Annotated in this window: 104 protein-coding genes and 5 pseudogenes (1 of these 109 running past the window's edge); 63 read left to right on the top strand and 46 right to left on the bottom strand. The window is 60.8% G+C overall.

Annotated elements, in window-relative coordinates; genetic code table 11:
* Positions 1-1,153, top strand: partial view of a serine hydrolase domain-containing protein gene (locus tag EX00_RS24930; RefSeq protein WP_047464088.1) — the 3' portion only. Its footprint begins 35 nt before the window's first position; the window shows 1,153 of its 1,188 coding nt (coding positions 36-1,188); the start codon falls outside the window, past its left edge; its stop codon occupies positions 1,151-1,153.
* A 154-nt stretch (positions 1,154-1,307) separates the two neighbouring features.
* On the opposite strand, the gene EX00_RS24925 is transcribed toward EX00_RS24930, so the two are convergent.
* Positions 1,308-2,381: an alkene reductase gene (locus EX00_RS24925; protein WP_047464086.1), complete on the bottom strand. Its 1,074-nt coding sequence runs from the start codon at positions 2,379-2,381 to the stop codon at positions 1,308-1,310.
* 133 nt (positions 2,382-2,514) lie between these two features.
* Positions 2,515-3,303 (bottom strand): SDR family NAD(P)-dependent oxidoreductase, encoded by a 789-nt coding sequence (locus EX00_RS24920; protein WP_047464084.1) that lies wholly within the window; start codon positions 3,301-3,303, stop codon positions 2,515-2,517.
* 114 nt (positions 3,304-3,417) lie between these two features.
* On the opposite strand from EX00_RS24920, the gene EX00_RS24915 reads away from it, so the two are divergent.
* The 8 genes from EX00_RS24915 to EX00_RS24880 all read left to right on the top strand — a co-directional run bounded on the left by EX00_RS24915 (position 3,418) and on the right by EX00_RS24880 (position 9,252).
* Entirely contained in the window at positions 3,418-3,996 is a 579-nt protein-coding gene (locus tag EX00_RS24915; RefSeq protein ID WP_047464082.1) for a TetR/AcrR family transcriptional regulator, read from the top strand.
* Positions 3,997-4,173: 177 nt separating this feature from the next.
* Entirely contained in the window at positions 4,174-4,554 is a 381-nt protein-coding gene (locus tag EX00_RS24910) for a DUF2255 family protein (protein ID WP_047464496.1), read from the top strand.
* A 79-nt stretch (positions 4,555-4,633) separates the two neighbouring features.
* The gene (locus EX00_RS24905; RefSeq protein WP_047464080.1) at positions 4,634-5,617 is read left to right on the top strand and encodes an aldo/keto reductase; all 984 of its coding nucleotides are present in this window, start codon (positions 4,634-4,636) and stop codon (positions 5,615-5,617) included.
* A gap of 101 nt (positions 5,618-5,718) precedes the next feature.
* Positions 5,719-6,189 (top strand): (R)-mandelonitrile lyase, encoded by a 471-nt coding sequence (locus EX00_RS24900; protein ID WP_047464078.1) that lies wholly within the window; start codon positions 5,719-5,721, stop codon positions 6,187-6,189.
* A 59-nt stretch (positions 6,190-6,248) separates the two neighbouring features.
* Positions 6,249-7,043 carry a carboxymuconolactone decarboxylase family protein gene (locus tag EX00_RS24895; RefSeq protein WP_047464076.1) on the top strand — a complete coding sequence of 265 codons (795 nt, stop codon included), beginning with the start codon at positions 6,249-6,251 and terminating at the stop codon, positions 7,041-7,043.
* Positions 7,044-7,177: 134 nt separating this feature from the next.
* On the top strand, positions 7,178-8,071 hold the full coding sequence (locus tag EX00_RS24890; RefSeq protein ID WP_047464075.1) for a LysR family transcriptional regulator: 894 nt from the start codon (positions 7,178-7,180) through the stop codon (positions 8,069-8,071).
* 379 nt (positions 8,072-8,450) lie between these two features.
* Positions 8,451-8,789, top strand: coding sequence for a putative quinol monooxygenase (locus EX00_RS24885; RefSeq protein ID WP_155294133.1), 339 nt, complete (start codon positions 8,451-8,453; stop codon positions 8,787-8,789).
* A 67-nt stretch (positions 8,790-8,856) separates the two neighbouring features.
* On the top strand, positions 8,857-9,252 hold the full coding sequence (locus EX00_RS24880; protein ID WP_047464072.1) for a DUF1330 domain-containing protein: 396 nt from the start codon (positions 8,857-8,859) through the stop codon (positions 9,250-9,252).
* Here EX00_RS24880 and EX00_RS24875 read toward each other — a convergent pair.
* A complete protein-coding gene (locus EX00_RS24875; RefSeq protein ID WP_047464070.1) occupies positions 9,249-10,163 on the bottom strand; it encodes a LysR family transcriptional regulator in 915 nt (304 codons plus the stop codon). The genes EX00_RS24880 and EX00_RS24875 overlap by 4 nt on opposite strands.
* Positions 10,164-10,382: 219 nt before the next feature.
* Here EX00_RS24875 and EX00_RS24870 point away from each other — a divergent pair, with 219 nt between their 5' ends.
* From EX00_RS24870 to EX00_RS24855, 4 genes are all read left to right on the top strand, one after another.
* A complete protein-coding gene (locus EX00_RS24870; RefSeq protein WP_047464068.1) occupies positions 10,383-10,952 on the top strand; it encodes a flavodoxin family protein in 570 nt (189 codons plus the stop codon).
* A 28-nt stretch (positions 10,953-10,980) separates the two neighbouring features.
* The gene (locus EX00_RS24865) at positions 10,981-11,277 is read left to right on the top strand and encodes a YciI family protein (protein ID WP_047464066.1); all 297 of its coding nucleotides are present in this window, start codon (positions 10,981-10,983) and stop codon (positions 11,275-11,277) included.
* Between the two features lie 146 nt (positions 11,278-11,423).
* Complete coding sequence (locus EX00_RS24860; protein WP_047464065.1) at positions 11,424-12,113, top strand: type 1 glutamine amidotransferase domain-containing protein; 690 nt, start codon at positions 11,424-11,426, stop codon at positions 12,111-12,113.
* A gap of 144 nt (positions 12,114-12,257) precedes the next feature.
* A complete protein-coding gene (locus EX00_RS24855) occupies positions 12,258-13,265 on the top strand; it encodes an amidohydrolase family protein (protein WP_047464063.1) in 1,008 nt (335 codons plus the stop codon).
* A gap of 195 nt (positions 13,266-13,460) precedes the next feature.
* On the opposite strand, the gene EX00_RS24850 is transcribed toward EX00_RS24855, so the two are convergent.
* Both EX00_RS24850 and EX00_RS24845 read right to left on the bottom strand, forming a co-directional pair.
* Positions 13,461-14,429, bottom strand: coding sequence for an SDR family oxidoreductase (locus EX00_RS24850; protein WP_047464061.1), 969 nt, complete (start codon positions 14,427-14,429; stop codon positions 13,461-13,463).
* A 12-nt stretch (positions 14,430-14,441) separates the two neighbouring features.
* Positions 14,442-14,684, bottom strand: a pseudogene (locus EX00_RS24845) (alkene reductase); the annotation flags it as partial.
* Positions 14,685-14,813: 129 nt separating this feature from the next.
* Between EX00_RS24845 and EX00_RS24840 the strand changes: the two are divergent.
* Positions 14,814-15,689, top strand: coding sequence for a LysR family transcriptional regulator (locus EX00_RS24840; RefSeq protein ID WP_047464058.1), 876 nt, complete (start codon positions 14,814-14,816; stop codon positions 15,687-15,689).
* A 402-nt stretch (positions 15,690-16,091) separates the two neighbouring features.
* Here EX00_RS24840 and EX00_RS24835 read toward each other — a convergent pair whose 3' ends face one another.
* The gene (locus EX00_RS24835) at positions 16,092-16,493 is read right to left on the bottom strand and encodes a VOC family protein (protein ID WP_047464056.1); all 402 of its coding nucleotides are present in this window, start codon (positions 16,491-16,493) and stop codon (positions 16,092-16,094) included.
* A gap of 104 nt (positions 16,494-16,597) precedes the next feature.
* Between EX00_RS24835 and EX00_RS24830 the strand changes: the two genes are divergently transcribed.
* Positions 16,598-17,230: a TetR/AcrR family transcriptional regulator gene (locus EX00_RS24830; RefSeq protein WP_047464054.1), complete on the top strand. Its 633-nt coding sequence runs from the start codon at positions 16,598-16,600 to the stop codon at positions 17,228-17,230.
* Between the two features lie 155 nt (positions 17,231-17,385).
* Here EX00_RS24830 and EX00_RS24825 read toward each other — a convergent pair.
* From EX00_RS24825 to EX00_RS24810, 5 genes and pseudogenes are all read right to left on the bottom strand, one after another.
* Positions 17,386-17,535: pseudogene (locus EX00_RS24825) on the bottom strand (transposase); the annotation flags it as partial.
* A gap of 123 nt (positions 17,536-17,658) precedes the next feature.
* Positions 17,659-17,889: pseudogene (locus EX00_RS32080) on the bottom strand (hypothetical protein); the annotation flags it as partial.
* Between the two features lie 122 nt (positions 17,890-18,011).
* Complete coding sequence (locus EX00_RS24820) at positions 18,012-19,787, bottom strand: thiamine pyrophosphate-dependent enzyme (RefSeq protein WP_047464052.1); 1,776 nt, start codon at positions 19,785-19,787, stop codon at positions 18,012-18,014.
* A 136-nt stretch (positions 19,788-19,923) separates the two neighbouring features.
* Positions 19,924-21,108, bottom strand: coding sequence for a 2-isopropylmalate synthase (locus EX00_RS24815; RefSeq protein ID WP_052210942.1), 1,185 nt, complete (start codon positions 21,106-21,108; stop codon positions 19,924-19,926).
* Positions 21,109-21,158: 50 nt separating this feature from the next.
* Positions 21,159-21,401 carry a hypothetical protein gene (locus EX00_RS24810; RefSeq protein ID WP_047464050.1) on the bottom strand — a complete coding sequence of 81 codons (243 nt, stop codon included), beginning with the start codon at positions 21,399-21,401 and terminating at the stop codon, positions 21,159-21,161.
* Between the two features lie 498 nt (positions 21,402-21,899).
* On the opposite strand from EX00_RS24810, the pseudogene EX00_RS32075 reads away from it, so the two are divergent.
* Positions 21,900-22,016: pseudogene (locus EX00_RS32075) on the top strand (GNAT family N-acetyltransferase); the annotation flags it as partial.
* 379 nt (positions 22,017-22,395) lie between these two features.
* Here EX00_RS32075 and uxuA read toward each other — a convergent pair.
* Positions 22,396-23,598, bottom strand: a complete 1,203-nt coding sequence (gene uxuA / locus EX00_RS24805) for a mannonate dehydratase (RefSeq protein ID WP_047464048.1) — start codon at positions 23,596-23,598, stop codon at positions 22,396-22,398.
* A 123-nt stretch (positions 23,599-23,721) separates the two neighbouring features.
* Here uxuA and EX00_RS24800 point away from each other — a divergent pair, with 123 nt between their 5' ends.
* The 3 genes from EX00_RS24800 to EX00_RS24790 all read left to right on the top strand — a co-directional run bounded on the left by EX00_RS24800 (position 23,722) and on the right by EX00_RS24790 (position 30,313).
* Positions 23,722-24,450, top strand: a complete 729-nt coding sequence (locus EX00_RS24800; protein ID WP_047464046.1) for a FadR/GntR family transcriptional regulator — start codon at positions 23,722-23,724, stop codon at positions 24,448-24,450.
* Positions 24,451-24,463: 13 nt separating this feature from the next.
* Positions 24,464-26,935, top strand: coding sequence for a glycoside hydrolase family 2 protein (locus EX00_RS24795; protein ID WP_047464044.1), 2,472 nt, complete (start codon positions 24,464-24,466; stop codon positions 26,933-26,935).
* A 117-nt stretch (positions 26,936-27,052) separates the two neighbouring features.
* Positions 27,053-30,313: a GH36-type glycosyl hydrolase domain-containing protein gene (locus EX00_RS24790; RefSeq protein ID WP_047464042.1), complete on the top strand. Its 3,261-nt coding sequence runs from the start codon at positions 27,053-27,055 to the stop codon at positions 30,311-30,313.
* 45 nt (positions 30,314-30,358) lie between these two features.
* Here EX00_RS24790 and EX00_RS24785 read toward each other — a convergent pair whose 3' ends face one another.
* On the bottom strand, positions 30,359-31,189 hold the full coding sequence (locus EX00_RS24785) for an aldo/keto reductase (RefSeq protein WP_047464040.1): 831 nt from the start codon (positions 31,187-31,189) through the stop codon (positions 30,359-30,361).
* A 26-nt stretch (positions 31,190-31,215) separates the two neighbouring features.
* Positions 31,216-32,409 carry an MFS transporter gene (locus tag EX00_RS24780; protein WP_047464485.1) on the bottom strand — a complete coding sequence of 398 codons (1,194 nt, stop codon included), beginning with the start codon at positions 32,407-32,409 and terminating at the stop codon, positions 31,216-31,218.
* A 146-nt stretch (positions 32,410-32,555) separates the two neighbouring features.
* On the opposite strand from EX00_RS24780, the gene EX00_RS24775 reads away from it, so the two are divergent.
* The 7 genes from EX00_RS24775 to EX00_RS24745 all read left to right on the top strand — a co-directional run bounded on the left by EX00_RS24775 (position 32,556) and on the right by EX00_RS24745 (position 40,223).
* Positions 32,556-33,452: a LysR family transcriptional regulator gene (locus EX00_RS24775; RefSeq protein ID WP_080761325.1), complete on the top strand. Its 897-nt coding sequence runs from the start codon at positions 32,556-32,558 to the stop codon at positions 33,450-33,452.
* 34 nt (positions 33,453-33,486) lie between these two features.
* On the top strand, positions 33,487-34,146 hold the full coding sequence (locus tag EX00_RS24770) for a DUF2161 domain-containing phosphodiesterase (protein ID WP_047464036.1): 660 nt from the start codon (positions 33,487-33,489) through the stop codon (positions 34,144-34,146).
* A gap of 274 nt (positions 34,147-34,420) precedes the next feature.
* Entirely contained in the window at positions 34,421-35,920 is a 1,500-nt protein-coding gene (locus EX00_RS24765; RefSeq protein WP_047464035.1) for a DegQ family serine endoprotease, read from the top strand.
* Positions 35,921-36,196: 276 nt separating this feature from the next.
* Positions 36,197-36,832 carry a J domain-containing protein gene (locus EX00_RS24760; RefSeq protein ID WP_047464033.1) on the top strand — a complete coding sequence of 212 codons (636 nt, stop codon included), beginning with the start codon at positions 36,197-36,199 and terminating at the stop codon, positions 36,830-36,832.
* Between the two features lie 134 nt (positions 36,833-36,966).
* Complete coding sequence (locus tag EX00_RS24755) at positions 36,967-37,680, top strand: DUF899 family protein (RefSeq protein ID WP_047464031.1); 714 nt, start codon at positions 36,967-36,969, stop codon at positions 37,678-37,680.
* A 237-nt stretch (positions 37,681-37,917) separates the two neighbouring features.
* The gene (locus EX00_RS24750; RefSeq protein WP_047464030.1) at positions 37,918-39,639 is read left to right on the top strand and encodes an ABC transporter ATP-binding protein; all 1,722 of its coding nucleotides are present in this window, start codon (positions 37,918-37,920) and stop codon (positions 39,637-39,639) included.
* Positions 39,640-39,842: 203 nt separating this feature from the next.
* Positions 39,843-40,223 carry a hypothetical protein gene (locus EX00_RS24745; protein ID WP_047464028.1) on the top strand — a complete coding sequence of 127 codons (381 nt, stop codon included), beginning with the start codon at positions 39,843-39,845 and terminating at the stop codon, positions 40,221-40,223.
* A gap of 78 nt (positions 40,224-40,301) precedes the next feature.
* Here the strand turns inward: EX00_RS24745 and EX00_RS24740 are convergent, their stop codons facing one another.
* The gene (locus tag EX00_RS24740; RefSeq protein ID WP_047464026.1) at positions 40,302-43,331 is read right to left on the bottom strand and encodes an alpha-mannosidase; all 3,030 of its coding nucleotides are present in this window, start codon (positions 43,329-43,331) and stop codon (positions 40,302-40,304) included.
* A 352-nt stretch (positions 43,332-43,683) separates the two neighbouring features.
* A complete protein-coding gene (locus EX00_RS24730) occupies positions 43,684-44,880 on the bottom strand; it encodes an MFS transporter (protein WP_047464022.1) in 1,197 nt (398 codons plus the stop codon).
* A gap of 120 nt (positions 44,881-45,000) precedes the next feature.
* Here EX00_RS24730 and EX00_RS24725 point away from each other — a divergent pair, with 120 nt between their 5' ends.
* From EX00_RS24725 to EX00_RS24710, 4 genes are all read left to right on the top strand, one after another.
* Positions 45,001-45,831, top strand: a complete 831-nt coding sequence (locus EX00_RS24725) for an AraC family transcriptional regulator (protein ID WP_047464481.1) — start codon at positions 45,001-45,003, stop codon at positions 45,829-45,831.
* Between the two features lie 457 nt (positions 45,832-46,288).
* Complete coding sequence (gene ahpC / locus EX00_RS24720; RefSeq protein ID WP_047464019.1) at positions 46,289-46,852, top strand: alkyl hydroperoxide reductase subunit C; 564 nt, start codon at positions 46,289-46,291, stop codon at positions 46,850-46,852.
* Positions 46,853-46,976: 124 nt separating this feature from the next.
* Positions 46,977-48,557, top strand: a complete 1,581-nt coding sequence (gene ahpF, locus EX00_RS24715; protein ID WP_047464017.1) for an alkyl hydroperoxide reductase subunit F — start codon at positions 46,977-46,979, stop codon at positions 48,555-48,557.
* Positions 48,558-48,572: 15 nt separating this feature from the next.
* Positions 48,573-49,505 (top strand): LysR substrate-binding domain-containing protein, encoded by a 933-nt coding sequence (locus EX00_RS24710; RefSeq protein WP_047464015.1) that lies wholly within the window; start codon positions 48,573-48,575, stop codon positions 49,503-49,505.
* 12 nt (positions 49,506-49,517) lie between these two features.
* Here EX00_RS24710 and EX00_RS24705 read toward each other — a convergent pair whose 3' ends face one another.
* The 3 genes from EX00_RS24705 to EX00_RS24695 form a co-directional block, all read right to left on the bottom strand.
* The gene (locus EX00_RS24705) at positions 49,518-50,459 is read right to left on the bottom strand and encodes an ornithine cyclodeaminase family protein (protein ID WP_047464013.1); all 942 of its coding nucleotides are present in this window, start codon (positions 50,457-50,459) and stop codon (positions 49,518-49,520) included.
* Positions 50,460-50,679: 220 nt separating this feature from the next.
* Entirely contained in the window at positions 50,680-51,594 is a 915-nt protein-coding gene (locus EX00_RS24700; protein ID WP_047464011.1) for a proline iminopeptidase-family hydrolase, read from the bottom strand.
* 53 nt (positions 51,595-51,647) lie between these two features.
* Positions 51,648-52,430, bottom strand: a complete 783-nt coding sequence (locus tag EX00_RS24695; protein WP_047464009.1) for a helix-turn-helix transcriptional regulator — start codon at positions 52,428-52,430, stop codon at positions 51,648-51,650.
* A gap of 128 nt (positions 52,431-52,558) precedes the next feature.
* On the opposite strand from EX00_RS24695, the gene EX00_RS24690 reads away from it, so the two are divergent.
* The 5 genes from EX00_RS24690 to EX00_RS24670 are packed head-to-tail and all read left to right on the top strand — an operon-like array spanning position 52,559 to position 58,527.
* Complete coding sequence (locus EX00_RS24690) at positions 52,559-53,449, top strand: proline iminopeptidase-family hydrolase (RefSeq protein ID WP_047464007.1); 891 nt, start codon at positions 52,559-52,561, stop codon at positions 53,447-53,449.
* A gap of 51 nt (positions 53,450-53,500) precedes the next feature.
* Positions 53,501-54,439, top strand: coding sequence for an ABC transporter permease (locus EX00_RS24685; protein ID WP_047464005.1), 939 nt, complete (start codon positions 53,501-53,503; stop codon positions 54,437-54,439).
* Positions 54,436-55,287, top strand: a complete 852-nt coding sequence (locus EX00_RS24680; RefSeq protein ID WP_047464003.1) for an ABC transporter permease — start codon at positions 54,436-54,438, stop codon at positions 55,285-55,287. The genes EX00_RS24685 and EX00_RS24680 overlap by 4 nt, the downstream gene beginning before the upstream one ends.
* Positions 55,284-56,993 (top strand): dipeptide ABC transporter ATP-binding protein, encoded by a 1,710-nt coding sequence (locus EX00_RS24675; RefSeq protein WP_047464001.1) that lies wholly within the window; start codon positions 55,284-55,286, stop codon positions 56,991-56,993. The genes EX00_RS24680 and EX00_RS24675 overlap by 4 nt, the downstream gene beginning before the upstream one ends.
* A 19-nt stretch (positions 56,994-57,012) precedes the next feature.
* Entirely contained in the window at positions 57,013-58,527 is a 1,515-nt protein-coding gene (locus EX00_RS24670; RefSeq protein ID WP_047463999.1) for an ABC transporter substrate-binding protein, read from the top strand.
* A gap of 124 nt (positions 58,528-58,651) precedes the next feature.
* On the opposite strand, the gene EX00_RS24665 is transcribed toward EX00_RS24670, so the two are convergent.
* The 5 genes from EX00_RS24665 to EX00_RS24645 all read right to left on the bottom strand — a co-directional run bounded on the left by EX00_RS24665 (position 58,652) and on the right by EX00_RS24645 (position 64,411).
* Positions 58,652-59,818, bottom strand: coding sequence for an NADH-ubiquinone oxidoreductase subunit E (locus EX00_RS24665; RefSeq protein ID WP_047463997.1), 1,167 nt, complete (start codon positions 59,816-59,818; stop codon positions 58,652-58,654).
* Between the two features lie 10 nt (positions 59,819-59,828).
* Positions 59,829-61,286 carry an OmpA family protein gene (locus EX00_RS24660; RefSeq protein WP_047463995.1) on the bottom strand — a complete coding sequence of 486 codons (1,458 nt, stop codon included), beginning with the start codon at positions 61,284-61,286 and terminating at the stop codon, positions 59,829-59,831.
* Positions 61,287-61,622: 336 nt separating this feature from the next.
* Positions 61,623-62,291: a methyltransferase family protein gene (locus EX00_RS24655; RefSeq protein ID WP_052210941.1), complete on the bottom strand. Its 669-nt coding sequence runs from the start codon at positions 62,289-62,291 to the stop codon at positions 61,623-61,625.
* A gap of 102 nt (positions 62,292-62,393) precedes the next feature.
* Positions 62,394-62,879 carry a DUF4142 domain-containing protein gene (locus EX00_RS24650; RefSeq protein WP_047463991.1) on the bottom strand — a complete coding sequence of 162 codons (486 nt, stop codon included), beginning with the start codon at positions 62,877-62,879 and terminating at the stop codon, positions 62,394-62,396.
* 116 nt (positions 62,880-62,995) lie between these two features.
* Positions 62,996-64,411 carry a helix-turn-helix domain-containing protein gene (locus EX00_RS24645; protein ID WP_047463989.1) on the bottom strand — a complete coding sequence of 472 codons (1,416 nt, stop codon included), beginning with the start codon at positions 64,409-64,411 and terminating at the stop codon, positions 62,996-62,998.
* Between the two features lie 171 nt (positions 64,412-64,582).
* Between EX00_RS24645 and aceA the strand changes: the two genes are divergently transcribed.
* Both aceA and EX00_RS24635 read left to right on the top strand, forming a co-directional pair.
* On the top strand, positions 64,583-65,884 hold the full coding sequence (gene aceA / locus EX00_RS24640; protein WP_162184556.1) for an isocitrate lyase: 1,302 nt from the start codon (positions 64,583-64,585) through the stop codon (positions 65,882-65,884).
* Positions 65,885-65,907: 23 nt separating this feature from the next.
* Positions 65,908-66,156 carry an SMc00767 family acetate metabolism repressor gene (locus EX00_RS24635; RefSeq protein WP_007697455.1) on the top strand — a complete coding sequence of 83 codons (249 nt, stop codon included), beginning with the start codon at positions 65,908-65,910 and terminating at the stop codon, positions 66,154-66,156.
* Between the two features lie 72 nt (positions 66,157-66,228).
* Here the strand turns inward: EX00_RS24635 and EX00_RS24630 are convergent, their stop codons facing one another.
* Both EX00_RS24630 and EX00_RS24625 read right to left on the bottom strand, forming a co-directional pair.
* On the bottom strand, positions 66,229-66,996 hold the full coding sequence (locus EX00_RS24630; RefSeq protein WP_047463987.1) for a response regulator transcription factor: 768 nt from the start codon (positions 66,994-66,996) through the stop codon (positions 66,229-66,231).
* Positions 66,993-68,228, bottom strand: a complete 1,236-nt coding sequence (locus EX00_RS24625) for a GAF domain-containing sensor histidine kinase (protein WP_047464476.1) — start codon at positions 68,226-68,228, stop codon at positions 66,993-66,995. Before EX00_RS24625 ends, EX00_RS24630 begins: the two co-directional genes overlap by 4 nt.
* Before the next feature lie 294 nt (positions 68,229-68,522).
* On the opposite strand from EX00_RS24625, the gene EX00_RS24620 reads away from it, so the two are divergent.
* From EX00_RS24620 to EX00_RS24600, 5 genes are all read left to right on the top strand, one after another.
* Entirely contained in the window at positions 68,523-69,539 is a 1,017-nt protein-coding gene (locus EX00_RS24620; RefSeq protein WP_047463985.1) for an ABC transporter substrate-binding protein, read from the top strand.
* Between the two features lie 79 nt (positions 69,540-69,618).
* A complete protein-coding gene (locus EX00_RS24615) occupies positions 69,619-71,109 on the top strand; it encodes an ATP-binding cassette domain-containing protein (protein WP_155294130.1) in 1,491 nt (496 codons plus the stop codon).
* On the top strand, positions 71,106-72,050 hold the full coding sequence (locus EX00_RS24610; protein ID WP_047463984.1) for an ABC transporter permease: 945 nt from the start codon (positions 71,106-71,108) through the stop codon (positions 72,048-72,050). Before EX00_RS24615 ends, EX00_RS24610 begins: the two co-directional genes overlap by 4 nt.
* Complete coding sequence (locus tag EX00_RS24605) at positions 72,047-72,997, top strand: ABC transporter permease (RefSeq protein ID WP_047463982.1); 951 nt, start codon at positions 72,047-72,049, stop codon at positions 72,995-72,997. Before EX00_RS24610 ends, EX00_RS24605 begins: the two co-directional genes overlap by 4 nt.
* A gap of 43 nt (positions 72,998-73,040) precedes the next feature.
* Entirely contained in the window at positions 73,041-73,961 is a 921-nt protein-coding gene (locus EX00_RS24600) for an SMP-30/gluconolactonase/LRE family protein (RefSeq protein ID WP_047463979.1), read from the top strand.
* 97 nt (positions 73,962-74,058) lie between these two features.
* Here EX00_RS24600 and EX00_RS24595 read toward each other — a convergent pair whose 3' ends face one another.
* Positions 74,059-74,967: a GntR family transcriptional regulator gene (locus EX00_RS24595; protein ID WP_047463978.1), complete on the bottom strand. Its 909-nt coding sequence runs from the start codon at positions 74,965-74,967 to the stop codon at positions 74,059-74,061.
* Between the two features lie 189 nt (positions 74,968-75,156).
* Between EX00_RS24595 and EX00_RS24590 the strand changes: the two genes are divergently transcribed.
* From EX00_RS24590 to EX00_RS24560, 7 genes are all read left to right on the top strand, one after another.
* Positions 75,157-76,293, top strand: coding sequence for a mannitol dehydrogenase family protein (locus EX00_RS24590; protein WP_047463975.1), 1,137 nt, complete (start codon positions 75,157-75,159; stop codon positions 76,291-76,293).
* Positions 76,290-76,973 (top strand): amino acid ABC transporter permease, encoded by a 684-nt coding sequence (locus tag EX00_RS24585; RefSeq protein ID WP_047463973.1) that lies wholly within the window; start codon positions 76,290-76,292, stop codon positions 76,971-76,973. The genes EX00_RS24590 and EX00_RS24585 overlap by 4 nt, the downstream gene beginning before the upstream one ends.
* An 11-nt stretch (positions 76,974-76,984) precedes the next feature.
* Positions 76,985-77,638 (top strand): amino acid ABC transporter permease, encoded by a 654-nt coding sequence (locus EX00_RS24580; RefSeq protein WP_047463971.1) that lies wholly within the window; start codon positions 76,985-76,987, stop codon positions 77,636-77,638.
* Positions 77,622-78,350 carry an amino acid ABC transporter ATP-binding protein gene (locus tag EX00_RS24575; protein WP_047463969.1) on the top strand — a complete coding sequence of 243 codons (729 nt, stop codon included), beginning with the start codon at positions 77,622-77,624 and terminating at the stop codon, positions 78,348-78,350. Before EX00_RS24580 ends, EX00_RS24575 begins: the two co-directional genes overlap by 17 nt.
* 48 nt (positions 78,351-78,398) lie before the next feature.
* Positions 78,399-79,202, top strand: coding sequence for a transporter substrate-binding domain-containing protein (locus tag EX00_RS24570; protein WP_234709105.1), 804 nt, complete (start codon positions 78,399-78,401; stop codon positions 79,200-79,202).
* A 90-nt stretch (positions 79,203-79,292) separates the two neighbouring features.
* Positions 79,293-80,303, top strand: a complete 1,011-nt coding sequence (locus tag EX00_RS24565) for a zinc-binding alcohol dehydrogenase family protein (RefSeq protein WP_047463965.1) — start codon at positions 79,293-79,295, stop codon at positions 80,301-80,303.
* Positions 80,304-80,307: 4 nt separating this feature from the next.
* Positions 80,308-81,831, top strand: a complete 1,524-nt coding sequence (locus EX00_RS24560; protein ID WP_047463963.1) for a UxaA family hydrolase — start codon at positions 80,308-80,310, stop codon at positions 81,829-81,831.
* An 84-nt stretch (positions 81,832-81,915) separates the two neighbouring features.
* On the opposite strand, the gene EX00_RS24555 is transcribed toward EX00_RS24560, so the two are convergent.
* A complete protein-coding gene (locus EX00_RS24555) occupies positions 81,916-82,800 on the bottom strand; it encodes a LysR family transcriptional regulator (RefSeq protein ID WP_047463961.1) in 885 nt (294 codons plus the stop codon).
* Positions 82,801-82,899: 99 nt separating this feature from the next.
* On the opposite strand from EX00_RS24555, the gene tmpA reads away from it, so the two are divergent.
* Positions 82,900-84,051 (top strand): 2-trimethylaminoethylphosphonate dioxygenase, encoded by a 1,152-nt coding sequence (tmpA, locus tag EX00_RS24550; protein ID WP_047463958.1) that lies wholly within the window; start codon positions 82,900-82,902, stop codon positions 84,049-84,051.
* Positions 84,051-84,650 (top strand): (R)-1-hydroxy-2-trimethylaminoethylphosphonate oxygenase, encoded by a 600-nt coding sequence (gene tmpB, locus EX00_RS24545; RefSeq protein WP_047463956.1) that lies wholly within the window; start codon positions 84,051-84,053, stop codon positions 84,648-84,650. Before tmpA ends, tmpB begins: the two co-directional genes overlap by 1 nt.
* A 135-nt stretch (positions 84,651-84,785) precedes the next feature.
* Here tmpB and EX00_RS24540 read toward each other — a convergent pair whose 3' ends face one another.
* The 8 genes from EX00_RS24540 to EX00_RS24505 form a co-directional block, all read right to left on the bottom strand.
* Entirely contained in the window at positions 84,786-85,562 is a 777-nt protein-coding gene (locus tag EX00_RS24540; protein WP_047463954.1) for an enoyl-CoA hydratase-related protein, read from the bottom strand.
* Positions 85,559-86,473, bottom strand: coding sequence for a 3-hydroxyacyl-CoA dehydrogenase family protein (locus tag EX00_RS24535; protein WP_047463952.1), 915 nt, complete (start codon positions 86,471-86,473; stop codon positions 85,559-85,561). The genes EX00_RS24540 and EX00_RS24535 overlap by 4 nt, the downstream gene beginning before the upstream one ends.
* Before the next feature lie 2 nt (positions 86,474-86,475).
* Positions 86,476-87,681, bottom strand: a complete 1,206-nt coding sequence (locus EX00_RS24530) for a CaiB/BaiF CoA transferase family protein (protein WP_047463950.1) — start codon at positions 87,679-87,681, stop codon at positions 86,476-86,478.
* Between the two features lie 16 nt (positions 87,682-87,697).
* Positions 87,698-89,248, bottom strand: coding sequence for an HAL/PAL/TAL family ammonia-lyase (locus EX00_RS24525; protein WP_047463949.1), 1,551 nt, complete (start codon positions 89,246-89,248; stop codon positions 87,698-87,700).
* A gap of 114 nt (positions 89,249-89,362) precedes the next feature.
* The gene (locus EX00_RS24520) at positions 89,363-90,277 is read right to left on the bottom strand and encodes an ABC transporter substrate-binding protein (protein WP_047463947.1); all 915 of its coding nucleotides are present in this window, start codon (positions 90,275-90,277) and stop codon (positions 89,363-89,365) included.
* An 11-nt stretch (positions 90,278-90,288) separates the two neighbouring features.
* A complete protein-coding gene (locus tag EX00_RS24515; protein ID WP_047463945.1) occupies positions 90,289-91,014 on the bottom strand; it encodes an ABC transporter permease in 726 nt (241 codons plus the stop codon).
* 4 nt (positions 91,015-91,018) lie between these two features.
* On the bottom strand, positions 91,019-91,663 hold the full coding sequence (locus EX00_RS24510; RefSeq protein WP_047463944.1) for an ABC transporter permease: 645 nt from the start codon (positions 91,661-91,663) through the stop codon (positions 91,019-91,021).
* Positions 91,653-92,780: an ABC transporter ATP-binding protein gene (locus tag EX00_RS24505; RefSeq protein WP_047463942.1), complete on the bottom strand. Its 1,128-nt coding sequence runs from the start codon at positions 92,778-92,780 to the stop codon at positions 91,653-91,655. Before EX00_RS24505 ends, EX00_RS24510 begins: the two co-directional genes overlap by 11 nt.
* Before the next feature lie 395 nt (positions 92,781-93,175).
* Here EX00_RS24505 and EX00_RS24500 point away from each other — a divergent pair, with 395 nt between their 5' ends.
* The 11 genes from EX00_RS24500 to EX00_RS24450 all read left to right on the top strand — a co-directional run bounded on the left by EX00_RS24500 (position 93,176) and on the right by EX00_RS24450 (position 103,816).
* Entirely contained in the window at positions 93,176-94,732 is a 1,557-nt protein-coding gene (locus EX00_RS24500; protein ID WP_047463940.1) for an acyl CoA:acetate/3-ketoacid CoA transferase, read from the top strand.
* Positions 94,722-95,522 carry an SDR family NAD(P)-dependent oxidoreductase gene (locus EX00_RS24495; protein ID WP_047463938.1) on the top strand — a complete coding sequence of 267 codons (801 nt, stop codon included), beginning with the start codon at positions 94,722-94,724 and terminating at the stop codon, positions 95,520-95,522. The genes EX00_RS24500 and EX00_RS24495 overlap by 11 nt, the downstream gene beginning before the upstream one ends.
* Before the next feature lie 2 nt (positions 95,523-95,524).
* Positions 95,525-96,376 carry a MaoC family dehydratase gene (locus EX00_RS24490; RefSeq protein WP_047463936.1) on the top strand — a complete coding sequence of 284 codons (852 nt, stop codon included), beginning with the start codon at positions 95,525-95,527 and terminating at the stop codon, positions 96,374-96,376.
* The gene (gene hutC, locus EX00_RS24485; RefSeq protein WP_047463934.1) at positions 96,373-97,143 is read left to right on the top strand and encodes a histidine utilization repressor; all 771 of its coding nucleotides are present in this window, start codon (positions 96,373-96,375) and stop codon (positions 97,141-97,143) included. The genes EX00_RS24490 and hutC overlap by 4 nt, the downstream gene beginning before the upstream one ends.
* The gene (locus EX00_RS24480; RefSeq protein WP_047463932.1) at positions 97,140-98,639 is read left to right on the top strand and encodes an HAL/PAL/TAL family ammonia-lyase; all 1,500 of its coding nucleotides are present in this window, start codon (positions 97,140-97,142) and stop codon (positions 98,637-98,639) included. Before hutC ends, EX00_RS24480 begins: the two co-directional genes overlap by 4 nt.
* 83 nt (positions 98,640-98,722) lie before the next feature.
* The gene (locus EX00_RS24475; RefSeq protein WP_047463930.1) at positions 98,723-99,610 is read left to right on the top strand and encodes a glycine betaine ABC transporter substrate-binding protein; all 888 of its coding nucleotides are present in this window, start codon (positions 98,723-98,725) and stop codon (positions 99,608-99,610) included.
* A gap of 111 nt (positions 99,611-99,721) precedes the next feature.
* On the top strand, positions 99,722-100,726 hold the full coding sequence (locus EX00_RS24470; RefSeq protein WP_047463928.1) for an ornithine cyclodeaminase family protein: 1,005 nt from the start codon (positions 99,722-99,724) through the stop codon (positions 100,724-100,726).
* 45 nt (positions 100,727-100,771) lie between these two features.
* Positions 100,772-101,551, top strand: coding sequence for a phosphate/phosphite/phosphonate ABC transporter substrate-binding protein (locus EX00_RS24465; RefSeq protein ID WP_047463926.1), 780 nt, complete (start codon positions 100,772-100,774; stop codon positions 101,549-101,551).
* A gap of 43 nt (positions 101,552-101,594) precedes the next feature.
* A complete protein-coding gene (locus tag EX00_RS24460) occupies positions 101,595-102,218 on the top strand; it encodes an ABC transporter permease (protein ID WP_047463924.1) in 624 nt (207 codons plus the stop codon).
* Positions 102,219-102,223: 5 nt separating this feature from the next.
* Complete coding sequence (locus EX00_RS24455) at positions 102,224-102,859, top strand: ABC transporter permease (RefSeq protein ID WP_047463922.1); 636 nt, start codon at positions 102,224-102,226, stop codon at positions 102,857-102,859.
* 18 nt (positions 102,860-102,877) lie between these two features.
* Positions 102,878-103,816, top strand: a complete 939-nt coding sequence (locus EX00_RS24450; RefSeq protein ID WP_047463920.1) for an ABC transporter ATP-binding protein — start codon at positions 102,878-102,880, stop codon at positions 103,814-103,816.
* 62 nt (positions 103,817-103,878) lie between these two features.
* Here the strand turns inward: EX00_RS24450 and EX00_RS24445 are convergent, their stop codons facing one another.
* From EX00_RS24445 to EX00_RS24435, 3 genes are all read right to left on the bottom strand, one after another.
* The gene (locus EX00_RS24445) at positions 103,879-104,169 is read right to left on the bottom strand and encodes a type II toxin-antitoxin system RelE/ParE family toxin (RefSeq protein ID WP_047463918.1); all 291 of its coding nucleotides are present in this window, start codon (positions 104,167-104,169) and stop codon (positions 103,879-103,881) included.
* Positions 104,162-104,422, bottom strand: coding sequence for a type II toxin-antitoxin system ParD family antitoxin (locus EX00_RS24440; protein ID WP_202903763.1), 261 nt, complete (start codon positions 104,420-104,422; stop codon positions 104,162-104,164). Before EX00_RS24440 ends, EX00_RS24445 begins: the two co-directional genes overlap by 8 nt.
* A gap of 144 nt (positions 104,423-104,566) precedes the next feature.
* Entirely contained in the window at positions 104,567-106,351 is a 1,785-nt protein-coding gene (locus EX00_RS24435; RefSeq protein WP_047463915.1) for a trimethylamine N-oxide permease, read from the bottom strand.
* Between the two features lie 245 nt (positions 106,352-106,596).
* Here EX00_RS24435 and EX00_RS24430 point away from each other — a divergent pair, with 245 nt between their 5' ends.
* Complete coding sequence (locus EX00_RS24430; RefSeq protein WP_047463913.1) at positions 106,597-108,966, top strand: trimethylamine N-oxide demethylase; 2,370 nt, start codon at positions 106,597-106,599, stop codon at positions 108,964-108,966.
* Between the two features lie 8 nt (positions 108,967-108,974).
* Here EX00_RS24430 and EX00_RS32235 read toward each other — a convergent pair whose 3' ends face one another.
* From EX00_RS32235 to EX00_RS24395, 7 genes and pseudogenes are all read right to left on the bottom strand, one after another.
* Positions 108,975-109,574 carry a methyl-accepting chemotaxis protein gene (locus EX00_RS32235; protein ID WP_047464471.1) on the bottom strand — a complete coding sequence of 200 codons (600 nt, stop codon included), beginning with the start codon at positions 109,572-109,574 and terminating at the stop codon, positions 108,975-108,977.
* Between the two features lie 117 nt (positions 109,575-109,691).
* Positions 109,692-111,029, bottom strand: coding sequence for an NAD(P)-binding domain-containing protein (locus EX00_RS24420; protein ID WP_047463912.1), 1,338 nt, complete (start codon positions 111,027-111,029; stop codon positions 109,692-109,694).
* 65 nt (positions 111,030-111,094) lie between these two features.
* Entirely contained in the window at positions 111,095-112,135 is a 1,041-nt protein-coding gene (locus EX00_RS24415) for a heme-dependent oxidative N-demethylase family protein (protein WP_047463910.1), read from the bottom strand.
* A gap of 28 nt (positions 112,136-112,163) precedes the next feature.
* Positions 112,164-113,129 carry a PDR/VanB family oxidoreductase gene (locus EX00_RS24410; protein WP_047463908.1) on the bottom strand — a complete coding sequence of 322 codons (966 nt, stop codon included), beginning with the start codon at positions 113,127-113,129 and terminating at the stop codon, positions 112,164-112,166.
* Positions 113,126-113,731 (bottom strand): dimethylamine monooxygenase subunit DmmA family protein, encoded by a 606-nt coding sequence (locus tag EX00_RS24405; RefSeq protein WP_047463906.1) that lies wholly within the window; start codon positions 113,729-113,731, stop codon positions 113,126-113,128. Before EX00_RS24405 ends, EX00_RS24410 begins: the two co-directional genes overlap by 4 nt.
* A gap of 12 nt (positions 113,732-113,743) precedes the next feature.
* Positions 113,744-114,877, bottom strand: a complete 1,134-nt coding sequence (locus EX00_RS24400; protein WP_047463904.1) for an aminomethyl transferase family protein — start codon at positions 114,875-114,877, stop codon at positions 113,744-113,746.
* Between the two features lie 114 nt (positions 114,878-114,991).
* A pseudogene (locus tag EX00_RS24395) lies at positions 114,992-115,343 on the bottom strand (bifunctional methylenetetrahydrofolate dehydrogenase/methenyltetrahydrofolate cyclohydrolase); the annotation flags it as partial.

The following is a 115,343-nucleotide window of genomic DNA, read 5'->3' as shown; positions in this document are numbered from 1 at the left end:
GCCAAATAACCTGGCGAGCGCGATTGATGTTGCGATCGAAGCCGCACTTGCCGAGGGCCGCATCGCTGGTTGCGTTGTGCTGGTCGCCGAAGATGGCAAGCTTGTTTACGAGCGGGCAGCGGGCCACGCCGACCGCGAGACGGGCAGGCAGATGCAGATCGAAACGCCCTTCCGTTTCGCCTCTGTGACGAAGGCCCTCACAACCATGGCCATGTTGAAGTTGATAGAAGCCGGACGTTTGTCACCCGAAGACAGAGTAACGAAGTATCTTCCGGGGTTTGCGCCTCGTCTCGCCGATAGCTCGATCGCCGACATCAGGATCAGTCACCTGATGTCGCATACGGCCGGCTTGGACTACCGCTCCCAGCAACCTACGGATGGACCTTATGCCCGCGCGGGGGTATCGGATGGCCTTGATGAGAGCCGGGGGTCACTCGACGCAAATCTAGCCCGCGTCGCGAGCGTACCGCTGGACCGGGCGCCTGGCGAAGGCTGGCGCTATTCCGTGGCGACGGATGTTCTCGGCGGCGTCATCGAGGCCGTCACCGGCATGACGCTTCGCGACGCCATCAGCGCCCTGGTATCGGAGCCGCTACAACTGGGTGCGGCGTTTCATTGGCCCGATGAGGATCTTGCCGTCCCTTATCACGACGGCGAACCGGCGCCGGTGCGGATGGCCGTCGGCGTCGAGTTGCCGCAGCGTTACAGCGAGGGGCCGGGCGTTCGTTTCGATCCAGGTCGCATTCGAGACTCGACCGCCTGGCCGTCGGCCGGGGCGGGCATGGCCGGCCGCTCCCGCGATGTGCTGACCCTGCTTGAGGCCTATCGCACCGGCAGTTTCCTGAGCAATGATCTGCGTGAAGCGGCAAGGAAGCCGAGAGTCGGCGCGGAGGCACAAGCGATGGGTCCGGGGTGGGGGTTTTCCTGGCTCGGTGCCGTTCTGATCGACCCGGCGTCTACCGGTAGCCAATGGAGCAGCGGGTCGGTTTCCTGGGGTGGAACCTATGGCAATTGGTGGGGTATCGACTTCGCCAAGAAGAGAAGCGTCATCTCCATGACGAACACGGCCTACGAGGGAATGTCGGGCAGGTTCGCGCAGAGCATCGCGGCGGCGACCTCGATGCCACTCTCGCGGACCAGCGTCATGAAATAGCAATTCTAAAGCGCAGGGATGCAAATGGAAGAATAACGATCACGGCTAGTAGATCGCAGCTCCCGCTTTAACGCATCCCCACGGTGACGGATGTCGCCTCAAACATGTTGAACCGGCGCCGCGCAACAGCACGGCGCCGGTTCGTCAGATGCGGCTAGACGGCGATGGCGGGATAGTCGGTATATCCTTCGGCGCCGCCGCCATAAATGGTCGCCGGATTTACCTCCGTCAGCGGAGCAGTGGTCTTCAGCCTCTCGACAAGATCAGGATTGGCGATGAATGGCCGGCCGAATGAAAAGAGATCAGCCTCGCCCTTCGTAAAGCGCGACGTCGCGAGTTCCAAGTTGTAGCCGTTGTTGGCAATGTAGGTGTTTGCGAATTTGGCCCTAAGCTCTGCGTAATTGAAGGCAGCAGCCTCATGCGGCCCTCCTCGCCCACCTTCGACAACATGGAGATAGGCGACACCCAGCTGGCCCAATTTCTCGGCGATATAGTTGAATTGCGCCTGCGGATCGCTCGATGCGATGCTATTGACCGGCGAGATCCGCACGCCCGTCCGTTGGGCACCGACCTCCGCGGCCACGGCGGTAGCGACCTCCAATATCATCCGCGCCCGACCTTCGACCGAGCCGCCGTAAGCGTCGGTACGCGTGTTGGAACCATCCTTGGCAAACTGTTCCAGCAGATAGCCGTTGGCGCCGTGAACTTCGACACCATCAAAGCCCGCCGCAATTGCGTTGGCGGCGGCGCGACGAAAATCTGCGATGATGCCGGAGATCTCATCAAGTTCGAGCGCGCGAGGTTCGGACACGTCAGCGAACGAATTGTTCACAAAGACCTTGGTCTCGGGCTTGATAGCGGAGGGTGCAACCGGCGCTTGGCCATTCGGCTGCAAATCGACATGCGAAACACGCCCCACATGCCAGAGCTGCAGAAAGATGTGCCCGCCTTTGGCATGCACCGCGTCGGTCACTTTCCGCCACCCGTCGATCTGAGCTTGCGTATAGATACCCGGCGTATCCTGATAGCCCTGCCCCTGCTGCGAAATCTGCGCACCTTCCGATATGATCAGGCCAGCAGTCGCGCGCTGAGAATAGTATTCCACCGCGAGTTCGCTCGCCACGAAGCCAGCGCCAGCTCTGTTGCGGGTCAAGGGGGCCATGACGATACGATTTGCAAGCGTCAGTGCGCCGAGTGTGTAGGGTTCAAAAAGTGCGTTGTCAGTCATTTCGTTTCTTTTCTTTCGTCCGGATTTCAAGGTTCTCTGTCGCGCCTCGGAGTTTCGCGCCGAAGCTCGGCACAGGCCGGCCAGCCTTTGCGGCACGGCCTGTGTCGGTGACGGCGCGTTTCTGCGGGAGGCGTTAGGCGGCGGAGCGATAACGCTCTGCTGCGTGGACCTGTGCAAAGCCCGGGAGCATCGCCTGACGTGCGGCCTGATATGCATCCCATTGGGCGGCATCATGCAGCGGCGGGATGGTGATACCTTCGCGCTTGTCGAAGCCTGCCAGGGCTGCGTCCACGAGTTCGCCCACTTCCATCACGCCCGGAAGCGTGTTGACGTCGATGCCGACAAGCTCCCAGAGCTCCGTCCGCGTCGCAGCCGGCAAAACTGCCTGCACGTAAATCCCCTTGGGGCCGAGTTCGAGGCTGAGCCCCTGCGAGAGAAACGTCACGAACGCCTTGGTGGCGCCGTAGACGGACATTCCAAATTCCGGGGCAAGCCCGACGACCGAGGAGACGTTGATGATCGCACCCGAGCCCGCCTCGATGAACCGCGGTGTGACGGCACTGGCGAGACGGGCAACCGCCGTCACATTGAGCGCAATCAATTGGGCGATATCATTCGCAGCCTGATTGGGAAATGCCCCTTCCAGGCTCGTACCGGCATTGTTGACGAGAATTCCGATCCGATGATCCTCGCGCAGACGCGTTTCCACCACCGCAAGTTCATCGGAATTTGTAACATCGGCCTGTAGAATGTCGACCGTCACGCCGGTTTCATCGTGCAGTCGTGCCGAGAGAGCCTCCAGTCTTGCTTTATTGCGCGCGACCAGTACGAGATCGTGCCCACGTCGGGCGAAACGTTCTGCATATGCCGCTCCAATACCCGAGGACGCGCCGGTGATGAGGACGGTGGGAGTGTCAGCCATTGTCTTGTTCTCTTTCGAATGAGTGCCAATATAATTATGATGCTTATCCTAATTACGGTCTTAAAATGATGGCTATCATAAAAAATTCAATGGCAAACATGGAGAAATCGCAAAATGAAAATCAGCCGTGAACAGATGGCCGAAAACCGCCAAAGGATCCTGGAGGTCGCAAGCCGACTGTTTCGAGAAAAAGGATTTGATGCAGTCGGCGTCGCAGAAGTCATGAAGGCCGCGGGACTGACGCATGGCAGCTTCTATGGTCACTTCAGCTCGAAGGATGACCTCATCGTCCAGGCGCTCACGCACGCGCTTGGCCAGCGCAATGGTGCGTCACTTCCCCTGCCAGACTACATGAAGGAGTATCTATCACCGCGCCATCGCGACAACAGGGCTGGTGGCTGCCCGATTTCCGGGCTGGTCGCCGATACACTGCGCCAGACACCGGAGGCCCGTGCGGCGGTGACGGATGGCGTGCGCGCGCAGATAGACTGGATGAGCGAAAAGGCCGAAGGGCCGGCCGAAGCCGACCGTCGGCGTCGGGCAATCGCAAGCTGGTCCGCGATGGTCGGGGCAACGATCCTGGCACGCGCTATGGTCGATCCCGCCTTATCGAAGGAGATATTGACGGAGACCCTCGCCTGGATCGATGACGAGACCGACCGACCTGCCTCCGCACCGGCAAAACCCGAATGAGGAACCGCGGCAAATCGCGGATTGATTAGCCTCGCTCATAAGTTCATGCAAAGTGCCGCCCCTAATCAGAGCTCGGCCAGCGCGCTACATTCAGTCTCCAACAATGAGAAGCCGCGCTGCGACTATGGTTGACGCCGTGTGATGCAGCAACTGTTGAACAACGAGCAGAGGGCGACAATGAACTGGTCGCATGACGAGCTAGCGAAGATCGATCAGGCCGACGATCTGAAAATTGCGCCGTTTCGCGAGGATGGCGCCACCTATGGCACCCCGACCTGGATCTGGGAAGTCGTGGTCGATGGCGCGCTCTATGTGCGCGGCTACCACGGCCAGAAATCCCGCTGGTATCAAGCGGCGGTCCACCAGAAGGCCGGACGGATCATTGCGGCTGGCGTAACGCGCGAGGTCGCTTTCGAGCCGGTCGAGGGACTGATCAACGACAGCATCGATGACGCTTACCGCACCAAATACGGCAAGAGCCAGTATCTGGCGCCGATGATCAGTGCTCGGGCACGGGCGGCAACCGTCAGGATCACGCCGCGCAAGGAAAATGCCTGACGGCGAACGCTGGATCGCATCGCGCTCCACGCGACCGATGCTCAGCCGTCCAGACCGACCTCAAAGAAGGATACCCAAAATGATCAAGCGCAAACTGGGCCAGGGCCTTGAAGTCTCCGCCTTGTCACTGGGCGCCATGGGCTATGGCAAGGCCCGCGAGCTTCCAGACCGTGCGGAGATGATCGCCCTCATCAGGACCGCGGCCGAGCGCGGCATGGACTTCTTCGATACGGCAGAGGTTTACGGCCCCTGGACCAACGAGGAGATGGTGGGCGAGGCGCTCGCACCGGTCCGGGACAAGGTCAAGATCGCCACGAAGTTCGGCTGGGACATCGATCAGGAAACCGGCGAACATCGCGGTGGGGTCAACAGCAAACCGGCGCAGATCCGTCGCGCCATTGAGGGCAGCCTCAAGCGTCTACGCACCGACCATATCGATCTCTACTATCAGCACCGGGTCGATCCAGACGTGCCGATGGAAGATGTCGCCGGAACGGTGAAGGACCTGATCGCCGAAGGCAAGGTGCTGTGGTTCGGCATGTCCGAGGCGGGCGCCCAGTCCATTCGCCGCGCGCATGCGGTGCAGCCGGTTGCGGCGCTGCAGAGCGAATATTCCTTGTGGACCCGCGAACCGGAAGCCGAGATCATCCCGACGATCGAGGAACTCGGCATCGGGCTTGTGCCTTACAGTCCTCTCGGCAAAGGGTTTCTGACCGGCAAGATCGACGTCAACACCAAATTCGACAGTTCCGATATCCGAGCGGAAACGCCGCGCTTCTCCGAGGAGGCTCGTCTTGCCAACCAAAAGCTGATCGATCTGATCCGTAGGATCGGTGAGAAGCACGCCGCGACACCGGCGCAGGTCGCGCTCGCCTGGCTGCTGGCCCAGAAGCCTTGGATTGTCCCTCTGTTCGGCACACGCAAGCTCGAGCGCTTCGAGGAGAATATCGGCGCGTTGAACGTCACTCTGGATCAGTCCGATCTCGACGAGATCGAGCAGGCCAACATCGTCATCCAGGGCGCTCGTTACCCCGAAGCCATTTTGCGTCGCTCCGGACTATAGCCGCACCATCAATCCCGCTGCATCGAGGTCCTGCGTCGACCTGACGGCCGACGCTTGGCGGGATGTCCGTCTGCTTGAAACCAGCGCAAGAAAGGGAAACGATGAAGAAAAAGATACTCGCAGCGGCATTGCCGCTCGCCCTTGCAGGCGTCGAACCTGCATCTGCCGAGGGCGTCGAAGTCTCGCCCAACGGTTCGCGCGCCCACATAGTCGGACCTGCCCAGAATTTCACCGGGCAGGTCGTGGTCGAACCGCTCTTCGCAGTCGATCAGAACAAACGAGCCATCGGAGGGCACGTCACCTTTTCGCCGGGCGCCCGGACGGCATGGCACGTCCACTCTACCGGGCAAGCTCTGATTGTCACGGATGGGGTCGGCTGGATCCAGGAAAATGGCGGCACCAAGCGTGAAATCAGGGCCGGCGACGTCGTTTGGACCGCAGCGGGCGTCAAGCACTGGCACGGCGCCACGGCCACGACCAGTATGCGCCACATCTCTATCACCTTCCCGGATGACCCAGCCGTTCCCGGCGGCTGGATGGAACATGTCACCGATGACCAATACCTGAACTGATTGGCTGGGCCGCGCGTTTTGGCGCGGGGTCAGCAGGCAACCAGTCGCTAGGAGATATCATGAAGAGAATTTTAGCTGCTACAGCGATCACACTCACGATGGGTGAGCCTGTTTTCGCACAAGAAGGAACGGGCGGCGGAGCTATGACAAGAAGTGCCTCGTCGTTGTCGGTCAGCGATATCCAGTCCGTATCGCCCGCGCTCGGCCGATATGCTGAGGAAGACGTCATCGGAAATCTGTGGCAACGGCCGCAATTGTCTCGGCGAGACCGCAGCATCGTCACGCTGTCCGTGCTCATCGCCCGAAATCAAGCAATCGACCTGAAGCACTATGTGAATGTCGCTCTTGATAGCGGCGTTACCCCGACGGAGGTTTCCGAGATCATCACTCATCTCGCATTCTACTCCGGCTGGTCGAACGCGATGTCGGCAATCGCCGCGACGAAGGACGTCTTCAAAGACCGCGGCATCACGGCCGATCAACTCCCCGTGGCCTCGCCACAGTTGCTGCCGCTCAATGAAGAGGCGGAGCGGCAACGCGCAACGGCCGTCGAGAGGAATGTCGGGGGCATTTCTCCAGGGTTGGTGCAGTTCACGACCGATCCGCTGTTTCTCGATCTCTGGCAGCGGCCGGGTCTTGCACCGCGAGACCGCAGCCTTGTGACGGTCAGTTCGCTGATCGCATCGGGTCAGAGCGCCCAGATCACCTATCACCTCAACCGAGCGATGGATAACGGACTTACCGCCGAAGAGGCCGGCGAGGTTGTCGCTCACACGGCCTTCTATGCCGGCTGGCCGAATGCCTTCTCAGCGTCGGCGGTTGTTGGAGAGGTTCTGCGAAACCGCGCGAAGTAGGAACCTCGATCTGAGCATCTGCATGCCGCTTCAACGCAAAGGTGATCGGCCATAATCGCCGTTACGAACTTGATTGCTACCATTTCATAGGCGGGCGTTTATAATAGGCGCCTGTCTATGAGAAGGAATCATCAATGGAACGCCAGAATATCAATGATCTGATGGTATTCCTGATGGTTGCAAGGGAGCGCAGCTTCACAAAGGCCGCCGCCAAGTTCGGCGTTTCGCAGTCGGCGCTCAGCCACACGATCCGTCAGCTCGAAGCGCGACTTGGCGTGCGGCTCCTGACGAGGACGACGCGCAGCGTTTCGCCGACCGAAGCGGGCGATCGGATGCTGCGCAGCATCTCTCCGCTATTCGATGAGATCGGGTCGGCGCTCGATGGACTGAACGCGCTCCGCGAGACGCCGGCCGGAACCATCCGGCTGACCGCCGGCGACTATCAGATTCAGTACTATATCTGGCCTAGGCTTCGAAGCCTCCTGCATCAATATCCGGATATCAAGGTCGAGCTGGATGTGAACTATGGCCTGCAGGATATCGTCCGCGACGGCTACGATGCCGGCGTGCGTTTCGGCGAGCAGATCGCCAAGGATATGATCTCCGTCAGGATTGGCCCCGATGTACGGTTCGCGGTCGTCGCCACGGAATCCTATTTTGCATCACGCGATAGTCTGAATCATCCCAAGGATCTGACGCAGCACCGGTGCATCAATCTGCGCTTGCCGACCTATGGCGGCCTCTATGCCTGGGAATTCGAGGAGAATGGTCGCGAAATCAAGGTTCGGGTGGACGGCCAGCTTGTCTTCAATACCATTTACAATGTTGTTGAGGCGGCCCTTGATGGGTTCGGTTTCGCCTATGTGCCAGAGGATATCGCCAGGCCTCATCTCGAAACCGGGCGCCTCCACCGGTTTCTCGAGGACTTTTCGCCCTATTGGGAAGGTTTCCACCTCTATTATCCAAGCCGACGTCAGTCCTCCCCTGCATTTTCCCTTCTGGTAAACGCATTGCGTTACTCCGCTTGACCGGGAAATTGGCGTCTGTCCGTCTGGTCGCGGACAGTGCAGCGGATTAGCCGCCCCTTCTCCTGATTTTCAGATCATTGATGAGCCTGCTTCATAAGCTCATCAAAATACTGACGGCTAATTCCGCGGACGTCAGGGTGCTATCTTCCTATTGTTGCCTTGGCGCGAACTGTCGTCGCGAAACAACATGTGCCTGCAATTGGATGGTTGTAATTGGCCGCCGCTGATAGCGACGGATTCGACGGAACATCTCAGCAGTCGTGTGCCATCGCGGCGAGGTAACATCAAAGCCGTCTTTGACGGGTGGGAGCACATGATGGCGGACAAACATTATATTCTAACGTCATTGCTGATCGGTTTGACAATCGGAGGATTTGGGATGAGCGCCGTCAACGCGCAGGAACAGCAAGGCACCGTGGTTCGCATTGCAGAACTCGTGATCGATCCGGCGCAACTCGATGCCTATAAGTTGGCGGTGAAGGAGGAAATGGACGATGCCATCCGTCTGGAACCTGGCGTGCTGGCAATCTACTCGGTTGCGGAGAAAGACCGGCCAAGCAGCCTCCGGTTCTTCGAGATCTACGCCAGCGAGGATGCCTATCGCGCGCACATAGAATCCCCTCATTTCAAGAAGTATGTCGCGACGACCCAGTCGATGATCCTGTCGCGGAAACTAATCGAAACTGTGCCCGTGCACCTTAGCGTGAAACCCCAGTAAAGCTTGCGGCTGTCAGGGCCGTAAGCGATGCCGCAGATAGCCTGTTTCACCAACGGAGAATATGCATATGGCAGCCAAACGCTTCCTTTCGTCCGCCGTGATCGCGACCGCAATCGCCTGTGTGGGAGTCAACAACCTTTCGGCACAAAGCCTTGCATCAAAGGGTAAGGCACCGGCCTACTATGTCGCGGAATTCGAGGTTACTGATCGTGAAGCTGTTAAACCCTACGCACAGCAGGTGGAATCGACTTTCGCACCGTTCAGCGGCCGTTACATCGTTCGTGGCGGTCAGATGGATGCGCTCGAGGGGAATACACCCAAATCGCGCCTCGTGGTTATCGCGTTCGACAGCCTGGAGCAGGCGCGGGCTTGGTACAGTTCTCCGCAATATGCAAAGATCCGCCCGATCAGGCAGCATTCCGGCCATACCAACGCTTATATCGTCGAAGGTCTGGCGAACTAACGGGCCTCCTGCCCGAACCGTTTCGGCAATTCGCTCGCAAGTGCATCGATCGCCAGCCGGGATCGCAGCGGCAGATGCTGGGCCGCCGGCCAGACTGCGTAGGATTCGATGGTAGCGCTTGGCCTATCCGCCCAGAGTTCCACCAGATCGCCCGCGCGTATGTGGTCGCTGATCAGCCAATAGGGTAGCCAAGCAAGCCCCATGCCTTCGATGGCGGCGTCGGTGATCGCTTCGAGGTCGTCAAAACGCAGTCGGGAGGTGACAGGCACGTCAACGAGGTTGCCGGACATATCGGGCAACCGCCAAGGCAGCGCATAATCGTTGCGCCAATAAACGAGCGTGTCGCGATCCCCCAAATCAGCAAGGGAATGCGGCTGTCCATGTGCGGCGAGATAGGCCGGAGCGGCGCATAGCGCCTTGCGTTGACTGACAAGCTTGCGCGCGCGCAGCGAGGTTCCATTGCCGAGCGCACCGTTGCGGACGGCGAGATCGAAGCCGTCGGCAATCAGATCAACCTGGCGGTCACTGAAGCTGAGTTCGAGTTCAAGCTTCGGATGTTGTCGAGCATAGGCACGCAGGATGGGTGCGACGCAGTAGCGGCCGAACAATACGGGTAGCGATACGCGCAGTTTGCCGACCACCTCGCGCCGTCCGGATTCCAGCAGGGATTCACCGGCACGCAGTTCCTCGATGGCACGCACACATCGCTCGTAATATTGCTGACCGTCTTCGGTCAGGCTCTGCGTACGCGTCGTTCGTTGAAACAGGCGAACGCCAAGCCGCTCTTCCAGACGCGCAATGGCCTTACCGACCGCCGAAGGCGAAAGGGAGAGCCGATCGGCTGCCTTTGTAAAGCCTCCAGCTTCAACGGCCTCCACAAAAACTTGCACCCCGTCGAACCTGTCGCGCACAGAGAACCCTTTTCAGAAGCTTTGATCAGGCGATTGCGGAATTCAGGGAAGTAAACAAGTGAAAAACAATCGCCACTGCTGAATGTACTTCTACGATACGGATCAAATCAAGCAAACGATATTTTTCGAGGCGGTCTCAGCCGAAGCGGTCATGAACGACATCGCGCAAGCACGTCGTCCTCTCATCGCGGGCGATTCCGCCAATGGAAGGACGGCATATTGTTGATATCGATCGTATATGACAGCGGTTATGGCCATACCGCGCGCGCCGCTGAAGCGGTTGCCGCCGGCATCCGGGAGGTCCAAGGGGCGGAGGCGAAGCTCATCGCCGTCGCGGACGGTCCGATAGACTGGGAAGCGCTGGAGAAGAGCGACGCCGTCATCTTCGGGTCACCGACTTACAATGGGATGATCAGCGCCAGGCTCAAGCAGTTCTTCGAGGATTCCACCAAAGCAGCCTGGTCGGAGCAGAAGTGGCGCAACAAGATTGCTGCCGGATTCACCAACTCCGGAGCCCAGCACGGCGACAAGCTGAACTCGCTCGTCTCGATGGCGTTGTTTGCCGCGCAGCACGGCATGATCTGGGTCGGTCTCGATATGATGCCGGGTAACAGCAGCAGCACCGGTAGCGCCGACGACCTCAACCGCCTCGGAAGCTGGCTGGGCGTCATGACCCAGTCGAACACGGACCAGGCGGCGGATATCGCTCCCATCAACAGCGATCTGGCGACCGCTGCCTATCTAGGGCGGCGCGTTGCCGAGACTGCGCGCCGATTTCAGCCCGCTTGACGTGTTTTTTCAACCAAGGAGACGCACCATGAAACTGCTTTGCCTCGACGTTCCACAGCCCGGCGCTAGCCTCGAAAAATACCAGCCGCATATGCTGGATGAAGCTCGGCACTCCTGGAAGATGTACAAGGATGGCGTCATCCGCGACATCTACTTCCGACAGGACCGTCCAGGTGTCGCCATTATCGCGGAAGCTGAGTCCGTCGAGGCAGCCAAGGCGGCGCTTGCCGACTTTCCGCTCGCTAAGGCCGGCCTCATCGGCTGGGAGGTCATCCCGCTCGGCCCCTTCCACTGGGAAGCCCTTTTCGCACCGGGCAACGTCTGATTCAAGCTCGCATCTCGGCCCAAGTCACGCTGCCATAGCGTGACTTGGGCAAGCGCGCCGGCAGAGCACGAGCGCATGTTGCGGAGCGACGTCAAGTATCGCTTCGTCGTCGACATGGCCTCGCTCAATTCGTAAGGAGCAACATAATGGCAAATAGCATCAAGCCCGTCCTTTGCGTGGTCACCAGCCACCCGATCCGCGGCGATACCGGCGAGCCCACCGGCTTTGCGATGGTAGAGCTCACCCATCCGCTCGAAGTTTTCCGCGAGGCAGGCATTCCGACGGAAATCGCCTCGATCCGCGGCGGACATCCGCCGATCGACTTCTTCGATCTGTCCGATCCGGTCAACGACAAATTCTGGAAGGACGAGAAATTCCGTGCCGAACTCGCCGATTCCAAGATCCTCGCAGATCTCGATCCTTCCCGCTATTCGGCGGTTTTCTTCGCGGGCGGCCATGGTACGATGTGGGATTTCGCCGACACCAAAGCCGTACAGCGCGTAATCCGCGAGATCTGGGAAGCGGGCGGCATCGTCTCGGCGGTCTGCCACGGCCCCGCCGCATTGGTAAATGCAACGCTCTCGGATGGCAGCTATCTCGTTGCCGGCAAGAAGGTCGCCTCGTTCACCGACGAGGAAGAGGCTGAGGTCAAGTATACCAAGGTCGTGCCCTATCTGCTGGCGACGACCCTCAAGGAGCGAGGCGCGCTGCACCAGCCGGCGCCGAACTGGACGGAGAAGGTTGTGGTCGACGGCCGCTTGATCACGGGGCAGAACCCGGCATCCGCACATGGTGTCGGCCAGGCCGTCGTCGATCTGCTCACCGCGAAGTCCTGACCAACGATAGTCAGGCTCGTAAGGCCTATATGCGGCGAAGAGCTTCTTCGAGGAAAGGTCGATCTAACGGTGGTGCGTCGTCTGGCGTCGTGGATAACAGAACCTGCACGGACGCTAGACGGCGCAAATTCAGGGATTTCAAAGATGAAGATCATCGCAATCGAAGAGCACGTCCTTCCCGATGAGGTGAAGCACACCTGGAACACGATACCCGGCGCGGATGACGGAACCCTCGGGCTCAATCCGGGTCTCATCGGCGAACGGCTCGCGGATCTTGGAGAACAGCGGCTGGCTCTGATGGACGAGACCGGCGTCGATGTTCAAGTGCTCTCCTTGACGACCCCGGGGCTCAACAATCTCGGGCATCATGGCATCGAACTCGCGCGCCGCGCCAACGATCTTCTGGCCGGCGCTGTTTCGGCCAACCCGTCCCGCTTTCAGGCGATGGCGGCTTTATCCTTCGCGCAGCCCGACGAGGCGGCGCGCGAGCTGCGGCGATCCGTCGAGGAACTCGGCTGCAAGGGTGCCGTTCTTTTCGGTCGGGTCGGCGACAAGAACCTAGATCATGCGATCTTCGAACCGACATTCGCTTGCGCGGCGGAACTCAATGTCCCGCTCCTGATTCACCCGCAGATCCCGCAGACCAGCGTTCGCGACGCCTATTATGCAGGCTTCGGTGCACCCGTCGACCTCGCCTTGTCCACGTTTGCCCTCGGTTGGCACTTCGAGGCGGGCATGCAGTTCGTGCGCCTGATCCTGGGAGGCGTCTTTGACCGCTACCCGAACCTTCAGGTAATCCTCGGCCATTGGGGCGAGCTGGTGCTCTTCTATCTCGAGCGGCTTGTCATGCTGGATCGGGTATCCAAGCTCCAGCGGCCATTCATCGACTACGTCCGCAACAATCTTTACCTGACGGCCAGCGGCATGTTCAGTCCAGCCTATTTGCAGCAGGCGATCGACGCGGTCGGTGTGGAACGCATCCTGTTCTCGACGGACTACCCATATCAATACCGCCCGGGGGGCGATGCACGGCGGTTTGTCGAAGGACTGGAACTCGACGCTGCCGATAAGGCAAAGTTTGCACATCAAAATTGGGAGCGCTTGACTGGAACCGGCAACGTGGTCTGCCCCCTTCAAAGTGATCCTTCATGAGGTATGACTTATGAGCCGCAGAAGGATATTGAAATGGCAGCAAAAAGACAAAGGCAGAAGAGATCGTCACGACGGCTTTCGAGAACCGAGACCATGAAAGCTGGTGATCCAAGACAGCCTTGTGAGAACTACAGCCATTCCACTGAAAGACAGACGCCCCATCTCGCTACTCTTGAAACGCTGGCCCACTATGCATCACGAGATTAACTCCTGATTTTTCGCCCATCGCGTGATCGCATCTCGGGATGTAGGCGCGGGGCCGAAGAAATGCTCTTGCTTCGAAATGTTCGAAACATAGACGCCCTTCCTGAAGAACAGGAACATCTGGATCAGATCGTACCCAAGCTCGGAAAACAGCTTTATCGGGCGAGCGAGCAAGCGGAAAACCAACCACGGCACAACCCGAACCTTAAGACGTCTCTTCGCAATTTCGGAGACGATATCGGCGATCTCTTGCTGGCTCTTGGGGCCATCGCGCCAGCCGACATCGATCGTTTGGTTGTTGATCTCACTGCCTGGAAACGTCGCGGCTTTGGCGAGATATGAGGCAAGATCATCCGTCAGCACATAGGACCACCTCGTGGTCTTATCGCCCATCGCCAGGAACCGGCCAGCTTTCACACCCTGCGCAATATAGTCTGTGCTCTGATCGAGAAATGAGGGCGCGCGGACAAATACATATGGCACCCCGGAGGCCTTGATCAGATCCTCGGCCACTTTCTTGGCGTGGAAATGCGGCACTGCTGAAGCAGCCTCGCAGCTGACGATGCTGAGAAAGACAAATCGGCTGACATTGGCTCTTGCTGCCGCCTCTATAAGATTCTTGTTGCCCTGGAAATCCGTGTCGAGGCTTCCCTTCATGTAGCTGTTAGCCGAGCTGACGATGACGTCCACGCCCTGCAAGGCACGATCCAGCGACGCTGCATCCATCATGTCGCCGCGCACCCATTCGACATCGGTGCTCTCATTTGAGGGTGCGCCCTTACGCGACATCGCAACGACGGCAACGCTCGCATCATGTGTCAGATTGCGGAGAATCTTGGCTCCGAGAAACCCTGTTGCGCCGACGACCAGGACCTTCTTTTTTGCCGTCGCGCTTGAGCTTTGGGTCTCGGCCGGTGCCTTATTATCCGAGGCAGCCGAGGGATGTGGTGATTGAGTCAATCTAATCTCCTGTCATGAACTGATATCGGTCCGGGCGCTCAGGACGGGGTAATCGATGTAGCCCTGTGCGGTGCCGCGGAAGAAGGTGTTGTGGTCTGCCTCGTTCATCGCTGCATTAGCCTTCAGCCGCACGACGAAGTCCGGATCGGCCAGGGCCACTTGGCCATAGGCTTCGAGATCGGCCAGTCGCGAAGTGACGTCGGCGCCGATCTGATCGTGCGGACGACCCGGCCGGTTGTTGAGAAGCGTGTAGCGGCCAGTGCAGGTCTGGGTGAACAGCGGATTCAACATGTTCTCCATTCGTTGGAGTCCCTTGTCTACTATTCCGATATCAGGATAAATCCGATAAAATTGAAATCATATTTCCATTTATGGAGCAACCAATTGAACCATTTGAAGGACATGGCGCTGTTCGTGGAGGTCGCCAGAGCCAAGAGCTTTCGGAAGGCCGCCGAGGCTCTCGGCATGCCAAACTCCACTTTGTCGCGACGGATCAGCGAGCTGGAAAAGGCGATCGGCCTGAGGCTCCTGCACCGGACAACGCGCAAGATCGAGCTGACCGAAGCCGGTCAGATCTATTATGAGCGAAGCAAGCGAATCGTCGACGAGGCACGGCTCGCGCACGAACAGCTCGGCGAGATGTTGGAGCAGCCGAACGGTGTCCTGCGGGTTTCGCTCCCGGTCGACCTCGCTACTTTTTACCTTACGCCGATTATCGGCGATTTCGCGCGGCACTATCCCGGCATCACGTTCGAATTCGACCTGACCCCACGCCGTGTCGATCTGGTCACCGAGCCGTTCGATGTGGCGATCCGTATAGGAAAACTGGAGGATTCCGGCCTAATCACTCGCCTGATCGGGCGGCATTCCCGCCACCTCTATGCGTCTCCTGACTATATCGAAGCGTCAGGCGAGCCCGCCACGCCGGCGGATCTGGCGGAGCATGAATGCATCGGCATGCCGCGGAGCCCCACGTGGACTTTGCACGGGGAGATGAACAAGGTCGATGTCGCCGTTAGCGGCCGCTTCACGCTCAACAGCGTCGGGATGATCCGAGCCCTGGCGGTCAACCACCAGGGCATCGCCCTGCTTCCCGAAAAGATCGTTGCTGAGGACTTGGCCTTTGGCCGGCTCCGACGCATTCTGCCCGAGTGGCAGGGCTCGGCGGTCAGCATCTATGCCGTCACCGAAACTCGCCTTATTCCAGCCAAGACCCAGCGCTTCATCGAGTTCCTGTCCTCCAGGCTGATGGAAACTTGAAGCTGGAGGTTCTCATGGGAGCGCCCGGGATCGGCAGCTTTCGAATAGTTGCGGCTTGATGGTCTAAGACCAAGACCTATCAAGATTGAACGAATTGCATATGAAATCAACGGCAGATGGCGTTTTGTCGGATACCGTACAAATCATGGTGCCCGGAGCGGGCAATCCAGCGCTGCAAGCATCGAGCAGCTCCGAAACCTAGATGGTGTAACGGGCGGGGCTCAGCCAGCGAGGTTTGGTGATCACGGCGTGGCAGTGGAGCCGATCGGTCTTAAGGCCGGCCCGTTGTCGCAGTGGCTCCATGCCGGGATGACGACGACGGGCGAGTTGTGAGATTTTGGCGCATTCAGCCCCAGCATGCCTGAGAGTTGCAAACCGGGGCGCTGCGCAGGAGCTTTGATGCTAGGATTCCATAGCCGCCATCCAGATGATTTCCCACACATTGCCGTCCGGGTCTTCATAGCTACGCCCATACATAAAGCCGTGATCTTGCTTCGGATTGGGATCGGCTACGCCTCCCGTGGCGGCGGCCAAGCCTACGATATCGTCGACCATAGCGCGATCCTCAACGGTCAAAGCGATCAGCGCAGCGCTGGTTTGGTGCGCGTCAGCGATCGGGCGTTGACTGAATGTTCTGTATTTATCATGCGTTAAGAGCATCACGTGAATTGCCTCGGAAAACACCATGCAAGAGGCGGTCTCATCCGAGAATTGTGGATTCATTGTGCCTCCAACCGCCTGATAGAACGCTGTTGATTTGGATAAATCGCGCACCGGCAGGTTCACGAAGATCATCTTGCTCACGGGTGTTACCTTTCGCTTCGTTGACGCGTACTAGTCCTTCTAGTACCGTATTCGAGAGCTACCATACGGGTACGGTACTGTCTAGTACTGCATTGAGAGACAGCATGGAAACTGGTGAGACAAGGTCTGCGCGCAAGGATCGCGATATTTTAAAGGCGGCCAAGGCGGCGTTCATAACCAAAGGTTATGACGGAACCAGCATGGAGGAAATTGCCACCAACGCGGGGGTTTCCAAGCAAACCGTCTATAAGCATTTCACGGATAAGGAGTCGCTTTTTACCAAAGTTGTCCAATCAACGGCCGCCCAAACCAACGACGTCATTGAGCTCGTAGCAACGCTGCTTTCTGAGGCTAGCTTTATGGAGGGTGGTCTACAGCGGCTTGCTCGACTTTTAATAAAAATGCTGATGGATGAAGAACTACTTAAGTTGCGACGCCTGATTATCGCCAATGCTGATCGTATGCCCCAGCTCGGTCAAGACTGGTACCAGAAAGGCTTTGAGCGGATGCAAGCTTCGATGGCGTCGTGCTTTCAAAAACTTACGACACGAGGCCTGCTGCAGGTTCCCGATCCCTATTTAGCAGCCACTCATTTTTTTGGCATGCTTCTTTGGATCCCCATGAACGAAGCTATGTTCACTGGAAACAGAAACCCGCGCTCGAAAGCTGATCTTGAACGCCACGCCGATGCGTCGGTTGACGTATTTCTTGTCGCCTATGGGGTACGATCTAGATAGGCGCACCTGAGATCAAAATGGCGATCAACCTTCATGGCCATCCGCATGGCAACTGGCGCCATTTGCACGACAATACGATGGTAGTGTCGATGTCCATGGCTTGCGGCCAGTCCGGCTTGCGGAGATCTTGGTTCCGCGCCGCGAAGCGGTGCGTCGGGGAGCAGGCCCGCGTACTTCTTGCGCCAATTGAAATAGGTCGCTTGGCGAATTCCCTCCTTCCAGCAAATCTCGGCCACCGGCACACCAACGTCACCCTGCTTCAAAATGAACGCCTTCTGGGCGTCCGAAAAGTTCGAAGCCTTCATCGCTTCCGCTCCTGTTCCCAGCCGGGAATCTAGCGCAGAAAACTCCAATCAAAAACGGTCCAGTTTTTGGGGATCAGAGCAGGGCTCGCCCGCATCCCAACATCCGTGCAGGTAATTTGTTCCCTATGCCCCTAAGCCACGCAATCGAGCGTGAAAAGCTGATGTTCGTCGTGAAAACCCTTCGTTGACCAGACGAGCAGCGGGAATGGCTGCCGCTGCCGCCAACAGAAGACATGCTGAAGTGATCAGCGTCGCATGCGCATCGGCGACGAAGGCGTCGGGACGACCGACCAGCGAACCGAACAGTGCCACGCCCAGAACACTGCCGATTTGCCGCGTCGAATTGAGGACCCCCACAATTCGTCACGCTCTCCATCATCGGCAAATTACCGCTGGGTTTCGCAAACGAGCCCGGACGTGCGGGAAGCCCGTTGCTCGGCTCAAACCTCATGTGTTCATAGCGCTCCGCGTAAGCGCTAAAGATTGTTAGCCCGCGGATTTTGTCCCACCACCTGTTCTGCGTCGACGGGTACCTCAACCAATATGGATGGGTGACCGGGGCTGTAGCTTTCGCGCATGATCTCGGCCAGATTGCTCAGATCCGGCATCAGCTTGCGACTTTCCCAGCCGCATGCCCGCGCCATCGATCCAAAGTCTATGCGGTGCAGATCGCTGTGATAGCGGGATGAAGAATAGTCCGGAATGACCACGGGCAGGCCCTGCACCATGATGCCGAGTGCGCCGTTGTCCAGCACGAACAGGACGATCCCCAATGATCGCGCTTCGGCCAGGCAACCGGCAATCAACCGGAAGCATCCATCGCCCGTGAAAGCAAAGACAGTCGCGTCCGGTTTCGCAAGCTTCGCACCGATTGCCGTCCCGAATGCCCCGCCCATTGCCGAACCGCGATAAAGCGAATGAAAGCGGACGTTCGGATGCGGACGCTGTGTGACATACTGACGGTCTTTGTAGGCAAGGCACACATCGTCGAATGCAATGCTTCCCGGCAGCCATTGACGATCGAGCTCCTGGTAAAATCGGGCAATATCGATTGTCCCGGCGCACGGCGGCATGATTTCGCGATCATTGAGATCGGCGACAAAAGCGGGCGCCGGGGGCCGTGATGGCCTGATATCCTCGAGCCGGCCGATCGCTTCGCCCAAAACCTGATCGATTGGCCCTCGAACATCGAAATATTCGCCGCGCACACGATGCCGAAACTCGCCCCCAACGCTGCCGTATGGGGCGGTCAGGTTGGTGAAATTCCATGTCGTATGGGCAGGTATGTCGGAGAAATTCAGGGTGTACTCGTCGGGGCAAAACCCGAGGGTAATGACAATATCCTCGGGACCGAGGCTTCTCCAGAGCTGCATCGCGCGATCGTTGCCGCCGAAACCCAGATAGCCGAAACCGAAGGTATTATTGCGCGCCACCGCATTCGCCCCGTTTATGCTCCAGACGATCGGTGCCTGTAACGCTTTGCACAAACGTGTGGTGAGGACAGGCATGTTTGGATACATCGTCGCCTCTTCCCCGGCGAGCACGATCACCCGACGCCCAGCCGATTGCCGCGGGAATTCAGCGAGAAAATGGGCAAGCGACCCTTGGCCGATGTCATCAGGCTTACCGGCATAATCGGCGTGCCATGGCTTGTAGACCGGCTCAGGCACCATTTGTCCGAGCGCCTCCGGCGGCATCAGAAGTGCGACGGGGGAGCCCTGATCGAGATGCTTGCGGGCCTGCTCAAGTTGTTCTTCGATACGGTCTGGATCATCCAGGACGAATGTGCCGGACGGCAGCTCGGCCTTCAACTGAGCCACAACGCCGGCACCCTCCGGGCTCGTGTCCTGCAGCGGTGCGCGATGTCGCGTATCCGCCGGACTGAGGGGAATGAGATAGATTGCGGGAATATTATGCAGCTTCGCATCACTCAGACCGCAGGTCAGCAACCGCGTTGCGGCTCCCGTCGTTGCAATGGCGGCGCTGATCTTCCCGCTCGCGAGATAGTATCCAAGAGGAATGAAGCCGGCGACGTACTCTCCGATATTGAAAAAAAACGGGGTTTCGGCACAGTCATCGGGGATACGCATCGGCTCGAGATGCTTGAGCAAATGGATGACCCCTCCCCCCGTGACGCCGGCATAGTGACGCACATGCCAGGTGCTGAGTGTGTCGATCAGGAATTCATATCCCGTTTTCGGCTTGATTATCTGAACATCACTTGTCGTCTCGACCGGAAGATTCACCGTCATTTGCTCGCCTCTCCGCTGTGATCTTTATTCTTCGATCTGCGCAACATTAATCTCCGCGTCCCCAGACCAACCTAGGCATGGAGCGAATACGGTTCCGACACACAGCCAGTCCCAATGCCATGTTCTGGAAGCAGAATTATGCGATGCGCTTTTCCTGGGAGAGCGCGTTCATACCCGCAACCGTCGCCAGAAGATCTTCATCGCAAAGCGATGCCTTATGATCGGCGATATCCTTGAAACGGGAGAAAGCGAGATCAAGATCGGCATCGGAGCCGAACTCGACGCCCAGCGCGCGCATGCACATGCGAAAGCCGTTACGACCCGAATTTTTGCCCAGCACCAGCCGATATTCGTCGGCGCCGACCTCCGCGGCCGTCATGATCTGGTAGGTCAACGGGTTCTTCAGCATGCCGTCCTGATGAATGCCGGACTGGTGCGAGAACGCGTTCTTGCCAACGATCGCCTTGTTCGGCTGCACAACAAAGCCCGTGATCTCCGAGACGAGCCGTGATGCCGCCGTCAACCGGCGGGTTTCGATCGACGTGTGGCACCGGAAGAAATCCTCGCGGGTATGCAGCGCCATGACGATCTCCTCCAGCGACGCATTGCCCGCGCGCTCGCCGATACCGTTGATCGTGCATTCGATCTGGCGTGCGCCCTGCCGGGTCGCTTCGAGCGAGTTGGAAACCGCCATGCCCAGATCATTGTGACAATGCGCGGAGAACACGGCCTTGTCGGCGTTCGGTACGGTATTGCGAAGATACGTGAACAGCTTGCCGTATTCGTACGGCGTCGCGTAGCCGACTGTATCCGGCAGGCTGACCGTGGTCGCACCGGCTTTAATCACCTGTTCCACGAAGCGGGCAAGAAACTCGGGCTCCGATCGGCTCGCGTCCTCGCAGGAAAACTCTATATCCTCGGAATATCGCCGCGCATGGAGCACCGCGCGAACGGCATGCTCAAGCACGTTTTCGGGTGTCATTTGCAACTTGTATTTCATGTGAATGGGCGAGGTCGCCAACACAATATGGATACGGGACGACGCCGCGCCGGAAACAGCTTCCGCCGTCAGGTCGATATCGCGCTCCACCGCCCGGCTCAGGCTGCAAATCGTGCTGTCCTTGACGACGCGCGCCACAGCTTTGATCGCATCGAACTCGCCGGGACTGGAGACGGCAAAGCCGGCCTCGATCACGTCGACCTTCAGCCCTTCGAGCATGAGCGCGATCTCGACCTTTTCACTGGCGTCGAGGTTGATGCCCGGGCTTTGCTCGCCGTCACGCAATGTCGTGTCGAAGATAACAATCTTTTCAGTGTTCATGCGGACTCTCCCGATCGATTGAAGCATCGGCCTTGCCGAATTCGTAAGGGTTAGCTGTATGGCACTACACGCAGGTCACGGATGATCGACGCCTCACATTCGATGCCGGCGGCGAAATCCATCACGTGGACATGGCAGGTAAATGGATGATCGAGTTCAGCGCCGGTTAGGCGGTCAGCATATTGCCGTTGCAAGGCGGTCCGGGCCACCTCGACTTTCGGAGCAAAGATTTCAAATTCAAGGAATTGACTGCCCATAGCGCACCGAATGGTTACCATGGCGAGGATGACCATATTTCGTGCCGCCGGTATTTTAGAAAACTATGGACTATTTTTAGGAAATAGCGGTTTTTGCTTAGCCAGCGGCAGGTGTATCCACTTTATCACACTTATTTTTGGCTGCTAACATTTCAATGATGTGGTGAGGGTAGCGCCCGCCTCGATCCGCGAATTGGATGGAATAGTGTTCCCGCCACACATGACCCTCCTTAGGCAAGCGTTTTCGGCGACCAGTTTGGAAAACCAGCCCTCGGCCGGATCTACTTAAAGTTCCGCTGCTGAAGCCCCTGGCGATTGTCTCGCGAATAGCAGCTCCGTCGGCGTTTTCCCCTGTCCGGGAGTATCATGGCTGACGATTGGCAGAAGAATGCGCCTTGTCGTAAAAGCGTCGGCAAACATGGGGGAAGGCAACAAGGCTTGCCTTTTCTCGAAACACAAAGCGCGTACGATAACCTCGTGGCTTCAAAACTCCCAAGGTCTTAGAGGAATCGAACCCGAGATCCCAAAAATCCTTATACGAAAATGGGCTTCGGGACCTATGATGGGCTGGTCCAAGTTCCACTGTTGGATGGAACGCCCGTCGACAGGGTCAAGAACCGTTTTAGGATACACGCTAGGTGCTTCGCTTGAACTTGGTCCAGGGGTATAGCGGGAGTGCTTGATGCCCGAGAGTTGGTTTGGTTCCGGAGATGCTGAGAGCAGTCCCCGGTTGGATGCGCCGATAGGCGGACATCGGCCGTCCTCTCACGCAGCCCAGCTTTGGTGTTTCAGCTAAACGCCCCGATTATCTCGCGCTTCCGTCCGTTTGCGCCTATCAGTGCCGATAGGATACGGAACACGATAGTCATAGTGAAAAAAGTTAAACAAAATCAAAATTGTAGCAATTTTAAACTTTAAGCAAAGCCCATCAAATACGCGACCATCCGCTCCATTTTATTGACTATTCGCCGCCAAACAAATTGCGCCTGCCATTTTGATGGCAAAAGGGCAGTCATCAATCTCTCAATCGCTAAAACCGCCGCCAATGTCGCGAGAACTCATCCGTCTTGCCGATGGCATGGATGACGCCATGCAGTTCCGCCAATCCCTTCAGACGTCCGATCAGGGAGTAGCCGGGATTGGTCGGCTTATCGACATCGTCGCCAATCAGATGGCCATGGTCGGGGCGCATCGGGATCAGATGGTCCACCCGACCGTCTGCCCGACGCCGGGCCTCTTCCGCCAGCAGCGTGCGCAGGATGGCATACATGTCGCTGCGGCCTTCCAGATGGGACGCTTCGACAAAGGAACCGTCTGGCTCGATCGCCACGTCGCGCAGATGGGAAAAATTGATGCGCGGCGCGAATTCGCGGGCGATGGCGAGCACGTCGTTGTCGGCGCGCGAACCGAGAGAACCGACGCAAAGCGTCAGGCCGTTGGCGGGATCATCGACGCTGCCAACGATGCGGCGCAGATCCTCGGCCGTCGAGACCACGCGCGGCAGGCCGAACAGCGAAATCGGCGGGTCGTCGGGATGAATGGCAAGCCGCGCGCCGACTTCGGCCGCGACCGGCACCACTTCGCGCAGAAAACTCTCGAGGTTCGCCCGCAGGTCCTCCGCCGTCACTCCGTCGAAAGAATCGATCTCGCCGCGAATGGCCTCCCGGCCATAGCTGTCTTCGCCGCCGGGAAGACCCGCGATGATATTGCTCTCCAATCGCTGAACCGCCTCCTCGGAAAGCCCCTTCAGCCGCTTCTCGGCGCGTTGCACAAGCTCCGGCGCATAGCTCGTCCCGGCACCTTTTCGGCGCAGAATGAAGACGTCGTAAGCGACGAATTCCACCATGTCGAAGCGAAGTGCCAGCGCCGTCGTCGGCATCTCGAAACGCAGATCCGTGCGCGTCCAGTCGACCACCGGCATGAAATTGTAGCAGATCGTCTTGATGTCGGAGCGGGCGAGATTGACCAGCGTGTCCTTCCAGACGCCGATCGCCTTGGCGGCACCTGCGCCGCCGAGCTTGATGGCGCTGGGGATCGGAATCGATTCACAGACGCTCCAGCGCATGCCGGCGGCCTCCACCAGGGCCTTGCGTGCCTCAATCTCTTCCGGTGTCCATGTACGGGAATGGGAGATTTCATGCAGCGCCGTGACGACACCTGTTGCTCCGCCCTGACGGGCGTGAATGAGTGGAACGAGATCCCTCGGCCCGAACCAACGCCAGCAACTCTCCATGTGATATCTCCCTGATTTGTTGGTCAACATAATGCCAGATCCTAGATTGTCCATTCCATTGCTACTTCCATCCCGCTTGACATCACTTATTGACCAACAATATGCTCTTCGAGTGGAGGACGCATGGCGACGGAAACCGCAGAGATCGGGGACAAGGGATCGGCGGTGGACCAGGTGGTCGATGCGATCCGGCGGCTGATGCGCGAGCGCAACCTCGGCCTCGGCGACACTCTGCCCTCGGAAATCGAGCTGGCGGCAATGTTCAATACCAGCCGCAACACTGTGCGCGAAGCGATCCGCATGCTGAAGGCATACGGCATCGTCGAAAGCAGGCAGAAGGTCGGGGCCGTCATCACGGACCGGCGTCAGCAGGCACTGATGGAGCAGTTCTCCTTCGCGCTCGATATTTCCGCCGAAAACTTCCTCGATATTCAGGGTTTTCGCCGGCTGATCGAGGTCAACCTCTCCGATCTCCTGTTCGGACATATCGACGATGCTGGCATTGCCCGGCTGGAGGCGATCAACGACGCCATGAAGCTAGCGCCGGACCTTCCGGACGCCGCCGAATGCGACTTCAAGTTCCACGCCGCGCTGGTGGGCCTTGCCGGCAATCAGACGGTGTCACAAGTCTATGGCATTCTGCAGCCATTGTTGCAGCGGCTGATGGAAGCGGGAAAACGCTCCCGCGCCGCTGTCGACAGTGCCTATGACGACCATTGCGACATCATCGCCGCGCTGAAGCAGCGCGACCGCATTGCCTACGCCTATCACATGAACCGTCATCTTCACGCCGGATTGCAGTTCATCCAGCCATCCAAAGCCGCGGCAGATTTGACACAATCCATTTCATGACGGACCGACAAGCATGAAGACACTGGCACTCGACACCGGCTGGACCGCTTCCCGCCTTCGCGCACCATCCACCGCCCCCTCCCTGCCCGCGACGATCCCGGCCACGGTGCCGGGCAATGTGCATACCGATCTCCTGTCCGCCCGGCTGATCACCGACCCCTATCTCGATGTCAACGAGATCTCCCAGGACTGGATCGGCCGCTCGGCCTGTCGCTACCGGCTCGCCTTCGACTGGGATAGCGATGACGCGGATCGGGTCGATCTCTCCTGCCTTGGTCTCGATACAGCAGCACGCCTGGAGTTGAACGGCACCTCGCTCGGCGAGACACGCAATATGCACCGCAGCTACCGTTTCGACATTCGCGAGAAGCTCAAGGACGGCCGCAACGAGCTGATCATCGATTTCGAGTCCGCCTATGCCCATGGCGAAGCCGTGCGCGCAGCACTCGGTACCGCCGCCGACATCCCTGCCAACTATCCCGGCCCCAGCAATCTCATCCGCAAGATGGCCTGCAATTTCGGCTGGGACTGGGGTCCGACCGTCGTCACCGCCGGCATATGGAAGCCGGTCACCATCGAGAGCTGGTCGAAGGCGCGTCTCGGCACCGTTCGCCCGGAAATCACCCTGCAGGGCGGCGACGGCGTCGCCCGCCTGCGTGTCGAGATCGAATGGGCCGCCGAGGGCATGGACAGCGCCGCACTCGTGATGTCGGTCGGCGGCAAGCGATCCGAGGTGCGCATTGCGCAGGGCGAAACGCATACGCTGGTGGAATGCCGGGTCGATAATCCGCAAGTCTGGTGGCCGCATGGACTTGGCGATCAGCCGCTCTACGAACTCGACCTCCAGCTTCTGGGGTCTGATGGCGCGGTGCTGGATCGCTGGCAGCGGCGCGTCGGCTTCCGCTCGGTGCGGCTCGACACCACGCCGGATGAGATCGGCTCCGCCTTCACTCTTGTCGTCAATGATGTGCCGGTCTTTGCCCGTGGCGCCAACTGGATCCCGGACGATTGCTTCCTGCCGCGCGTGACGCGGGAGCGCTATCGCGAACGGATTGGCCAGGCCCGCGACGCCAATATGAATATCCTGCGCGTCTGGGGCGGCGGTATCTACGAAACCGATGCCTTCTACGAGGAATGCGATGCCGCCGGCATCATGGTCTGGCAGGATTTCCTCTTTGCCTGCGCCGCCTACCCTGAAGACGAGCCGGTCTATAGCGAGATCGAGGCGGAAGCGCGCGAGGCGATCACCCGGCTGATGCCCTATGCATCGCTGGTGCTCTGGAACGGCAACAACGAGAACATCTGGGGCTATTTCGATTGGGGCTGGCAGGATGTGCTCGCCAATCGTCCCTGGGGCGCCGGCTACTATCTCGATCTTCTGCCGAAACTCGTCGCCGAGATCGATCCGACGCGGCCCTATTGGCCGGGAAGCCCCTATTCCGGCTCGATGGATATCCCGCCGAATGCCGATGAGCATGGCTGCAAGCATATCTGGGATGTCTGGAACGAGGTCGGCTACGAGGCCTACCGCAACTACATCCCGCGTTTCTGCTCCGAATTCGGCTGGCAGGCGCCGCCGACCTACGGGACGCTTGCCTCATCCGTGCGCGAGAAAAATCGCGCGCCTGCCTCGCCCGGCGTTTTGCATCACCAGAAGGCCACGACCGGCAACGATAAGCTGCTCAAGGGATTGGAGGGGTGGTTTCCCGCGCCGGAAAACCTCGATGACTGGCTCTTCGTCACCCAACTCAACCAGGCGCGTGCGATCAGCTTCGGCGTCGACCACATGCGCTCGCATCGCCCCACCTGCATGGGCGCGATCGTCTGGCAGCTCAACGATTGCTGGCCGGTGACCTCCTGGGCGGCGATCGATGGCGGTGGGCGGAAGAAACCGCTCTGGTATGCTCTGCGCAACAGCTACGCCCCGCACCTCCTCACCATCCAGCCACGCGGCGACGGCCTTGCCACCATCGCCGTCAATGATGCCACCCTGTTCTGGCGGGTGCCCTTCACCGTCGAGCGTTTCGACTTCAACGGCACGCTTCTCGCCCGCCATTCCGTCTGGCGGATCCTCTGCGACCGCTTCGAGAATGCGGAGATATCGATCCCCAAGGATGTAGCAACACCGGGCGATCCACAGCGTGAATTCCTGCGCGCCCGGCTTGGCGATTCCGAGGCCTGGTGGTTCTTCGAGAAGGATATGAAGCTGCAATATCCGCAGCCACGTTTCGAGATAGAGGCCGCGCCAACCGCCGACGGCATAGCCGTCACGGTCACGGCGCAAACCTTCCTGCGCGATCTCTGCCTGTTTGCCGACCGGATCAGCCCGAATGCCGAGGTCGACGATATGCTGGTCAACCTGATGCCGGGCGAGAGCAAGACATTCCGCATCAAGGGCCTGTCGAAAGAGGCTTGGGATGATGCCGATCTTTCCTCTGTCGTGCGCACGGCCAATCAGGTCGCGGGTACGATTCAACATCGGTGAGACGGGAACATCGTCACGAAAGATTGCGATCTCGGAGGGCAAATTGCCTTCTATGATCGCACGGCACCTTGTGATCTAGTGCGCCCATCCGACCCATGAATCAGCGAGACACCGACTATGCCTTCGGAATCCCATCGCAGCTTTCAGACGCCCCGGCACGAAGAACTCGGTCTTTCCACGCTTACCAATAGCGCCGGTCTGTCCGCATCGGCCCTGCCGAACGGCACGCTGTTTGCCATCGATTTTGCCGACCAGCAAGGCGGCGTCATGATCAATCAGGTGCTGGGATCGCCTGTTTACGGCGGCATCGGGCGGCTCTATCTGCGCATCGGCGGTTCACAGCCTGAAGTCACCGAAATCGTCGGCCCAAAGGCGGCGGTGCGCTTCGGCCATGACGAGACGAGTTTCTGCTGGAGCGGCGAGACGGCGGGTCTCCGGCATACGGTGCGGTTACAGCTCCATCCCGGCGATACCGCCTGGTTCTGGCGGGTTTCGCTCGAGAATACGACGAACAAGGCAGTTCCGGCCGATCTCGTGCTGATCCAGGATGTCGGCATCGGTGACCGTGGTTTCCTGATGAACAGCGAGGCCTATGCCTCGCAATATATCGACCATCACATCGGAGCCCATCCCACCTTCGGGCCGGTCGTGATGAACCGGCAAAATCTCAAGCAAGGCGGCGGACGCAATCCGTGGCTGGCGCAGGGCTGCCTCGATGGCGCGGCCGCCTATGCAACGGATGCAATCCAGCTGATGGTGCCGGCCCCAAGCGGCGATGCGCCGATGGTGCCGGGTTTCGGCGAAAACCTGGCGAGCACGCGCCGGCAGCACGAGGTCGCCTGCCCGGCGATCCAGTCGAAGCCGTTGACACTGGCACCAAAGGCCGGCGCGACTACGACATTCTTCGGCCTGTTCGTTGCCGATCACCCCTTGGCCTCCAGCGATGCCGACCTTACGCGTCTCGATGCACTGCCGCAGGTGCTCGGCCAACTGGCGGCGACCGATATTGCCTCGGAGATACCGGTTCGCAGCCTGGTGCAGGACGCGCCGCTGTTCGTGACCGAGCCGTTGGATGACGCGACCATCGACCGGCTTTATCCCGAGCGGGTGCTGGAGGAGCGGATCGACGGCCAACTCTATTCCTTCTTCGTACCGGAGGGATCGCTGAACCGTCATATCGTGCTGCGCGAGAAGGAGCGCCGCGTGGCGCGCCGTCACGGTGCCATCGTCCGCAGCGGCCAGAACATGCTGCTCGACGACCAGACTTTGGGCGCAACCTGCTGGATGCAGGGCATTTTCGCGGCGCAGCTCACCATCGGCAATACCTCCTTTCACAAGCTGTTCTCGATCTCCCGCGATCCCTACAATCTGACGCGGGCAAGCGGGTTGCGCATCCTCGTGGATCTCGGCGAAGGCTGGCGCCTGCTCGGCGTGCCCGCCGCCTTCGACATGGGCCTCAGCGATGTCAGCTGGATCTACAAGCTTGCCGGCCATACCATCACCGTGACGGCGGCAGCCTCCGGTGACGACCCAGCCATGCAGTGGAATGTCTCGGTCGAGGGCAAGGCCTGCCGCTTCCTGGTGTTCGGCCATATCGTGCTCGGCGAGCGCGACTATGAAGCCGTCGCAAACATCGAAATCGATGCTGCGGCCAAGCAGATATCCTTCCGTCCCCAGTCCTCCTGGCTTTGGGATCGCTACCCGCAAGCCGCCTATCATCTCGTCACTTCAACGCCAGATGCTTTCGAGGCAATCGGCGGCGATGAGCTTCTCTATGGCGACGGCATCTCACGCAACGGTCCCTTCATCGCGCTGAAATCGCGCCCGACGCGAGGCTTCAGCTTTGCCGTCACCGGATCGATGACCGACACCGCGGCGGGTGAAGCCCTCGCCGAGCGTTACAAGGCGGGCGTCAGCGCTGAGGACATGCTTGCGCCGGCGCAGCGTTTCTGGAGCCATGTGACGCGCGGCCTGCGCATCGAGGGCAGCGGGCCGGATATCACCGAACAGGCGGTCATGTTGCCCTGGCTGGCGCATGACGCCATCATCCATCTGAGCGTGCCGCACGGCCTCGAGCAATATACCGGGGCTGCCTGGGGAACGCGCGACGTCTGCCAGGGGCCGGTGGAATTCCTGCTCGCCTATGAACACGATGCCGAGGTGAAGCAAGTTCTCAGCACCGTCTTTTCCGAGCAATATCGCGACCGGGGCGACTGGCCGCAATGGTTCATGCTGGAGCCCTATGCCAATATCCGCGCCGGCGAGAGCCATGGTGATATCGTCGTCTGGCCGCTGAAGGCGCTGTGCGACTATATCGAGGCGACGGGCGATATCGCCTTCCTCGCCGAGACCGTTCCCTGGCGAGCCGACGACACCATGCAGCGGACCGAGGAGAAGGCGACGATCTCCGACCATGTCGAAAAGCTGCTCGACACCGTCCGCAGCCGCTTCGTCCCCGGCACCAGCCTAATCCGCTATGGCGAAGGCGACTGGAACGACAGCCTGCAGCCGGCCGATCCGCATTTGCGCGACTGGATGGTCAGCAGCTGGACCGTTTCGCTGCTCTACGAACAGCTCGTGCGCTATGCCGCGATCCTGACATTCGCAAGCCGGGACGAAGAGGCGCAGAGCCTCAAGGACACCGCCGCCGCCATGCGCAGCGATTTCAATCGCCTGCTGATGCGCGACGGTATCGTTGCCGGTTATGGCGTCTTCGATCCGAGCCATGACGGCGTCGAGCTGCTGCTGCATCCGGCCGATACCCGCACAGGCCTGCATTTTTCGCTGATCGCGATGACCCAGCCGATGCTGGGCGGCCTGTTCACGCCGGAGCAGCGGCGCGACCATATGAAGCTGATCAGCGCGAACCTGCTGTTCCCGGACGGCGTGAGATTGATGGAAAAGCCGGCCACCTATGCCGGCGGACCGGAGACACTGTTCCGTCGTGCCGAATCCTCGTCCTTCTTCGGGCGCGAGATCGGGCTGATGTATGTGCACGCGCATCTGCGTTACTGCGAGGCGCTGGCCCTGGATAGCGATGCTGAGGGCATGTGGAGCGCGCTGGCGCTCGCCAACCCGATTTCGGTCAGCGGCCGGCTCGACCACGCATCGCTGCGGCAGCGCAACACCTATTTCAGCAGCAGCGATGCCGCTTTCGACGACCGTTATCACGCCTCATCCGATTGGGATCGCGTCAAGGCGGGCGATATCGCCGTCGATGGCGGCTGGCGCATCTATTCGAGCGGCCCCGGCCTCTACACCAAGAGCCTGATCAACAACGTCTTCGGTTTCAAACGGCATTTCGGCCAGCGCGTCCGCCAGCCGCTAATGCCGACATCGGTTGACGTTTCCGAGGTCGAACTGGATTTCAAGGCCTAGTCACAAAAGGGGCCGCTACACGCGGCCCCTCTCCAGATTTTGTAATTAAGCAGCTGCGTCCCAGACCGGCGCGAGGCCATCGGGGCTGACGATACGCCCGTTGGGCTCTGCAAGCGCATGGATCGCGGCCATCTCCTCCGCCGTCAGTTCGAAATCGAAGATCGCCGCATTCTCTTTGGCGCGGGTCTCCGAGACCGTCTTCGACAGCGCGATCAGCCCCTGCTGCACGATCCAGCGCAGGACGATCTGCGCGATGGACTTGCCATGCCGACCGGCGATCGCCCTCAGAACCGGATCGCTCAGCACCTTTCCATCCGCCATGGCGTAGTAGGCCGTGATGGACATGCCGAGACTCTTGGCGGCGTCGATCACCGGTGACTGGTCGAGATAGGGGTGATACTCGACCTGATTGGTGACGAGCGGCAGCTCGCTGAGCTTTACCGCCTCGGTTATCAGCGCCCGGTTGAAATTCGAGACGCCGATGTGGCGGACCTTGCCGGCCTTGGCAACCTCGCTCAAGGCACCAATCTGCTCGGCAAGCGGCACGGCGTCGTTCGGCCAATGGAGGAGGAGCAGATCGACATAATCAGTCTTCAGCTTCTTCAGGCTTTCATCGACCGAAGCAACAAAGGCCGCGTGCTTATAGTGCTCAACCCAGACCTTGGTGGTCAGGAAGAGATCGGTGCGGGCAAGGCCGGAGCGCAGGATCCCTTCGCCGACCTCGGACTCATTGCCGTAGATCTGGGCGGTGTCGACATGCCGGTAGCCGTTCTTCAGCACATGCGACACCATACGTTCCGTATCTGGGCCCGGCATACGGAAGGTGCCGAAACCGAGAGCGGGGATCGATGCGCCGTTGGCGTTGACGAGATGCATGGGATTTCCTTTCGATTGCAGAATGATCAGGCGGCGCGGGAAACGGTCTGCGCCACAGGAGCCGAACGGCGGTCGAGCGCGCCGCTCCACAGGGTCAGGACGAGGGCAGCGACGACCAGGATCGCGCCGACCCAGGGCGTGGCGCCGAGACCGAGCGAGGATTCCACCACCAGCCCGCCGATCCAGGCGCCGGCGGCAATGCCGAGATTGAAGGCGGCGATGTTGAGCGCCGAGGCAACATCGACGGCTGCGGGGCGAACCTGGCGAGCAAGCTGGACGACATAGAGCTGCAGGCCGGGCACATTGGCGAAGGACAGGAAGCCGAGGGCGGCGAGCGTCGGAATGGCAAGCCAGGGCGAAACGGCCGTAAAGCTGAAGAGCACGAGCACGATCGCCTGGGCGAGAAAGAGCCATGTCAGCGCCTTGACCGGATTGCCATTGGCAAGCCGTCCACCGACGACATTGCCGATAGCAATGGCGATACCGTAGAGCACCAGGATCAGGCTGACGGCGGAGGCGGCAAAGCCGGTCACGTCCTGCAGGATCGAAGCGAGGAAAGTAAACGCGACAAAGGTGCCGCCGTAGCCCAGCGCCGTCATGGCGAAGACGATCAGCAGGCGGGCGCTTCCAAGCACGCGAAGCTGTTCGCCGATACCGGCCGGCGGTGCCTTTTTCAGAGTCGATGGCAGCAACAGGGCGATGCCGGCAAAGGCGATGACCCCGAGCACGGCGACAGCGGCGAAAGTGGCGCGCCAGCCGAAGGTCTGGCCGATGAGCGTACCAAGCGGCACACCGGTGACGATCGCGACCGTCAGCCCCATGAACATCATGGCGATCGCCGAGGCACGACGGTTTTCCGGCACGAGATCGGCGGCGATGGTCGAGCCGACGGAGAAGAAGACGCCGTGGGCGAAAGCCGAGAGCACCCGAGCGACGAGCAGGAACTCATAGCCGGTGCTCAACGCCGCCAAGCCGTTGCCGACAATGAAGAGCGCCATCAGGCCAAGCAAGAGCGGCTTGCGCTCGATGCGGCCGGTGAGTGCCGTCAGGATCGGCGCGCCAAAGGTGACGCCAAGCGCGTAAACGCTGACGATGAGGCCGGCAAGCGGCAGGGTGATGTGAAGATCATTCGCGACGGTCGGCAGCAGGCCGACGATGACGAATTCGGTGGTGCCGATCGCATAGGCCGCGATCGTCAAGGCAAAAAGAGCGAGTGGCATGAGATGACCCGATCGAAAAGGCATCCGGAATCCTCCGGCTGCACTTGGTTCTTGTTCGGACGGAATATGGGCTCAAGACATTCGTTCGATAATCACCTATATAAAATCAACACTTATGAATTGAATTCAAAGTAGCGAGGCGAAGGGTGGATAATCGCGCCGGGGAAATGGATGTCTTCGTCCAGGTGGCCGAGCTTCGCAGCTTCTCGGCCGCCGGGCGGAAACTGCGCCTGTCGCCCTCCGCCGTCAGCAAACTCGTCACGCGTCTCGAAGACCGGCTCGGCACGCGCCTCCTGGTACGCACCACGCGCTCTCTGCAATTGACGCCGGAAGGCGAGGTCTATCTCGAACGGGCGCAGGCAATCCTCGCCGATATTCAGGAAGCCGAGCGCATGGTCGCCGCGGGCGGGGCGGCGGTGCCTCGCGGCCGGTTGCGCGTCAGTGCCTCTGTTGCCGTCGGGGTCCGCTGCATCGTGCCAATCGTTCCGGAATTCCTGGCGCTCTATCCGGAAATCGAACTCGACATCTCCCTCAGCGATAGCGTCATCGACATCGTCGGCGAGCGCGCCGATGTTGCCATTCGCGTCGGATTGCTGCGCGACAGCTCGCTGAAAGCCCGCAAGCTGCTCGAAAGCCGCCGCGTCATCGTGGCGTCCCCGGCCTATATCGCAAGATATGGACTACCGGCGACACCGGATGATCTCGATCAACACAATTGCCTGACCTTCAATTTTCGGCCGACCGCCGAGGGCTGGGCGTTTCGCGATCCGCACACCGGCTCAGTCTTCGTGAAACCTGTCTTCGGCAATCTCCAGGCCAACAATGGGCCGACCGTGCGCAGCCTCTGTCTGGAGGGCGTGGGGCTTGCCCGCGTCGGCCAATTCCATGTGCAACCGGACATCGAGGACGGCACGCTTATACCGGTGCTGGAAAACTTTAATCCGGAGGACATCGAGATGATCCATGCCGTCTATGCCGGCCATGATCACCTTGCCGCCCGCATCCGCGCCTTTATCGACTTCCTGGCTTCGCGAATCGGGTAAAACGACATGGACATTCCCAGACAGAGAGCAAGATTTGGAAACGGCGCTTTACCTCCCGATCAAGAATTTCCTTGAGACGGCCGGCTACACGGTGAAAGGCGAGATCGGCAATTGCGATCTCGTCGGGCTCAGCGATGACGAGCCGCCAGTCGTCGTCATCTGCGAGTTGAAGCTGACCTTCAATCTCGAACTTGTGCTGCAAGCCGTCGACAGAGCTGCGGCTGGCGACGAGGTCTGGATTGCCGCTCGCGTCTCGGCAAAGGGCAAGGGGCGGGAGAGCGACCGCCGCTTTCGCGATCTCTGCCGCCGGCTGGGCTTCGGCATGCTGGCGGTCTCCGATAGCGGCCTGGTCGACATCATCGTCAGTCCGGTCGCGCCGATGCCGCGCAAGAATCTCCGCAAGCGTTCGCGCCTTGTCGAAGAACATCGGCGGCGCAAGGGCGATCCCGCCTTGGGCGGCAGCACGCGCTCGCCGATCATGACCGCCTATCGCCAGCAGGCGCTTGCGTGCGCGGCCGCCATCCAGAATGGTCTGCAACGTCCGAAGGATATTCGCGCCAACGCCCCAAAAGCCGCCCAAATCCTGCAAGATAATGTCTATGGCTGGTTCGAACGCGTCGATCGCGGGATTTACAGCTTAACCGCGCTTGGTGCGGAAGCATTGAACCGATGGCCACAGACGGAGACCTCTTGAGCAACAAGATGGAGAAATTCCGGCGAGACCGCATTAAATTTCGGTAATATTCTTAAATTTTTGCAATAAAAACATGATCAATATTTAATTTGTAAAACACAATTGGCGGATCATATTACTCATCAGCGCCAATTCTTGTTTATACTTTGCATTCCTCAGTAAAATCTGGAGGCAGAGGCTCCCGAAAGGAGTTGGCGTTCACCCATTCGACGCCTGGTCCCTGACATGGACCCAAGACGCCATATCGCCAACGATCTCGTAAGGGACTTTTGCCATGTCATCTCTTCTTCGCAAACATCGAACCGCAGCCATTGTCGGCGCGGCCATCATCGTCGGCGCTGGCGCCCTGCCCTTCGCCTTCAACACTTCCACCGTTGCCTCCGCCGCAGAACCCAGCGGCATCATCGCGCCCGGCGGCTCCTTCGCGCCAATCGTCGACGCCGACAAGCCGGCCGTCGTCACCGTCACCACGACGATGAAGGCGACCGACAACAGCGCGGATACGAGCAACTCGCCAATGGACGAGCAGTTCCGCCAGTTCTTCGAGAACCAGGGCATTCCGTTCCCGAAGCAGGCACCGCAGCAGCAACAGGCCCAACGCGCCATGGCGCTCGGCTCCGGCTTCGTCATCAGCCCGGATGGCGTGATCGTCACCAACAATCACGTCATTCAGAACGCCACCGACATCAAGGTGACGCTCGATGACGGTACCGAGCTGCCGGCCAAGCTCCTCGGCGCCGACGCCAAGTCCGATCTTGCCGTTCTGAAAATCCAGGCTCCCAAGCCGCTCGCCACCGTCGCCTGGGGCGATTCCGACAGACTGAAGCTCGGCGATCAGATTCTCGCGATCGGTAACCCGTTCGGCATCGGCACGACGGTCACCGCCGGCATCGTCTCGGCTCGTGGTCGCGACCTGCACAGCGGCCCCTATGACGACTTCATCCAGATCGACGCACCGATCAACCACGGCAATTCCGGTGGTCCGCTGGTCGACCGCGAGGGCAACGTCGTCGGTATCAACACCGCCATCTATTCGCCGAACGGCGGCAGCGTCGGCGTCGGTTTCGCCATTCCGTCCGACGAAGCCAAGGCGATCGTCGCCAAGCTGGAGAAGAACGGCTCGATCGATCACGGCTATCTCGGCGTCGCTATTCAGCCGGTCACCTCCGATATCGCCAATGCCGTCGGCCTGTCGCAGGCAGGGGGCGCCCTGGTCGCCGGTGTCAACGACGACACTCCGGCCGCTCGTGCCGGCATCAAGACCGGCGACATCGTCACGGCCGTCAATAATGAGGCCGTAAAGACGCCGAAGGATCTGTCGCGTCTGGTCGCCGATCTTTCGCCTGGCGACAAGCGCTCGCTGACCGTCTGGCGCGATGGCAAGAGCATGGACGTCAATGTCACCATCGGCGGCAATGACGACAGCAAGCAGGCCGCCAACGACAGTGGTGACAGCAAGGTCCAACCCTCCAACCAGCCGAGCATCGGCGTCGGCCTCGCCAACCTGACCCCTGATCTGCGCGAGCAGCTGAAGCTGCCCCACAGCGTCCAGGGCGCCGTCGTCGCCAGCGTCAATCCGGATAAGTCGGCCGCTGCCGCCGGTATCCAGGCCGGCGATGTCATCGTCTCAGTCAACGACCAGCCGGTCCATAGCGCCCACGATGTTCAGAGCGCGGTTGCTGAGGCCGGCAAGGCGGGCCGCAAGTCCGTCCTGCTGCTGATCGAACGCGGCGGCGATAAGACATTCGTAGCCGTGCCGTTCTCGGCCGCCTAAACCCCGAGCAAGTCATCGATAGCCCCGCTTCTGGCAACGGAAGCGGGGCTAGATCTTTTCTGGAACCATCGATAGCGATGGGCAATCATTTCCACAGAAGACATGTTTCCGCCTCACAGCCTGATCTTTTTGTCCAAACTCTGCCTTGGTGATGATAAAGAAGGAAGAAAGTGGCGGATATCACCCGCCGGCCGGCGGAGTCATGTTCTACCGGCGACATCGGTGGCATAAGGGCTTCAGGACTTTGGTCGGGGCTGAGCGGCAGCAGGAGTTGGAGTGACCGATCCATACGACATTCTCGGCGTCGGGCGCGATGCGAGCGACGAGCAGATCAAGACGGCCTATCGCAAGCGGGCGAAAGGGGCACATCCCGATTCCGGCGGCGATGCCGAGGCCTTCGGGCGACTGAAGAAGGCCCATGAGCTGCTTCTGGACCCCGTCCGCCGCAAGGTCTTCGACGATACCGGCTACGATGTCGAGCTGACCGACGCCGTCGATCTGCAGGCGCTGGTCGCTATCGAGAAGCTGATCACCGACATGGTTCTGGACGAGCGCGAACCGGGAACCTTCGATCCGGTCGCCCATATGCGCGCCAACCTTCTCGAAGAAATCCGCAAGGCAAACTTCAGCAAGAGCGAGCTGGAACGCCATTCCGACCGCATCCGCCTGCATCTGGATCGCCTTGGCAAACGTCCCGGCAAGGATGTCGTCGGCCATATGCTGCGTGCCCGCATCAAGGCCATCGCTACGGCGATCGGCGAAACGGATGCCAAGATCGGCGCCACCGAGCGCGCCTGCGATATGCTCGACGGCTATCTCTATGTGATGGACACGCCGATGCTTGAGGACGAGGAGAACACACCAGAAATCGAATGGGATGAGGCGACCGAGGCCCGTTCCGCCGCCCAGTAATCTTCCCAGGCGATATGCCTCCTCCGAAGCCGGAACTTTCGACCGGCAATCGGGTTTTCCTTACGCGCTGTTGTCGAAATTCGACGGCGCCGTGCGACCAGCATCAGCGTAACGGATCACACAGGGAGGATATCATGATCAACGAAGACGGTTATGTGCCGGCAGCAGAGCTGGCGCAAAGAAACGGCGTGCGATTTCCCAACGAGAGCCTTGAATACCGGCAGGCACGTGACGCGCTGCTCGCCGAGGAAATCGAGCTTCGCCGCCATATCGAGCGCGTCGCGGCGCAACGGCGGGCGCTGCCGCCGGGCGGGATCGTGAAGAAGCACTATCAGTTCATCAGCCCCGATGGCCCCCTCGACTTTGCCGATCTGTTCGACGACAAGGATAGCCTGCTGGTCTACAGCTTCATGTTCGGCCCGGAGCGGACGCGGCCCTGCCCGATGTGCACATGCATGCTTTCGGCGCTGGAGGGAGAGATCCTCGATATCGAGCAGCGGATGGCCATCGCCATCGTGGCGCGGTCGCCGATCGACAGGCTGATGGATTTCAAGCGGGAGCGCGGCTGGCGCAACTTGCCGCTCTATTCCGACCCGACCGGTGAGTATAGCCGCGACTATCGCGCACTCGGCCCGGGCGGCAGCGACGATGCCGCCGTCAATGTCTTCACGCGACGGGACGGAACCATCCGGCATTTCTGGGGTGAAGAAATGGGTCCGGTGACGGCCGATCCAGGTCAGGATCCGCGCGGCGCCCCAGACCTCATGCCGCTGTGGACGATCCTCGACATGACGCCCGAAGGTCGGGCAAGGGATTGGTATCCAAAGCTTTCCTACGGACGCGCGTGACGTTCGCAAGCCGTTCGTCGGCCAAGCCACTTGACCGACGAATGATACGATGAAGGCTGCCTGAGGGGATGACAGCGGTGGGTGCGTCGAGTATAAAATTGACGCGACTCATGAAGGAGGCTCGTTAGATGAGAAATTTCGGCACCCATAAACGCTGAACAGCGATGCCGGATGTGGACTGCTGTTCGGTCCGTTCTTGTCTAACCTTATCGTCTCCCATGCCCATGGAGGGCATTCATGCTCCGTCGCTTCTTCTCCTATTATGCGCGTTACAAGACGCTGTTTTTCCTCGATTTCGGCTGCGCCGTGGTCGCCGGCCTGCTTGAGCTGGGCTTTCCGCTGGCGGTCAAGCTCTTTGTCGATCAGCTGTTGCCGGGCCGTGACTGGGGACTGATCGCCGCTACCACCGTGGTACTGCTGATAGTCTACGCGTTGTCGACCGGCCTGTCGGCCATCGTCAACTACTGGGGCCATGCGCTCGGCATCTCGATCGAATCCGACATGCGCCGCCAGGCCTTCGAGCACATCCAGAAGCTTTCCTTCCGCTACTTCGACAACAACAAGACCGGGCATCTGATCACCCACGTCACCAAGGATCTCGAGGAAGTGGGCGAGATTGCCCATCATGGTCCCGAGGACCTGTTCATCGCCATCATGACCTTCATCGGCGCCTTCCTGCTGATGTTCTCGGTGCATTGGAAACTGGCGCTGCTGACGACGACCATCGTGCCCTTCATGACCTGGCTGGTCAGCCGCTACGGCGCCAAGATGACCATGAATTCGCGCAGCCTGTTCGGCAAGGTCGGCGAGTTCAACACCCGCATGCAGGAAACCGTCGGCGGCATTCGCGTGGTCAAGGCTTTTGCCAACGAGGCTTACGAAAGCCAGCTCTTCGCCGGCCATAACGAGGACTACAAGGCCACCAAGCTGGACGGCTACGCCTATATGACGGCAAGCATAGCGCTGAGTTATTTCAGCACGCGCCTGGTACAGCTCGTCGTCATGATGGCCGGAACCTGGTTCGTCATATCGGGAGAGCTGAGCTATGGCGGCTTCATCAGCTTCCTGCTTCTGATCAACGTTTTCTTCCGCCCGATCGACAAGATCACCTCGGTGATCGAAACCTACCCCAAGGGTATCGCCGGCTTCAAGCGCTTCCTGTCGTTGATCGACACACAGCCGGACCTTGCCGACCGCCCGAACGCGATTGCGGTCGATCACCTCAAGGGCGATATCGCCTACAAGGATGTCAGCTTCGGCTATTCAGCTCAGGGCGTGATCTTCGAGGGCTTGAACCTGACGATTGCGCCCGGCGAGACAGTCGCCTTCGTCGGCGCTTCTGGAACGGGCAAGACGACCATCTGCTCGCTGCTGCCGCGTTTCTACGACGTAACTGGCGGCGGCATCACCATCGACGGCATCGACATCCGCGACATGACGCAGGCTTCCCTGCGCAGCCAGATCGGCATCGTGCAGCAGGATGTGTTCCTGTTCGGATCGACCATTCGCGAAAACATCGCCTATGGACGGCTCGGCGCGAACGATGAGGAGATCATGGAGGCACTGCGCCGCGCGTCGCTCGACGAGTTCGTGTTATCCCTGCCGGATGGGCTAGACACGCCGACCGGCGAACGCGGCGTGAAGCTATCCGGCGGCCAAAAGCAGCGCCTCGCCATCGCCCGCATCTTCCTGAAGAACCCGCCGATCCTGATCCTCGACGAGGCGACCTCGGCGCTCGACACGGCAACCGAATATGCCATCCAGCAGGCGCTGGCCGACCTGTCGACGGGACGCACGACCCTGGTAGTGGCACACCGGCTCGCCACCATCCGCAACGCCGACCGCATCATCGTCATGGGACCGAACGGCATCGTCGAGCAAGGCACACACGCCGAACTTCTGGTCCGCGACGGCGCCTATGCCCGCCTGCACAACGCCCAGTTCGGAGCCTTGGTATAAGGGCGCAACGAGGGTGTTCCGCCTTCTCGATAGGGCAGAACACGGCGCGCCTGCTCGCCCGACCGAAGGGGAGAGCGCCGCGTCCGTAAATTTCGCAACAAATGAGAACACAACGCAAAAGACGGATGCGTATCATCCTTCCGGCTAACGGCATCTCGATAACAAGAGTTTGCACATGTCAGGAATGGACAAAGGATATGCCAATGAAGATCGCCTTCATCGCGCTGGGTTTGACAGCAGTCATGACGATGGGCCTCATCACGCCCGCGGTCGCTCAAGTCGTTATCTATAACGATCAGTCACCGGACGCCGATTCCGACCAGGGCGAAGGCCAGACCGAGGCCAATTTCCTTCACGCCTGGAACCGCCATCACGACTCGTCCAACCGTTGGGGAGAGTCGCGCGGCAACTACGGTCCGAACGATGTCATCCGTCTTTTGGAGCGACGCGGTTATAGAGTAAGAGACGTCAATGACGTGGGCGAGCGTTTTTTGGTCAGGGCAACGCGCGACGGTGACAAGCTCCTGGTGAGCGTGTCCCGGAGAGGCGAAATCATGGGTGTCGTCCACGATCGCGAGTATTGATACCAAGCAGATGCTGCTGCCGCAGCAAAGCACTACGGCGGCAGAAATCCTAAGAACGGCAAAAGTAACGCGTAGCCGTTACATCTTCTTCAGCTTCCAGCTTCTGACCTCGAAGGGCAGGATATCCGGGCCGGCGTCACGCTTGGCAGGTTCTTCCATCAGACTGACCGCCTCGGCGACATGCCAGCCACTTGTGGGCTTGATGTTCAATCCGCCGCGCCGACCGGCCGGCTCGTAGACGCGCAGCACAAGCCCATCCCCTTCTTCAGCCGGCTTGACGGCAGACAGCGCGACCGGCGTGCCCGTTATCGTGACCAGAGCAAGCGTCGTTCCCGCAAGATTGGCGGCAGTGGTCACCACTAGCGGCTGGTTCAGATCGTCCGCCTCCTCGCGCACGCCGCCGGAATGCCACGCGCCTGCATGCGGTAGCAGCGCATAGGTAAATTGCTGCTCGCCTTCATCCGCCAGCGGATCAGGATAGATCGGCCCGCGCACGAGACTGATGCCAAGCACGTTGCCACGGGCGCTATGGCCGTATTTGGCGTCGTTCAACAGTGCAACACCGAAATCCGGCTCGCTCAGATCGACGAAGCGATGGGCAACCGCTTCGAACATTGCCGCGTCCCAGCTCGTGTTGGTGTGCGTCGGGCGGCTGACGACGCCGTAAGCGCATTCGAAGGTCGCCGTGCGAGCCCGCACCGCGACCGGATTGAGTGCGCGCAAGAAAGTGCGACGATCATGCCAATCGATATGGGTCTCGATATCCAGTCGCCTGGCATTGGCGCTCAGCACATAATGCTGCACGACGCTGGAATCGCGGTAGCGATGGACGACCTTGATTGCGGCCCGATGCGGGCCGCTTTCGACAAGCTCGATGCTCTCGGGCCTGTCGAGGCGGACGCCCTTTTCCGGATAATCGGCGTCGATATCCCAGGCATCCCAATTGCGCGGCTTGTCGACGGGGTAGATCCAGAGCTGGTTAGCCGGCTCGGCCAGCGCCTCACGGCCGGTGGCCTTGTGCACGAGGCTGTGGACCGCGCCATCCGCGCCGAGGACGACGACCAGATGCTCGTTTTCCAGCCGGTTCGCGTCGGCGCGCAAGCCGCCAGCCGGCTTTAGCGCGGCACGATCCAGCACTTGAACGGAGAGCGGCGCGATGATATCGCCGGTGGACAGAACGGTGCCATCGGCGAGCGTGGCGCGCAGAGGCCGCGCATCCAGCGACGGATTGGCGACGACCAGCGCATCCACGATACCGCCCTTCGGCAGGACCGCCACGGCAGCATCCATGGCCTGCTTTTGAGCCGCCTTGGCGTGCTCGATAACCTCGGAAAGCTCGCGCTCGGCATCCTGATAGACCTCCCGGATGCTCGATCCCGGCAGGATATCGTGGAACTCGTTCTTCAGCGTCACGCGCCAATCCGCCTCGAGGCTACGCGGAGCTTCGGCTCCGGCCAGATGAGCGACCGAGCCCAGGGTTTCAGCGGTGATCAGCGCCCGCTCGGCCCTGCGATGCAGCCGCTTGACGCCGCTCTGGCTGGTGAGCGTCGCGCGGTGCAGCTCGAGATAGATCTCGCCCGACCAGGCCGGCAGCTGCTTTTCCCTGGCCGTACGGTGGGCGCTGGTGAAGAAATCGGCGACCTTGCCCCAGCGCGCCTTCGGAATGGCCGGGAAGTCGCGTAGTTGCACCTCGCGCTCCACCATCTCCGGCGTCACGCCGCCGCCGCCGTCGCCATAACCAACCGCCAGCAGCGATGTGTCATGCAGCGTCTTGGCGCGGAAGTTCTTCCACGTCGGCAGATAGCAATCCGGCCGCACGAAACCGTTATAGCCTTCCATGGGATTGTCGAAGACATGCGCGAGCACGCGGCTGCCGTCGAGCCCTTCCCACCAAAAGAGGTCATAGGGAAACTTGTTGGTCTCGCTCCAATTGACCTTGATGGTGAAGAAGCTCTCGATACCGCCCTGGCGCAGCAATTGTGGCAGGGCGCCGGAGAAGCCGAAGCAATCCGGCAACCAGCAGACCTTGTGCCGCGCACCAAAAGTCTTCTCGAAATAGCGCTGGCCGTAGAGAATCTGCCGTACCAGGCTTTCGCCCGTCGGCATGTTCGTGTCCGGCTCGACCCACATGCCGCCGATCACTTCCCAGGTACCGTCGGCGACCTTCTCCTTGATCCGCGTCAACAGAGCAGGATCATCGGCCTCCATCTGCGCATAATAATGCGCCGTCGACTGGTTGAAGCGGAAATCGGGCGAGCGCTCCATCAGCGACAAAGCGGTATGGAAAGTGCGGCGCATCTTGCGGCGCGTCTCGTCATAGGGCCACAGCCAGGCGAGATCGATATGGGCGTGGCCGGTCAGCAGCAACTCGCCATTCTGCGGATAACGCTCCTGCAACGCCTTAAGGCGAGCAAGCAGCGCATCATGGGCGGCAACCACGGTCGCACGCTCGTCCTCCGACAGAGCCGCCGGGCTTTCGGCAAGTTCCGGCAATTCCCAGATCTTCTGCTGCTGAACGGCGTCCGCCGTGCGCGAGACATAGGGAGCGGTCGCGGACGGCCAATCGAGGCTGCGCAGAGCCGTCTCGGCGGCGTCGAGCATATGCGGCACGGCCTCATGCTCCGCCAGTGCTTCGATGGCCTCGACAATCTGCCGCAGCAGCAGATGCAGCCGGTGCACGGGAAGGTCCAGCCAGGCGAGCCGGGCCCGGTTCAGCTTCGGCTGCCGGTTCTGTTCGCCAAAGGGAAAGCGGGCGACGCTGTCGGTCGCAATCGAGAAACTACGGCCCTTCAGCGGAAATTCTTGATGATAGGGGTCGAGGCCGAAGCTCTCGTTTTCCCCATCCCCGAAGACTAGCGTGATCAGACTCTCACCGCCGAGATCAAGTTGCAGCCGCGTCTCCTCCAGCGGCCAGTCGGCGGGCACCGTCGCCTGCAAGGAGGCGAAATGCACCACGCCCTTGCGATGCGGCCAAGCCTGGCCGATAGCGATAGCTTCGCCCTCGAAGGTCCATCTGTCGATGCTACGCATGGCACGTTCGCGCCAATGGCTAAGTTCGGCGGTACGTACCTTGAGGCGGTCTAGGCGCTGGGCGATGGTGAGCGGCATGGCATGTCCTACATGGTTGATATCACGCCCAGATCGCGCTGGCGGCCGTGGCGTCGAGAATGAGACATTGCAAGGCAGGAAGGATGAGATTAGCCGTCCCGGTCGGGATCAGGCGCGCGTAAGCGGCAAAGGCAAATAAGGAGGGCCACTCAGATGATGTACCTCGGCCGGGGCCTTGATGGTGATGCTCATTCGACGGTCTCCTCCTCCTGCATGAAGCAGGCACAGACTACGGCGAAGACCTGCCCGATGACCAGTCTCAAAATGGAGGCAAAATTTTGGACTTGGCTCTCTGCACGGAGGTTAGGCGTGCATGAATGTGTGGCGGAGCAGTAAGCCCCGCCTCTAAAGTTCAGTGCCTTGGTATGCGCGGCAGGAAGATCGTGAACAGGCCCAGCAGCGGCAGATACGAGCAGATCATATAGACGAAGGGAATCCCATGCGTGTCGGCGAAATCGCCGAGGAGCGCGGCACCCAGCCCGCCCGCCCCGAAAGCGAAGCCGAAGAAAATGCCGCCGATCAGCCCGACCCGGCCGGGGATCAGCTCTTGAGCAAAAACGACGATCGCCGGGAATGCGGAGGCAAGCACCAGCCCGATCACCACCGTCAGGACGCAGGTCCAGAACAAGTCCGCATAGGGCATCAGCAGCGCAAATGGGATAACGCCGAGGATCGAGAACCAGATCACGAAGCGCGCTCCGAAACGGTCTCCGAACGTGCCGCCCAGGATCGTTCCGGTCGCGACGGAGCCGAGGAAGAGAAACAGCATCAGCTGCGCGTCGCGCACGTCGAGATGGAACTTGTCGATGACGTAGAAGGTGAAATAGCTGGATATGCTCGCCATGTAGACGTTCTTCGTCGCCGTCAGCAGGATCAGGATCGCCAGCGCCCAGATCGCCTTGTTACGCGCGATCGGCAAGGCGCGGCTGGCGGCAGGACGTGCTGCATGCTGGCGGCGATGATTGACGTACCAGGTGCCGACCCAGCTCAGGACGATAAAGCCGATGACCGCCAGGATCGAAAGCCAGGCCACGCTTTTCTGACCATGCTGGAGCACGAAGAAGGCGGCGATCAGTGGCCCGATGGCCGAGCCGGCATTGCCGCCGAGCTGGAAGAACGACTGCGCCAGGCCATGACGTCCGCCGGACGCCAGCCGTGCCACGCGCGAGGCTTCCGGATGGAACACCGCCGAGCCGAAGCCGATGAGGCTGGCGGCAACCAGCAGCATGCCGAAACTGCCGGCGTAGCCGAGCATGATGAGCCCCAGGAACGTGCTGATCATTCCGACCGGCAAGGAATAGGGCATCGGCCATTTGTCGGTGACGATGCCCACCACCGGCTGCAGCAGCGACGCCGTGATCTGGAACATCATCGTCAGGAGCCCGATCTGGACGAAATCGAGCGCGTAGTTTTCCCGGAACATCGGGTAGAGCGATGTCAGCAGCGACTGCATGATGTCGTTCAGGAGATGGCAGCCGCTGACGGCCATCACGATCGATATTGTCGTCTTCTGAAATCGGGCCTGCGTGCCCGAAAATTCCGCAACCATTGAGGATTCCTTCCTGAGCCGGCCGGTTCGTTTCAGCCGTGCTGTTTGACTAGCCTTTTACACGGCTTGCGGATGACCTTCTTTCGTGTTTTGGTCCACTTCTTTCGCGATCGGGCCAAAATGAAAAAACTCTCTCAACAATTGCTGGCAACCGTCGACAACAACCATGAGCAAAACATGCACTGGACGGAGGAATCGAATGCGGACGTCCTCGTCCACAGTTCCGAGCCGCGGCAGGGCTATACCGTACCGTGGCATCATCATCGTCGCTCGCAATTGCTCTGCGTTTTCGCCGGTGTCATCTTGATCCTGACGACCCGCGGCCGGTGGATGGTGCCGCCCGGCCATGCCTTGTTCATTCCGGCCGGCCTGGAACACTCCGTCGAAATGCTGAGCGATGTCAGCATGAAATCGGTCTATGTGATGCCGCGTGATCCTGGACCACCCGACGAAGCGCCTCGTGTCGTCGAAGTGACGGATCTTGCCCGCAGCCTCTTGCTCGAAGCGATCCGGCTGCGGGAGGCGCCGATCGAAAATCGCAAGGCCGCACTGGTCCTTTCCCTCCTGCTCGAAGAGATTTCGACGCTTGAGGAACGCCCGCTGGGCCTTCCCTTTCCTTCCGACCGTCGACTGGCGGTACTCTGCCGCGCCTATCTCGCAAACCCGGCGCCGAATGCCCGCCTGGATGACTGGGCCGAGAAGCTGGCAATGAGCCGCCGGACCTTCACCCGGCAATTCCGCAAGGAAACCGGCATCAGCTTTACCACCTGGCGGCAGCAGGCGAGCGTTTTTGCCTGCCTGCCCCAGCTCGCGGAAGGCCAGCCGGTCACCAACGTCGCGTTGGAAGCCGGCTATGAAAGCGCCGCAGCCTTCACCACCATGTTCCGGCGCATGCTCGGAACCTCGCCACGCACCTATATGGTCAACCGCTGGTCTTTCGACCGGGCGTGAGCATCGCAGGCTTTGCTCTGCCTTAAGGGAATATGCACGGATGAAAAGCAAAGGGCGCTCGACCCATTACTGGGGAGCGCCCTCGCTGTTACCCTGGACAGCAGACACCGACTCGGCCTCGAAAGGTCGGCCCGGCAGGCTATCGATACAGGTGATGGTCCGCAGATAATGCGGCATTTAACGGTTTGCAAGGGTCAATCTGAAGAAAGCCATTCACCATTGGCGATTTCGGCGAGCGGTCTGCGATGCAACGGCCGCCAAACCTCGCCCCAAGCGCTCAACCCAAGTCTTTTCGCGAGTACGACTGGGGCCGCCGCCGCACACAATTTTCTGCTGCATATGGCGAATCCATAGACAAAACCTATCGAATTTTTCGGATTTATCTATTTTGTTTATTGCGGCGCACGCACTATGTTGCGACGCGAAACTCCTCCTGTCCAAACAACACAAGGCTACCATGTCCGTTCTCAATACCGCCGTTAAGCCGTTCAAAGCCCAGGCCTTCAAGCAGGGCAAGTTCATCGAGGTCACCGAAGCTGACATCGCCGGCAAATGGGCGGTCTTCTTTTTCTATCCGGCCGATTTCACTTTCGTTTGCCCGACCGAACTCGGCGACGTCGCGGATAACTATGCCGAGTTGCAGCGTCTTGGCGTCGACGTCTATTCCGTTTCGACCGACACGCATTTCACCCATAAGGCCTGGCACGACAGCTCCGAAACCATCGGCAAGATCCAGTATGCGATGATCGGCGATCCCACCGGCACCGTTACGCGTAACTTCGACGTCATGCGTGAAGCCGAAGGCCTTGCCGATCGCGGCACCTTCGTCGTCGACCCCGACGGCGTCGTCCAGGCCGTGGAAATCACCGCCGAAGGCATCGGCCGCAACGCTGCCGACCTGCTGCGCCGGATCAAGGCTGCCCAGTACGTCCGCGCTCATCCCGGCGAAGTTTGCCCGGCAAAGTGGGAAGAAGGCGATAAGACCCTGGCTCCTTCGCTGCACCTCGTCGGCAAGATCTGATTTCGGCTTCGGCCACACCTTCCCCAAAAACGGGGAAGGCCTCCCACGCACAATTAAGACTGATGGCGACTTTGTTCCGCCGGACAGGTCGTCCCAATTTTCCTTCCGAACCGGAGACATATCGATGCTTGACGACGCACTGAAAAGCCAGCTCAAGGCCTATCTGGAAAAAGTCGTACGGCCGATAGAGATCCGCGCCAATGTCGATGAGAGCGCGAAGTCGAAGGAGATGGTGGCGCTTCTCGAAGACATTACCGGCCTCTCCGACAAGATCACCCTCACCCAGGAGCGTGACGCCGGCGAACGAGCCCCCTCATTCGCGCTCACCAGCCCGGGGCATGATATCGACCTGCGTTTCGCCGGCATTCCGCTCGGCCACGAATTCACCTCGCTCGTCCTCGCCCTTTTGCAGACCGGCGGACATCCGCCGCGCGTCGAACAGGCCATCCTGGACCAGATCCGCGATCTTGACGGCGAATTCCGCTTCGAAACCTATTTCTCGCTGTCGTGCCAGAATTGCCCTGATGTCGTCCAGGCGCTCAACCTGATGTCGATCCTCAATCCGAAGATCAGCCATGTCGCCGTCGACGGCGGCGTGTTCCCGCAGGAAGTTGCGGACCGGCAGGTCATGTCGGTTCCCACGGTCTATCTGAATGGCGAGATTTTCGGCCAGGGCCGGATGGAAGTCGAGCAGATTATCGCCAAGCTCGATACAGGCGCTGCAAAGCGCACCGCCGAAAAGCTCGCCGATCTCGAACCCTTTGACGTGCTGGTGGTGGGCGGTGGCCCTGCTGGCGCCGCGTCGGCGATCTATGCCGCTCGCAAGGGCATCCGCACCGGTGTCGTCGCTGAACGCTTCGGCGGCCAGGTGCTCGATACCATGGCGATCGAGAACTTCATTTCGGTTCCGCACACTGAAGGACCAGCCTTTGCCAGCGCTCTCGAGGCGCATGTGAAGGACTACCCCGTCGAGATCATGAACCTGCAGCGGGCTGAAAAACTGACGCCGAAGGGCGACCTGTTCGAGGTCGAGCTTGCCAGCGGCGCGACGCTGAAATCCCGCACGCTGATCCTGTCCACCGGCGCGCGCTGGCGGCAGATGGGCGTTCCCGGCGAGGAACAATATCGCAATAAGGGCGTCGCCTATTGCCCGCATTGCGATGGTCCTCTCTTCAAGGGCAAGGATGTGGCCGTGATCGGCGGCGGCAACTCCGGCGTCGAGGCGGCGATCGATCTCGCCGGCATCGTCAAGCACGTCACGCTCATCGAATTCGACAGCAAGCTGCGCGCCGACGATGTGTTGCAGCGCAAGCTGCGCAGCCTTTCCAACGTCCGGATCATCCTGTCGGCCAAGAGCACGGAAGTGCTGGGCGATGGCAGCAAAGTCATCGGGCTCGTCTACGAGGACCGCAACAAGGACGAGAAGCACACGCTGGCTCTGGACGGCATTTTCGTGCAGATCGGCCTACTGCCCAATACGGAATGGCTGAAAGGCGCCATCACGCTTTCTCCCCGTGGCGAGATCGTCGTCGATCATCACGGTCAGACGTCGCTGCCCGGCGTCTTTGCCGCCGGTGATTGCACGACGGTTCCCTACAAGCAGATCGTCATTGCCGTGGGTGAAGGCGCCAAGGCATCGCTCGCTGCTTTCGACCACCTCATCCGCACCTCCGCTCCGAGCGAAGAGGAGGCCAAGGCCGCCTAAGCGGCAAGGCATTCCATGACACTCAGAGAACTGGAATATCTCGTCGCGCTGGCCAAATATCGCCATTTCGGCCGCGCGGCCGAGGCCTGCCTGGTCAGCCAGCCGACATTGTCGGCGCAGATCAAGAAGCTCGAGGCGGAACTCGGCACGCCGTTGGTGGAGCGCGACTCGCGCTCCGTCATGCTGACGACGTTCGGCAAGGATGCGGCCGAACGGGCAAAGCGGATCCTCGTCGATGTCCAGCAATTGAAGAATGCCGCGCTGCTGAACCAGAACCAGGAGCTCGGAACACTTCGTCTCGGTGCCTTCCCGACGCTCGGCCCCTATTTCCTGCCGCATGTGGTGCCGCAGGTGCATGAACGCTTTCCACAACTGGAAATTCTTCTGAGCGAAGAGAAAAGCGGCGTGCTCTTGTCGCGCCTGCGGAGCGGCGAGCTTGATGCCGCACTTCTGGCGATGCCGGTCGAGAGCGATCAGCTGCAGGTGGAATTCCTGTTCGAGGAACCGTTCCTGCTCGCCGTGCCGAAGAAGCACCCGCTGGTCGGCAGGGCGAGCATCTGCATGGAAGATCTCTCGCGTTACGATCTGATGCTTCTCGAGGAAGGGCATTGCCTGCGCGAACACGCGCTCGACGTCTGCCGGCTCTCCGGCGCCGGACAGAAATCCTCCTTCCAGGCCACAAGCCTGGAAACGCTACGCCTTATGGTCGGCGCAAACGTCGGCATCACCCTGCTACCCGCGCTGGCGACCATCGGCCCGATCATGTCGTCGGACCAGATCCGTCTCCTGAAATTCAGCGACGGCAATTCGAAGCGCCGCATCGGCCTATGCTGGCGCAGAAGCGCGCCGACAGGCCCGCTTCTGAAGCAACTAGCGGAAATGTTTCGAACAACGGCGCAACAATTACTTCACGACAGACCACACGCCCAGGGCCCTGTGAAGGCCTAGCAGGGCGCCACGTCAGCTGGCACCGGCCCTCGCCTTGAAAGCGGCGAGAATGCGCGCCGCCACCAGCACCTCGGTACCGCTGAGGCCGGCCGAGCAGAACAATGTCGTCTGGTCGGGCGTCTGGCGGGCGATCACCTTGCCGCTGACGATTGCCGCCAAGTCGATCAGGCGCTCGGCGCTCGGTGAGCCATCCAAGAAGAACGGCGCCTTATAGGCCCTCACCTGTTCTGGGGAATCGGTTGCGACGAGGTCGGCGGCGGCGGCCACGTCCAGGCCCAGTTCGTGTTCGTCCACGCTCTTGGGTCCGACGGTATTGACGTGAACTCCGGGCTTCAGCCAGCTTGCTTCAATCACCGGGGTGAGGCTGGTCGTGGCGCAGATCACAATGTCGGCTTCGCTCACCGCGCGACGCGGCGTGTCCACCGGCTCGACCGGAATGCCCAGGCGTTGCTCCATCTCCAGTGCGAAAACATAGCGCCGTCGCTCGCTGCGGCTATAGACCCTGACATGGGTCAGGTCGCGAACAAGCGCCGCCGCTTCCAATTGCGTGCGTGCTTGCTGGCCGCTGCCGATAATGCCGACCGTCCTGGCATCGGGGGACGACATATAGCGAATGGCAATGCCGCCGATCGCGCCGGTGCGGATCGCTCCCAGTCGGGTGCCGATGATGAGGCCCTGAAGCTCCGCCGTTTCGGTCGACCAGACAGCGACGATCTGTTCGTGGCGAGGCCCCGTGAATGTGTCATAGACCCTGAAGCCGGCAATCGAAGCATCATCGAGCGTTCCACCGATCGTAAAGATCAGGTCTCCTTTCCCGTCAAAGGAAACATTGTGCCGCGGCGGCGAAACCAGATCCCCCGCGGATCGGGCAAGGATTGCCTCCTCGATCGCCTCGATGGCAAGCCGCATGACCGGCAGCTCTTCCAGATCACTATCACCCAGAATGATCGCCATCGGCCCCTCCATCGCTAGCGAATGAATGCACTCTCACACCTCAACCCAGGTTGAGGTCAACAGGAATTTTCGCGCAGGCACGCCACGAAATTTCTTTGATCCAAAAGCTCCCGACGAAGGGCTTTCGCCGATTCGTTTGTCTCAAATACGGCTTTTCCGAATGAGATCCGACCGCCGTCCATGGAACGACCACCTTTAGCCGACGAACATCATCATGCGGTCAGTCATGCTCCGACAGGAAGGCGGAGACGGTTGCCAGGCAAAGCTCCTTTTCCTCGACATGCGGCATATGGCTGGACTGGTCGAAGAGTACCCATCTGCAGCCGGCGACGCGGTCGACATAGGGCTTGACGACGTCTGGCGTCGCCTCGTCGTATTTTCCGGAGATCAGCAGCGTCGGCGCTTCGATCAAGGGCAGACGCTCCTCGATCGTCCAGTCCTTCATCGTGCCAATGACATGGAATTCCGTCGGGCCGTTCATGTTGCGATAGACGGTATTGTCCTCGTCCATGATCGCGAAGGTGCGCGCCACTTCCGGCGGCCAGGGAACGACGCGGCAGACATGCCGGTCATAGAAGACGCGGGAGGCCGCGATGTATTCAGGATCGGTGATGGTGCCGGCCTCTTCGTGTTTCAGAAGCGTATCCTGCACATCCCGAGGCAATTCGCGGCGGAGCCGATTGGCCTCGGAAACCCAGGTGTGCATGTTCGCCGGCGAATTGGCGATGACCAGCGCCTTCAGCCCCTTCGGCTGGCGCACCGCATGTTCGGCACCCAGCATACCGCCCCAGGACTGGCCGAGGAAAGCATAGCGATCCTGAATGCCGAGATGCTTCAGCAGCGCATCCAGCTCCTCCAGGAACAGTGCCGGCGTCCAGAAATCGGGACCTTTTTCCGGCAGTCGCGTGGAGTTGCCATTGCCGAGTTGATCGTAGTGAATGACGGCGCGGCCGTCGATCTCTGTGATGCCCTTGAAGCTATCAACATAATCATGCGTGCAGCCGGGGCCGCCATGGGCGACGACGAGAGGCAGCTTGCCGCTATCGAGCGATCCGGTGATGCGATACCAGGTCTGGTATTCGCGGAAGGGCAGGAAGGCTTCTTTCGATGCGACAGCGACCACGGGTTTCTCCATCTCTTTGGCAAGGACGGAGAAGCATAACGCGGCCTCAAGGCCTGCGGCAGCTATCAGAAGTTATAGGATGGCACGTTATCCAGAAGCCGGTAATGCGTGGCGCGCACCACTGCCTGCGTGCGGTTCTTGGCGCCGAGCTTCTTGGCCGCCGAATTCAGATGCATGACGACGGTCGGCACAGAGCGGTCGATGATGCGGGAAATTTCCTTGGCCGAAAGTCCCTCGGCCGAATGGCGCAGGCACTCCCGCTCCCGTTCCGTCAGCCGCATCTTGCCGACACTGCGCGCGCTTGAATCGAACAGCGCATAGGCGCTTTCGTGAAAGACATGTGCGAGCAGGCCAAAATCGGCGATGTAGCGCAGCGCATTGCGCTCGAAATCCTTGTTCGCGCCGAAGCGGATGCCGGTGACCGTCGCATAGTCGCCGCGCGGCATGTGCACCGGCACGGTGACGCCCGTCGACATGTCGCGTTCGTTGAGGTAGCGCGCGACCGGTTCGGTGCTCTCCCCCAGATAGCGGTTGATCGCCGTATTGGCCTCGACGTTGTAGTTCCAGAAGAACGGCGCCGAGGTGCGCAACGCCACCTGCTGTACCGGATCGATGCGGAAATAGCCGCGGTCGAACCAGTATTCGAGCATGTCATCGGAAATATTGCGCAGCTTCAGAAACGAAGGAACCATGATCTCGCCGTTGAGATCGAAGGGCACCGGCGTATAATCATAGATCAATGCTTCGAAACCGAGCTGTTGCATCGCTTCAAAAGCCTGGTCGATCCGTCCATCCAGCGTATCACGCGCTGTGAATTGGCGTCTGATCGTTCCGATTTCGTCAAGCATGGAGAACTCCGGCTTACATCCAAACTCCGACCCTATCACTTCTTATAGCTGGTGTGGATCGCGGTTTACGGTAAAAATTTAATCATGCCCAAATGTTGAGCAAGAAGAATATTTGCCGGAGTAAGCTGATGTGGCGCGAAATGCAGCCGGACGAGCGCATGGAAGTCGAAGTCGACGGGCATAAGGTCGTTGCCTATAGCTTCGGTTCCGGCGCGGAGACCGTCTTCTGCCTGAACGGCGGCCCCGGCCTTCCCTGCGACTATCTGCGCGAGGCGCATTCCTGCCTTGTCGACCACGGTTATCGCGTCGTTGCCTTCGACCAGCTCGGAACCGGCGCGTCCGACCGCCCGACGGATCCGGCGCTCTGGACGATCGGTCGCTATGTCGAGGAAACCGAAACCGTCCGCAAGGCGCTCGGCCTCGGCAAAGTCCACATGCTTGGCCATTCCTGGGGCGGGTGGTTGGCGATCGACTATGCGCTCACCTATCCGGAAAACCTTCGGACGCTGATCCTCGAGGACACCGTCGCCGACATGCCGCATCTGATTTTGGAACTGGAGCGGCTGCGCGCGGCACTCGGCCCGGAAACGGTGGCGATGATGCAGAAGCATGAAGCGCAAGGCACCTACGATCATCCGGAATATGTGGCCGCCGTGACGATCCTCAACTATCGCCATGTCTGCCGCCTGCCGGGATGGCCAGCACCGGTACGCCGTTCGCTCGACGACTGGAACATGGGACCTTACGCGACCATGCAGGGGCCGAACGAATTTCTCTATATCGGCAATCTCAAGGACTGGAACCGCATCCCCGACCTGCCGCGCATGACCGTGCCGACGCTGATCACGGTCGGCGAACATGACGAGCTGACACCGGCCTGCGCGCTGCGCATGAAGCTTGCCATTCCCAACGCGGAGTTGAAGGTGTTTGCGAACGCGAGCCACATGCCCTTCTATGAAAACCCCGGCGACTATTATCCCGCGCTTCTCGATTTCCTGGCGAGGCATAGGCAGGCATGATGCGACAGGAAGCGTTCAAAGACCGAAGAAGGCAAGGGAGCGAGCGTCACCATGCATCGCTATAGGTTCGTTCTCAGCCGCCCGCTGCAATTCCTGCCTGTCATTTTCGGCATCAGCGTCATCACCTTTATCCTTGTGCGCCTCATTCCCGGCGATCCCGCCCGCAACATTCTCGGCACGCGCGCGACGCCGACGGCGCTCGCCAATATCCGCGCGCAATACGGCCTCGATCAGCCGATCTGGCTACAATACTTCTACTTCCTGAAGAACCTCGCAAACGGCGAGATGGGCAAGTCCATCCTCTACAAGATCGATGTGCTGAAGCTGATTTCCACCCGTATCGAGCCGACCGTGGCGCTGGTCGTTGCCAGCGTCATCCTGTCGATCGTCATTGCCGTGCCGATGGCGGCGATTGCCGCCCGCAACAATGGCCGCGCGGCCGACCATATCGTGCGCGTTGTCTCCACCTTCGGTATCGGCTTTCCACCCTTCTGGCTCGGCCTGATGCTCATCATCTTCTTCAGCGTCAATCTCGGCGTGCTTCCAGTCTCCGGCTACGGCGAGACGCTTGGCGACAAGCTTTTGCATCTTATCCTGCCGAGCCTCACCATCGCGCTCTCGCTGTCGACGGTGCTGACCCGCAGCCTGCGCGCCGCGATGATCGAATCCCTGAAATCGGATGTGGCGACGGCGGCGCGGGCGCGTGGCATGCCGGAGAGCATCGTTTTCTGGCGGCATGTGGTGCCGAATTCGCTGGTGCCGACCATCAACCTGCTGGCGGTCAATATCGGTTGGCTAATCGGCGGCACCGTCGTCGTCGAAAGCGTCTTTGCGCTGCCTGGCATGGGCCAACTACTGGTGCGCGCCATCTTCTCGCGCGATTATATGGTGGTCCAGGGCGTCGCCATGGTCTTTGCCTGTGCCACCGTGCTCGTCAATTTCCTGGCCGACATCGTCACAGTCGCCGCCGATCCGAGGGTGACGATATGAGCCTCCAGGCAACCATTCCCGCTTCCATCGCTTGGCGCCATCTTCTCGGCAAGCGGCTGACCCTCGTCATCGGCGGCGGCATTCTCCTGTTCTTTCTGCTGGCGGCGCTCGGCGCTCCGTTGATCGCGCCTTATGATCCGATCCTGCAGAATGCCGACGTCCGCCTGCAGGCGCCATCTCTGCTGCACCCCTTCGGCACCGACAATTTCGGCCGCGATATCCTGTCCCGCGTCCTTTGGGGCACACGCATCGATCTGCAAATCGCGCTGATCGGCGTCGTCTTCCCCTTCCTGATTGGCACGACCATCGGCACCATCGCCGGCTTCTTCGGCGGCGTGATCGATGCGATCTTCATGCGGCTCGTCGACATCATCCTCGCATTCCCCTTCCTCGTGCTGATGCTGTCGATCATCGCCATTCTCGGGCCGGGGCTGAGCAGCTTCTATATCGCCATGGCGCTGGTCGGCTGGGTGTCCTATGCCCGCCTCATCCGCGCGCAGATGCTGGTGCTGAAGAACAGCGACTATGCGGTTGCCGCCGTCAGCCTCGGCTTCAGCCGCTTCCGCATCATGTTCCGCCATCTGCTGCCGAATGCCATCGCCGGCTCGATCGTCTTTTCCATGTCGGACGCCGTGCTCGTTCTGCTGAGCGGCGCCGCCGTCAGCTATCTCGGCCTCGGGGTGCAGCCGCCGCTGGCCGAATGGGGTGTGATGGTCGCCGAGGGCCAAAGCTTCATCACCACGGCCTGGTGGATCACGTTGTTTCCCGGCCTCTCCATCGTCTGCCTCGCCTTCGGATTCAGCATGCTTGGCGATGCGCTGGGCGAATTGCTGGGGGTGCATGAATGAGCGCCTCCGTCCTTTCCGTCCGCGATCTCACCGTCAAGGCGCATCTCGACAACGGCGAGCGCACACTGCTCGATACAGTCTCGCTGGACCTTGCCAAGGGAGAAATCCTCGGCCTTGTCGGCGAAAGCGGCTCCGGCAAGAGCTTGCTCTGCCGCTCGCTGATCCGCCTTCTGCCGTCCTCGCTGCTGAAGATCGAAGGCGGCAGCATCCTGCTTGAGGGTCGCGATCTGACGACAATCAGCGACGCCGACATGCTGAAGGTGCGCGGCGGCGAGATCGGCATGATCTTCCAGAACCCGACGAGCCATCTCGACCCGGTCATGCGGATCGGTAACCAGATCGCCGAGGGCATCCGCTATCATCAGGGTCTCAACGCCCGCGAGGCACGCGCTGCCGCCATCGAAATCCTCGGCCAGGTCGGCTTTCCCGATCCTATCAGGCAATATGAGAGCTATCCGCACGAATTCTCCGGCGGCATGCGCCAGCGCGCGATGATCGGCGTCGCCCTGTCTTGCAACCCGAAGATCCTGATCGCCGACGAGCCGACGACCGCGCTCGACGTCACCATCCAGGCGCAGATCCTCAAGCTCTTGATGGACATCCGCGACAAGCGTGGCCTTTCCATCATCCTCATTACCCACGATCTCGGCATCGTCGCCCAGACCTGCGACCGCATCGCCGTGATGCGCGGCGGCAAGCTGCTGGAGGACGGTCCGAAACGGACGCTCCTGTCGCAGCCGCGGCATCCCTACACGATCGACCTGATCAAGAGCCATCCGTCGATGCCGGACGAGACGGTATCCATCGCGAAGGCCGTGAAAACCGATACGCCCCCTAAACCCCTCCTCGAAATCGACGACCTACACGTCCGCTTCAATGTCGGCGGCGGCCTCTTCAAGGGCAGCGGCGCCAGAACGGTCAACGCCGTCTCGGGCGTCAGCCTGCGACTGATGCCCGGCGAGACGGTCGGGATCGTCGGCGAATCCGGCAGCGGCAAGAGCACGCTTGCCCGCGCCATCCTTGGCCTGACACCACTCTCCTCCGGCCACATCACCTTCGATGGCATCGACCTGGCTCAGCAAAGAAAGGCGGGCCTCACCAAGCTGCGGCGCGAGGCGGCCATGGTATTCCAGGACCCCTATAATGCGCTCAATCCGCGCCTGACGATCGGCGACATGCTCACCGAAGTGCTGAAGGTGCAGGGCAAGGTCGCATCCGCCGACATCCCCGCCCGCGTCGGCGAATTGCTCGATCTCGTCGGGCTGGAGCGCGAATTCGCCAAGCGCAAGCCGCGCAGCATGAGCGGCGGCCAATGCCAGCGCGCCGGCATCGCCCGCGCGCTCGCCGTCGATCCCCAACTCATCATCGCCGACGAATGCGTCGCCGCCCTCGACGTCACCATCCAGGCGCAGATCATCGAGCTCTTCCGCGAGCTGACGCGGAAGATGAACCTGACCCTACTCTTCATCGCTCATGATCTCGCCATCGTCCGCAATCTCTGCGAACGCACTGTCGTGATGTATCGCGGCGAGATCGTCGAGGAAGGCCCATCTGAGGAAGTCTTCGCGCGTCCGAAACACCCCTATACGGCCTCGCTCATCGCCGCCATTCCGGACATCGATCCGGACAAGCAGCTCTTTGCCGACACCGATCTTCGCGGCGAAAGCAACGTCGCCGAAATCCTGCCAATCAAACGCATGCCATAACAACCAAGGGAACGATCTTATGACCAGCAGATGGAAATCAATCGGGCTCGCGGCCATCGTCGCCGGCCTCACCCTCACCGCAACCTATGCCGAGGCAGCCGGCGTGCTGACCATCGGCCGCCGCGAGGATTCGACCACGTTCGATCCGATCAAGACGGCGCAGAACATCGATAACTGGGTGTTCTCGAACGTCTATGACGTGCTGATCCGTGTTGACAAGACCGGCACCAAGCTCGAGCCCGGCCTAGCCGAAAGCTGGACCGCGTCCGAGGACGGCCTGACCTATGTCTTCAAGATCCGCGACGCGAAATTCTCCGACGGCTCGCCGCTGACCGCCGAGGACGCCGCCTTCAGCCTGCTGCGCATCCGTGACGACGCGGCTTCGCTCTGGAGCGACTCCTACAAGGTGATCGACACTGCGATTGCGACCGACCCGCGCACGCTGACGATCAAGCTCAAGCATCCCTCCGCACCCTTCCTGTCGACACTGGCGCTGCCGAACGCCTCCGTCATTTCCAAGAAGGGCATGGAGACGCTCGGCCCCGACGCCTATGCCGAAAAGCCGATCGGATCCGGCGCGTTCTCGGTTGAGGAATGGCGGCGCGGCGATCGCATCATCCTCAAGAAGAACCCTTATTTCTGGCAGGCCGACCGGGTGAAGCTCGACGGTGTCGAATGGATCTCCGTGCCGGATGACAATACCCGCATGCTGAACGTCCAGGCCGGTCAGCTCGATACGGCGATCTTCGTTCCTTTCTCTCGCGTGGCGGAGCTGAAGAAGGACCCGAACCTCAATGTCGACATCGACGCCTCGACGCGCGAAGATCACCTCCTGATCAACCACGCGCATGGCGAGCTCGGCAAGAAGGAAGTCCGCCAGGCCCTCGACCTCGCCATCGACAAGAAGGCGATCGTCGATGCCGTCACCTTCGGCCAGGGCACGGTCGCCAATTCCTACATTCCGAAGGGCGCGCTTTATCACTATGCCGACAACCTGCAGCGCCCCTACGATCCGGAAAAGGCCAAGAAGATGCTGGCGGGCGCCGGCGTTTCCAACCTGACGCTGACCTATCTTCTGCGCGCCGGCGACGAAGTCGACGAGCAGACGGCCGTGCTGGTGCAGCAGCAATTGCAGAAGGCCGGCATCACCGCCAACCTGCAAAAAGTCGATCCGAGCCAGGAATGGGATATGACGGTCGCCGGCGATTACGACATCTCCGTCAACTACTGGACCAACGACATTCTCGACCCGGACCAGAAGACCACCTTCGTGCTCGGCCACGACTCCAACAACAACTACTCGACCAATTACAAAGACGAAGCGGTGAAGGATTTGGTCGCCAAGGCTCGCCTGGAGCTCGATCCGAAGAAGCGCGAGCAGATGTATATCGATCTGCAGAAGATGGCGAAGGACGACGTCAACTGGATCGACCTCTATTACAGCCCCTATATCAACGTTTCGCGCAAGAACATTGAAAACTTCTATCAGAACCCGCTCGGCCGTTTCTTCCTGGAAGATACCGTCAAGAACTGAGGTCCAGCACTAAGTGTCTTTGCTCCGCCGCCCGATCAGCGGCGGAGCATTACCCATTTCGGTGGGGGAGGATCATGCCGCTCGTCAGGTCTGAGCGGCCATCTGCATGCTTGTCGAAAGTCTGTTACGACGAGGTGGGCACGTCGCCATGATCGACCCGGCGCGAGAATTCGGTTTCGATCCCCTTTGCCAGTTTGGCGGCCTGATCGATCCAGTCCTCGCGCTCGATGCGCCCCGGGAAGGCCATATAGCTGCCGACCCATTCGGCATTTGCCTCTGTCCAGGCCGCGATCTGGGCAAAGGTCCAGATGCCCAACTCGTTCAGCTTTTCCTCGTTGACATGACCGATGCCGGAGATGCGCTTCAGATTGTCCGGAGTGGCGGCCCCTTTCGCGGCGGACGGCGGGCGTTGACCGGGATGATCACCGGCGGCGGCGGGAGCAGCGGCCGACGCCGACGAAACAAAGCCCGATGACGCGGACGCATCACCCAGATCGGCCCGGCGCGAGACGTCGGTTCCAAGCCCTTTCGCCAGTTGTGCCGCCTGCCCGATCCAGTCCTCACGCTCAATACGCCCCGGGAAGGCCATATAGCTGCCGACCCATTCGGCATTTGCCGGCGTCCAGGCCGCAACCTGTTTGAAGGTCCAGATGCCCAGCTCGTTGAGCTTTCCCTCGTTGACGGGACCGACACCATCAATGAGCTTCAGATCGTCCAGGGAGGCCCCCCCTTTCGCGACGGCTGGCGGGCGCTGGCCGGGATGGAGGTGGTCGCCTGCGGGAGCGGCGGATACCGGTGCCGAGGCGGTTGCCCGCACCGGAGCGGGCGTTGACGTCGGAATAGGCGTGACGACCGGAGGCGGCGTCACCACGCGAGCCGTAGCCGTAGCCGGCGCCGGCGTAGGCACGGGTGCAGGTGCAGGTGCAGGTGCAGGTGACGGAGGCGTGACCCGCACCGGTGCGGGTTCCACAGCCACGGCAGGCTCGCTCGTCTCAATCTCCTCGCGCGAGCGAAAGCTTGCCAGCCAGCTACCGAGGAAGCAGCCGACAATATAGCTGCCGACGAACAGCAGCGCGGTTTCCAGGTAATGCCCCAGCAATCCGGGAAGCCATTTGAAGATGGCCACCACAAGGCCCACCAGGAACAGCAGGCTGAGCAGCTTGAACCAGCCCGGCCAGGCGTCCGGCCACCAGCCCTTGCCGGACCGCAGGAAAGTCGCAAAACCGACAATGCCCCCGAGCACCAGCGCAAGCAGCATCCAAGGCCAATAAGTCGAAAACAGATAGGTCATTGCTGCCTCCCTATTTGACAGAGAATTCGATACGGCGATTGAGCGCCTTGCCCTCATCAGTATCGTTCGATGCGACCGGACGCGACGAGCCGAGGCCGACTGCAGTCAACCGGCTCGCCGACACGCCTGCGTCCGTCAGATAGGTGACGACCGCCTTGGCGCGCTGTTCGGACAGGGCGACGTTTGCCGCCTCGTCTCCGCTCGAATCCGTGTGACCCGAAATCTCCACGGAATTGCCGGAGCACCGGCCGATCGTCGCGACGATCGTGTCCAGCACGCCGGACGATACCGTCGAGATCCGGGCCTTACCGGTATCGAAGTTGATCTTCGATTTGCTTAGGATCGTGTTGAGTAGCGATTGGCAATTCGGGGCATCGACTGCCGGAGCGGGCGCGCTGACGGCGATTTCGGTAGGCGCTGTCTTGAATCCCTCGGGTATTGCGGCGGCGAAGCTGTCCTGGATGCTCTTCACCGCGCCACTATAGAGCGCTTCGCCGGAGAGCTTCGCATCGGTGCTGGAAAGCGAGAACGATCCCTTGGCAAGACGCGACAGGGCGTTGAGCCCGCCGAGCGCGGCCGTTGCAAACCCATTTGGCGCGCCGGGAGCGGCTTTCAGCTGATCGCTGATCTCATCGCTGGAGAACAGGCTCTTGGCCGCATCGATGATCTTGCTGTGTGTGTCATCGTCGGGATAATTGCCTGAAAGCGTTAGTTTCCCCGCATCCCTCAAGGCATCGAAGCTAAAGGAGGGTGGCGCGAGCGCAGGTGTAACGGCGGGCGCCGTTGCCGCTGGAGTCGGCGTCGTTGCTGCAGGAGCGGCAACGGGAGCCGGAGCCGTGATATCGGTCTTTGCAAGCGTGAGACCCTGCGGCAATGTCTTGAGCGCGGTGGTGATCGCGTCATAGGCGTCGCGCGTGGCAGCCGTGCCCGAAATCCCGAAACCCGTATCGGATAGGGAGACGCTGCCTTTTTCAAGGCCGGCCAGTTGAGCCAGCCCGAACAGCACGCCACCATCGTAGCTGGCGGGCGCGCCGCTGGCATATTGCATCTCGTCCTTGATATCGGCGCCCGAGAAGGCCGTTTTCGCGGCGGAAACGATCTTGTCGCGCGTGGTCGGGTTCGGCACGTTGCCGCTCAGGACGACGCTTGAACCCTCATGGGAAATGCCCCAGTTGAAGGGCTTGGCGATATCAGGTTGCTTGGCGTCGACCAAAACCTTGCGGACACCCCAGACCTGATCCACGGTGCCGGCGACTTTTAAGGCTTCGTCGGGGGAAAATACAGTGCCGGAAACCGATACATCACGTCCCGACACGCTGAAGGCGGGATTCTCAATGGTCGTGCCCAAAGCCGAGGTGGACCTGCCGCCAAGATCACTGTTGATGGATTGTCCGGTAAAGATCGTGGCAAGAATCCAAAGAATCGCCAGGGGGATTAGTCCCCACCACCATTTCGAAGGCTGACTCATAGCTCCCCCCCCAATGACAGAACCCATATGGCACTATATAAGTTTTTGAGAATATACTTTAAATCATTATGCTCGCAACACAAATTGCATTCATCACATGTATTCCGTTACGAGGAATGACGTGCCGTTCACGACGAATAGGCATCAGGCGGCACTTATTTTTTTGCGGATAGGAAATTCAAATCCGCATCCAAAGCCCTTTGAGCCCACTTTTCCGGGAGATAAAATTGCAAACTGGCCTTCGGCTACAGTTTCGGGAACAGCGGCTCCGGGTACGCAATTAAGACGCGCCATGATGGTAAAAAAGACGTTTGCGACCGACAGCGCCGGTCGCTCCTACCAGATGAATGGAACGAACCGATAGCGCACGCGTCCGACATAAGCGTCATAGCCGCTCAACTCCGATCTCAGGGTACGCTCCTCATGGACCGCGCGCCAGCCGATCGCGATGATCAGCAGCGCGGAGAACAGCAGGGCCCACCAGGAGCCGAGCAGCAAGGGCACCCCGAGAAAGAGAAGTAGCACGCTGGCATACATCGGATGGCGCACGATCGCGTAAGGCCCCGTATCGATTACCTTCTGATCCGGTTGGATTTTTACCGACGGCGCGGCAAAGGCATTTTCATGAAACGTCCATGATGTGCCGAGCATATTGGCCACGAGGCCGAGGGCTCCGGCCACCTGAAGCCAGAACGGCACGGCCGTAAAGCCGGTGCGGGCCGCATCCCAGCCCATGAAACCCATCCAGCAGCAGAAGGCCAGGATGAATAAGCTCAGCCAGATACGATCCCAGATCTTCTGACCGCGCTGCAAAGGCGAGCCCATGCGCTCTCGCAGCAGGCTCGGACTATAGCGCGATAGCCAGAAAACCATGGCGAGACTGCCGATCGCAAACAGGCCGATCATGACCCACGCGCCGGGAAAGGCGAGCGTGCCGGCAGGCCAAAAAAGTAGCACGGCCATGAAGACCAGCCATGCCAGAAGCTGAAGCAGATAGGAAGTCATGATGCTCCTCGCTGGAGGAAACCTGCAGACGGCCGGAATCCGGAGGCGTAAAGGAAAAACGCAGGACTATTCATCGACCATCCCTCACACGCCTGGTCGAAGTCAATCGTTCAGCGACCGTGCGAGCTGCAAGTGCTTTTCCAGCACCGGCAATGTTTTCCTGGCAAGCGCCGACACCGGCCTGTCGCCCTCGCTCGCCTTCTCCTTGAAGGCGGCGATATCCTTTTCATGTTCGGAGACCATATACCCGACGAACGCCTTGTCGAAATCGGCGCCTGTCACGCGCTGCAAAGTATCGATCTCGCCTTGCGCTTCGGGGCTGACACCACTTACCACCTTGACCTCAAGATTGGCAGCAAGAGCGCTCGCGTCCTTCTTGCCTTGGCCATGATCGTTGATCAATATCTGCCCGAAGGAGCGCACACCATCGCTCGCTCCCTTCTGTACCGCCAGATGGCCGAGCGCAATTTCGGCATTATCACCCTTGATCGCATCGCTGAGGAATTGCTTGTCGCTCTGGGCAAGCGCAGCTGAAGCGGTCAGGCAACCGGCCGCCACCGCACTGACGAATATGACCTCGCGCCACATTTTTCCACCTCAAGTTTCTTGGCTTGCACCCATGAACAACAACTAATTCTACTGACTATTGTTCCAGCAAATTATGTGTTTTTCGACGATATCGCTCGGCACTCGCCGCAGTGATGTCAGAAGTCGAAAATGCTCAGACCCGTCGTCATTTCATCCAGTCCCAGCGGTCGAGTGACCGGTGGTTCGGCACGGGAAAGGCAGCCCTTGCGTTCGCACAGCCGACAGGCCGGCCCGATCAGGACCGGCGGCTGACCCGGCGACCCCGTCTGCCCATAGACGAGATTGCCGCCAACTGCGGTATCGCAGCCGAGCAGCAGCGCCGTTCGCCTCACCCGCTCACCAAATGGTGTCCTTGGACCTTCCTGCGTGCGCGCGATGGTCAGATATGTCGAACCGTCTGGCATCTCGACGGTCTCGGACAGGATCTGGCCCGGTTGCAGGAACGCGGCGTGAATATTGAGCTTCGGACAGCCCCCGCCAAATCCCGACCTCGGAAAGCCATGCGCGCCGATCTTTCGCAAGCGGTGACCGGCGGAATCGATCTCCATCAGAAAGAAGGGCACGCCGGACGCACCCAGCCGTTGCAGCATCGTCAGGCGGGTCGTCGCCTGCGTGAAAGAGACAGAAAAGCGCGCACACAGAATGTCGATGTCGTATCTGGCCGTCTGGGCAGCCTTGAGAAAGGGCGCATAAGGCATGGCAAGCGCCAGGGCGGCGAGACGACCAAGCTCGAAGCGAGCAATGCGCTTTGCCTCCGGCGTCGACAGGGGAAGGTCCCGCAGCTCCTCGCTGATCGCATGCTGCAGGGCAAGCGTTGCGACCTCGATGGCGATTTCATGCGCCTGGTCGGCGGGCGATAACCGTTCGGATATAAAGAGGCGCATCGAATGCCTGTCGAAGCGCCGGCGAAGATCGGGCATGACGTGTATAGGCAAGATGCGGACACTGATCCCGCGTTCGACGCGCAGCCACTCCTTCAAAGCGACGAGCAGATCATGCTCGGGCGAGAGGCTGGCGGTAAAATTCTCCGCCGCTGCCTCCAGACGCGAAAAATAAGCCGAGCGGCTCTCGAACACGTCGCGAACCTCGTCCGCCGGCAGACGAGCCCCGCCGATCGGCGGCATTGCTCCACTCTCCGTCGTCAATGTCATCAGGTCGGACAGGCGCGCGGCCTGCTCGCGATAGGCGCGATAGAGCTTGACCATACCGCTTGCCGCATTGGGCGCGATGTCGGCCAGCTCGATAAGCTCCTGATCGCCCGGCAGCTCACCCGCAAGAAGGGGGTCGGCGAAAACCTCCTTCAACTGGCTGAGACCATTGCCCGCCTCACTTCTAAGATCGTCAAGATCGATCTTGAAGGCGGCGCTGAGCTTGAGCAGCAGTTGCACGGTCAGCGGTCGCTGATTGCGCTCGATCAGGTTAAGATAGGACGGCGAAATCTCAAGCGCGTCCGCCATGGCGATCTGGGTCATGCCGAGCCCGTTGCGCACGCGCCGGACCTTCGGGCCTGCGAAAATCTTTCTCTCCACCATCTGGCCTCCTCCGCTCCAACCATATTTACAAAAATTGACAAAGTGACCCGCAGTCTTCGTCAAGGATTTGCAACGTGACCCTTTTCCAGGCGTCATTTGAAAGGTTTGACTGGCATTTCGCCGTCACTTTGTCGATCTTGTCAATGCGTCACTCAGCGACGAGCATTCTGTATGGAGGAAATCGTGACAGAATTTGACAAGTTGATCCGCAATATCCCGACCGGTCGTTTCGACGGCATCGAGCGCCCCTATTCCGCCGAGGATGTGAAGCGGCTGCGCGGTTCCGTGGAGCTTCGCTATTCGCTGGCCGAGATGGGCGCGAACCGGCTCTGGCAGCTTCTGCACAGCGAGGACTTCGTCAACGCGCTCGGCGCGCTCTCCGGCAACCAGGCCATGCAGATGGTCCGCGCCGGCTTGAAAGCGATCTATCTCTCTGGTTGGCAGGTCGCAGCCGATGCCAACACGGCGTCCGCCATGTATCCGGATCAATCGCTCTATCCGGCCAATGCTGGGCCGGAGCTTGCCAAGCGCATCAACCGCACGCTGCAGCGCGCCGACCAGATCGAAACCTCGGAAGACAAGGGGCTTTCCGTCGACAACTGGTTCGCCCCGATCGTTGCAGATGCGGAGGCAGGTTTCGGCGGGCCGCTCAATGCCTTCGAGATCATGAAGGCCTATATCGAAGCCGGCGTCGCGGGTGTTCATTTCGAGGATCAGCTCGCCTCGGAGAAGAAATGCGGCCATCTCGGCGGCAAAGTGCTGATCCCGACCGCGGCGCATATCCGCAACCTTAATGCCGCCCGGCTGGCGGCCGACGTCATGGGCGTGCCGACGCTGGTCATCGCTCGGACCGACGCCGAAGCGGCAAAGTTGCTGACCTCGGATATCGACGAGCGCGACCGGCCCTTCGTCGACTATGATGCGGGGCGCACGATCGAAGGCTTCTATCAGGTGCGCAACGGCATCGAGCCTTGCATCGCCCGTGCCGTCGCCTATGCGCCCCATTGCGATCTCATCTGGTGCGAAACGTCGAAGCCCGACCTCGAACAGGCGCGGCGCTTTGCCGAGGGCGTCCACAGGCATCATCCGGGCAAGCTTCTTGCCTATAATTGCTCTCCGTCCTTCAATTGGCGGAAAAACCTGGACGAGGCGACGATTGCCAAGTTCCAGCGCGAGCTCGGCGCCATGGGCTACAAGTTCCAGTTCATCACGCTTGCCGGCTTCCACCAGCTCAATTTCGGCATGTTCGAACTGGCGCGTGGCTACAAGGAGCGGCAGATGGCGGCCTATTCCGAGCTGCAACAGGCTGAATTCTCCGCCGAAAAGAACGGCTACACCGCCACCAAACACCAGCGCGAAGTCGGCACCGGTTATTTCGATGCCGTGTCACTCGCCATCAGTGGCGGCCTTTCATCGACCACTGCCATGAAAGCATCGACCGAGCACGAACAGTTTCGTCCGGCCGCAGAATAACCCGAAACTTAAGGAGGAAAACCATGGCTTCCATCGCACGCGTCCGCGAACGCGCGGAAGAACAATCGTCAAGCCTGTCGCCGGATCAGCAGAACACGATCCGCATGCTTGCAAACGATCTGCATCGCCTGAACCATTCGGTCATGAAAGCTGTCGAGGCCGGCGTCTCGGTCGAGCTCGTGCGCTCGGCACGCCATCATGGTGGCGACGGCAACTGGGGCGACCTGCTGCTCCCGGTCGTCATGGCCCGCAGCCGTCAAGGAGAACTCTGAGCATCGTCAAATCAGCAATCGCCATGGTATGTCCCCTCGGACCTGCCATGGCGTTTCTGTAACCGGATATCCTCATCCATTCCGGGGAGAGCGGCCGGTATCTGGATGCTCCGAGGCTCTCTGCCGGCCAAGCCAATAGGCCAGATCCGCCTCAGCCCGCTCAAGAGCGCTATGGTTCAGCAATTTGCGCAAGAACGCCACGGCCACGGCCCGCGCACGAAGATTGAATCGCCCACCATCGGCCTCGCCGCCGATAGACTGGTAAACATCGAGTTTCTCATAGAGCTGCTGCAGCCGGTTCTGCACGCTGCGGACCGATAGATTGCGCCGTTGTGCAATGGCTCGATCCGTCATGCCGAGCGCGATATCGATGAGGATCTCGTATTCGGCCTCGGTGAAGGCATTGGCATTTCCAATGCTCTTTTGCTGCATGCCGCGCACTTCGCGGTCGATCACGCATTGGCTTTCAATGAAGATGCTGCGCAGCGCCAGCCGCAGGCGATCGTCCGAGGCCGACTTCAGCACATAGCCATAGACCGCACCCTGCGGCACGATCCGCGACACACCGCGAACATAAGCCTCGTCGGAATAGTTCGACCAGAACAGTATCCGCGTTTCGGGCCGCTCTTTCCAGATGGTGCGGGCCGCCTCGATGCCGTTTCGTGGGCTCATCTGCAGATCCATGACGACGTGCGCCGATCTGAAATCGCGCGCCAGTCGTTCGCCAGCATTGCCGTTCTCCGCTTCCAGCACGGTGTCGCATTCGGGAAGGGCGGCGCGGACCGCTTCATTCAGATAAGAGCGATGAAGTGGATCGTCCTCGATGATCAGCACCTTCATGCCGCACCTCCCGCCGCCAGCGGCCGGCCTGCCAGCGTGACGCTCACACAGGTTCCGCCCTTGGGCCCTGCGGGCTTCGCGGCGAAACGCGCCGAAATCAGCCGTGCCCGGGTTTTCATATTCTCGATGCCGCCTCCCGATGGTTTGCGGGAGTGGGGCAAGCCGACGCCGTCATCATCGATTTCTATGGTCAGGGCACCGCCGGTGGCTCCCAGGCGAACGAGAATGCGGTTCGCCTGCGCGTGCCGGACGGCATTGTTGATCGCCTCCTGCGCGATGCGGAACAGGGCGATGCTGACGGACTGCTCCAGGCAATCGATGGCGCCGTTCGTTTCATCGGTCAATTTCCACTCCATGCCCGCACCGCTTTCCTGGATCGAGCGTTCCAGATGATTTTCGACCGCCTGGGCAAAGCCGAAAAGCTGGAGGACCGAGGGCTTGGCCTCCTCGATGATCTGACGAAGGTCGTGCATGCATTGCTGCAATCCACGAAACAGGGGCTCAAGCGCTTCGCCCGTGACATCGGGCGTGTGCGCCAGCCGCTCCATCCGCCGCGACAAGCGCGTAAGATCAGCCAAGGTCTGGTCGTGTAGATCCATGCCGATGCGCTGGCGCTCAGTCTCCAGAGCCTCGGTCAGCTTCAGCGCGCCCAACCGCAACCCCTCCTCCCGGGCCCGCGCCTCCGCCTCGACGATTGCCGACCGCTTTGCCTGCTCGGCGGCCCGGATGGCAAAGAAATACGGAGCCAGCAGATCGGCAATGGCGCGTGCATTCACCAAATCCTGTGTCCCGTAGGATCCGGTCTGGTGACTGGAGCAGCTTAGAGCGCCGATCACGGCTCCCTGCACCTTCAGAGGAACATGCAGGCGTCCCCTCAGCGACTGGCTGATGATCGGATGTGAAAAAGCACCTTGGAAGTGGAACCTCGGATCGTTGCAGGCGTCATCGGTCAACAGATGGTCGACCTCGCCCAAGAGCAGCGTGCGGATGGGGCTGTCGCTGACCGGAGCAGGGTAGCGCCTGCCCCAATCGGTCTCAATCCCGCTCTCATAGGCTATGTGATATTTCTCATCCACCATGATGATGCAGACATCGAAATGGTCGTAGGGGATGACATGGCTGATCTCGGCGGCGACGGAGCGGATGACCGAATGAAAATCGAGCTGCCCGGCCAGGAGCCTGGAAATGCTAAGATAATGGTCGAACACCGACCGAGGCTCTAACGTATGCAAGGCGGCCCTCCCAGGCAACGCGCCGACCTCTCCCCAGGCCAGTTGCGGAACGCGAAATCCGAAAGTCATTAAGCGCTGATCAGGATCGTTCGTCTTGCGGAAAGGCGCAATTTTTATGCGGAATCCCGCAACATCCGTCCCGTTAAGCGCCTGTACAACCGAAAGAATCTCGGACATCCTATTCTTACTGACAGGGGAACCTTCAGCGCAAATACTATTTTCGACCGTCGTTGAGGAGCGCGTTCGAAAAACATGGCCTGGGAGTGAGATTTAGGTCTTTTTGGGAGGAAAAACATGAATATCGTCAAGACACTTCTGGCATCCGTCGTGATCGCAACCGTTGCGACGCCGTTTGCCGCACTTGCAGACACATCGTCCAAGAAAATTGCCCTGTCCAACAATTATGCCGGCAATTCATGGCGTCAGGCCATGCTGACAAGCTGGCAGAAGGTGACGGGCGAAGCCGTGAAAGCCGGCGTGGTTGCCGCAGCCGATCCATTCACGACGGCGGAAAACCAGGCGACCGAACAGGCGGCGCAAATCCAGAACATGATCCTGCAGGGCTATGACGCCATCGTCATCGACGCGGCATCGCCAACGGCTCTCAACGGCGCCGTCAAGGAAGCCTGCGATGCCGGCATCACCGTCGTCTCCTTCGACGGCATCGTCACCGAACCTTGCGCCTGGCGCATCGCCGTCGACTTCAAGGGCATGGGCGCAAGCGAAGTCGAGTATCTGGCCAAGAAGCTTCCGAAGGGCGGCAATATCCTGGAAATCCGCGGCCTTGCCGGGGTCTCCGTCGATGACGAGATTTCGGCTGGCATTCACGAAGCCGTTGCGAAATACCCGCAGTTCAAGATCGTCGGCTCCGTGCATGGCGACTGGGCGCAGGATGTCGCCCAGCGCGCCGTTGCGGGCGTTCTGCCCAGCCTTCCCGAAGTCGCGGCGGTCGCGACGCAAGGCGGCGACGGCTATGGCGCCGCTCAGGCTTTTGCCGCGGCCAAACGCCCGATACCAACGATCGTCATGGGCAATCGTCAGGACGAACTGGCCTGGTGGAAAAAGGAAAAGGACGCAAGCGGCTATGAGACCATGTCGGTTTCCATCGCCCCCGGCGTCTCGACCCTCGCCTTCTGGGTCGCCCAGCAGATTCTCGACGGCAAGCCGGTGAAGAAGGATCTGGTCGTCCCGTTCCTGCGCATCGACCAGGACAATCTCGAAACCAACCTCGCCAATACCCAGCAAGGTGGCGTGGCCAATGTCGAATATTCGCTGGAAGACGCCCAGAAGGTCATCGCCACGGCCAAGTGAGCCAAGGCGTGCCGCCATTCAAGACCGGTGCCACTCTTGAGTGGCGCCGGTCGATGAGGAATTCTTGCTGGACCGATCCATGAATGCAGCCAAAGACAACAGGCCTATGAACGAGGATGCACAGACAAAGCCGGTTGTCTCCGCGCGCGGCGTCAAGGTGCAGTTCGGCGCCGTCAAGGCGCTGGATGGCACCGATCTGATCATCAATGCCGGTGAATGCATCGGGTTGGTCGGCCATAACGGTGCAGGCAAATCGACGATCGTCAACGTCCTCAACGGAAGCCTCAGCCCTCACGAGGGGGCCATTGCTTACAATGGCGACGAGACCGCACACGGCATCAACGCTGCACGCGGCCATGGCATCCGTTGCGTCTTTCAGGAACTGTCCCTTTCGCCGAACCTCACTATTGTCGAAAACATGCGGGTTGTGCATCGCGACCTCAGCGGATGGAACTGGCGCAGCCAAGCGGCCGGCATCGTCAGCGCCAAGCTTGACGAGATCTTTAGCGGCCACGGGATCGACGTGATGCACACCGTCGGCGAACTCTCGATTGCCGAGCGGCAGATGGTCGAGATCGCCATCGTCTTCTGCGCGGTCGGACACGAGCCCAAGCTGGTCATCCTCGACGAGCCGACATCGTCGCTCGATGCGGGGCTTGCGGCGCAGCTCATGGCCTATGTGCGCAAATATGTCGACGCCGGCGGCGCCGTGCTGCTGATCTCCCATATTCTCGGTGAGATCCTGACGACCTCCGACCGCATCGTCGTCATGAAAGACGGCAAGGTCGTCGCCGACCGCGCGGCAAAGGAATTTTCGACCCACAGCCTCGTCCAGGCGATGGGCAGCGTGGTCAAGGACCGGGATGTCGACCGCAACAAGACTAGAGCCGCCGACACATCGCCGATCCTTTCCCTGCCTGCCAGAGGCGGCAAGGGCCTTCCCTTCACGGCCTACAAGGGCGAAGTGATCGGCCTTGCCGGTCTCGGTGGTCACGGCCAGACGGACATGCTGCTCGAACTCTATCGAGCGCTCAGCAGCGACTGGCTGCCGGGAAGACACGGACGCATCGCCTTCGTTGCCGGCGACCGCAGCCTGAACGGAACCTTTCCTCTCTGGAGCATCCTGAAGAACCTCAGCATCGCTTCGCTCACCGATCTGTCGGAGAAATTCCTGGTCAACAGAGCCCGCGAAGACGGGCTTGGCGGCGACTGGAAGAAGCGGATCGAAATCCGCACGCCCGACATGACGAACGGCATCCTGTCGCTCTCGGGCGGCAATCAGCAGAAGGTTCTCTTTGCTCGCGCGCTGGCGACGGCATCGTCCCTGGTGCTGATGGACGATCCGATGCGCGGCGTCGATATCGGCACCAAGCAGGAGGTCTACAACATCCTGCATCACGAAGCGGCCGGCGGGCGGACATTCATCTGGTATTCGACCGAGATGGACGAGATCCGGCTTTGCGACCGCGTCTATGTGTTTCGCAGTGGGGCCATCGTTTCGGAACTCGTTGGCGATGCCATTACGGAGGAAAATGTGCTGGCAGCCTCGTTCTCTGGAGAAGACGCATGATCCGCATTTCGCCCAGTATGGTGCGGCTGCTCGTTCCGGCACTTTCACTCGTCGTCCTGCTGGTCGCAGTCTTCTATCTGCAGCCGCGCGCCATGAGCTATATCGGGCTCAATCTCCTGTTCAATCTGGCCGTACCGATTGCGCTCGCAACCATTGCCCAGATGATGATCATGTCCGTCAACGACCTCGATCTGTCGATGGGGACCTTCGTCAGTTTCGCTGCCTGTGTGGCAGCAACCTACCTGCAATCCTCCCCCTTGCTCGGCATTCTGATCCTCGCGGCGGCCATCGCCGCCTATGCCGTCATCGGCGTCGTCATCTATGTCAGGGATCTGCCGTCGATCGTGGTGACGCTCGGCATGAGCTTCGTCTGGAGCGGTCTCGCCGTGCTGCTGTTACCGGCACCGGGTGGCGAAGCGCCCACATGGGCGCGCTGGCTGATGACCTCGAAACCGCCATTAGTCCCGATGGCGATCGTCGCCAGTGTCGTCATCGCCCTTGTCTCGCATTTCGTCGTCATGCGCTCCGCCTTCGGCGTCCTGATCCGCGGCGTCGGCGGCAACCAGCGCTCGGTGCAGCGCGCCGGATGGTCGATCCTCGTCCTTCGCGCCGCGGCCTATGGGCTCGCCGGTCTCTTTGCGGTGCTGTCGGGCATTGCGCTTGTCGGCCTCACCACTTCGGCGGACGCCAACATTGCGCTGCGTTACACACTGTTGTCGATCGCCGGCGTCATCCTCGGCGGCGGTGAATTCACCGGCGGCCGCATCTCGCCGATCGGCGCAGTCATCGGTGCGTTGACGCTGACGCTCGCGGGCTCATTCCTGTCTTTCCTCCGGATTTCGCCGGACTGGCAGATCGGAGCGCAAGGCGCCATCCTCATCGTCGTGCTTGCTCTGCGTCTCTTCCTCAACCGTCTTGAAAAGCGGGGGAACCGCGCATGAACGCCCTTCGCGCACTCCACCGCAAACCCTGGATCTGGTCCTTTGCCGCGACGCTCGCCGTGTGGAGCCTGACCGTCCTGTTCACGGGCGGCGCCAGCTCTCTCGGCCTGTCGCAGGCAGCACTCACCTTCGCAGCCTTTTCCGTCATCGTCGGCATCGGCCAGATGTTCGTCATCACGCTTGGACCTGGCAACATCGACCTCTCCGTTCCCGCAACGATGACGCTCGCCGGAACCGTAGCGCTGAAGCTGATGAATGTCGAAGACGGCATGATCGTGCCCGGCCTTCTGATTTCCATCCTGATCGGCCTCGGTATCGGCATCGGCAACTATGCCCTGATCAAGCTTCTGCGCATCCCGCCGATCATCGCGACGCTGTCGATGAGCTTCATCGTGCAATCCACCGCGATCTGGAGCAATCGCGGCCTGCGCATCAAGCCGCCGGAGCAACTGGCCGACTTCACCGTGTCGAGCCTCGTCGGCATCCCGAACATCGCCATCGTCGCCTTTCTGCTCTCCGTGCTTGCCTGGATACTGCTGGAAAAGACCATCTATGGCCGCTGGATCTCGGCCATCGGTCAGAGCATGTTCGCGGCCCGCATGGCCGGTATCCCCGTCGATGGCACCCGGCTGGCAACCTATATCCTCTGCGCCATCCTCGCCTCGATCTGCGGCTATCTCCTCGCCAGCTTTTCCGGCGGCGCCGCCCTTAACATGGGCTCGGAATATCTGCTGATGTCGATTGCCGTTGTCATCATCGGTGGAACGGCGGTGGCGGGTGGGGATTCGAACGTGCCGGGCATCTGGGGTGCGTCGCTCTTCATGTTCCTCGTCGTGTCGATGCTGAACACCTATGGTTTCGGCGCGGGCTCGCGGCTTATCCTTACCGGCTTCATCATCATCGCCGTCATTCTGATGGCCGGCGGGCGGCCGCTCGGCGGGCGCTGAGACTCTTTTCGACATCCAAGCAGGCATCACAGGAACCACCGCAATGGCCAAGAACGAGCCCCCCCTCTACGAAATACACGATCCCCGGTTTCGCTATCTCGTCGTCAAGAGCGCCGCTCTGGACGAGCTCTATTCCGGCTGCCGCTGGGCGGAAGGCCCTGTGTGGTTTGCCGACGGCGGATGCCTGATCTGGAGCGACATTCCGAACCAGCGCATGCTGCGCTGGGTGCCGGACGGTGGCGTCTCGACCTTTCGCGCACCCTCGAACTTCACCAACGGCAATACGCGCGATCGCCAGGGGCGGCTCGTTTCCTGCGAACATGGCGCGCGGCGCGTCACTCGCGCCGAGATCGATGGATCGATCACCGTTCTCGCCGACAGCTTTCAGGGCAAACGGCTGAATTCGCCCAACGATGTCATCGTCCGCTCCGATGGATCGGTCTGGTTCACCGATCCGACCTACGGCATCCTGTCCGATTACGAGGGCTACAAGGCCGAACCCGAGCAGGCGACGCGCAACGTCTACCGGCTCGATCCGGAAACCGGCGAGATGGAGATCGTGGTCGACGATTTCGGCCAACCGAACGGCCTGGCGTTTTCCCCGGACGAAACCAAGCTCTACATCGCCGATTCAGCATCGAGCCATGACATCAGCGCACCACGCCACATCCGTGTTTTCGATGTGATCGACGGCCGCAAGCTCGCCAACAGCCGGGTATTCTGCGACATCGACATCGGTCTTCCCGATGGCTTCCGCGTCGATATCGCCGGCAATATCTGGACCAGTGCCGGCGACGGCGTGCATTGCTTCGCGCCCGACGGAACATTACTGGGGAAGATCAAGGTGCCGCAGACGGTCTCCAACCTCACCTTCGGCGGCCCCCGCCGCAACCAGCTGTTCATCACCGCCACCAAGTCCCTCTATAGCGTCTACACGGCCACAACAGGTGCGCAGACACCTTAAAGCAATTCCAGGAAAAGTGCGCAGCGGTTTTCCGTCCGGAATTGCGTCAAACAATGGGACAGAGCGGTTCGGCGCTTCCGTGAAGCGTTGAACCGCTCTAGGACCGAACCTTGAACGGCCCCATCTGGATGGAGCGCAGCAGCGTTGCGCGGGCACTGCCCAGATGGGCCAGCAGGTTTGTTTCCACCGCCGCCGGATCCCGGCTGCGAAGGGCGGCGATATAATCGAGATGCTGGGTGAGCGCCCTGATGTTGCGTTGCTTTTCGTCATCGATATTCCACTGATAGGTGTAGTGGAAGAAGGCCGAAACGACATTGTAGAACTCGATGATGTACCTGTTTTTCGAGGCATCATGCACGCAACGATGCAGGCGTTCATCCAGCGCCGGGAATTCGCGATAGCGCCGATCGATGTCCGCCAGCAACTCAAGATGCTCCGCCTCGATCGCCTGCAACTCCCTCCAGCAGGGGTCGCTATCCGGCAATTGGAGCAGGTGCCTGGCCGAGCGCAGCTCGAACATCTCGCGGACGTCATAGATCTCCTCGGCGAAATTCGGGGTAACGCCAAGAAATACCCAAGCACTGTTGGGGCGTCGCTCGATCAGCCCAAAGTGCTGAAAACGCGTGAGATATTCGCGGATGGTGGTGGTCGAGGTGCCGAACTGCCGCGCAAGTTCGGCGCTGTTGAGCAACTGCCCGGCGCGAAAATCCCCCTGCAGGATCCATTCCATGAACCGGCGCTCGACGGCGGCGGCGGCGGACATGGTCTGCGTTTCGGGGAAATAATCACCGGGCTCCGGCCGTCGCCGCAAAGAGTGGACGGCATCATCGAGATGAAGAATTCCGGCATCCGTCAGGGATGACAGGACTGAGCGCACCGTGGTGCGGCTGACCGCCAGTTTCGATGCCAGTTCCGAATTCGACGGCAGTTTCTGATCGACCTCCACATTACCGAGAAAGGACAGGCAGCGGTTGTACGCGCCCTTGTAGACTGCATTCCCCTTCATTCCAAACCATCCCCTGCTGCAATCGATCCGTATCATATAGACCGGATTATTTATATAAAAAACAGTTGACTCAAGAATCCTCTGCTGTTTTATATATGCAAAAGACAGTCGAAGGGAGGATCGAAGCTTGTCTGGGATTTATCTTGCGAACACATCTCTGGACTGCGCCTCCTTCGGGAAGATAGGCGCGTGAGCGGCCGCATCATCCAATTCGGAACGAGCCGCTTCCTGCAGGCCCATGCGGCATTCTTCGTTCATGAGGCGGCGGAAGCCGGCCAGAAAGTCGGCCCCATCACCGTCGTTCAGGTCTCAGGATCAGGCAGCCGAAGCGGCCGCGTCGCCGCATTTGGCCGGCCCGAGGGCTATCCCGTCGTCATTCGTGGCATGTCGGGCGGCAAGACGATCGATCGCACGGTTCGGGTGAAAAGTGTCGACCGTGGCCTGTCGGCCACAAACGACTGGGCCGAGATCACCCGGCTTTTCGTCGAGGAGGCGGATTTTGTCGTCTCCAACACCGGCGACACCGGTTATCGGACCGATCCAGACGCAGATGAATTCTCCTCCGGCGATCGCCCTCCGCACTCATTCCCGGCAAAACTGGCCGAACTTCTCTGTCGTCGCTGGCAGGCGTCGGGGCGTTCCCTGGTGGTGCTGCCCTGCGAATTGGTGACAAGCAATGGCCAAGCCCTGAAACAGGTCGTCGTCGAAAGCGCGAAGCGAAACGGTTTGTCGACCGAATTCTTCGAATGGCTCGACCGCGAGGTCGCTTTTGCCGATACGCTGGTCGACAGGATCGTGTCCGAGCCCATCGAACCGATTGGCGCCGTTGCGGAACCCTATGCCCTCTGGGCGATCAAACAAGCGCCGGGCGTTCGTCTGCCCTGCACGCACGAGCAGATCGTGCTGACCGATGACCTCGAACCCTACGAGCGCCTGAAGCTGCATATCCTCAACCTCGGGCACACCTATCTCGCTGAGATCTGGCAGACCGAAGGCCATGCGGATGATCAGACGGTCGGCGGAATCCTTGCCGATCCGGGCATAAGGACGCAGCTGGAAGCCCTCTATGAGAGCGAGGTCGTTTGCGGCTTCGCCTTGAAAGGCATGGGCGACGAGGCACGGCCCTATGTCGCGACCACGCTCGATCGTTTCCTCAACCCGTTCCTCAATCACCGCATTGCCGATATCGCGCAGCATCACGCCCAGAAGGTCGAGCGCCGCATTGGCGCCTTTCTCGACTGGGTTGGAGAAACGCCTGAACAGCACGCGGCCCCGATCCTGCGCGGGATAGCGGCACGCTACCCGGCATCCGGAGGCACAGTATGAACTACCAGTTCGATTTTGCCTCCCTCCTTCCTTACTGGAAGGAGTTCGCCCTCGGCGTTTGGCTCACGCTTCAGCTCTCCGTCATCTCGACCGTTATCGGCTTCGTGCTCGGTACGCTCTGCGCCATCGGCCGCGCCGACGGCGGCCCCTGGCTTCGCGGCATCATTGCCACTTACGTCGAAGTCATCCGCAACACGCCGCTGCTTGTGCAGGTGTTTCTGGTCTATTTCGGCATTGCTACCCTTGGCGTCCACGTCTCGGCCAACATGGCTGCCGTCGTGGCGCTGGTCGTCAATGTCGGTGCCTATACATGCGAAATCGTCCGCGCCGGCCTGCAATCCATCCACAAGGCGCAGCTCGAAGCGGCGGAGTGTCTTGGGCTGTCGCGCAAGCAGACCTACTGGCATGTGATCATCCGCCCGGCCATCGAACGCGTCTATCCGGCGCTAACCAGCCAATATGTGCTGCTGATGCTGGCCTCCTCGATCACCTCGCAGATTTCGGCCGAGGAACTGACCGCTGTCGCCAACCGAATCCAGTCGGATACGTTCCGCAGTTTTGAGACTTACATCGTCGTCGGTGTCCTCTATCTCGCCCTGTCCTTCGTCGTCCGCATCGCCCTCTGGCTGCTGGGCCTCGGTCTCTTTGTTCGCCGGCGCAAGCTCGGCACGGCACTTTAAAGGACGCGGCAATGCCAACATTCAGCTTCGTTCATCTGGAGTTTCTGGCCTGGGCCGCCATGTGGACGGCGGGCCTTTCGGTGATCGCCTTCCTTGGCGGCGGCTTTCTCGGCTTTCTGGTCGCGCTGGCGCGCGTCAGCAGCTCAGGCGCATTGCGAACGGTGGCGGCGGTCTACATTCAGATCGTTCAGGGCACGCCGCTACTCGTGCTGCTGTTCCTCATCTATTTCGGCATCGCCATTCTCGGCTTCGACCAGGTTCCGGCAATCATCGCCGCCGCCGCCGGTCTCATCATCTATTCCTCCGGCTTCCTCGGCGAGATCTGGCGCGGCTGCATCGAATCCGTGCCGAAGACCCAATGGGAAGCGGCGGAGTGTCTCGCCCTGTCACGCTGGCAGCGCATGATCAAGGTCATCCTGCCGCAGGCGTTGCGCATCGCCACGCCGCCGACCGTCGGCTTCCTGGTGCAGATCGTCAAGAACACCTCGCTCGCCTCGGTCGTCGGCTTTGTCGAGCTGTCGCAGGCCGGCAAGCTCATCAACAATTCGATCTTCGAACCCTTCACCGTCTTCATCGTGGTGGCAGTATTTTACTTCGCCATGTGCTTTCCGCTCTCTCTGTGGAGCCGCAACCTCGAGAGGAAGCTCAATGTCATCCATCGTTAAAGTCACGAACGTCCACAAGGCCTTCGGCGCCGTCAAGGTCTTGAATGGCGTATCGTTCGAGGTCGGGCGTGGCGAGGTTGCCGCCGTCATCGGCCAGTCCGGATCGGGCAAGTCGACGGCGTTGCGTTGTATCAACGCGCTCGAGACCATCGAGAGCGGCACGATCGAGGTCTGTGATCACGCGGTTCATGACCCCAAGCTCGACAAGAGCGCGCTGCGCCGAGACGTCGGCATCGTCTTCCAGAGCTATAACCTCTTTCCTCATCTGACGGCCGAGCAGAACATCATGCTCGCTCCGACCTGCGTGAAAAAGCTCGGCAAGGCCGCCGCCCGCGATCTGGCACGCGAAGTGCTGAGCCGCGTCGGCCTGGAAGCCAAGGCAGAACATTTTCCGGAACAGCTTTCCGGCGGCCAGCAGCAGCGCGTGGCGATTGCCCGCTCCCTGGCGATGAAGCCGAAGCTGATGCTCTTCGACGAAGTGACATCGGCGCTCGACCCCCAGCTGACCGGCGAGGTGCTGAAGGTCATGGAGGATCTCGCCCGTGGCGGGATGACGATGATCCTCGTCACGCATGAGATGGCCTTTGCCCGCAAGGTGGCATCGAAGGTCGTCTACATGCATCAGGGCCAGGTTTGGGAAACCGGACCCGGCGCGATGCTGGACAATCCGCAGACGAGCGAATTGCGCGAATTCGTAGGTAGCGGCCTCTGAGGCTGAAACGGGAAAAGATTTTGTTGGAAGGACAAAGGGATGGAGAACATGAAACGTAGACGTTTTCTGGCAGGCATAACCACCGCACTGGCCGGCGCGACACTCTTGGGCGTCAACGCCCGCCAGGTTCTGGCCGACACGCTGGAGACCATCAAGACGCGGAAGAAGCTGCTGATCGCCGTCGATCTCGGCTCACCGCCATTCGGCATGAGCGATGCGGCGATGCAACCGACCGGCTCCGATGTCGAGACCGCCAAGCTGCTCGCCGCCGATCTCGGCTATCCGCTGGAAATCGTGTCCGTCACCAGCCCGAACCGCGTGCCCTTCCTGCTGACCAGCAAGGCCGACATCGTCATGGCTTCCTTCAGTGTCAACGAGGAGCGAAAGAAGGTCATCGATTTCACCGACGCCTATGGCGTCATCCAGATCGTTGTCGCAGCACCGAAGAGCGTAGACATCAAAACCCTGCAGGACGTCGTCGGCCAGCGCCTTGGCACGACGCGCGGCTCGACCAACGACAAGGTCGCGACGACGGAGGCGCAAGGCGCCGAAATGGTGCGCTACGACGATGACGCGACGCTGATCACCGCTCTGGTTTCCGGCCAGGTCAACATCATGGCATCTTCACCGCAGATCATGGCGGCCGTCAACCAGCGCCGGTCGAGCGATCCGCTGGAGGTCAAGCTGGTGCTGAAGACCAATCCTTACGCCATCGGCCTGCGCAAGGGCGACGACGCGCTGAAGGCGACGCTGAACGAATGGATCGCCAAGAACCTTGCCAACGGCAAGCTCAACGAGATCTATCAGAAGTATAATGGCGTGGCACTTCCGGCCGAGATGCCGAAGACGTAAAACAAACACCGGAGCGCCGCATTGTCGGCGCTCCCTGCAATCCCAAGAAGCGGTTCGAGCGGGCTGGCCCCTGCGGACAAGGAGCGAACGATGAAAGCATTGATCTGCAACGAGCCGGGCCGGCTGTCACTGATCGAGCGGGATATCCCCGTTCCCGCGGATGGCGAGGTGTTGGTTCGCATCAAGCGTGTCGGCATATGCGGAACCGATTTCCATATTTTCCAGGGCAAGCACCCCTTCCTCGAATATCCGCGCGTCATGGGCCATGAACTCTCAGGCATCGTCGAGGACGCACAGGGATCGGCGCGGCTGAAGAAGGGCGACAATGTCTACATCGTCCCATACCTCTCCTGCGGAAAATGCGTTGCCTGCCGTCGCGGCGTGACCAATGCCTGCCAGAACATCGCTGTGCTCGGCGTGCACAAGGACGGCGGCATGTCAGAATATCTGTGCGTTCCCGAACAGAACGTCATCTCGGCCGGCAAAGCCTCGCTCGACGACGCCGCGATGATCGAATTCCTGGCGATCGGCGCCCATGGCGTCAAGCGCGGCAACATCCAGGCCAGCGATCGCGTTCTCGTCGTCGGTTCGGGACCGATCGGCATGTCGGCGATCATCTTTGCCAAGGCGCGCGGTGCGGATGTGACCGTCATGGACATGCGCGAGGATCGCCTCGCCTTTACGACCAGCGCGCTCGGTGCCGACAGGACCCTTCTCGCCAACGACGATGCGGAGGCACAGGCCAAGCGCCTGACGGATGGGGATTTCTTCGATGTCGTCATCGACGCCACCGGCAATGCCGGCGCGATGCAGCGCGGCTTCGGCTTCGTGGCCCATGCCGGCCGATACGTCCTTGTCAGTGTCGTCCGCCAGGACATCACCTTCTCCGACCCGGAATTCCACAAGCGCGAGACCACGCTGTTTGCCAGCCGCAACGCTCAGCCGGATGATTTCGCCGAAGTGGTGAAGCAGATGGAGGCAGGCCGCGTGCCGACGGCGGCCCTCAACACCCATCGCGGCGCGCTGTCCGACGCGCCTGAGCTCTTCACCGAATGGCTGCGCCCCGAAGCCGGCGTCATCAAAGCCATTCTGGAGGTATGACCATATGGCCGCGCCGCGCACGCTTCGTCTCCATGATGCCGACAATGTCGTCATCACCATCGAAAGCCTGTCGCGAGGCAAGGTGATCGACGGCGGTGTCACGGTCACGGCAGCCGTTCCGCGCGGCCATAAGGTCGCCATTCAGGCGATCCGGACCGGCGAGCCGATCCGCAAATTCGGACAGATCATTGGTTTTGCGAGCAGCGATATTCAGCCGGGCGACTGGGTGCACGAGCACAATGTCGCGATCCATGATTTCGAGCGCGACTATGCCTTTGCCTCGGAGGCGAAGCCCGATGGCGGGCTTCTGCCCGGCGAAAGCCCCACGACATTCGAGGGCTTCCGGCGAGCCGACGGCCGCGTCGGCACGCGAAATTATATCGGCATCCTCAGCTCCGTGAACTGTTCCGCCACCGTCGTCGACTTCATCGCCGACGAGATCATGCGCTCCGGCATCCTTGCCGATTATCCCAATGTCGACGGCGTCGTTCCCTTTACCCATGGAACCGGCTGCGGCATGGGCAGCAAGGGCGAGGAATATGATCTGCTGGCAAGAACCCAATGGGGCTATGCCAGCCATCCCAATTTCTCCGCCATCCTGCTGATCGGGCTTGGCTGCGAGGTGTTTCAGATCCCGCGCCTGAAGAAGACCTACGGCATTGCCGAGGGCGAGCATTTCCAGAGCCTGACGATCCAGGAGGTCGGCGGCACCCGCAAATCGGTGATGATGGGCGTGGAGAAGATCCGTGAGATGCTGCCGTTTGCCAATAGGTCGGTACGCGAGACGGTTCCAGCCTCAGAACTGATGCTGGCACTGCAATGCGGCGGCTCGGACGGCTATTCCGGGCTGACCGCCAATCCCGCGCTAGGAGCTGCCGTCGATATTCTCGTGCGTCATGGCGGCACCGCGATCCTGTCGGAAACACCGGAGATCTATGGCGCCGAACATCTCCTCACCCGGCGGGCGGAGAGCCCCGAGGTCGGCCAGAAGATTGTCGACCTGATCGACTGGTGGCGGGATTATGCCGCCAAAACGGGTGGCGAGTTGAACAACAACCCTTCGCCTGGCAACAAGGCTGGTGGGCTCACGACCATTCTGGAGAAATCCCTCGGCGCCGTCGCCAAGGGCGGCAGCTCCACCTTGCGGGGCGTCTATCGCTATGCTGAGCGCATCGATCGCAAGGGCTTCGTCTATATGGATACGCCCGGTTACGATCCAGTCTCGGCGACGGGCCAGGTGGCGGGCGGTGCCAACGTGCTCTGCTTCACCACCGGCCGCGGATCGGCCTATGGCTGCAAGCCAACCCCATCCCTCAAGCTCGCCACCAATTCCGATCTGTTCACGCGGATGGAAGAGGACATGGACATCAATTGCGGCGATATCATCGACGGCGTGTCGATCGAGGAAAAGGGCCGCGAGATTTTCCAGTCCATCCTGGAAACCGCCTCAGGCAAGCGCTCGAAATCCGAACTGCTCGGATACGGCCGCAACGAGTTCGTACCCTGGCAGCTGGGCGCGACGATGTGATTCATACGCTGGATTTGCCGACAAGAGGGCGTGCGTGCCAGCGGAGGCGAACCTACATCGCGCAATGAACTACCATAGGCTCGGCTATGGCATCTGCTGCCCCGCGCCAGCGCAAAGAATCTCCGTCAGGATACCCCGCTCAGCAAATGTTGGGCGACTACGCAAGCGAGTCACCCAATACCCGTCTTGCATACGCAGCACCTGGTCGGTTAGGCACATCAGACTACCAGTCTGTATGGCTCTGAGGCAAAGCGGTAGCGAACCAAGCAGAACGCCTGCTCCTGATTCCGCTGCCCGCATCGCCTGTACGAACGTGTCAAAGCGGAGTATCGATAGCGGCTGTATCTGAGAACCCATCATGTTGGACCAGTCGCGCCAGCCATCGCGCGGACCAGAAACGGCGATACGCGGCAACCTCTCCCAATTCTCTGCCGATTCCTTTGCCAGGGACGGTGACGCAACGGGTGCAAGTTCTTCCGCAAAGAGCCGTTGCGCCTCTCGCCCCGGCCAGTTGCCGTCACCAAAGCGGATCTCGAAATCCGCTTCAGATCGCTCATAATCAGGCTGGAGCTGGATCGTTTCGAACGCCAGCTGAACATGGGGCAACAGATGCGCGATTTGCCGTAGCCGTGGGACAATCCAAAGCTCGATAACCGACGACGACGCTGCGATTGTTATCTTCCGGCGAGGCAGTTCGAACAAATTCGCCGTGCTGTGCAAGAGCTGGTTGAAGGCGGATTGAACCTGCGGCAGCCACGCTTCCCCTTCCACCGACAGGATCACCCCACGTGCCTGCCTGTTGAAGAGCTGTGTCCCCAGCCGCAATTCGAGATTTTTGATGCGCTGGCTTACGGCTGCCTGCGTAAGGCCCAACTCGTTCGCCGCCGCAGTAAAACTGCCCAGTCGCGCCGCAGCCTCGAAGACCCGGATCCATTCAAGGGGCGGTAACGTTTGAAGATGTTCAGCCATAACGGATTTTAGGTCATATCCCCAATATTCATTGTTTGTGCTTATGGGACATTGGCCGTCAAATGTCGAGCATTATCCACCTGTGCTTAGGAGCGGGAAATGCCAAGGGAAGCTGAAGTAGACATCATCGATGCGGGCAGAGCCATATCGATAGCGCTGCCGAATGGAACAAAGCAGCGATTTCATGCGGTATGGTTGCGGGACAATGCCTGGGACGAGACCACCCGCGCACCCGGTAATGGTCAAAGGCTGATAACACTTGGCGACATCCCAGTGGATACCCGCGTTTCCGCGGTGAAATCCGAAGCGGGATTGCTCCATCTGACATTCCAACCCGAGAATCGCACGATCGCCTTCGATCTGAACTGGTTGGCCGACCATGGCTATGACAATGACCGCAGCCGCGTCTCCGGCTGGACATCACCGGATATCGAGACCTGGGACGCCAGCCTTGGCGCGGCAATCCCATTGGCCGATTTTGGCGCCATCAGCCGAGATCAGGCGGCCTTGGGTAACTGGCTCCATGGCGTGCGCCGCTATGGTTTTGGCAAACTCGTCGGCGGTCCGGTGGAAAACGGTGCTCTGTTCGAGGTGGCATCGCTGTTTGGCTATATCAGGGAGACCAACTACGGTCGGCACTTCGAAGTCCGCACCGAAGTTAACCCATCGAACCTCGCCTATACCGGCCTTGGCCTCCAGGCCCATACGGATAATCCGTACCGTGATCCCGTGCCCACCCTTCAAATTCTCTATTGCCTGGAAAATTCCGCAGAAGGCGGCGAGAACATGGTCGTTGACGGGTTCAGCGCGGCGGAACGGCTGCGTGCGGAAAACCCGCATGGCTTCGATCTCCTGACGCGTCACTGCGCAAGGTTCGAATATGCCGGCAGCGCCGGCATCTGCCTGCGTTCCCGACGACCGATGATCGAGCTCGCGCCCGACGGGGAGCTGGTCGGCATTCGGTTCAACAACCGTTCGACGGCTGCGATCACCGACGTTCCCTACGGGGATATGGCGGATTACTATGCGGCCTATCGGCGGCTCGGCGAGATCATCGACGACACCTCCATGGAGGTAACCTTCAAGCTGGCACCGGGCGAGTCCTTCATTGTGGACAACACCCGCGTTCTCCACGCACGCAAGGGGTATTCGGGCGCCGGTTCTCGCTGGCTGCAAGGCTGCTACGCCGACAAGGACGGTCTTCTTTCGACACTCAGCGCCATCGAACTGCAAAATCGAAAGGCAGCGTGATGACGAAGCCCAACCACGAAACGCTAGGCCCGGAGACGATCGTCGCGTTCCTGGGCGACATTTTTGAACGCCGGGGCGACGAGGAATATCTCGGCGAGCCGGTCACCATGGCGGAGCACATGCTGCAGGGGGCATATCTGGCCGAGCAGCAGGGTGAGGAAGAGATCATCATCGTGGCGGCACTGCTGCATGATATCGGCCACTTCACCAGCGAGTTCGGTACCTTCTCCATGGACGACGTTCATGACAAGCATCATGAAGAAGCAGGAGCGCAGGTGCTCGAGCGCTTCTTCCCGAGCCTCGTCATCGACTGCGTACGCTATCATGTCGCGGCCAAGCGATATATTTGCGCCACCGATCCAGCCTATTTCGGCCAATTGTCGGCGGCCTCTATTCACTCCTTGAAGCTACAAGGTGGGCCAATGAATGCCTCGGAAATCGAAGAGTTTCAAAGCAACCCGAACGTCAAGCAGATCGTGCGGGTTCGCCATCTCGATGATGCCGGCAAAATCGCGAACATGGTGACGCCCGGTTTTTCGCATTACGCCCCGATGGTGCAACGCATAGTCGATGCCCATTGTCGCCTATTGGAACGATGATCACCTGACCCTGGCTTCTGCGGCACGGGTCATGCCGACGGCTTGATCCGTGCCCGATTGATCAGGCGCACCCCTATTCCATCACGACGATCCTCCATCACAAGGCCCTCACCAGCGATGTGCTATTCTGTCGATCTATCGTCCCTTGAACTGCGGCCGCTCCTTTGCGGCAAAGGCACGCATCCCCTCCGCCCGGTCGTCGCTTGCCGCAATCAATGCGGACAGCGAACGCTCGTAACGAATGCCAGCGGACAGCGGAGTCTCGAAACTTTCGAGAACAGCGGCCTTGGCCATCGTGACCGCGATGGGGGCAGCTTGAGCGATACGCTCGGCGATCGCGCAGGCTAGATCGTCCACGCTCTCGCCATCAGCGGCGATGCTGCTGATCAGGCCGCAGGCCCTTGCCTCTTCCGCATCGAGCTTTCGCCCGGCCAGAACCATCTCCATTGCCATCGACTTGCCGACGGCGCGCACGAGGCGCTGGGTTCCGCCGGCGCCGGGTATGGTGCCGATCGCGGTTTCCGGAAGGCCGAACAGCGCTGTGCGATCTGCGACAACGATGTCGCAGATTAGCGCCAGCTCAAGGCCGCCACCGAGAGCATAGCTTGAGATCGCGGCGATGAGCGGCTTGGTGATGGCCGCCACCTCGTCCCATTTCTCGCTGAAACCGCTGGTATAAAGCTCGATGGGAGTGGCCGCGGCAAGCGACCCGATATCGGCGCCTGCGGCAAAGCCGCGCTCGCTGCCGCTGATGACGATCGCCCGCACCGCTGGATCCGCCTGGCAGTCGCGCAGCGCATCGACAAGCCCTGTCAGCATCTCGACGTTGAGTGCGTTTCGCTTGGCCGGCCGATCGAGGATGACGCGGGCAAAGCCGCTTTGCTTCTCGGTTTTGACAAGAGATGATGTCATGGCTTGCGCCTTTCCGTCAGCAGGCGGACGGTATCGTCGCGGCGCGCAATCGCGGCCGCAATCTCTTCAGCCGTCCAGTCGTAAAAGCCGCGACCGCTCTTCGTTCCGAAAGCCCCCTCCTCACACAGCCGGCTCACCAGGGAGGGTATGCCTTCGCTGCGATCCAGCGCCGGCATCAGAATGCGCGACACTTTCTCGACCGTGTCGAGACCGGCCAGATCCATCAGCCGCAGCGGCCCTGCCGCCGACCAGCGCGGCGCAAGCGTCGTTTCGACCGCCCGGTCAACATCCTCAATCGAGGCGGCACCCACTTCAACGAGATGGAGCGCTTCGCGCAGGATCGCATATTGCAGCCGGTTGACGACGAAGCCTGCTATATCGGTCTTCACCTCGATCACTTCCTTGCCGATATCGGCGCAGAGCGCGCGGGCGCGTTGGACGATCTCATCCGAGGTTTTCTCGCCGCGCACGATCTCGACAAGCGGCATGACGGCCGGCGGATTGAACCAGTGAATGCCGACGACCCGCTCCGGCCGGGCAAGCCCTGCCGCGATCAGGGTGATCGGAACGCTGGACGTATTCGTCGTCAAAAGGCAGTCGACCGGCGCCATGGCTTCGATCTCGCCGAAGATGCGCTGTTTCAGCGTAACGTCTTCCGCAAGGTTTTCGCTGACGATGTCGGCATCGGCAACACAGTCCTCGATCGAGGTCGTATACTCGACCGCCGCTTCGCCAGCGATGGCGACGATCCGGCTCCGCGCCTTGTCGAGGGTCTCCGCGCTGCGGGAATAGACGGCGACGGGATAGCCTTGTGCCGCAAACACGCCGGCAATGCCGGCACCCATCGTGCCCGCGCCGAGGACGGCAACCTTCGGCCGGATCCAGGTCTTGTCGTTGATGTCCTGCGCCATGATCAGATGACCCCCCGCAACCGGAGATTCTCGATATCGGGACCGTTCAGCCCCAGCTCATCGCTCAACACCGCATCCGTATGCTGACCGAGGACCGGGGCGACATAATCGCCGCCCGAGGCAATGCCGCTGAAGCGAACCGGCTGCGGCATCACCTGGAATTCGCCGGCATTGCGATGCTGCACGGTATGCAACAGCTGGCGGTGCTGCGCATGCGGCGTGGCGAGCGCCTGGGCGAGATCGTAGATCGGCGCGGCCGGGACGCCCGCCTCATCGAGCAGTTGCGTCACCTCCTCGGCGGAGCGAGTGCCTGTCCAGGCCTCGATGACGGACCGCAATTCCTCCTGATGACCCTGCCGATCGGCATCCGCCTTGAAGCGAGGATCATCCGTCAGGCTCGGGTTACCGAGCGCCCGCGCCAGTCGAGTAAAGAGCGCGTCATTGGCAACGGCGATGACAACATAGCCATCGGCGGCCTGATAGGAATCCATCGGCGCGCTGATCGGATGCGCATTGCCGACGCGGCCGGGTGCGCCTCTGCCGCCGGCGATCTGCGACAGCGAAACCATCTGCAGGGACATGATGGAATCGAGCATGGCGACATCGACATGTTGCCCCTTGCCGGTGCGATCGCGCTGAAGCAGCGCCGCAAGAGCGCCCCAGGAACCGTAGATGCCGGCGACAACATCGCCGATCGCATCGCCCACGCGGGTCGGCGGCCCGTCCGGCCAGCCGGTGACGGTCATGATGCCGCCCATCGCCTGGACGACGTGATCGTAGGCGGCGCGGTGCGCAAGCGGCCCGTCCTGACCGAAGCCGGAAATGCTGACATAGATCAGGCGCGGATTGAGCGCTTTTACGGCCTCGTAGTCGATGCCCAAACGCGCCGTGACACCCGGCCGGAAATTCTCGACGAGAATATCGGCCTGCTTGATCAATCCGAGCAGCAGTTCGCGGCCCTCATCCGATTTCAGATCGAGCGTAACGCTCTTCTTGCCGCGATTGACCAGCATGAAATAGCTGCTCTCGCCGCCGACATGCGGGGAAAAAGCGCGGGAATCGTCGCCATGATCGGGGATTTCGATCTTGGTCACGGTTGCGCCGAGATCGCCAAGCATGGCGGAGCATAAAGGCCCCGCAAGCACACGCGCCAGATCCAGCACCTTTATCCCATCGAGCGGCCGTACGGCCTGCGTTGCTTCGGTCACGGAAGTCTCCAAGCTCTTAAATGTTGACTGCGAGGGCACGGTCTACGGCCCCGGCGATGGTGCCGTTGTCGATAAGGTCGCGGACGGCCTGCAGTTCCGGATACATGGCGCGGTCGCTGTCGCGCGGCGGAACGACTTCCCGGATCGCGTCATAGGCCGCGCCCGTGCCCCTGCCCGGCCGCAAGGGCCGGTGAAATTCCAGTCCCTGGGCGGCGCAGATCAGTTCGATCGTCAGGATATCGGCGAGATTGTCGGCCGCCATGCGGGCCTGCATTGCGGCGGAGACGCCCATGCTCACATGGTCTTCCTGGCTGGCGCAGGTGGTGACCGTGTGGACCGAAGCGGGAGCCGCAAGGCTGCGATTATCGCCGGCAATGGCCGCCGCCGCATAGGGCGGGATCATGAAGCCGGAATTGGCGCCACTCGCGCCCATGAGAAAAGGCGGCAGCTCGCTGATATGGCCATTGGTCAGGCGGTCCGATCTTGCCTGCGACATGGTGCTCACATGGGCGATAGCGATCGCCAGCACATCCAGCGCCAGCGCCGTCGGCGCGCCATGGCCGTTGCCGCCGGGCAGAGGCACAAGCTCCTCGTCTTCGATGACGAAAACGGGGTTGTCGGTCACGGAATTGATCTCGATGGTCAGGACATCGCGGCAATAGGCGAGCGCGTCGCGCACGCTGCCATGGACCTGCGGAATGCAGCGCAGGCTGAGCGCGTCCTGAAGACGGTGATCGCGATGCTTCGCCAGCACCTCGCTATCCGACAGCAGGCTGCGCAGCCGGCTGGCTGTCGCAACCTGGCCGGGATGCGGCCGCATCCGCTGCAGGCGTTCGTCATAGCCCCGGCTGTTACCTTTCAGCGCCTCGAGGCTCATGGCGCCGGCGACATCGGCAATCGCTACCAATTGCGCGGCCTGATGGACGGCGAGTGCGCCGATGCCGGTAATTTCATAGGTGCCGCTGATCAGCGCATGGCCTTCGCGAGGGCCGGGAGCCTTAATAGTAATGCCGGCGCGGGTCATCGCTTCGCGCCCGGAAAGCAGCTCGCCCTGATACCAGGCGCGTCCCTCACCGAAAATCACCAGACCGATATGCGACGTCGCGATCAGATAGCCGACCGAACCTTTCGCAGGCGACCAGGGGGTGACGCCACGGTTGAGCATCTCGCTCATGGTCTCCACAAGCCCGGCGCTGACGCCGCTGCAACCCTGCAAGAGCGCCTTGATCATCGTCGCCATGATGGCGCGCACGGCCGGGGGATCAAGCGGCGTGCCCATGCCGCTCGCATGACTGAGCAGCGTATTGAGCTGCATCTGGGACATGTCTTCGGGCTTGAGCTTGACCGTGTAGAGATCGCCGACCCCGGTCGTCAGGCCATATATGGGCACGTTATTCTTGATCGCTTTGAGAAGATGTTGCTGGACCCTGCTCATGCCGGCTATGGCATCGGCGCAAAGCGCGACCTTTGCTCCCGCGGCGATCGCCGCGATCTCCTCGATCGTGGTCGGCTTGGTGCCGAGCGTGACGGTGGGCGAGTCTTTTGACGATTGATCGCTATGTTCCATTCCGCCCTCCCTTGGACGGACGCCAGCCTTCCCCTTCCGGAGACAAGCGGCCTCGCTACTTTCCTCTGTCCAGGTGCCGGCGGCCGAACTTGCGGTCGGCCGCCGTGATATCGATTAGTTCAGCTTGTTCTTCGTCAGCCAATCGCCGGCAACGGTGTCGAAGCTTTCCTGATTGGCGAGACGACCGTTCATCTCGATCAGGTCTTCGGTCGTCAGCGCGGCAGAAACGGCGTTGAGCGCCGCGGTGACCTTGTCGCTGACCTTGCTGGTCGCGATGATCGGCAGGATATTCTGCGCCGGGAACAGGTTCTTCGTATCCTTCAGCGCGACGAGCTTGCTCGCCTTCATCGCCGGATCGGTCGAAGTCATGTCAGCCGCATGGACCTGACCGTTGGTCAGAGCCGAAAGGGTCAGCGGGCCAGCGACGTCAAGGGTTTTGAAATCCTTGAATACCAGACCATAGACGTCCTTCAGGCCGACGACGCCTTCCTTGCGGGTCTTCCATTCCGGCGGGCCACCGAGGATGAGTTCGCCAGCGACCGGCTTCAGATCCTCAATCGACGTCAGGGAGTATTTCTTGGCGGTTTCCTCGGTGACGGCAAGTACGTCCGAATCCTGGGCGTCGGATGCCGTCAGCATCGACACGCCCTTCGGCAGCACCTTGCCGAGCGCCTCGACGACATCCTTCGGGGCATGCGCGGTCGCGTTCTTGTCGAGATAGCTCAGCGTCGCGCCGGCATATTCAGGAAGAAGGTCGATCGAACCGTCGAGCAGCGCCGGCATATAGACTTCGCGGCTGCCGATATTGAGCTTCGTGTCCACCTTCATGCCCTTGGCGGCGAGCGCCAGGGCATAGATCTTGGCAAGGAGCTGGCTTTCCGGGAAGTCCGCGGATCCGACAATGATCGTATCCGCATCCGAGCGTGGCGTGCTCGAGGACAAGGGGTCTTCGGCCCGCGCGAGCGGAGCGACCGCAAGAAGTGCAGAAATGGCAATGGCGCCGATTGCAAGCATGTTTCGCTTTATCATCTTCGTTCTTCCTAGCTGTTCCGTTGTTTTCTGTTGGCAAGCAGGCGCCAGATGGGGGCGCCATTCACAGTCCGGCGCGTCAAGCCGGGCGAGACTGCGATCCTGGATGCGAGGCCGAAGAACAGGTCGACGATCAGGGCGAGAACACCCACGAGAACGGCGCCGGCGGCCATCTGCATATAGTCGTTTTGGGCGCGGCCATCGATGATAAGCCGGCCGAGGCCGCCAAGCGAGACATAGGCGGCGATTGTCGCTGTCGAAATCACCTGCAAGGCGGCACTGCGGAAGCCTGAAAAGATCAGCGGCAATGCACAGGGAAGCTCGACGGTAAGCAGCAAGGCGAGCGGCCGGTATCCCATGCCCCTGGCCGCATCGACGGCAGCCGGATCCACCGAGGTGATCCCGGAATAGGCGCCCATCATGATCGGTGGCACCGCAATCAGCACCAGGACGGCGATGCTCGGCACCAGATAGGCCAAGTCCGATTTGAAATAAGGCCCGACGAGGATGACCAGTAGCACGATCAGGCCGAGGCTCGGCAAGGCGCGCGTGGCGTTCGCAAGACCGGCAATCAGGAATGTCCCCTTGCCGGTATGCCCGACATAGAGACCGGCAGGCAGGCCGATGAGCGCCGCGATCAGAAGCGAGATGAAGCTATATTGCAGGTGCTGGATCAAAAGATTCGGGATGCCCTCCGAACCGTGCCACTGTGCTGGATTGAGAAACCATTCGATCATGAGCTCACACCTTTCCCGGCCGCCAGGGCGTCAGCCAGCGATTGAGCAGGATGACGAGACCGTCGAGGACAACGGCAAGCAGCAGGCAGAGCACAATGCCGGCGATCAGCGGCGTGACAAACCGAAGCTGAAGACCTTGCGTAAACAGCAGCCCGAGCTGCGGCGTCCCGATCAAGGCAGCCACGGAAACGATACTGACATTCGATACGAGCGCCACGCGCAAACCCGCGGCGATAACAGGCACGGCAATCGGCAACTCGACCATGAAAAATCGCTGGAACGACCGGTATCCCATAGCGGTGGCCGCCTGCAGCGTATCCGGGGGCACCGCACCCAGGCCATCGCTGACGGTGCGTACCAGCAGGGCCAGCGAATAGACCGTCAACGCCACGACCACGTTGAGCGGATCGAGGATTTTCGTGTGCAGCACCAGAGGCAGGAGGACGAAGAGCGCCAGCGACGGAACGGTGTAGAGCAGGCCCGCGATCCCGAGGATCGCCGACTTGAACAGCCCGCTCTTATGCGCCAGCCATCCGAGTGGCAGCGAAAGAATGAGGGCGGCGATAACGGGAATGACGGAAAGGCCGACATGCCACCAGAACAGGTTGGCAATATTCCCGGATTCGCGCAGCAGCCAGTCAAATCGCATGGTCCGCTCCCTTCACCGGAGCCGCCGGATCTTCCGATCCATCCAGCAGCGCAACCAGATCCGCGACCCCGATGGAGCCCATCAGCTGGCCCTTGTCGTCGACGACGACGCCGCGGCGGCTGGGCGAGCTCAAAGCCGCGTCGAGAAGCTGTCGCAGCGAGCCGTCAGCCAAGGCGAGCGTGCCGCTGAGATTGAGGTCGCCCATGCGGATTGGCCCCTGCAGGCTTGCCGGTTCCGTCCAACCGAGAGGTTCGCCGCGCTCGTTGGTGACCAGCAGCCAGCGATCCTTGGCAGCGCCACGCGCTGCTTCCGGCATATCGCCGAGGCGCACGGTCGGCTCGGCCTTGACAGTCAGCCGACCATTGGCGCCGACGAAACCCAGGAAGCGATAGCCCCGGTCGCGGCCAACGAAATTGGCGACGAAGGCATCGGCCGGTTTCGTCAGCAGTTCCTGCGGCGTCGCGATCTGCGCGAGCTCGCCGCCGACGCGCAGGACCGCGACCTGATCGCCAAGCTTCAGCGCCTCGTCGATATCATGGGTGACCATGATGATGGTCTTGCCCATTTCTCGCTGAAGACGCAGGAACTCGTCCTGCAGCTGCGTGCGCACGATGGGATCGACCGCGCTGAAGGGCTCGTCCATCAGCATGAATTTGGGGTTGGAAGCGAGCGCGCGCGCCACGCCGACGCGCTGTTGCTGGCCGCCCGAAAGCTGCCAGGGATAGCGATCCGCAAAACCCTGCGAGAGACCGACGCGCTCGAGCAGTTCCAGCGCGATAGCACGCGCCTGCTTCTTGGGCGTGCCGTTCAGGCGGGCGGTCGTCGCGACATTGTCGATGATCGTCCGGTGCGGGAAGAGACCGGCATGCTGAATGACATAGCCGATCCGCCGCCGAAGCAGCGCCTCATCCATCCGCGACGTCGGCTCGTCTCCCAGACGGATCGTTCCCGAGCTCGGAGCCACAAGGCGATTGATCATACGCAGCGATGTCGTCTTGCCACATCCGGACGGCCCGACGAGCACCGTCAATTTACCGGTCGGCGCCGTGAACGACAGTTCGTTCACCGCCACAACATCGCCGTGATAGCGCTTCGTCACATTTTCGAAAGTGATCAACCTGGCTCACCCATTCCTGTTCCACCTGTATATACAGGTTACACGAAACCAATGGCCGCGCAACTGGGATGGCAAAAATTTTAGCCGGACTGGTGATATGCCCATTTAATATGCAAAAACCTGCATTTAAATGTCTCGCGTTGCGAGCGCGCGTCGAACACCGCGCCGCATTGTCGGGCCTGAAAATCCGCAGCCTCACAACTTGATAAAAACCATCGATTTGATTAGTAACGATATATGCAAGGGCAAAACCTAGGCCCGCGAGTTCCGGTAGGCAGCACGCTACACCGGTTTCCGCGACCGACTGCTAAATTTTTAATCAGCACCGATTATTGCCTTGCAAACACTCATTCGCTATGCCTGTATATACAGCCAACCCTTAAATGGATGCGTTTATGCAGATCATCACTTCGAATGAAGCGGCGGCTCTTTTGAAAGACGGCATGACCGTCGCCGCCTCTGCTTTTGGAGGATGCTGCCATCCCGAAGCCATTTCCGCCGCCGTCGAGGAGCGTTATCTGGCGGAGGGCGCTCCCCGCGACCTCACACTCCTGTTTGCCGCCAGCGCCGGCGACCGCAAGGCGCGCGGCATGGGCCATTTCGGATATGAAGGCCTCGTCAAGCGTGTCATCGCCGGCGGCTGGCGCGGCACTCCCCGGCTCGGCGAACTGGCTTTGGCGGAAAAGATCGATGCCTATTGCTGGCCGCAGGGTGTGATCGCCCAGCTCTATCGCGCCATCGCCAGCGGCCAGCCCGGTGTCATCACCCATATTGGCCTCGGTTCCTTCATGGATCCGCGGCATGGCGGCGGTCGGATGAACGAAAGCACGACGACCGAACTGGTGGAGCGGGTCACCTTGCGCGGCCGCGACTGGCTGCTCTATCCCTCAATGCCGCTGGATTGCGTCCTTCTGCGTGGTACGACCGCCGACGAGGACGGCAATATCACCATGGAGGACGAAGCCTTTCCCGTCGATGTTCTCGCAATGGCGCAGGCCGGCCGGAATTCCGGCGGCATCGTCATCGTTCAGGTAAAACGCATCGCCGAACGCGGCTCGCTGCCTGCCGCCGATGTCCGCATTCCAGGAATGCTGGTGGATTACGTGGTGGTCTGCGACGATCCCGCCCAGCATGGCGTCAGCTTCGGCGAGGCCGACAATATCGCCTATACCGGCCGCTTCCGGACCGCCGCCGGCCAGTTGCCGCCTTTGCCGCTTTCTCTCGACAAGATCATTCAGCGCCGCGCCTTCCAGGAACTGCTCGGCCACAGCCAGGCGACGATCAATCTCGGCATTGGCATTGCAGCTGGGATTGGCCGCATCGCCAGCGAAGAAGCCTATGACGACTATACCGTCACCATCGAATCCGGCGTCATCGGCGGCATTCCGGCCGAGGAGCTTTCCTTCGGCGCCGCAGTCAATCCGAGCGCCATCATTCCACAGGCCTCCCAGTTCGATTTTTACGACGGCGGCGGCCTCGATGTCGCTTTCCTCGGTATGGCGGAGGTCGATGTCCGTGGCGCGGTGAATGTCAGCCGCTTCGGCAAGTCCATCGTCGGCGTCGGCGGTTTCACCAATATCTCCCAAACCGCCGGCACCGTCGTTTATATGGGCTCGTTCTCGCATGGCGGCGCCGATATCCGGGTCGAGGATGGCAAGCTCTCGATTGTCACGGACGGTCGTTCCTGCAAGATCGTCGACAAGGTGGCGCAGGTAAGCTCCGATCCCGCCGCCGCACCGCAAGGCCAGAAGCAGATCGTCATCACCGAACGCGCCGTTTTTCACGTCATCGATGGCCGACTGACGCTGACGGAAGTCGCGCCCGGCATCGATGTGAAAGCCCATGTCATCAACCGTCTGCCGTCGGGCGTCGCGATTGCCGACCAGCTCAGGCAGATGGACACGCGCCTCTTCCATCCATCCGCGATGAAGGAGCTCCCCTATGAAGATTGATGGCTCCGTCGTCATCGTCACGGGATCAGCGACCGGCGTTGGCGCCGCCTGCGTCCGCATATTTGCCGAGAAGGGCGCAAGCGTCGTCGTCAACTACAGCCGCAGCCGCAACGAAGCAGAGGAAACCGCCGCTGCCTGCGAGGCGCTTGGCGCTGAGGTCGAACTCGTTCAGGCTGACGTATCGGACGATGCCGCCTGCCGCGCGATGGTCGCCAGGGCCGTGAAGCGCTGGGGGCGCCTCGATGCGCTGGTCAACAATGCCGCTGTTACCGTCAAATCCGATCCCTTCGATCTCGAAACCCTCTCGGCGGAGGATTTCCAGAAGGTGTTCGGCGTCAACGTCGTCGGCGCCTACCAGATGTGCCGCGCCGCCATCCCGGCCATGCGCGCCACCGGCGCCGGCGCGATCGTCAACGTCTCCTCGAATGTCGCCTTTACCGGCGGCGGCACTTCGCTTGCCTATACCGCCTCCAAGGGCGCGCTCAACGCGCTGACCATGGCGCTTGCCCGCACCTGCGGCCCGGAGATCCGCGTCAACGCGGTCTGCCCAGGCATCATCGATACCCGCTGGATGCGCCAGACGCTCGGAACCAACGCCTATGACGCGCTCGCTGCCCGCTTTTCCGGCACAGCGCCGCTCGGACGTGTTGCGACGCCCGAAGACGTCGCCGGCGCGGTCGTCTGGCTCGTTGAGGGTGCGGAGTTCGTCACCGGCGAATTGCTCTCCGTCGATGGCGGCATCCGCCTGGCGGGCGGCACCCGTAAGCCCGCCCAACGGAGCGACGCCTGACCATGGCCATATCGCTCCGATCCATCATGGATTTCCCCATCCCCGAGGCCCGGCAGACGGTGACCGCGCGCGACGCAATCCTCTATGCGCTCACCGTCGGATATGGAACAGAACCACTTGATCGAGCCCATCTGCGGCGGGTTCAGGAAGACGATCTCCGCCCTGTGCCAACTATGGCGAATGTGGTTGCGCATGCAGGCCCCTGGATGAAGGATGCCGGTGTCGACTGGCAGCGCCTTGTTCACTCGGAACACCGCCTGACGATCCACCGGCCCCTTCCGCTTGGTAAGCCGCTACTGTCACGCTCCCGCATGCTCTCCGTCGTGGATCGTGGACCCGAAAAGGGCATGTTCGCGACCTTCGAGCGAACGATCGTTACTGAGCCGGATGAGACACCGATCGCGACCATCGTTCAGACGAATGCCTGTCGTGGCGACGGCGGATGCGGATCGGCGGGAACGCCGCCAGAACCGCTACCGCCCGTTCCCGATCGCACGCCGGATACAGTTTTCGCAATCACGATGCCGGAAAGCGCGGCCCTGCTCTACCGGCTGAACGGCGATCTCAATCCGCTTCATTCCGATCCCGCCTACGCAGCCCGCGCCGGGTTCCCGCGCCCGATCCTGCATGGCCTGTGCACATTCGGCTACGCGGGCTACGCGATCGGGCGGACGTTGGGTACGAACGAAATTGCGGATGTCGGCTTCATCGCCGCCCGCTTCACCGCCGTCGTCTTTCCCGGCGATCGGCTGGAATTCGATATTTGGCAAGAAGGCCAGGACATACGGTTTCGCGCCCGGGTTCCCGCACGCGAGGCTACCGTTCTGGACCATGGAACTGCGAGGTTGGCATGACTGGACCGAAACCCAAACCAGCGGGCGATGCGCCGCACTATCTGCGTATCAAGGAAAAGATCATGGGCTTGATCGCCGAGGGCACGCTCAAGCCGGGCGATCGCGTCTTTTCCGAAAGCGAGCTGGTCTCGTCCTTCGGCGTCAGCCGCATGACCGCCAACCGGGCGCTGCGCGAACTGATGTTCGAAGGTGTGCTGACGCGCTCCGCCGGCCTCGGCACCTTCGTTTCCTCACAGCGTCACGATATCGACCTGCTGCAGATCAAGAACATCGCCGAGGAGATTTCCAGCCGTGGCCATCGCCATACCGCCAAGGTGCTGATTGCCGACCGCATCAAGGCGGACGCCAGCGTCGCCCAGTCGCTCGATCTGGAGCCGGGCATCGAGGTCATGCATACGCTGATCGTGCATCTGGAAGACAATCAGCCGATCCAGGTTGAGGAACGCTATGTCAATCCGGTCGTCGCGCCCGATTATCTCACCAATGATTTCAACGAGATCACCCCGAACGAATATCTGACACGGGTCGCGCCGATCACCGAATTCGAACATTTCGTCGAGGCGATGAAGCCGGATGCCATGGTCAGGAAACTGCTCGGCATGAAGCCCGATCAGCCTTGCCTGCGAGTCTTCCGCCGCACATGGTCCGGCGATGCCGTCGTCACCTGTGCGCTGCTCTCCTATCCCGGCGACAAATACCGGCTGGAAGCCCGCTCCGGCAAGGGACGGGCAAAGCCGCTCGCTCTTCTGGAGGGCAGGCAGGGATGACCTCCGCCGGCAACATCATCTCCTTCACGGGAGCCGCTCCGACGGTGAGCGATATCGCCGCCATCGCGCGGCGGAATGCCCGGGTGACGATTTCCTCCGATGTCGAACATAAGATCCTTGCCGCACGCGCCATCGTCGATCGCTACACAGCATCCGACGTGCCCGTATACGGCTTGACGACGGGGCTCGGCGCGGGCGTCGACACGCGTCTGGCGACCGACGATCTCGTCGCCTTCCAGCTGCGCGTGCCACAGGCACGGGCCGTCGGCGTCGGGGCTCCACTTCCGCGAGACGTCGTGCGTGCGATGATGGCCGTCCGGATCGCCGGAATGGCGGCTGGCGGTTCCGGCGTGTCGCTGCCGGTGTTTTCGGGTCTCGTGGAAGCATTGAATGCCGGGTTCCATCCGGTCGTGCCCTCTCTCGGCTCGATCGGGGCGGCCGACCTTGCGCCGCTGGCACATATGGGAAGAGCGCTTCTGGGCGACGGCGAAGCGGAAATCGGCGGCGCTGTGATGGCAGCCGGCGAGGCGCTGATGACAGCCGGGCTCGAGCCGCTACGGCTTGCGCCGAAGGACGGGCACGCGATTGTCGTCGCCAACAGCCTTTCCGTCGGCAAGGCCTGCCTTTGCCTTGAAGATATCGAGCAGCTGTTCACTTGGTCGCTTGCCGCTATCGCCCTGAATTTCGAGGCATTCCGCGCCAATGTCACGGCCTTCGACGACCGGGCGCTGGCGGCACGGCCGGCCTTCGGCCAGCGCGAGGCGGCCGCACGGCTTCGCGAATTGCTGACCGGAAGCTCCCTGCTGACCGACGGCGCGGCACGGCGGTTGCAGGACCCCTTGAGCTATCGCTGCGCGCCGCAGGTCTCAGGCGCCCTCCTCCACGCCATCGGCGAGGCGCGTCAGATAACGGAAATCGAGATCGCCAGCTCCGGCGACAATCCGGTCGTGCTGATCGACGAGGGCCTGATGCTGTCGCACGGCAATTTCGACATGACAGCCTTCGTGCTGGCATGGGAACGGCTCGGTCAGGCGCTGGCGCATTGCGCTGCGGGGACCGCCTATCGCACGATGAAGATCATGTCGGCCGGTATGTCGGACTTGCCGCGCTTCCTGACGCCGCTCGGCCAGAGCCGCACCGGGTTTGCCACGGTCCAGAAGACCGTCTCAGCGCTCGAAGCGGAAATCCGTCACTTCGCCGCGCCGATCTCGCTCACGCCCATACCGGTGGCTGACGGCGTTGAGGATCAGGCATCGATGGCGCCGAGTGTCCTTGCAAAGACAGAAGCGATCATCGAGCGGCTGCGCTATCTCGTCGCCATCGAACTGATCGCCTCTGCCCAGGCTGTGGAGCTGCGCGGCGTGGAGAACGAACTCGGCACCGGTACGCGGGAGGTTTACCGGCAAATTCGCGAACAGGTGCCGCCGCTCAGCGAGGATCGCGCCCAGGGGCCGGACTTTCAACGCATATCCGAACTCATCCGGAACTCCACCTGACGGGGCCGGAATTGAAAAGACCAAAACTGATTTTGCAGCAATATCAATATTGATCCACCGCATTTAACCAGAGGGGAATGAAGATGAAATTGTCGATCCTGTCCGCCATCGCCGCCGCCGTGATGGTCACCGCCGCCTTCCAGCCCGCTGCGGCAGCGGAGCCCATCAAGGTCGGCAGCAAGAATTTCACCGAGCAATATATTCTCGCTGAGATGTATGCGGCTCTTCTGGAAAAGGCTGGTTTCGAGGTCGAGCGCAAGATCAATCTCGGCGGCACGATGATTGCCCAGCAGGCACTCACGACCGGCGCCATCGACCTCTATCCCGAATATACCGGCACGGCGCTTTCCGCCGTCGTCAAGGGGACGATGTCCACGGATCCGGACAAGGTCTATAGTGAGGTCAAGGACTTCTACACCAAGCAGTTCAACCTCACCTGGCTGAAACCGACGGGCATCAACAATGGCTATGTCATCGTCGTGCGCCAGGAAACGGCCGATGCCGACAAGCTGAAGACGCTGTCCGACCTTGCCAAGGTATCGGGCACGCTGGTCTTCGGCGGCGGCGCAGAATTTCCCGACCGCGCGGACGGTTTGCCTGGCCTGAAGCGCGTCTACAGCGCGGAATTCAAGGAATTCAAGCAGTTCGCCAAGCTCGGCCTGCGCTATGATGCACTGGCTCAAAAGGATATCGACGTCGTCAACGGCGCCGCCACTGACTGGCAGATCGGCGCAAAAGGGCTGGTCGCGCTCGACGACGACAAGGGGCTCTTCCCGCCCTATTACCTCGCCCCCGTCGTCCGCCAGCAGGCACTGGACGCCAATCCGAAGATGAAGGACGTGCTGGAAGCGCTCGGCTCCCATCTCGACAATGCGACGATGCGCGTCCTCAATGCCAAGGTCGAGAACGACCACGAGGAACCCAAGGACGTGGCAGAAGCCTTCCTGAAGGAAAAAGGCCTGCTTCCCTGATCGTCTGGGAGCGCGACGGGCTTTGGGCCTGTCGTGCTCCCTCCGGCACCATCGCCGGCAATTTGCAGCAATCGACGTGACCGCCACCGGCGGCATCCCTGGAGAACGGGAATGCAGGAAATCTGGATCGACTATCTGAACGCCATCGATGCCAAGGCACTGGCGCTGACCAATGACGAAATCCTCGATGCCGTCAGCAAGGCGCTGGATGCACAGGGACGCGGTGAGACGGTGATCGAGCCGCGTGTGCATCTCGTGCCCGAAAGTTCCGACAAGGGGCATTTCAACGTGCTGCGCGGCTATGTGAAATCGCTCGGCTATGCCGGCGTCAAGGTGGTCGGCGATTTCGTCGACAACTACAAACAGGACCTGCCGTCCGAACTGGCGGTGCTTAACCTTTTCGATCCGCATACCGGCGTGCCGAAGGCGATCGTCGACGCCACCGCGATCACCGATATGCGCACCGGCGCGGTCACCGCCATTGGCGCACGCCATCTCGCCCGCAAGGATAGTAAGGTGCTCGGCCATATCGGCGCGCGCGGCACGTCCTACTGGAATGTCCGCCTGCTCGACCATCTCTTCGATTTCGAGGAAATCCGCATCCATTCCCGTCGCCCGGAAAGCCGCGACGCCTTTGCAGCCCGGCTGGAAAAGGACCTCGGCAAGAAGATCATCGTCACGGACAATTGGGAAGACTGCCTGAAGGACGCCGATATCATGGTGGAGGCGAGCCGCCTGCCGGAGCCGACGCCGCTCTTCAAGACCTCCTGGGTCAAGAAGGGCGCCTTCGTCGTTCCCTACGGCACGATGAGCGCGCTGGAATTCGACCTGACCGACATCATGGACAAGGTCGTCGTCGACGATTGGGGTCAGTGCGGCCCCGGCCGGCCCTATGGCGCATTGCGCCGGCATGTGGACGAGGGCAAGGTGACGGCGGAGACGCTGCATGCCGAAATCGGCCAGATCGTTTGCGGCGCCAAGCCCGGCCGCGAAAGCGACGACGAAACCATCCTCTTCTGGCATCGTGGCCTCAGCACGACCGATGTCGCGCTGGGTGCCGCCATGGTCGACAAGGCCAAGCGGATGAATATCGGCCAGCGCCTGCGGTTTGCGTGACCGGCAATGACCAGGACCGCCTCCCCGCCCATAGCCTGCTCGAGAATGTATAATCTCAGCCCGAAGATAACCGGGCTCTGGGACGGCTTTTTTGCGTGGCTCGGTGCGCAATCCGGCGTCAGGCTTGAGGTAATCCCTCATGCTGCTCCCGCACCTCTTTCCACGCTCTGGGAGCGGCCGGATATGGGCGTCGTCTTCATGTGCGGCTTCCCCTTCTCGAAGCTTGCCGCCGAGCAGCGGCCGACACCGCTCGTGGCACCTATCTCGCTCGCGAGCTGGGCCGGCGGGCGGGCGGTCTATGCGAGCCATATCGTCGCCGCCAGGGACTCGGCCTTAAAAAGTGCCGATCTTGCAAAGGCACGATGGGGCTGGACGGTGCGGGATTCGCAGTCCGGCTATAATGCACCGCGAGAATTTCTCGCCACACAACCCCATGCAAAAGAAGTGCGCGACACGGTCGGCCCGCTTCTCAACCCGCGCGGCGTCGTGGAAGCGATCCGCGGCGGGACGATCGATGTCGGGGCAATCGATGCCTATGCCTATCAACTGCTGGAAATGCATGAGCCGGATATGATCGCGCCGCTTCGCATCGTCGCGACGACCAGGCCCGCACCCTTCCCGCTGCTCGTAGCCTCCCGGCAGTTGTCGTCGGACACGATTCTGGCGCTCAAGCATGCGCTTCTTCACGCGCATCGGAGCGAGGAGGGACAAGCCATCCTCGCCTCGCTCGGTCTCTCCGCTTTCGCGGAGCCGGATATGGCGGCGTACGATCGGATGCCGGCAAGAGCGCGGGATACCGACGAAGCCCTGGGAGCGTCATGGTGAAACCACGACAGACCCGCCATCGCTCCAGCAAGGGAGCCCGCCGATGAAGTGGGTTCCGAAGAATATCGATCGGCTGGCCGAAGCCCTGCTGGAACATCTCTACCTGGTGTTTTCATCCGTCGGGATCGCGCTGGTCATCTCGCTGATCGTCGGCATATGGGCGGCGCGCAAGCCCCGCACCTTCAGCGCCATCGTCATCGTGACGGGTGTCCTCTTCGCTGTGCCAAGTCTCGCGCTTTTCGCCCTGCTCATTCCGACCCTCGGCATCGGCGCGGCACCTGCCATCACCGGCCTTGCGGCCTATTCGCTGATGATCCTTATCCGCAATATCGGGCTTGGCTTCCAGGCTATCCCCCGCGACGTGCTCGATGCCGCGCATGGCATGGGATATGGAACCATCCGGCGCATCTGGGAAATCGAGCTGCCACTCGCCATGCCGTTCATCGTTGGCGGCATCCGCATCGCCATGGTCACCGTCATCGGCATTGCCACAGTTGCGGCCTATATCAATGCCGGGGGCCTCGGCGTGATCATCTTCGAGGGCATCGATCAGCGTTTCCCGGAAAAGATCCTCGCCGGCGGCCTGCTCACCTCGGCGCTGGCGCTTTTTACCGACTATCTCTTCGCGGCGATCGAAAAGATGCTGCGCCGTCGCAGCGGGAGGTAGACGAGATGATCCTGATCGACGCCTTCCACTGGATCGCCAGCAATCCCGGCACTTTCTTCAGCGCCTTCAACCGCCATATGCTGATGTGCGTCATCTCGCTCGGTATCGCTCTCGTCATTGCGATACCCCTTGGCTTTCTCGTCGCCAGAATGCCGCGCGCCGCCTTCGTCGCGGTAAACGTCGCCGGCTCGCTACGCTCCATTCCGAGCCTTGCCATCCTCGCGGCCACCATGCCCTTCCTCGGTATCGGGCTGGTACCCTCGGTCATCGCCCTGGTCGTGCTGGCAGTGCCGCCGCTCCTGCTCAATACCATCACCGGCATCCGCGAAATCGACCCTGCCCTTCTCGATGCCGCCAGCGGCATGGGCATGGGACGCCGCGATATCCTCTGGCAGATCGAAGCCCCGCTTTCCGTACCCTCGATCCTTGCCGGCGTGCGCACCAGCGCCATTCAGGTGATCGGCGGCGCGGCCCTTGCCTCCTTCATCGGCGGCGGCGGGCTCGGCGACTTCATCAATGCGGGCATCGCCATCATGAACATGCCGCGCCTGCTCGTCGGCGCGCTGCCGATCGCCCTTCTCGCCATCCTCGCCGAACTCACCTTCGGCTGGCTGGAGCGATTTTTCACTCAAAGACGATGACCGCGGAAGGCCATTGCCATGATACGACTCGACCATGTCACCAAGAACTACGTGGGAAGCGAGCGCCACGCCGTCGACACCCTTGAGCTTGAGATCGAAACAGGCACGACCGTCGCGCTGATCGGCCCCTCTGGCTGCGGCAAGACCACCACCATGCGCATGATCAACCGGCTGGAAACGCCGACGCGGGGCCGCGTGCTGGTCAATGGACGGGATGTGGCGGAGACCGACCAGAAGCAGCTTCGCCGCAGCATCGGCTATGTCATCCAGCAGGTCGGGCTCTTCCCGCACATGACGATCGAGCGCAATGTCGCGACGGTGCCACGCCTGCTCGGCTGGGACAAGGCAAGGATAGACCGCCGCATCGACGAGCTTCTTGATCTGGTCGGACTCGATCCGGCGATTATGCGCCGCCGCCTGCCGCACGAGCTTTCCGGCGGACAGCGGCAGCGGGTCGGCTTTGCCCGGGCGCTCGCCGCCGATCCCGAGATCATGCTGATGGACGAGCCCTTTGGCGCGATCGATCCCATCACCCGCGTGCGGCTGCAGGACGAATTCCGGCAGATCCTGAAAAAAGTCAGCAAGACCGTGGTCATCGTCACCCACGATATCGACGAGGCGATCAAGATGGGCGACCGCATCGCCATCATGCGCGACGGCCGCCTGCTGCAATATGATACGCCGGAAGCGATCCTCGCCCGTCCCGCCAACGACTTCGTGCAAAGCTTCCTCGGACCGGACCGGGCAATCAAGCGGCTGAGCCTGATCGAAGTGGCAAGCGTCATGGCGCCGCCCGCAACTGAGGTTTCCGCTGTCTCCATCGGCCCCAGCGCCAGTCTTCATGACGCCCTGGCGCTGATCCTCGCCGACGATCTGCAGGGGCTCGACGTCAAGGCAGGGAGCGGTGAGAGGGTCGGGTATCTCTCGCGTGAGGCGATGCTTTCCGCGCATCGGTAGGGTGGAGTTTTCAGGGCAACGCAGACTTGCCCTTCGTTAGGACAATTACGCCCCGGGCCGTCTCAGCTCAGCCAGTTTTCAACGTCGCGCGGCCCATAGACGACCGCAACGATAAAGATCCCGTAAGTCATCGGCTCGTAGATGACGACATAACGCCCCTCAATGAGGATTCGCGCCGTGGGACTCAATTCCGGCCGAGGAGACCCCATGAGAGGCTGTCCTGCCGCAAGCTCGGCGTTGTCCAAAATCCGCGTGAGAAGGGCATCCGCTGCCCGTTCATTGTCCGGTGCGATTGTGCGCCATATTTGGCGCAGATCTTCCTCTGTCTTGGGGCTCAGAATGTATTTAGCCACCGCGACGGATTTCCGCCTTCAACTCCGCTAGAAGGGTCTTGGCATCGACCTCACGGCCCTCGCCGCTTGCCATGCCTTCGTCATACGCCCTCTTGAGACGGTTGATTTCCAAGAGACGAATTTCTTCGCGCTGCTCCCATAAACGCAGGGCATCCCGAACCACCTCGCTATTCGAGGCATAGGCTCCGGATTCAACAGCATCGTGCAAACGCGCCACCTGCTGAGAAGAAAGGGATATAGTGAGGGTTCTCATGGGCTCGGTTTTCATCGGCTATTTATAGCAATCCTAACAAGAACTAACAATATCGCATAGTGAGGCCGCACCCTTAGTCTCGACCAAGACAAATCCCCGCCATGCTCAGCACAGCGGGGATCGTCATTATTACTAATCCCTTCCCTAGGCCGGCAGCTGGAAGAACCAGTTGGCAAATAGCACGATGGCAAGGCCGCCGGCGATCGCCAGATAGGGCAGAATGCCTGCCTTCTTGACGCCGAGATCCTGGCCGACCAGGCCGAGATCGTCCATGGCGCCGGCCGGGAACTTGCCGCCGTCTCGCACATAATGCCGATAGGCGAAGACCGGCAGGATCAGGGCTGCGAAGGCGAAGCCGACCCAAAGCGCGTTGGTGTAACCCCAGACCTTGGCGCCGGCGCCGAGGAAGAGGGCGTTGACGAAGGCGAGGATGGTGTTGAGGCCAATCAGCCAGGTCGGCGCCTTCCACGGACGCTCGATATGGCCGGAGTCCATGCGGTGGATCCAGCCGGAGTTGAGGTTCAGGAAGTTGAAGATGATGTAGCCGACATTGGAGACGGCGAGCACGAAGAAGTAGCCGCTCGCATCCGAGGCGATCGCCAGAAGGCAGAGATTGAAGGCGAAGTCCGTCCACATCGCCCTCGTTGGTGCGCCATTCTCGTTCACATGGTCGAGATATTTCGGTAGCCAGCCGTCCTTCGAGCCCTGATAGAGCGTGCGGGACGAACCGGCCATCGCCGTCATGATGGCGAGGAAGAGCGCCAGGATCATCAGGATGACGAGAAGCTGGGTGACGATGCGGCCGGCGCCGATCAGGCCGCCGAGCGCTTCCGCGACACCGGTACCGTCAACGATGCCCGGCGCCAGCATGCCGGCATGACCAAGAACACCCTGGAAGGCGAAGGGCACGAGGAAGAAGAACAGGCAGCAGACGAGGCCGGAATAGAAAATCGCCTTGAACGTGTCGGTCTTCGGATTCTTGAGCTCGCGCGTGTAGCAGACGGCTGTTTCGAAGCCGTAGGTCGACCAGGCCGCGATATAGAGACCGCCGAGGAAGAGCGTCCAGCCGCCATTGCTCCAGGTACCGTCCGAGCCGGCATAGGCGGCTGTCGGCGGCACGAGGCCGGTGACGTTGGAAGCGACGATCTGGCCGCTGACGATCGGATAGAGACCGATGATCAGCAGCGGCACGAGAACGATGATCGCCAGCCATTTCTGGACGCTCGCCGTTTCCGAGATGCCGCGGTGCTGGATCGCGAAGATGATCAGCATCAGGATGCCGCCGATGAAGAAGGTGGCGTTGACGTTGGCAGTCGCAAGGAAGGGAATATTGAAGCTGACGAGCGACCAGCTGCGGATTGCCGGCGTCAGCGCGGCAACACCGTCGGCGCTGAGCAGCGCGGTAACGGCATCCGCCGGTGCGGTGCCGGCATGGGCGGCGATGTATTCGGCAACGCGGGGGCTATCGGCCGCGATGGAGGTGGCATGGGCGGTGATCCAGGCGACAACGGCCTGCGAATCCGCCGCCGGAATCGGGTAGAAAGCGTTCAGAATATAGCCGGCCGCGATGGCGCAGCCGAGAGAGAGTACCGGCGACCAGGCAAACCAGTTGCACCAGACGGAGAGCGGCGCGATAAACTTCGAATAGCGCAGCCATGCGGTCGCGCCATAGACCGAGGCGCCGCCGGACTTGTTGGCGAACATGCCGGCGATTTCCGCGTAGGTGAAGGACTGCAGGAACCCCATGACCATCGAAATGATCCAGACGACGAAGGCGAGCTTGCCCGTCGTGCCGGCGATACCGCCGATGGAGAAAAGAACAAGCGGCGGCACGCCCGCAGCCACCCAGAACGCGCCCTTCCAGTCGAGCGCGCGTATAAGCTTACCTTCGGTGCCAGCGGGAGCGCTGGCGTCCACAATATCCGTCATCGGTGCAGTTCCCCATTTATTGTTCCGGACGTATCTGTCGTACGTCTCCCTGAACGTGCCTCCCATGGCATTTCAGGCCCGCCGGTGGTTTTGAAGATCCGTGTTTCCTGCACGGATTTCCGAGTCTAGGCCCTTTATAGATAGTGAAGATATTTTCTTTTTAGTCAATATCCCTTTACTTTCGGAGGGCATTTTGTCAGCATGATTCCAGTGCCGGAAGGCACATCATTCCCCGAGAGGGCTGCATGCGAGATCTCCATCCGACAGTTGCCGGAGTGCGGCCCGTTTCGGCCAGTATCATCCACTATCCCGGCATTCCGGCGCTACCGCCGAATACCGAGCGCTACCGCTGCAGGGGCGGCGGATCGCTGGTCGTGCGCGTCGAGCCTGGAGACCATGTCACAATGACCGACAGCGAGGGCGGACAGGCCTGCGAGCTATCCTTCCTGGACGAGAAAGGCCGCTTTCAATCGGCGGGCCTCGGCGTGGCATTCACCGGCAATGCCGACGGCCTTAAATCCATTCTGTCCTCCGAGGAGCAAAGCGCGCAGCGCACGCGCGCGGCCTTGCAGCGGCGCGGTGCCGATCTCGCCAAGGCCGGCGCTGTCAGCCTCTTTGGAGAGACCTCGGCGCCCGGCAGCACGGCTGAACTCACGATCGCGCTGAAAGGCCTGCTGATCGTCGCGGCCCCGGGCGACGCCATGTCGCCGGAGGCGCAAGCGACGGTGACGCCGATCAAGATCAGTATCCGGCGCAGTCAACTTATTCGCGATTATGCCTCCGCCCTGCCGGAGCCCTTGGCCGACCCGATCGAGGATGTCCGTATCAGGGCTGGCGCCGCCTCCGCCTATTTCGTCCGCGCCGGCGAATTCATCCAGATCATCGATGTCTATGGCCGGCAATGCACCGACTTCCAGGCATTTGCCGCCCGCAAGGTGGACAAGGGGCTTGATCTCGCGCTCGATTCCACCGTCACCCGTACCCTGCTTGGCCGCAGCTATCCTGCCCCTGGCCTGCCGTCGAAAGCCTTCGACCGCGATTTCGAGCCGCTGGTGGAGGTCGTGCAGGACACGGTCGGCCGCCACGACGCCTTCGCGACCGCCTGCAATTCGCGCTATTACGACGACATGGGCTACCCCGGCCATGTGAATTGCACCGACAATTTCAACGCGGCGCTGGCGCCATACGGCATTGCCGGTCGCAAAGGCTGGGAAGCACTCAACTATTTCTACAACACCAATATCGACCACAATAATCAACTCTACCTCGACGAACCCTGGTCGCGACCGGGCGACTATGTGTTGATGCGGGCGCTGACCGATCTCGTCTGCGTCTCCTCCTCTTGCCCCGACGATATCGACGCGGCAAATGGCTGGGATCCGACGGATATCCACGTCCGCACCTTTTCCGGAAAAGAGAAATTCACACGAGCGGTAGCCTATCGCATGACCCCAGACGCCGACGCCGAACTGACGCGCGAAACCGCGTTTCACCCCCGCCTCTCTGCCCTCACGCGGGACTACACCGAATATCGCGGCTTTTGGCTGCCGAACCGCTTTTCCTCGGAGGGGCCGGTTGAGGAATATTGGGCCTGCCGAGAAAGGGCAGTCGTCATCGACCTCTCGCCGCTTCGCAAGTTCGAGGTGACGGGACCGGATGCCGAGGAATTGCTGCAATATTGCCTGACGCGCGACGTCCGTAAGCTGTCGACCGGCCAGGTCGTCTATTCCGCCATGTGCTACGAAAACGGCGGGATGATCGACGACGGCACGCTTTTCCGCCTCGGGGACAAGAACTTCCGCTGGATCGGCGGCGATGATTACAGCGGCATCTGGCTGCGCGAACAGGCGGAGAAGAAGGGCTTCAAGGCCTGGGTCCGCTCCTCGACCGACCAGATGCACAATATCGCCCTCCAGGGCCCGAAAAGCCGCGATATCCTGAAGGAGATCATCTGGACCGCGCCGCGCCAGCCGACGATCGGCGAGCTCGAATGGTTCCGCTTCGCCGTCGGCCGCATCGGCGGTTTCGAAGGCGCGCCCGTCGTCGTCTCGCGCACGGGCTATACCGGCGAACTCGGCTACGAGATCTTCTGTCATCCGAAGGATGCCCTCACCGTCTTCGACGCCGTCTGGAAGGCCGGGGAGCCCTATGGGCTAAAGCCGATGGGGCTGGAAGCGCTCGATATGGTCCGCATCGAGGCCGGCCTGATCTTTGCTCATCACGAGTTCACCGACCAGACCGATCCCTTCGAGGCCGGCATCGGCTTCACCGTACCGCTGAAATCCAAGCAGGATGATTTCATCGGTCGCGAGGCGCTGATCCGTCGCAAGGAAAACCCGCGCCATCTGATGGTCGGGCTCGACGTCCAGGCCAATGAAGCGGTCAGTCACGGCGACTGCGTCCATATCGGCCGCGCGCAGGTCGGCGTCGTCACCAGCGCCACGCGCTCACCGATCCTTGGCAAGACGATCGCGCTCGCCCGTATCGACGTTCAACATGCGGGCATCGGCACCGAGGTAGAAATTGGCAAGCTCGATGGCCACCAGAAGCGTTTGCCGGCCGTCATCGTGCCGCTATCGCACTACGATCCGCAAAAGACGCGGCCACGTTCGTAAGTTATTACTTACTCCGTCTTGCGCTGCGCATTTGAGATTGCTCGCGCCGCCTCTTCCGAGGAGTTGGCGAGCGTGCGCATTTCCGCCGCTAGCACCGCGAAACCCGACCCCGCCGTTCCGGCTCTCGCAGCCTCGATGCCGGCATTGACGGCGAGCAGTTTCAGGTAGCGCAGCGACTGCAATATCTCGCCGGTCTTCGACGCCGTCACCCGCATGTCGGCGGTCTGCTCGTCGATGCGTTGATAGAGCGACTCGATATTGATGATGCTGCCTTCGAGATAAAGCAGTTCACCCGCCTTATCCCATACGCCGCCACCGGTCTCCGTCACCCAGATGAAATGACCTTCGTTGTGGCGAATGCGATATTCCATCGTCCAGTCGGTGCGGCTTTCCAGCGCCCTGCCGACAACCTCGTCCATGACCGGCACGTCGTCTTCGCACATGATGGAGGTGAATGTGCGTGTCCGGTTACCGATAATCTCGTCCGCGGGATAGCCGAAGACGCGTTCGATGCCGTTGGTCATCTCCAGCATCGTATAATTTTCATCCGCGCGGCAGCGATAGAGAAAGCCGTTCATGCGGCCGAGAATGCTTGTTTGGAAATCCATAAAGACCATGCCCGAAGAAAAAGGAGTTGCGGATCAAATTGCTTCGTCTCATCTCAAACATGCCGGCAAGGGCCGCGATGAGCAGCCCTTGCCGGTTACGCAACGCTTGGGAGGGCATCAATTGCGCAGATATTCCTCCATGGAATCGTCAAGCGCCTTGACCCAGGGCGTATGATGCGTCGGCGACATGTTGCCGGTCATCAGCGAGCGATAGGCATGGTCGCGGAAACCCATAACGTTCTCGGCTTTATGGTGTTCCCATTCCATGAAGGTCTTGTTCGTGCCTTCAATGTCGAAGCTCGGATAGTCGGTTTCAGCAAGCAGCTCCTTCACATAGTCGCCCTGATACCAGATCATCTGCTCGGCATCCTCAAGCGTCTCCTCGCGGGCGCGCCACATGTCGAAATTTGCCTTCAGCTCCTCTTCCGAAGGCAACTTGATGCGGCCCATGATGACGTCGCGCGCCCACCAGGCCTGCACGTCGAACATGTTGAAGGTGTAGAACTGGTCCTGCATGCCGATGTAGAAAAGCTGCGGGTTCGTGTCGAAGACCACCCCCTTGTAAAGGTGATCGGCCCAGAGGCGGTTGGCGGTCTTCAGGCGCAGTTCGTCGGGCAGGAAGGGGAAATGGTGCTGGTACCCGGTACACAGGATCAGCGCGTCAACATCCTTTTTCGATCCATCGATGAAGTGCGCCGTCTTGTTTTCAAGCTTGGTCAGCAGCGGTCGTTCCTCGAAATTGCTAGGCCATTTGAAGCCCATCGGCTTCGAGCGGTAGCTCGTCGTCACCGATTTCGCGCCGTACTTCCAGCATTGCGAGCCGATATCCTCGGCCGAATAGCTGCGGCCGACGATCAGCACGTTCTTGTCCTTGAATTCCAGCGCATCGCGGAAGTCATGGGCGTGGAGCACACGGCCGTTGAAGGTCTTCACGCCCTCGAAATAGGGCACATTCGGCGTCGAGAAGTGACCGTTGGCGACGACGACATAGTCGAATTCCTCGTCATACATCCGGTCCTCGACACGATCATGTGCCGTCACCGTGAACTTCTTCGTCTCCTCGTCGAAGCGTACCATGCGAACCGGCGTGCTGAAGCGCGCCCATTTGCGAACATCGGCCTTCTCGACGCGACCCTTGATATAGTCCCAGAGCACGGCGCGCGGCGGATAGGAGGCGATCGGCTTGCCGAAATGCTCCTCGAACGTATAGTCGGCAAATTCCAGGCATTCCTTCGGGCCGTTCGACCAAAGATAGCGATACATGCTGCCGTGGACCGGCTCGCCATATTCGTCGAGGCCGGTGCGCCAGGTGTAATTCCAAAGCCCGCCCCAATCGGACTGCTTTTCGTAGCAGACGACCTCCGGGATCTCGGCGCCCTTCTGGGCCGCCGACTGGAAGGCCCGCAACTGGGCCAAGCCGGAAGGACCGGCGCCGATGACGGCAACTCTTGTCATGAAGCATTCCCCTTTCGATTGTATCGAACTTTTATCGTATGCGGTCGTTTGGCGCGCCGTTGGCGTCAATCCGGGAAGGTGCCGGGGCTGGTCGGCGCCCCATCGTCGTATTTCGAAAGCCAGTCGATTGTCATCTCGCGAAACCGCGTCAGGCCCTTGTAGTCGATGAGCTCCGGCGGCAGCGTGCGCAGTACGCGCGGGAAGCGCCGCGCCCATTTCGGTACGGTCACCAGCTCGTCCATGTTCATCAGATAGCAGCGGATGACGAAGAGGATGGCGTTCGAGCGCGGCAGTCGCCAGAGGCTCTGCAATTCCACGCGCAGATGCACCTTCTCGCCGATATTCTGCGGCGTCACCGTCAAGCGGTCCGGCCCCCATTTCGGATAGTTCTCCGGGCTGGTGTCAAGGCGCGGATTGATCGTCATCGTCCAGTTGAAACGGCGCGTCGGCTTGCCCTGCTGCAGGTTCAACAGGAACTTCAGCGCACGGTCGAAGACCCCGATCTGGTGGGCGAGCGGCACCGGCCCGTGCCATTCCATGAAATTCATGCCGATGTCGAAATCGAGCGACCAATCGGCCTGCGTCGTGACCATGCCGGCATCCATCCAGAGATTGCTATCGCGCTGATCAACGATGCAGAAATCGCCCTGGGCCTGACGGGTAATGTATTCGAACGGCTCATAGGGCAGCGTCGATGCGTCGCCAAAGGTGAAGCTATCGTCGATGCCGAGCGGCCGGTTGATCCAGCGCCATTGATCACCGTTCTTGATCAGCGTGAAATGTTCGGGATAACCGGCCGCCTGTTCCTCCATCAACAGTTCCAGCGTATCCCATTGCGCCGACATCATGTGCGGCAGCGCCTGGTAACGCAGCGGATCTTCCTTTAGCACCAGCGCCCGGTCGTGCATCTCGGCGACATAATGCTCGTCGACGTCGATCAGGCTTTCATAAATCGTGCCCGCCTGCCCTTTCACATGCGGTTCCATGTTGACGGAATACATGTACTCGTCGCGATCGAATGGGAACGGAAAGCGCCGGATGTTCTCCGGACTGTTGCGATAGCTGAAATCGTCCCGGAACGTTTCCTGCTTGAAGGCGATTGCCATGTCCGTTCTCCTGGGTTCGGCCCGATGCCTAGAGGTCGAGATGCAGCGTGTTTCCCTCGAAGCGGGAGACGCAGATCATCACCTTGCGGCCGGAAGCTTTTTCTTCATCGGTCAGATAGACGTCGTGGTGCAGAAGCTTGCCCTCGCAGACGGCAACCGCCGTCTCGCACTGACCGCAGGCGCCGCCGCGACAGAGGAAGGGCGCGTCGACGCCGGCTGCCTCGACCGCTTCCAATATGCTCTCGTGATGGCCGACATGCACGGTCTTGCCGGAGCGCGTCAGCTCGATCACGAAGGGCTTACCGGGTTGCGAGGACAGGAAGCGTTCGGAGTGCAGGTTTTGCTCCGGCCAGCCGGCCTCAAGCCCTGCTTTCAGCACCCCGTCGATCATGCCCGAGGGGCCGCAGACATAGAGATGTGTGCCAAGTGGCTGGCTGTCGAGCAGGCGGGCGAGCGGAATGTAGTTTTTTTCCGCATCACAATAGATTTTCACCCGATGCGGGCCGTAGCGCGCGACGAGATCCTTGCAGTAGGCGCCGCGATCGAGCGAGCGCACCGCATAATGTAGCTCGAAATTGGCGCCCTCGCGGGAAAACTGCTCCATCATGGCGATGAAGGGCGTGATGCCGATGCCGCCGGCGATCAGCAGATGCTTGCGGCCGCGCCAGTCCGGCTGGAAGAGGTTGACCGGATAGCTGACCTTCAGCTCGTCGCCTTCGCTCACCTTCTCATGCATGAAGGTGGAGCCACCGCGCGAATCCTCGACATGCAGCACGCTGACTTCATAGCCCGAGCAATCATGCGGCGGCGACATCAGCGAATAGGCGTTGCGCCTGATATGGCCATCATCATTCATCGAGACGATGACATGGGCGCCACCGGAGAAATAAGGCATCGGCTTGCCATCGAGGCGTTCGAAGCGGAAGCGCTTGATGCGATGGGCGACGGGTGTCACCTTTGCCACGCGGACGGGAATTTCAGTACCACCGCTCACAGGAACAACTCCTCTGGATCGGGCCCGCTGCCCGGTTCTTCCGCATCGATGTTGACGCCCTGGAAAGCGCCGAGGCGACGCGAATAGTGATCGCGCACCAAGAGTGGAAGTCCGCAATGGCTGCAGGCAAAGGGGCTATGGGTGACATCCTCGGTGATGCCCTTGCAATGGACGCATTGCACGCGGCGCGCCAGCGAACCGCGATGTTCCGTGATGATCGAGGCATGATCCATGCCATAATCGAGCGCCACCATCATCGCCTGGCCGATGAAGCCTTCGGTGCCGGCGATATAAAGCCGCGTACCCATATGGGCTGTCGCAAGCGATCCTTTCAGGCGAAAGAGCAGCGTCGCGATGGTCGGCGCCGTGAAAAACATGTCAGGGCCAAGCCGGCGCAAGGTCTCGTCATAACCCTTGCCCTGCGAGCCGCGAGCGACATAGAGAATCTCGCTGCGCGACAGGACAGTATCGTCAAGTGCGGATTTCTGGTCGAGGAGAGCATTGCCCCCCTCGCCTTCGAGCGCAAAGATGTGCCGCCGGGCCTGCGGCTGGATCGAGAGGCCTTTATAGACCGGCCGGCTCTTGATGCCTTCGACGAGCATAGGCGCGCCTCCTCAACCCACGGCCGTCCTCTTCTTCTTTTCCGGATCGTCGAAGGGCAGCGTGTGGGCAATCGCGCTCGCCATGAGCGTCTTGCCGCGCACCTCGAGCTTCGTGCCCTGCACAGCCTTGTCGACATCGAGGCGGGCGATCGCCATGGATTTTTTTGTCAGCGCCGAGTAGCACGGGCAGGTGATGACGCCGACTTTTTTGCTGTCGGCAAAGACCTCGTCGCCGAGATCGGCCGGGCCGTCGGCATCGATCAGCATGCCGAAGATCTTGAAGCGTTCCTTGCCCTTGAGGCGGGCATGTTCCTCGGCACCCCGGAAGCCGGTCTTGCCGGGGCTGACGGTGAAATCGAGGCCGAGTTCCCAGAGGCTGTCGCCGGGCGGCTGGTCAGCGAAGGGATACATCTGCGAATTGTCGTAGGGGTAGAAGAGCAGGTAGCTTTCGACGCGCAGCATATCGAGGACACTGAAGCAGCAGGGGATAATCCCCATCTCCTTGCCTTCCGCGACGATGCGGTCCCAGACCATCGGGGCATCCTGGCCGCGCACGAAAATCTCGTAACCGCGCTCGCCGGTATAGCCGGTGCGCGAGATCATCACCGGAGCACCGAACAGCGTCGTCTGCATATGATGGAAGTATTTGAGATCGCGGATACCGGGCACATATTTGGCAAGATAATCGACAGCGACCGGCCCCTGCAGCGACAGGTCATGCAGGTCGTCATCGAAGAGGACGGCGCAGTTGCGGCCCGCCGCCTGCTTGACGAGTTCCTCGTGGCCGGAGCCGGAGCCGTGAACCAGCATCCAGGAATTCGGGCCGGTGCGGTAGACGATGCAGTCGTCGGTAAAATAACCACGATCGTTCAGCATCGCGGCATAGACCGAGCGGCCGGGATAGATCTTCGACATGTCACGGGTGGTGATGGAGTCGAGGATGGCGATGGCGTGCGGGCCGACCAGATGTACCTTCTTCAGGCCGGAAACATCCATGATACCGGCCTTGGTGCGGATGGCGACATGCTCATCCGACATGTCCTTCTCATAGGTCCAGGCGGTTCCCATGCCGCTCCAGTCCTCGAGTTTCGACCCCAGGGCGCGATGCCGGTCCGCCAAGGCGGAGAAACGCCAAGATAAAGCCATTTCCGTTCCCTCATTTTCTTCTATGGAATATTTATTTCCTGACTATATTCGTCTTTCGCTCCGTGGCAAGCCGATCCTCAAGTTTTTTGTCGGCCTATGCGGCGACATTCACATTCAGAATTTCGGCGCACTCTTGCCGGCCGCCCGATGAGCGGCAATGACGGTATTGGCCATCAGCATGGCGATGGTCATCGGCCCGACACCACCGGGAACCGGTGTGATCACGGCGGCAACGTCAGACGCTTCGGCAAAGGCGACATCGCCGACCAGACGGGTCCGGCCCTCGCCGCGCTCAGGGGCGGCAATCCGGTTGATGCCGACATCGATCACCGTCGCGCCCGGCTTGATCCAGTCCGCCTTGACCATCTCAGGACGGCCGACCGCCGCCACCAGAATATCGGCGGTGCGAGCGACCATGGCCAAGTCCTTGGTGCGGGAGTGTGCCGTCGTCACCGTCGCATTGGCG

The organism is Martinezella rhizogenes (assembly GCF_000799715.1).
Lineage (GTDB): Bacteria > Pseudomonadota > Alphaproteobacteria > Rhizobiales > Rhizobiaceae > Rhizobium > Rhizobium rhizogenes_C.
Note: the sequence above shows the minus strand (reverse complement) of the source record. Positions and strands in the feature narration are given on the sequence as shown.

Bases quoted from the DNA above. Each gene is read 5' to 3' on its own strand.
- EX00_RS24925 (WP_047464086.1), bottom strand. From the start codon at position 2,381: ATGACTGACAACGCACTTTTTGAACCCTACACACTCGGCGCACTGACG.
- EX00_RS24920 (WP_047464084.1), bottom strand. From the start codon at position 3,303: ATGGCTGACACTCCCACCGTCCTCATCACCGGCGCGTCCTCGGGTATT.
- EX00_RS24915 (WP_047464082.1), top strand. From the start codon at position 3,418: ATGAAAATCAGCCGTGAACAGATGGCCGAAAACCGCCAAAGGATCCTG.
- EX00_RS24910 (WP_047464496.1), top strand. From the start codon at position 4,174: ATGAACTGGTCGCATGACGAGCTAGCGAAGATCGATCAGGCCGACGAT.
- EX00_RS24905 (WP_047464080.1), top strand. From the start codon at position 4,634: ATGATCAAGCGCAAACTGGGCCAGGGCCTTGAAGTCTCCGCCTTGTCA.
- EX00_RS24900 (WP_047464078.1), top strand. From the start codon at position 5,719: ATGAAGAAAAAGATACTCGCAGCGGCATTGCCGCTCGCCCTTGCAGGC.
- EX00_RS24895 (WP_047464076.1), top strand. From the start codon at position 6,249: ATGAAGAGAATTTTAGCTGCTACAGCGATCACACTCACGATGGGTGAG.
- EX00_RS24890 (WP_047464075.1), top strand. From the start codon at position 7,178: ATGGAACGCCAGAATATCAATGATCTGATGGTATTCCTGATGGTTGCA.
- EX00_RS24885 (WP_155294133.1), top strand. From the start codon at position 8,451: ATGAGCGCCGTCAACGCGCAGGAACAGCAAGGCACCGTGGTTCGCATT.
- EX00_RS24880 (WP_047464072.1), top strand. From the start codon at position 8,857: ATGGCAGCCAAACGCTTCCTTTCGTCCGCCGTGATCGCGACCGCAATC.
- EX00_RS24865 (WP_047464066.1), top strand. From the start codon at position 10,981: ATGAAACTGCTTTGCCTCGACGTTCCACAGCCCGGCGCTAGCCTCGAA.
- EX00_RS24860 (WP_047464065.1), top strand. From the start codon at position 11,424: ATGGCAAATAGCATCAAGCCCGTCCTTTGCGTGGTCACCAGCCACCCG.
- EX00_RS24855 (WP_047464063.1), top strand. From the start codon at position 12,258: ATGAAGATCATCGCAATCGAAGAGCACGTCCTTCCCGATGAGGTGAAG.
- EX00_RS24830 (WP_047464054.1), top strand. From the start codon at position 16,598: ATGGAAACTGGTGAGACAAGGTCTGCGCGCAAGGATCGCGATATTTTA.
- EX00_RS24820 (WP_047464052.1), bottom strand. From the start codon at position 19,787: ATGACGGTGAATCTTCCGGTCGAGACGACAAGTGATGTTCAGATAATC.
- EX00_RS24815 (WP_052210942.1), bottom strand. From the start codon at position 21,108: ATGAACACTGAAAAGATTGTTATCTTCGACACGACATTGCGTGACGGC.
- EX00_RS24810 (WP_047464050.1), bottom strand. From the start codon at position 21,401: ATGGTCATCCTCGCCATGGTAACCATTCGGTGCGCTATGGGCAGTCAA.
- uxuA (WP_047464048.1), bottom strand. From the start codon at position 23,598: ATGGAGAGTTGCTGGCGTTGGTTCGGGCCGAGGGATCTCGTTCCACTC.
- EX00_RS24800 (WP_047464046.1), top strand. From the start codon at position 23,722: ATGGCGACGGAAACCGCAGAGATCGGGGACAAGGGATCGGCGGTGGAC.
- EX00_RS24795 (WP_047464044.1), top strand. From the start codon at position 24,464: ATGAAGACACTGGCACTCGACACCGGCTGGACCGCTTCCCGCCTTCGC.
- EX00_RS24790 (WP_047464042.1), top strand. From the start codon at position 27,053: ATGCCTTCGGAATCCCATCGCAGCTTTCAGACGCCCCGGCACGAAGAA.
- EX00_RS24785 (WP_047464040.1), bottom strand. From the start codon at position 31,189: ATGCATCTCGTCAACGCCAACGGCGCATCGATCCCCGCTCTCGGTTTC.
- EX00_RS24780 (WP_047464485.1), bottom strand. From the start codon at position 32,409: ATGCCACTCGCTCTTTTTGCCTTGACGATCGCGGCCTATGCGATCGGC.
- EX00_RS24765 (WP_047464035.1), top strand. From the start codon at position 34,421: ATGTCATCTCTTCTTCGCAAACATCGAACCGCAGCCATTGTCGGCGCG.
- EX00_RS24755 (WP_047464031.1), top strand. From the start codon at position 36,967: ATGATCAACGAAGACGGTTATGTGCCGGCAGCAGAGCTGGCGCAAAGA.
- EX00_RS24750 (WP_047464030.1), top strand. From the start codon at position 37,918: ATGCTCCGTCGCTTCTTCTCCTATTATGCGCGTTACAAGACGCTGTTT.
- EX00_RS24745 (WP_047464028.1), top strand. From the start codon at position 39,843: ATGAAGATCGCCTTCATCGCGCTGGGTTTGACAGCAGTCATGACGATG.
- EX00_RS24740 (WP_047464026.1), bottom strand. From the start codon at position 43,331: ATGCCGCTCACCATCGCCCAGCGCCTAGACCGCCTCAAGGTACGTACC.
- EX00_RS24730 (WP_047464022.1), bottom strand. From the start codon at position 44,880: ATGGTTGCGGAATTTTCGGGCACGCAGGCCCGATTTCAGAAGACGACA.
- EX00_RS24725 (WP_047464481.1), top strand. From the start codon at position 45,001: ATGAAAAAACTCTCTCAACAATTGCTGGCAACCGTCGACAACAACCAT.
- ahpC (WP_047464019.1), top strand. From the start codon at position 46,289: ATGTCCGTTCTCAATACCGCCGTTAAGCCGTTCAAAGCCCAGGCCTTC.
- ahpF (WP_047464017.1), top strand. From the start codon at position 46,977: ATGCTTGACGACGCACTGAAAAGCCAGCTCAAGGCCTATCTGGAAAAA.
- EX00_RS24710 (WP_047464015.1), top strand. From the start codon at position 48,573: ATGACACTCAGAGAACTGGAATATCTCGTCGCGCTGGCCAAATATCGC.
- EX00_RS24705 (WP_047464013.1), bottom strand. From the start codon at position 50,459: ATGGCGATCATTCTGGGTGATAGTGATCTGGAAGAGCTGCCGGTCATG.
- EX00_RS24700 (WP_047464011.1), bottom strand. From the start codon at position 51,594: ATGGAGAAACCCGTGGTCGCTGTCGCATCGAAAGAAGCCTTCCTGCCC.
- EX00_RS24695 (WP_047464009.1), bottom strand. From the start codon at position 52,430: ATGCTTGACGAAATCGGAACGATCAGACGCCAATTCACAGCGCGTGAT.
- EX00_RS24690 (WP_047464007.1), top strand. From the start codon at position 52,559: ATGTGGCGCGAAATGCAGCCGGACGAGCGCATGGAAGTCGAAGTCGAC.
- EX00_RS24685 (WP_047464005.1), top strand. From the start codon at position 53,501: ATGCATCGCTATAGGTTCGTTCTCAGCCGCCCGCTGCAATTCCTGCCT.
- EX00_RS24680 (WP_047464003.1), top strand. From the start codon at position 54,436: ATGAGCCTCCAGGCAACCATTCCCGCTTCCATCGCTTGGCGCCATCTT.
- EX00_RS24675 (WP_047464001.1), top strand. From the start codon at position 55,284: ATGAGCGCCTCCGTCCTTTCCGTCCGCGATCTCACCGTCAAGGCGCAT.
- EX00_RS24670 (WP_047463999.1), top strand. From the start codon at position 57,013: ATGACCAGCAGATGGAAATCAATCGGGCTCGCGGCCATCGTCGCCGGC.
- EX00_RS24665 (WP_047463997.1), bottom strand. From the start codon at position 59,818: ATGACCTATCTGTTTTCGACTTATTGGCCTTGGATGCTGCTTGCGCTG.
- EX00_RS24660 (WP_047463995.1), bottom strand. From the start codon at position 61,286: ATGAGTCAGCCTTCGAAATGGTGGTGGGGACTAATCCCCCTGGCGATT.
- EX00_RS24655 (WP_052210941.1), bottom strand. From the start codon at position 62,291: ATGACTTCCTATCTGCTTCAGCTTCTGGCATGGCTGGTCTTCATGGCC.
- EX00_RS24650 (WP_047463991.1), bottom strand. From the start codon at position 62,879: ATGTGGCGCGAGGTCATATTCGTCAGTGCGGTGGCGGCCGGTTGCCTG.
- EX00_RS24645 (WP_047463989.1), bottom strand. From the start codon at position 64,411: ATGGTGGAGAGAAAGATTTTCGCAGGCCCGAAGGTCCGGCGCGTGCGC.
- aceA (WP_162184556.1), top strand. From the start codon at position 64,583: ATGGAGGAAATCGTGACAGAATTTGACAAGTTGATCCGCAATATCCCG.
- EX00_RS24635 (WP_007697455.1), top strand. From the start codon at position 65,908: ATGGCTTCCATCGCACGCGTCCGCGAACGCGCGGAAGAACAATCGTCA.
- EX00_RS24630 (WP_047463987.1), bottom strand. From the start codon at position 66,996: ATGAAGGTGCTGATCATCGAGGACGATCCACTTCATCGCTCTTATCTG.
- EX00_RS24620 (WP_047463985.1), top strand. From the start codon at position 68,523: ATGAATATCGTCAAGACACTTCTGGCATCCGTCGTGATCGCAACCGTT.
- EX00_RS24615 (WP_155294130.1), top strand. From the start codon at position 69,619: ATGAATGCAGCCAAAGACAACAGGCCTATGAACGAGGATGCACAGACA.
- EX00_RS24610 (WP_047463984.1), top strand. From the start codon at position 71,106: ATGATCCGCATTTCGCCCAGTATGGTGCGGCTGCTCGTTCCGGCACTT.
- EX00_RS24605 (WP_047463982.1), top strand. From the start codon at position 72,047: ATGAACGCCCTTCGCGCACTCCACCGCAAACCCTGGATCTGGTCCTTT.
- EX00_RS24600 (WP_047463979.1), top strand. From the start codon at position 73,041: ATGGCCAAGAACGAGCCCCCCCTCTACGAAATACACGATCCCCGGTTT.
- EX00_RS24595 (WP_047463978.1), bottom strand. From the start codon at position 74,967: ATGAAGGGGAATGCAGTCTACAAGGGCGCGTACAACCGCTGCCTGTCC.
- EX00_RS24585 (WP_047463973.1), top strand. From the start codon at position 76,290: ATGAACTACCAGTTCGATTTTGCCTCCCTCCTTCCTTACTGGAAGGAG.
- EX00_RS24580 (WP_047463971.1), top strand. From the start codon at position 76,985: ATGCCAACATTCAGCTTCGTTCATCTGGAGTTTCTGGCCTGGGCCGCC.
- EX00_RS24575 (WP_047463969.1), top strand. From the start codon at position 77,622: ATGTCATCCATCGTTAAAGTCACGAACGTCCACAAGGCCTTCGGCGCC.
- EX00_RS24570 (WP_234709105.1), top strand. From the start codon at position 78,399: ATGAAACGTAGACGTTTTCTGGCAGGCATAACCACCGCACTGGCCGGC.
- EX00_RS24565 (WP_047463965.1), top strand. From the start codon at position 79,293: ATGAAAGCATTGATCTGCAACGAGCCGGGCCGGCTGTCACTGATCGAG.
- EX00_RS24560 (WP_047463963.1), top strand. From the start codon at position 80,308: ATGGCCGCGCCGCGCACGCTTCGTCTCCATGATGCCGACAATGTCGTC.
- EX00_RS24555 (WP_047463961.1), bottom strand. From the start codon at position 82,800: ATGGCTGAACATCTTCAAACGTTACCGCCCCTTGAATGGATCCGGGTC.
- tmpA (WP_047463958.1), top strand. From the start codon at position 82,900: ATGCCAAGGGAAGCTGAAGTAGACATCATCGATGCGGGCAGAGCCATA.
- tmpB (WP_047463956.1), top strand. From the start codon at position 84,051: ATGACGAAGCCCAACCACGAAACGCTAGGCCCGGAGACGATCGTCGCG.
- EX00_RS24540 (WP_047463954.1), bottom strand. From the start codon at position 85,562: ATGACATCATCTCTTGTCAAAACCGAGAAGCAAAGCGGCTTTGCCCGC.
- EX00_RS24535 (WP_047463952.1), bottom strand. From the start codon at position 86,473: ATGGCGCAGGACATCAACGACAAGACCTGGATCCGGCCGAAGGTTGCC.
- EX00_RS24525 (WP_047463949.1), bottom strand. From the start codon at position 89,248: ATGGAACATAGCGATCAATCGTCAAAAGACTCGCCCACCGTCACGCTC.
- EX00_RS24520 (WP_047463947.1), bottom strand. From the start codon at position 90,277: ATGATAAAGCGAAACATGCTTGCAATCGGCGCCATTGCCATTTCTGCA.
- EX00_RS24515 (WP_047463945.1), bottom strand. From the start codon at position 91,014: ATGATCGAATGGTTTCTCAATCCAGCACAGTGGCACGGTTCGGAGGGC.
- EX00_RS24510 (WP_047463944.1), bottom strand. From the start codon at position 91,663: ATGCGATTTGACTGGCTGCTGCGCGAATCCGGGAATATTGCCAACCTG.
- EX00_RS24500 (WP_047463940.1), top strand. From the start codon at position 93,176: ATGCAGATCATCACTTCGAATGAAGCGGCGGCTCTTTTGAAAGACGGC.
- EX00_RS24495 (WP_047463938.1), top strand. From the start codon at position 94,722: ATGAAGATTGATGGCTCCGTCGTCATCGTCACGGGATCAGCGACCGGC.
- EX00_RS24490 (WP_047463936.1), top strand. From the start codon at position 95,525: ATGGCCATATCGCTCCGATCCATCATGGATTTCCCCATCCCCGAGGCC.
- hutC (WP_047463934.1), top strand. From the start codon at position 96,373: ATGACTGGACCGAAACCCAAACCAGCGGGCGATGCGCCGCACTATCTG.
- EX00_RS24480 (WP_047463932.1), top strand. From the start codon at position 97,140: ATGACCTCCGCCGGCAACATCATCTCCTTCACGGGAGCCGCTCCGACG.
- EX00_RS24475 (WP_047463930.1), top strand. From the start codon at position 98,723: ATGAAATTGTCGATCCTGTCCGCCATCGCCGCCGCCGTGATGGTCACC.
- EX00_RS24470 (WP_047463928.1), top strand. From the start codon at position 99,722: ATGCAGGAAATCTGGATCGACTATCTGAACGCCATCGATGCCAAGGCA.
- EX00_RS24465 (WP_047463926.1), top strand. From the start codon at position 100,772: ATGTATAATCTCAGCCCGAAGATAACCGGGCTCTGGGACGGCTTTTTT.
- EX00_RS24460 (WP_047463924.1), top strand. From the start codon at position 101,595: ATGAAGTGGGTTCCGAAGAATATCGATCGGCTGGCCGAAGCCCTGCTG.
- EX00_RS24455 (WP_047463922.1), top strand. From the start codon at position 102,224: ATGATCCTGATCGACGCCTTCCACTGGATCGCCAGCAATCCCGGCACT.
- EX00_RS24450 (WP_047463920.1), top strand. From the start codon at position 102,878: ATGATACGACTCGACCATGTCACCAAGAACTACGTGGGAAGCGAGCGC.
- EX00_RS24440 (WP_202903763.1), bottom strand. From the start codon at position 104,422: ATGAGAACCCTCACTATATCCCTTTCTTCTCAGCAGGTGGCGCGTTTG.
- EX00_RS24435 (WP_047463915.1), bottom strand. From the start codon at position 106,351: ATGACGGATATTGTGGACGCCAGCGCTCCCGCTGGCACCGAAGGTAAG.
- EX00_RS24430 (WP_047463913.1), top strand. From the start codon at position 106,597: ATGCGAGATCTCCATCCGACAGTTGCCGGAGTGCGGCCCGTTTCGGCC.
- EX00_RS32235 (WP_047464471.1), bottom strand. From the start codon at position 109,574: ATGGATTTCCAAACAAGCATTCTCGGCCGCATGAACGGCTTTCTCTAT.
- EX00_RS24420 (WP_047463912.1), bottom strand. From the start codon at position 111,029: ATGACAAGAGTTGCCGTCATCGGCGCCGGTCCTTCCGGCTTGGCCCAG.
- EX00_RS24415 (WP_047463910.1), bottom strand. From the start codon at position 112,135: ATGGCAATCGCCTTCAAGCAGGAAACGTTCCGGGACGATTTCAGCTAT.
- EX00_RS24405 (WP_047463906.1), bottom strand. From the start codon at position 113,731: ATGCTCGTCGAAGGCATCAAGAGCCGGCCGGTCTATAAAGGCCTCTCG.
- EX00_RS24400 (WP_047463904.1), bottom strand. From the start codon at position 114,877: ATGGCTTTATCTTGGCGTTTCTCCGCCTTGGCGGACCGGCATCGCGCC.